Source organism: Pseudomonas sp. SID14000 (genome assembly GCF_002165135.1).
Taxonomy (GTDB): domain Bacteria; phylum Pseudomonadota; class Gammaproteobacteria; order Pseudomonadales; family Pseudomonadaceae; genus Aquipseudomonas.
This window is the reverse complement of record NZ_NFZQ01000004.1, coordinates 230,687-341,835: the sequence shown is the minus strand read 5'-3', so window position 1 is coordinate 341,835 and position 111,149 is coordinate 230,687. Positions and strand designations below refer to the sequence as shown.

General features: G+C 62.7%; 109 protein-coding genes (2 of these 109 running past the window's edge). 62 read left to right on the top strand and 47 right to left on the bottom strand.

Annotation, left to right across the window (positions count from 1 at the left end; all coding sequences use genetic code 11):
• From bcsA to dapA, 5 genes are all read left to right on the top strand, one after another.
• Nucleotides 1-1,235, top strand: partial view of a UDP-forming cellulose synthase catalytic subunit gene (bcsA, locus tag CAY82_RS08500; protein WP_087500826.1) — the 3' end only. Its footprint begins 1,375 nt before the window's first position; the window shows 1,235 of its 2,610 coding nt (coding positions 1,376-2,610); the start codon falls outside the window, past its left edge; the stop codon is at nt 1,233-1,235.
• Nucleotides 1,232-3,514, top strand: a complete 2,283-nt coding sequence (gene bcsB / locus CAY82_RS08495; protein WP_087500825.1) for a cellulose biosynthesis cyclic di-GMP-binding regulatory protein BcsB — start codon at nt 1,232-1,234, stop codon at nt 3,512-3,514. The genes bcsA and bcsB overlap by 4 nt, the downstream gene beginning before the upstream one ends.
• Nucleotides 3,515-3,516: 2 nt before the next feature.
• A complete protein-coding gene (gene bcsZ / locus CAY82_RS08490; protein ID WP_087500824.1) occupies nt 3,517-4,629 on the top strand; it encodes a cellulose synthase complex periplasmic endoglucanase BcsZ in 1,113 nt (370 codons plus the stop codon).
• On the top strand, nt 4,617-8,135 hold the full coding sequence (gene bcsC / locus CAY82_RS08485) for a cellulose synthase complex outer membrane protein BcsC (protein ID WP_087500823.1): 3,519 nt from the start codon (nt 4,617-4,619) through the stop codon (nt 8,133-8,135). The genes bcsZ and bcsC overlap by 13 nt, the downstream gene beginning before the upstream one ends.
• A 389-nt stretch (nt 8,136-8,524) precedes the next feature.
• Nucleotides 8,525-9,391, top strand: coding sequence for a 4-hydroxy-tetrahydrodipicolinate synthase (dapA, locus tag CAY82_RS08480; RefSeq protein ID WP_087500822.1), 867 nt, complete (start codon nt 8,525-8,527; stop codon nt 9,389-9,391).
• Here the strand turns inward: dapA and CAY82_RS08475 are convergent.
• The gene (locus CAY82_RS08475) at nt 9,377-9,853 is read right to left on the bottom strand and encodes a GNAT family N-acetyltransferase (RefSeq protein ID WP_087500821.1); all 477 of its coding nucleotides are present in this window, start codon (nt 9,851-9,853) and stop codon (nt 9,377-9,379) included. The two genes, dapA and CAY82_RS08475, sit on opposite strands and share 15 nt — an antisense overlap.
• A gap of 68 nt (nt 9,854-9,921) precedes the next feature.
• Between CAY82_RS08475 and CAY82_RS08470 the strand changes: the two genes are divergently transcribed.
• Nucleotides 9,922-10,533 (top strand): alpha/beta fold hydrolase, encoded by a 612-nt coding sequence (locus tag CAY82_RS08470; protein WP_087500820.1) that lies wholly within the window; start codon nt 9,922-9,924, stop codon nt 10,531-10,533.
• An 8-nt stretch (nt 10,534-10,541) separates the two neighbouring features.
• Here the strand turns inward: CAY82_RS08470 and CAY82_RS08465 are convergent, their stop codons facing one another.
• Complete coding sequence (locus CAY82_RS08465; RefSeq protein WP_306460811.1) at nt 10,542-12,293, bottom strand: M24 family metallopeptidase; 1,752 nt, start codon at nt 12,291-12,293, stop codon at nt 10,542-10,544.
• Between the two features lie 15 nt (nt 12,294-12,308).
• Between CAY82_RS08465 and CAY82_RS08460 the strand changes: the two genes are divergently transcribed.
• Complete coding sequence (locus CAY82_RS08460) at nt 12,309-13,808, top strand: PLP-dependent aminotransferase family protein (protein ID WP_087500818.1); 1,500 nt, start codon at nt 12,309-12,311, stop codon at nt 13,806-13,808.
• Nucleotides 13,809-13,985: 177 nt separating this feature from the next.
• Here the strand turns inward: CAY82_RS08460 and CAY82_RS08455 are convergent, their stop codons facing one another.
• Nucleotides 13,986-15,230, bottom strand: coding sequence for a DUF1835 domain-containing protein (locus CAY82_RS08455; RefSeq protein ID WP_087500817.1), 1,245 nt, complete (start codon nt 15,228-15,230; stop codon nt 13,986-13,988).
• 222 nt (nt 15,231-15,452) lie between these two features.
• On the opposite strand from CAY82_RS08455, the gene CAY82_RS08450 reads away from it, so the two are divergent.
• Both CAY82_RS08450 and CAY82_RS08445 read left to right on the top strand, forming a co-directional pair.
• Nucleotides 15,453-16,358 carry a LysR substrate-binding domain-containing protein gene (locus tag CAY82_RS08450; protein WP_087500816.1) on the top strand — a complete coding sequence of 302 codons (906 nt, stop codon included), beginning with the start codon at nt 15,453-15,455 and terminating at the stop codon, nt 16,356-16,358.
• A gap of 89 nt (nt 16,359-16,447) precedes the next feature.
• A complete protein-coding gene (locus tag CAY82_RS08445; RefSeq protein ID WP_087500815.1) occupies nt 16,448-17,152 on the top strand; it encodes an SDR family oxidoreductase in 705 nt (234 codons plus the stop codon).
• 6 nt (nt 17,153-17,158) lie between these two features.
• On the opposite strand, the gene CAY82_RS08440 is transcribed toward CAY82_RS08445, so the two are convergent.
• The 6 genes from CAY82_RS08440 to CAY82_RS08415 all read right to left on the bottom strand — a co-directional run bounded on the left by CAY82_RS08440 (nt 17,159) and on the right by CAY82_RS08415 (nt 22,871).
• Complete coding sequence (locus tag CAY82_RS08440; protein ID WP_087500814.1) at nt 17,159-17,557, bottom strand: tetratricopeptide repeat protein; 399 nt, start codon at nt 17,555-17,557, stop codon at nt 17,159-17,161.
• 195 nt (nt 17,558-17,752) lie between these two features.
• The gene (locus CAY82_RS08435; protein ID WP_087500813.1) at nt 17,753-18,085 is read right to left on the bottom strand and encodes a hypothetical protein; all 333 of its coding nucleotides are present in this window, start codon (nt 18,083-18,085) and stop codon (nt 17,753-17,755) included.
• A gap of 135 nt (nt 18,086-18,220) precedes the next feature.
• A complete protein-coding gene (locus CAY82_RS27035; RefSeq protein WP_087500812.1) occupies nt 18,221-18,655 on the bottom strand; it encodes a hypothetical protein in 435 nt (144 codons plus the stop codon).
• 105 nt (nt 18,656-18,760) lie between these two features.
• Complete coding sequence (locus CAY82_RS08425; RefSeq protein ID WP_256576245.1) at nt 18,761-20,602, bottom strand: potassium transporter Kup; 1,842 nt, start codon at nt 20,600-20,602, stop codon at nt 18,761-18,763.
• 371 nt (nt 20,603-20,973) lie between these two features.
• Nucleotides 20,974-21,849 carry a universal stress protein gene (locus CAY82_RS08420; RefSeq protein ID WP_087500810.1) on the bottom strand — a complete coding sequence of 292 codons (876 nt, stop codon included), beginning with the start codon at nt 21,847-21,849 and terminating at the stop codon, nt 20,974-20,976.
• A gap of 191 nt (nt 21,850-22,040) precedes the next feature.
• Nucleotides 22,041-22,871 (bottom strand): helix-turn-helix domain-containing protein, encoded by an 831-nt coding sequence (locus tag CAY82_RS08415; RefSeq protein WP_087500809.1) that lies wholly within the window; start codon nt 22,869-22,871, stop codon nt 22,041-22,043.
• Nucleotides 22,872-23,024: 153 nt separating this feature from the next.
• Here CAY82_RS08415 and CAY82_RS08410 point away from each other — a divergent pair, with 153 nt between their 5' ends.
• Together CAY82_RS08410 and CAY82_RS08405 are read left to right on the top strand one after the other, a co-directional pair.
• On the top strand, nt 23,025-23,462 hold the full coding sequence (locus CAY82_RS08410) for an MAPEG family protein (protein WP_087500808.1): 438 nt from the start codon (nt 23,025-23,027) through the stop codon (nt 23,460-23,462).
• A 98-nt stretch (nt 23,463-23,560) separates the two neighbouring features.
• On the top strand, nt 23,561-23,794 hold the full coding sequence (locus CAY82_RS08405) for a hypothetical protein (RefSeq protein ID WP_087500860.1): 234 nt from the start codon (nt 23,561-23,563) through the stop codon (nt 23,792-23,794).
• 95 nt (nt 23,795-23,889) lie between these two features.
• On the opposite strand, the gene CAY82_RS08400 is transcribed toward CAY82_RS08405, so the two are convergent.
• Nucleotides 23,890-24,267 carry a termination factor Rho gene (locus CAY82_RS08400; RefSeq protein WP_087500807.1) on the bottom strand — a complete coding sequence of 126 codons (378 nt, stop codon included), beginning with the start codon at nt 24,265-24,267 and terminating at the stop codon, nt 23,890-23,892.
• Between the two features lie 288 nt (nt 24,268-24,555).
• On the opposite strand from CAY82_RS08400, the gene pstS reads away from it, so the two are divergent.
• From pstS to CAY82_RS08345, 11 genes are all read left to right on the top strand, one after another.
• Entirely contained in the window at nt 24,556-25,587 is a 1,032-nt protein-coding gene (gene pstS / locus CAY82_RS08395) for a phosphate ABC transporter substrate-binding protein PstS (RefSeq protein WP_087500806.1), read from the top strand.
• A 72-nt stretch (nt 25,588-25,659) separates the two neighbouring features.
• Nucleotides 25,660-26,625: a phosphate ABC transporter permease subunit PstC gene (gene pstC, locus CAY82_RS08390; protein ID WP_013972145.1), complete on the top strand. Its 966-nt coding sequence runs from the start codon at nt 25,660-25,662 to the stop codon at nt 26,623-26,625.
• Entirely contained in the window at nt 26,625-27,518 is an 894-nt protein-coding gene (gene pstA, locus CAY82_RS08385) for a phosphate ABC transporter permease PstA (protein ID WP_024086822.1), read from the top strand. Before pstC ends, pstA begins: the two co-directional genes overlap by 1 nt.
• Before the next feature lie 75 nt (nt 27,519-27,593).
• Nucleotides 27,594-28,355: a phosphate ABC transporter ATP-binding protein PstB gene (pstB, locus tag CAY82_RS08380; RefSeq protein WP_031324478.1), complete on the top strand. Its 762-nt coding sequence runs from the start codon at nt 27,594-27,596 to the stop codon at nt 28,353-28,355.
• A 93-nt stretch (nt 28,356-28,448) separates the two neighbouring features.
• Nucleotides 28,449-29,147, top strand: a complete 699-nt coding sequence (locus tag CAY82_RS08375) for a hypothetical protein (RefSeq protein ID WP_087500805.1) — start codon at nt 28,449-28,451, stop codon at nt 29,145-29,147.
• Nucleotides 29,147-29,746 carry a hypothetical protein gene (locus CAY82_RS08370; protein WP_087500804.1) on the top strand — a complete coding sequence of 200 codons (600 nt, stop codon included), beginning with the start codon at nt 29,147-29,149 and terminating at the stop codon, nt 29,744-29,746. The genes CAY82_RS08375 and CAY82_RS08370 overlap by 1 nt, the downstream gene beginning before the upstream one ends.
• Before the next feature lie 159 nt (nt 29,747-29,905).
• Nucleotides 29,906-30,460: a helix-turn-helix domain-containing protein gene (locus CAY82_RS08365; RefSeq protein ID WP_087500803.1), complete on the top strand. Its 555-nt coding sequence runs from the start codon at nt 29,906-29,908 to the stop codon at nt 30,458-30,460.
• A 27-nt stretch (nt 30,461-30,487) separates the two neighbouring features.
• Complete coding sequence (locus CAY82_RS08360; RefSeq protein WP_087500802.1) at nt 30,488-31,834, top strand: glutamine synthetase family protein; 1,347 nt, start codon at nt 30,488-30,490, stop codon at nt 31,832-31,834.
• An 83-nt stretch (nt 31,835-31,917) separates the two neighbouring features.
• The gene (locus CAY82_RS08355; RefSeq protein ID WP_087500801.1) at nt 31,918-32,691 is read left to right on the top strand and encodes a gamma-glutamyl-gamma-aminobutyrate hydrolase family protein; all 774 of its coding nucleotides are present in this window, start codon (nt 31,918-31,920) and stop codon (nt 32,689-32,691) included.
• A gap of 69 nt (nt 32,692-32,760) precedes the next feature.
• Nucleotides 32,761-34,119 carry an aspartate aminotransferase family protein gene (locus tag CAY82_RS08350; protein WP_087500800.1) on the top strand — a complete coding sequence of 453 codons (1,359 nt, stop codon included), beginning with the start codon at nt 32,761-32,763 and terminating at the stop codon, nt 34,117-34,119.
• Nucleotides 34,120-34,372: 253 nt separating this feature from the next.
• Nucleotides 34,373-34,927 (top strand): helix-turn-helix domain-containing protein, encoded by a 555-nt coding sequence (locus CAY82_RS08345; RefSeq protein WP_087500799.1) that lies wholly within the window; start codon nt 34,373-34,375, stop codon nt 34,925-34,927.
• A gap of 31 nt (nt 34,928-34,958) precedes the next feature.
• On the opposite strand, the gene CAY82_RS08340 is transcribed toward CAY82_RS08345, so the two are convergent.
• Entirely contained in the window at nt 34,959-35,729 is a 771-nt protein-coding gene (locus tag CAY82_RS08340; protein ID WP_087500798.1) for an SDR family NAD(P)-dependent oxidoreductase, read from the bottom strand.
• A 159-nt stretch (nt 35,730-35,888) separates the two neighbouring features.
• Between CAY82_RS08340 and CAY82_RS08335 the strand changes: the two genes are divergently transcribed.
• Genes CAY82_RS08335 through CAY82_RS08325 form a run of 3 tightly spaced genes read left to right on the top strand, consistent with a single transcriptional unit; the run spans nt 35,889 to nt 38,160 of the window.
• Nucleotides 35,889-36,410, top strand: a complete 522-nt coding sequence (locus tag CAY82_RS08335) for a chalcone isomerase family protein (RefSeq protein ID WP_087500859.1) — start codon at nt 35,889-35,891, stop codon at nt 36,408-36,410.
• Nucleotides 36,411-36,454: 44 nt separating this feature from the next.
• On the top strand, nt 36,455-37,981 hold the full coding sequence (locus CAY82_RS08330; protein ID WP_087500797.1) for a cryptochrome/photolyase family protein: 1,527 nt from the start codon (nt 36,455-36,457) through the stop codon (nt 37,979-37,981).
• A complete protein-coding gene (locus CAY82_RS08325; RefSeq protein ID WP_075045543.1) occupies nt 37,978-38,160 on the top strand; it encodes a DUF2256 domain-containing protein in 183 nt (60 codons plus the stop codon). Before CAY82_RS08330 ends, CAY82_RS08325 begins: the two co-directional genes overlap by 4 nt.
• Here CAY82_RS08325 and CAY82_RS08320 read toward each other — a convergent pair.
• The 7 genes from CAY82_RS08320 to CAY82_RS08290 form a co-directional block, all read right to left on the bottom strand.
• Entirely contained in the window at nt 38,098-38,586 is a 489-nt protein-coding gene (locus CAY82_RS08320; RefSeq protein ID WP_087500796.1) for a DUF2878 domain-containing protein, read from the bottom strand. The two genes, CAY82_RS08325 and CAY82_RS08320, sit on opposite strands and share 63 nt — an antisense overlap.
• Entirely contained in the window at nt 38,586-39,848 is a 1,263-nt protein-coding gene (locus CAY82_RS08315; RefSeq protein ID WP_087500795.1) for a cyclopropane-fatty-acyl-phospholipid synthase family protein, read from the bottom strand. Before CAY82_RS08315 ends, CAY82_RS08320 begins: the two co-directional genes overlap by 1 nt.
• Nucleotides 39,823-40,632, bottom strand: a complete 810-nt coding sequence (locus tag CAY82_RS08310) for a DUF1365 domain-containing protein (RefSeq protein WP_087500794.1) — start codon at nt 40,630-40,632, stop codon at nt 39,823-39,825. The genes CAY82_RS08315 and CAY82_RS08310 overlap by 26 nt, the downstream gene beginning before the upstream one ends.
• Entirely contained in the window at nt 40,629-41,876 is a 1,248-nt protein-coding gene (locus tag CAY82_RS08305; protein WP_087500793.1) for an NAD(P)/FAD-dependent oxidoreductase, read from the bottom strand. Before CAY82_RS08305 ends, CAY82_RS08310 begins: the two co-directional genes overlap by 4 nt.
• Nucleotides 41,877-41,879: 3 nt before the next feature.
• The gene (locus CAY82_RS08300) at nt 41,880-42,635 is read right to left on the bottom strand and encodes an SDR family oxidoreductase (RefSeq protein ID WP_087500792.1); all 756 of its coding nucleotides are present in this window, start codon (nt 42,633-42,635) and stop codon (nt 41,880-41,882) included.
• Nucleotides 42,632-43,054 carry a nuclear transport factor 2 family protein gene (locus tag CAY82_RS08295; RefSeq protein ID WP_087500791.1) on the bottom strand — a complete coding sequence of 141 codons (423 nt, stop codon included), beginning with the start codon at nt 43,052-43,054 and terminating at the stop codon, nt 42,632-42,634. The genes CAY82_RS08300 and CAY82_RS08295 overlap by 4 nt, the downstream gene beginning before the upstream one ends.
• A 102-nt stretch (nt 43,055-43,156) precedes the next feature.
• A complete protein-coding gene (locus CAY82_RS08290; protein ID WP_087500790.1) occupies nt 43,157-43,603 on the bottom strand; it encodes a PAS domain S-box protein in 447 nt (148 codons plus the stop codon).
• A gap of 154 nt (nt 43,604-43,757) precedes the next feature.
• On the opposite strand from CAY82_RS08290, the gene CAY82_RS08285 reads away from it, so the two are divergent.
• The 4 genes from CAY82_RS08285 to CAY82_RS08270 all read left to right on the top strand — a co-directional run bounded on the left by CAY82_RS08285 (nt 43,758) and on the right by CAY82_RS08270 (nt 49,247).
• The gene (locus CAY82_RS08285; RefSeq protein ID WP_087500789.1) at nt 43,758-44,645 is read left to right on the top strand and encodes a MerR family transcriptional regulator; all 888 of its coding nucleotides are present in this window, start codon (nt 43,758-43,760) and stop codon (nt 44,643-44,645) included.
• Between the two features lie 217 nt (nt 44,646-44,862).
• Nucleotides 44,863-46,047, top strand: a complete 1,185-nt coding sequence (locus CAY82_RS08280; protein WP_087500788.1) for a porin — start codon at nt 44,863-44,865, stop codon at nt 46,045-46,047.
• A 166-nt stretch (nt 46,048-46,213) separates the two neighbouring features.
• A complete protein-coding gene (gene nosP, locus CAY82_RS08275; RefSeq protein WP_087500787.1) occupies nt 46,214-47,377 on the top strand; it encodes a nitric oxide-sensing protein NosP in 1,164 nt (387 codons plus the stop codon).
• On the top strand, nt 47,346-49,247 hold the full coding sequence (locus CAY82_RS08270; RefSeq protein ID WP_087500786.1) for a NahK/ErcS family hybrid sensor histidine kinase/response regulator: 1,902 nt from the start codon (nt 47,346-47,348) through the stop codon (nt 49,245-49,247). Before nosP ends, CAY82_RS08270 begins: the two co-directional genes overlap by 32 nt.
• 72 nt (nt 49,248-49,319) lie before the next feature.
• Here CAY82_RS08270 and CAY82_RS08265 read toward each other — a convergent pair whose 3' ends face one another.
• The 6 genes from CAY82_RS08265 to CAY82_RS08240 form a co-directional block, all read right to left on the bottom strand.
• The gene (locus CAY82_RS08265) at nt 49,320-49,985 is read right to left on the bottom strand and encodes a response regulator transcription factor (RefSeq protein ID WP_087500785.1); all 666 of its coding nucleotides are present in this window, start codon (nt 49,983-49,985) and stop codon (nt 49,320-49,322) included.
• 57 nt (nt 49,986-50,042) lie between these two features.
• Nucleotides 50,043-50,603 (bottom strand): PQQ-dependent catabolism-associated CXXCW motif protein, encoded by a 561-nt coding sequence (locus tag CAY82_RS08260; protein WP_087500784.1) that lies wholly within the window; start codon nt 50,601-50,603, stop codon nt 50,043-50,045.
• Nucleotides 50,604-50,749: 146 nt separating this feature from the next.
• Complete coding sequence (locus CAY82_RS08255) at nt 50,750-51,541, bottom strand: ABC transporter permease (protein WP_087500783.1); 792 nt, start codon at nt 51,539-51,541, stop codon at nt 50,750-50,752.
• Nucleotides 51,538-52,278, bottom strand: coding sequence for an ABC transporter ATP-binding protein (locus CAY82_RS08250; RefSeq protein ID WP_087500782.1), 741 nt, complete (start codon nt 52,276-52,278; stop codon nt 51,538-51,540). The genes CAY82_RS08255 and CAY82_RS08250 overlap by 4 nt, the downstream gene beginning before the upstream one ends.
• Entirely contained in the window at nt 52,275-53,264 is a 990-nt protein-coding gene (locus CAY82_RS08245) for a YVTN family beta-propeller repeat protein (RefSeq protein ID WP_087500781.1), read from the bottom strand. Before CAY82_RS08245 ends, CAY82_RS08250 begins: the two co-directional genes overlap by 4 nt.
• 30 nt (nt 53,265-53,294) lie before the next feature.
• Nucleotides 53,295-54,494, bottom strand: coding sequence for an ABC transporter substrate-binding protein (locus CAY82_RS08240; RefSeq protein WP_087500780.1), 1,200 nt, complete (start codon nt 54,492-54,494; stop codon nt 53,295-53,297).
• A gap of 152 nt (nt 54,495-54,646) precedes the next feature.
• Here CAY82_RS08240 and CAY82_RS08235 point away from each other — a divergent pair, with 152 nt between their 5' ends.
• Complete coding sequence (locus CAY82_RS08235) at nt 54,647-55,921, top strand: histidine kinase (RefSeq protein ID WP_087500779.1); 1,275 nt, start codon at nt 54,647-54,649, stop codon at nt 55,919-55,921.
• Nucleotides 55,921-56,559, top strand: coding sequence for a response regulator transcription factor (locus tag CAY82_RS08230; RefSeq protein WP_087500778.1), 639 nt, complete (start codon nt 55,921-55,923; stop codon nt 56,557-56,559). The genes CAY82_RS08235 and CAY82_RS08230 overlap by 1 nt, the downstream gene beginning before the upstream one ends.
• A gap of 181 nt (nt 56,560-56,740) precedes the next feature.
• Here CAY82_RS08230 and CAY82_RS08225 read toward each other — a convergent pair whose 3' ends face one another.
• Together CAY82_RS08225 and exaA are read right to left on the bottom strand one after the other, a co-directional pair.
• A complete protein-coding gene (locus CAY82_RS08225; RefSeq protein WP_087500777.1) occupies nt 56,741-57,400 on the bottom strand; it encodes a pentapeptide repeat-containing protein in 660 nt (219 codons plus the stop codon).
• Nucleotides 57,401-57,466: 66 nt separating this feature from the next.
• Nucleotides 57,467-59,362 (bottom strand): quinoprotein ethanol dehydrogenase, encoded by a 1,896-nt coding sequence (gene exaA, locus CAY82_RS08220; protein WP_087500776.1) that lies wholly within the window; start codon nt 59,360-59,362, stop codon nt 57,467-57,469.
• A gap of 254 nt (nt 59,363-59,616) precedes the next feature.
• Here exaA and pedF point away from each other — a divergent pair, with 254 nt between their 5' ends.
• From pedF to CAY82_RS08170, 10 genes are all read left to right on the top strand, one after another.
• The gene (pedF, locus tag CAY82_RS08215; RefSeq protein ID WP_087500775.1) at nt 59,617-60,078 is read left to right on the top strand and encodes a cytochrome c-550 PedF; all 462 of its coding nucleotides are present in this window, start codon (nt 59,617-59,619) and stop codon (nt 60,076-60,078) included.
• Nucleotides 60,079-60,083: 5 nt separating this feature from the next.
• Entirely contained in the window at nt 60,084-60,959 is an 876-nt protein-coding gene (locus tag CAY82_RS08210; RefSeq protein ID WP_087500774.1) for an ABC transporter substrate-binding protein, read from the top strand.
• A 96-nt stretch (nt 60,960-61,055) separates the two neighbouring features.
• Nucleotides 61,056-61,823, top strand: a complete 768-nt coding sequence (locus tag CAY82_RS08205; protein ID WP_087500773.1) for a quinoprotein dehydrogenase-associated SoxYZ-like carrier — start codon at nt 61,056-61,058, stop codon at nt 61,821-61,823.
• Nucleotides 61,824-61,863: 40 nt separating this feature from the next.
• Entirely contained in the window at nt 61,864-62,796 is a 933-nt protein-coding gene (locus tag CAY82_RS08200) for a quinoprotein relay system zinc metallohydrolase 1 (protein WP_087500772.1), read from the top strand.
• Between the two features lie 221 nt (nt 62,797-63,017).
• Complete coding sequence (gene pedH, locus CAY82_RS08195) at nt 63,018-64,802, top strand: PQQ-dependent alcohol dehydrogenase PedH (RefSeq protein ID WP_087500771.1); 1,785 nt, start codon at nt 63,018-63,020, stop codon at nt 64,800-64,802.
• Between the two features lie 162 nt (nt 64,803-64,964).
• On the top strand, nt 64,965-66,485 hold the full coding sequence (locus CAY82_RS08190) for an aldehyde dehydrogenase family protein (protein ID WP_087500770.1): 1,521 nt from the start codon (nt 64,965-64,967) through the stop codon (nt 66,483-66,485).
• Between the two features lie 309 nt (nt 66,486-66,794).
• Nucleotides 66,795-66,866, top strand: a complete 72-nt coding sequence (gene pqqA / locus CAY82_RS08185) for a pyrroloquinoline quinone precursor peptide PqqA (RefSeq protein ID WP_003253598.1) — start codon at nt 66,795-66,797, stop codon at nt 66,864-66,866.
• Between the two features lie 52 nt (nt 66,867-66,918).
• A complete protein-coding gene (gene pqqD, locus CAY82_RS08180) occupies nt 66,919-67,191 on the top strand; it encodes a pyrroloquinoline quinone biosynthesis peptide chaperone PqqD (protein WP_087500769.1) in 273 nt (90 codons plus the stop codon).
• Between the two features lie 89 nt (nt 67,192-67,280).
• Nucleotides 67,281-68,444 (top strand): alcohol dehydrogenase-like regulatory protein ErcA, encoded by a 1,164-nt coding sequence (gene ercA / locus CAY82_RS08175; RefSeq protein ID WP_087500768.1) that lies wholly within the window; start codon nt 67,281-67,283, stop codon nt 68,442-68,444.
• Entirely contained in the window at nt 68,428-70,161 is a 1,734-nt protein-coding gene (locus tag CAY82_RS08170) for a NahK/ErcS family hybrid sensor histidine kinase/response regulator (RefSeq protein ID WP_087500767.1), read from the top strand. The genes ercA and CAY82_RS08170 overlap by 17 nt, the downstream gene beginning before the upstream one ends.
• Nucleotides 70,162-70,379: 218 nt before the next feature.
• On the opposite strand, the gene CAY82_RS08165 is transcribed toward CAY82_RS08170, so the two are convergent.
• From CAY82_RS08165 to CAY82_RS08155, 3 genes are all read right to left on the bottom strand, one after another.
• On the bottom strand, nt 70,380-72,032 hold the full coding sequence (locus CAY82_RS08165) for a SulP family inorganic anion transporter (protein WP_087500766.1): 1,653 nt from the start codon (nt 72,030-72,032) through the stop codon (nt 70,380-70,382).
• 296 nt (nt 72,033-72,328) lie between these two features.
• Nucleotides 72,329-73,117 (bottom strand): formate/nitrite transporter family protein, encoded by a 789-nt coding sequence (locus CAY82_RS08160; RefSeq protein ID WP_087500765.1) that lies wholly within the window; start codon nt 73,115-73,117, stop codon nt 72,329-72,331.
• A 213-nt stretch (nt 73,118-73,330) separates the two neighbouring features.
• Complete coding sequence (locus tag CAY82_RS08155; RefSeq protein ID WP_087500764.1) at nt 73,331-75,052, bottom strand: amidohydrolase; 1,722 nt, start codon at nt 75,050-75,052, stop codon at nt 73,331-73,333.
• A 246-nt stretch (nt 75,053-75,298) separates the two neighbouring features.
• Between CAY82_RS08155 and CAY82_RS08150 the strand changes: the two genes are divergently transcribed.
• From CAY82_RS08150 to xth, 6 genes are all read left to right on the top strand, one after another.
• Nucleotides 75,299-76,228 (top strand): LysR family transcriptional regulator, encoded by a 930-nt coding sequence (locus CAY82_RS08150; RefSeq protein WP_087500763.1) that lies wholly within the window; start codon nt 75,299-75,301, stop codon nt 76,226-76,228.
• Between the two features lie 117 nt (nt 76,229-76,345).
• A complete protein-coding gene (locus CAY82_RS08145) occupies nt 76,346-77,416 on the top strand; it encodes a C45 family peptidase (RefSeq protein ID WP_087500762.1) in 1,071 nt (356 codons plus the stop codon).
• Nucleotides 77,417-77,469: 53 nt separating this feature from the next.
• Nucleotides 77,470-78,804 carry an MFS transporter gene (locus CAY82_RS08140; RefSeq protein ID WP_087500761.1) on the top strand — a complete coding sequence of 445 codons (1,335 nt, stop codon included), beginning with the start codon at nt 77,470-77,472 and terminating at the stop codon, nt 78,802-78,804.
• A gap of 679 nt (nt 78,805-79,483) precedes the next feature.
• A complete protein-coding gene (locus CAY82_RS08135; protein ID WP_087500760.1) occupies nt 79,484-80,098 on the top strand; it encodes a hypothetical protein in 615 nt (204 codons plus the stop codon).
• A gap of 334 nt (nt 80,099-80,432) precedes the next feature.
• Nucleotides 80,433-80,675 carry a hypothetical protein gene (locus tag CAY82_RS08130; protein ID WP_003257678.1) on the top strand — a complete coding sequence of 81 codons (243 nt, stop codon included), beginning with the start codon at nt 80,433-80,435 and terminating at the stop codon, nt 80,673-80,675.
• Nucleotides 80,672-81,469: an exodeoxyribonuclease III gene (gene xth, locus CAY82_RS08125; RefSeq protein WP_087500759.1), complete on the top strand. Its 798-nt coding sequence runs from the start codon at nt 80,672-80,674 to the stop codon at nt 81,467-81,469. The genes CAY82_RS08130 and xth overlap by 4 nt, the downstream gene beginning before the upstream one ends.
• A gap of 74 nt (nt 81,470-81,543) precedes the next feature.
• On the opposite strand, the gene CAY82_RS08120 is transcribed toward xth, so the two are convergent.
• The 7 genes from CAY82_RS08120 to CAY82_RS08090 form a co-directional block, all read right to left on the bottom strand.
• Nucleotides 81,544-81,855, bottom strand: a complete 312-nt coding sequence (locus CAY82_RS08120; protein ID WP_256576244.1) for a hypothetical protein — start codon at nt 81,853-81,855, stop codon at nt 81,544-81,546.
• A gap of 114 nt (nt 81,856-81,969) precedes the next feature.
• Complete coding sequence (locus CAY82_RS08115) at nt 81,970-83,079, bottom strand: mechanosensitive ion channel family protein (protein WP_087500758.1); 1,110 nt, start codon at nt 83,077-83,079, stop codon at nt 81,970-81,972.
• Complete coding sequence (locus CAY82_RS08110; RefSeq protein WP_087500757.1) at nt 83,072-83,359, bottom strand: hypothetical protein; 288 nt, start codon at nt 83,357-83,359, stop codon at nt 83,072-83,074. The genes CAY82_RS08115 and CAY82_RS08110 overlap by 8 nt, the downstream gene beginning before the upstream one ends.
• Nucleotides 83,359-83,823, bottom strand: a complete 465-nt coding sequence (locus CAY82_RS08105) for a hemerythrin domain-containing protein (protein WP_087500756.1) — start codon at nt 83,821-83,823, stop codon at nt 83,359-83,361. Before CAY82_RS08105 ends, CAY82_RS08110 begins: the two co-directional genes overlap by 1 nt.
• A 123-nt stretch (nt 83,824-83,946) precedes the next feature.
• A complete protein-coding gene (locus CAY82_RS08100) occupies nt 83,947-84,390 on the bottom strand; it encodes a DUF421 domain-containing protein (protein ID WP_087500755.1) in 444 nt (147 codons plus the stop codon).
• Between the two features lie 9 nt (nt 84,391-84,399).
• A complete protein-coding gene (locus CAY82_RS08095; protein WP_087500754.1) occupies nt 84,400-84,906 on the bottom strand; it encodes a hypothetical protein in 507 nt (168 codons plus the stop codon).
• Nucleotides 84,907-84,919: 13 nt separating this feature from the next.
• Nucleotides 84,920-85,423, bottom strand: coding sequence for a CinA family protein (locus CAY82_RS08090; RefSeq protein ID WP_087500753.1), 504 nt, complete (start codon nt 85,421-85,423; stop codon nt 84,920-84,922).
• A gap of 185 nt (nt 85,424-85,608) precedes the next feature.
• On the opposite strand from CAY82_RS08090, the gene CAY82_RS08085 reads away from it, so the two are divergent.
• From CAY82_RS08085 to CAY82_RS08075, 4 genes are all read left to right on the top strand, one after another.
• Nucleotides 85,609-85,842, top strand: a complete 234-nt coding sequence (locus CAY82_RS08085) for a PLDc N-terminal domain-containing protein (RefSeq protein ID WP_087500752.1) — start codon at nt 85,609-85,611, stop codon at nt 85,840-85,842.
• Between the two features lie 8 nt (nt 85,843-85,850).
• Nucleotides 85,851-86,000 (top strand): hypothetical protein, encoded by a 150-nt coding sequence (locus CAY82_RS26670; protein ID WP_170931049.1) that lies wholly within the window; start codon nt 85,851-85,853, stop codon nt 85,998-86,000.
• A 194-nt stretch (nt 86,001-86,194) separates the two neighbouring features.
• Complete coding sequence (locus CAY82_RS25895; protein ID WP_140399091.1) at nt 86,195-86,467, top strand: hypothetical protein; 273 nt, start codon at nt 86,195-86,197, stop codon at nt 86,465-86,467.
• Between the two features lie 53 nt (nt 86,468-86,520).
• The gene (locus CAY82_RS08075; protein ID WP_087500750.1) at nt 86,521-87,003 is read left to right on the top strand and encodes a YMGG-like glycine zipper-containing protein; all 483 of its coding nucleotides are present in this window, start codon (nt 86,521-86,523) and stop codon (nt 87,001-87,003) included.
• Nucleotides 87,004-87,135: 132 nt separating this feature from the next.
• Here CAY82_RS08075 and CAY82_RS08070 read toward each other — a convergent pair whose 3' ends face one another.
• Both CAY82_RS08070 and CAY82_RS08065 read right to left on the bottom strand, forming a co-directional pair.
• Nucleotides 87,136-87,537: a GFA family protein gene (locus tag CAY82_RS08070; protein WP_087500749.1), complete on the bottom strand. Its 402-nt coding sequence runs from the start codon at nt 87,535-87,537 to the stop codon at nt 87,136-87,138.
• 21 nt (nt 87,538-87,558) lie between these two features.
• On the bottom strand, nt 87,559-88,473 hold the full coding sequence (locus CAY82_RS08065; RefSeq protein WP_087500748.1) for a LysR family transcriptional regulator: 915 nt from the start codon (nt 88,471-88,473) through the stop codon (nt 87,559-87,561).
• Between the two features lie 199 nt (nt 88,474-88,672).
• On the opposite strand from CAY82_RS08065, the gene CAY82_RS08060 reads away from it, so the two are divergent.
• From CAY82_RS08060 to hutH, 4 genes are all read left to right on the top strand, one after another.
• Nucleotides 88,673-89,641 (top strand): ABC transporter substrate-binding protein, encoded by a 969-nt coding sequence (locus CAY82_RS08060; protein ID WP_087500747.1) that lies wholly within the window; start codon nt 88,673-88,675, stop codon nt 89,639-89,641.
• 75 nt (nt 89,642-89,716) lie between these two features.
• Nucleotides 89,717-90,568, top strand: coding sequence for a proline/glycine betaine ABC transporter permease (locus CAY82_RS08055; protein ID WP_087500746.1), 852 nt, complete (start codon nt 89,717-89,719; stop codon nt 90,566-90,568).
• Complete coding sequence (locus CAY82_RS08050; protein WP_087500745.1) at nt 90,565-91,398, top strand: glycine betaine/L-proline ABC transporter ATP-binding protein; 834 nt, start codon at nt 90,565-90,567, stop codon at nt 91,396-91,398. Before CAY82_RS08055 ends, CAY82_RS08050 begins: the two co-directional genes overlap by 4 nt.
• Before the next feature lie 12 nt (nt 91,399-91,410).
• Complete coding sequence (gene hutH / locus CAY82_RS08045) at nt 91,411-92,934, top strand: histidine ammonia-lyase (RefSeq protein ID WP_087500744.1); 1,524 nt, start codon at nt 91,411-91,413, stop codon at nt 92,932-92,934.
• 201 nt (nt 92,935-93,135) lie between these two features.
• Here the strand turns inward: hutH and CAY82_RS08040 are convergent, their stop codons facing one another.
• From CAY82_RS08040 to CAY82_RS08010, 7 genes are all read right to left on the bottom strand, one after another.
• Nucleotides 93,136-93,831, bottom strand: a complete 696-nt coding sequence (locus CAY82_RS08040; RefSeq protein ID WP_170931048.1) for an alpha/beta fold hydrolase — start codon at nt 93,829-93,831, stop codon at nt 93,136-93,138.
• A gap of 318 nt (nt 93,832-94,149) precedes the next feature.
• Nucleotides 94,150-95,169 carry a MerR family transcriptional regulator gene (locus CAY82_RS08035; RefSeq protein WP_087500742.1) on the bottom strand — a complete coding sequence of 340 codons (1,020 nt, stop codon included), beginning with the start codon at nt 95,167-95,169 and terminating at the stop codon, nt 94,150-94,152.
• A 433-nt stretch (nt 95,170-95,602) separates the two neighbouring features.
• Nucleotides 95,603-96,832 carry an organoarsenical effux MFS transporter ArsJ gene (arsJ, locus tag CAY82_RS08030; protein ID WP_087500741.1) on the bottom strand — a complete coding sequence of 410 codons (1,230 nt, stop codon included), beginning with the start codon at nt 96,830-96,832 and terminating at the stop codon, nt 95,603-95,605.
• 9 nt (nt 96,833-96,841) lie between these two features.
• Nucleotides 96,842-97,846 carry an ArsJ-associated glyceraldehyde-3-phosphate dehydrogenase gene (locus tag CAY82_RS08025; protein WP_087500740.1) on the bottom strand — a complete coding sequence of 335 codons (1,005 nt, stop codon included), beginning with the start codon at nt 97,844-97,846 and terminating at the stop codon, nt 96,842-96,844.
• A 23-nt stretch (nt 97,847-97,869) separates the two neighbouring features.
• Complete coding sequence (gene arsH, locus CAY82_RS08020; RefSeq protein WP_087500739.1) at nt 97,870-98,586, bottom strand: arsenical resistance protein ArsH; 717 nt, start codon at nt 98,584-98,586, stop codon at nt 97,870-97,872.
• A gap of 4 nt (nt 98,587-98,590) precedes the next feature.
• Complete coding sequence (arsB, locus tag CAY82_RS08015) at nt 98,591-99,652, bottom strand: ACR3 family arsenite efflux transporter (RefSeq protein WP_087500738.1); 1,062 nt, start codon at nt 99,650-99,652, stop codon at nt 98,591-98,593.
• A 117-nt stretch (nt 99,653-99,769) separates the two neighbouring features.
• Entirely contained in the window at nt 99,770-100,126 is a 357-nt protein-coding gene (locus CAY82_RS08010; protein ID WP_087500737.1) for a metalloregulator ArsR/SmtB family transcription factor, read from the bottom strand.
• A 335-nt stretch (nt 100,127-100,461) separates the two neighbouring features.
• Here CAY82_RS08010 and CAY82_RS08005 point away from each other — a divergent pair, with 335 nt between their 5' ends.
• The 3 genes from CAY82_RS08005 (at nt 100,462) to tcuB (ending at nt 104,147) form a co-directional block, all read left to right on the top strand.
• Nucleotides 100,462-101,382 (top strand): LysR family transcriptional regulator, encoded by a 921-nt coding sequence (locus CAY82_RS08005; RefSeq protein WP_087500736.1) that lies wholly within the window; start codon nt 100,462-100,464, stop codon nt 101,380-101,382.
• 148 nt (nt 101,383-101,530) lie between these two features.
• Nucleotides 101,531-102,985, top strand: a complete 1,455-nt coding sequence (tcuA, locus tag CAY82_RS08000) for an FAD-dependent tricarballylate dehydrogenase TcuA (RefSeq protein ID WP_087500735.1) — start codon at nt 101,531-101,533, stop codon at nt 102,983-102,985.
• Nucleotides 102,966-104,147, top strand: a complete 1,182-nt coding sequence (gene tcuB, locus CAY82_RS07995; RefSeq protein ID WP_087500734.1) for a tricarballylate utilization 4Fe-4S protein TcuB — start codon at nt 102,966-102,968, stop codon at nt 104,145-104,147. Before tcuA ends, tcuB begins: the two co-directional genes overlap by 20 nt.
• 60 nt (nt 104,148-104,207) lie before the next feature.
• On the opposite strand, the gene CAY82_RS07990 is transcribed toward tcuB, so the two are convergent.
• On the bottom strand, nt 104,208-105,101 hold the full coding sequence (locus tag CAY82_RS07990; protein WP_016714082.1) for a LysR family transcriptional regulator: 894 nt from the start codon (nt 105,099-105,101) through the stop codon (nt 104,208-104,210).
• 147 nt (nt 105,102-105,248) lie between these two features.
• Here CAY82_RS07990 and CAY82_RS07985 point away from each other — a divergent pair, with 147 nt between their 5' ends.
• The 4 genes from CAY82_RS07985 to CAY82_RS07970 all read left to right on the top strand — a co-directional run bounded on the left by CAY82_RS07985 (nt 105,249) and on the right by CAY82_RS07970 (nt 110,454).
• Entirely contained in the window at nt 105,249-106,328 is a 1,080-nt protein-coding gene (locus tag CAY82_RS07985; RefSeq protein ID WP_087500733.1) for a 4-oxalomesaconate tautomerase, read from the top strand.
• A gap of 72 nt (nt 106,329-106,400) precedes the next feature.
• Nucleotides 106,401-107,714: a C4-dicarboxylate transporter DctA gene (gene dctA, locus CAY82_RS07980; protein ID WP_087500732.1), complete on the top strand. Its 1,314-nt coding sequence runs from the start codon at nt 106,401-106,403 to the stop codon at nt 107,712-107,714.
• Between the two features lie 123 nt (nt 107,715-107,837).
• Entirely contained in the window at nt 107,838-109,142 is a 1,305-nt protein-coding gene (locus CAY82_RS07975) for a CitMHS family transporter (RefSeq protein ID WP_087500731.1), read from the top strand.
• 58 nt (nt 109,143-109,200) lie between these two features.
• Complete coding sequence (locus tag CAY82_RS07970) at nt 109,201-110,454, top strand: OprD family porin (protein ID WP_087500730.1); 1,254 nt, start codon at nt 109,201-109,203, stop codon at nt 110,452-110,454.
• Nucleotides 110,455-110,500: 46 nt separating this feature from the next.
• Here CAY82_RS07970 and CAY82_RS07965 read toward each other — a convergent pair whose 3' ends face one another.
• A protein-coding gene (locus CAY82_RS07965; RefSeq protein ID WP_087500729.1) for a DMT family transporter crosses the window boundary here: on the bottom strand, nt 110,501-111,149 show its 3' portion. It continues 251 nt past the right edge of the window; 649 of the gene's 900 nt are visible here — the last part of the coding sequence; its start codon lies off the right edge, out of view — the gene reads right to left on this strand; the stop codon is at nt 110,501-110,503.

Sequence of the window (111,149 nt, the reverse complement as noted above, 5' to 3'; positions counted from 1 at the left end):
ATACTGCCTTGCGCATGCACCGCCAGGGTTGGTCATCGGCCTACCTGAGCATTCCACAGGCGGCTGGCCTGGCCACCGAGAGCCTGTCGGCGCATATCGGCCAGCGCATTCGCTGGGCCCGTGGCATGGTGCAGATCTTCCGCACCGACAACCCGCTGTTCGGCCGCGGGCTAAGCCTGTTCCAGCGGGTGTGCTATGCCAACGCGATGTTGCACTTCCTGGCCGGCCTGCCAAGGCTGGTGTTCCTGACGGCGCCGCTGGCGTTCCTGTTGCTGCATGCCTACATCATCTATGCACCGGCGTTGATGATCCTGCTGTACGTGCTGCCGCACATGATCCACGCCAGCCTGACCAACTCGCGCATGCAGGGCAAGTACCGGCAGACCTTCTGGGGCGAGGTGTACGAGACCGTGCTGGCCTGGTATATCGCCCGCCCGACCACGGTTGCGCTGTTCGCGCCGAAGAAGGGCAAGTTCAACGTCACCGCCAAGGGCGGCTTGATGACGCAAGAGCAGTTCGACTGGCGTATCGCCCAACCCTACCTGTGGCTGGCGGCGCTAAACGTAGCCGGCCTGGGCTTTGCCGTGTGGCGCCTGTTCACCGGCCCGGCGGCGGAAATCGGCACGGTGATCGTCAGCTCGCTGTGGGTGATCTACAACCTGCTGATCATCGGTGCCGCCGTCGCCGTGGCCGCCGAAGTACGCCAGGTGCGCCGCGCCCACCGGGTGCGGATGCGCTTGCCGGCGGGGCTGGTGCTGTCCAGTGGGCACGCCTTCCCCTGCGCCCTGGTTGATTACTCCGACGGCGGTGTCGGCCTGCAATTGCACCAGGGCCTTGAGTTGAAAGCGGGGGAGCGGGTGCGCCTGCTGCTAAACCGTGGCCAGCGCGAGTTCGCCTTCCAGGCCTGTGTCACCCGTACCGTTGGGCAACACGTGGGCCTGGTGTTCCACGACCTCAGCCAGCAACAGCGTATCGACCTGGTCCACTGCACCTTTGCCCGCGCCGATGCCTGGCTTGGCTGGAGCGAGCAGCACGAGGTCGATCGCCCGCTGCGCAGCCTGGTCGACGTGCTGAAGCTGGGTGGTGTCGGTTACCTGCGGCTGGTCGAGCACATGCCGCCATGGGTGCGGGCCTGGCTGCGCCCACTGTATGCGCTGGCGCACTGGCTGGCCAGCTACAGGCCCCGCACACCGTGGCCTGTCCCTTCCATGAACCCTGTTGATCGAGACGCATGATGACTGGTTATCCCGCGCGTACCTGGGGCCTGGCGATGGCGCTGTTTGCTGCCTTGTCGCAGAGCGCCGCTGCCGCTTCTGTAGCCCCGTTTGCCGAGCCAGCCGTACCCACGGTACCGAACTGGCCGGTTGCGAAAACCTTCGAGCAGCTCGGGCATGCGTCCGACAGCCTGTTGCTGGGGGTGCGTAACAGCGAGCATATCGAATTCGGCTTGCGGCGCGACCGCCTGGCCACAGACGCCAGCCTGCAGCTGGACTACACGCCTTCGCCCGCGCTGTTGCCGAACCTGTCGCATCTGCGCGTGTACCTCAACGACGAGCTGATGGGGGTGGTGCCGGTGGAGAAGGATCAGCTTGGCCAGCGCGTGCGCCGCCAGCTGCCGCTGGACCCGAAGCTGCTCAGCGATTTCAACCGGGTACGCCTGGAGTTCGTCGGGCATTACACCGACATCTGCGAAGACCCGGCGAACAGCGGCCTGTGGTTGAACCTGAACCGCAAGAGCCAGGTGCTGCTGCACGAACAGGCCCTGGCCCTGGACAACGACCTGGCGTATTTCCCGCTGCCGTTCTTTGACGTGCGTGACACCGGCAAGGTAACGCTGCCGGTGGTGTTCAGCGGCGTACCAAGCCTGGGTGAGCAGCGTGCGGCGGCGATCCTGGCGTCCTATTTCGGCAGCCAGGCCGGTTGGCGCAAGACGACTTTCCCGGTGCTGTATAACAGCCTGCCGGCCCGAGGCGACAAACCCACGCCGAGCATCGTGTTTGCCAGTAACGACCGTCGCCCGGCCTTCCTCGCCGACCTGCAGCAGTTCCCGCCGGTCGACGGGCCGGTGCTACAGATGATCGACCACCCGGACGACCGCTTCAGCAAGGTGCTGCTGGTGCTGGGCCGCAACGACGACGACCTGGTCAAGGCCGCCACGGCGCTGGCGGTTGGCAACAACCTGTTCCGTGGTGCCCGGGTAAAGGTGGAGCAGATGACGGCACTGCAACCGCGCCAGCCCTACGATGCGCCGAACTGGACACGCACCGACCGCCCGGTACGCTTCGCCGAGCTGCTCGATTACCCCGAGCAGTTGCAGGTCAGCGGCCTGCAACCGCAGCCGGTGACTTTGGAGCTGAACCTGCCGCCCGACTTGTTCGTGTGGCGTAACCAGGGCATTCCGCTGCGTACGCTGTACCGCTACACGGCCCCGGCAGTGACCGACGAATCGCGCCTGAGCATCAGCGTCAATGACCAGTACATCACCAGCATGCCGCTGGTGGGTAATGACCGTCGCGGCGGAACGCTCGAGGAAATGCGCCTGGCGGTGCTGTCAGGGGACAACACCGCATTGACCGAGAAGTCGCTGGTACCGGCGTTGAAGATCGGCGACCGCAACCGCCTGCGCTTCGATTTCAGCTTTGCCAGCACCCTGGGCAGCGCCCAGCGCGACCGCTGCCAGACTTCGTTGCCAGTGGACGTGCGTGCGGCGATCGACGACAACTCGACCATTGACCTGTCCGGCTACCACCACTACATCGCCATGCCCGACCTGCGCGCATTCGCCCGCAGCGGCTTCCCGTTCAGCCGCATGGCCGACCTTTCCGAAACGCTGGTCATCATGCCGGCCAAGCCCACGGCGATGCAGGTGGGCACCTTGCTCGATGCGGTCGGCGGGCTGGCCGGGCAGATCGGCTACCCGGCGCTTGGCCTGCGGCTGGTCGATGACTGGAAGAAGGCCGCAGCGGCCGATGCCGATCTGCTGCTGCTCGGCAGCCTGCCCGAGGCCCTGGGGGATGCGCCCAACCTTGGCCTGCTGCTCAGCGCCCAGCGGGACTGGCTGCTGCAAGGCCGTAGCGCGGGACTACCGGGCAGTCAGCGCTTCGATACCGCGCCGGTGGCCGCGAGCAGCCGTGTGGCAGTCAGCGCGCAGGCGCCCATTGCGGCCATCACCGGGTTGAAGTCGCCGTTCCACGAGCAGCGCAGCGTGGTCGCCCTGCTGGCCAACAGCGATAGCGATTACGCGTTGCTGCGCGATGTGCTCGGCGATGTGGGCAAGCTCGATGCGGTAGCCGGTTCGGTGTCGCTGGTACGCAGCAGCGGCGTCACCAGCCAGTTCGTCGGCGAGCACTACTTTGTTGGGGCGCTGCCGTGGTGGCTGCTGCTGTGGTTCCACCTGTCCGAACACCCGGTGCTGCTGGCGGCGATTGCGGCCATTTGCGTGGTGCTGTTCGCCTTCCTGTTGTGGCGGGCCCTGCGCTGGGCAGGCAAGCGCCGCCTGGGTGAGGCGGGGTGAAGATGCGCCAGTTGCTGGTAGGGCTGGTCGCTTTGGGCCTGCCCGTTTTCGTCAACGCCGCGCCGGCCTGCCCATGGCCCGCCTGGGACCGCTTCAAGGCCGAACTGGTGAGTGTCGACGGTCGGGTTATCGACCCGAGCGACGAGCGCCTGATCACCACCTCGGAAGGGCAGAGCTATGCGCTGTTCTTTGCCCTGGTTGGCAATGACCGGCAAGCCTTCGCTCAGTTGCTGCGTTGGACCAGCAACAACCTGGCGGAGGGCGACCTGGCCCGGCATCTGCCCGCCTGGCTGTGGGGCCGTAACGGCCAGCATCAGTGGCAGGTACTGGATGCCAACAACGCCAGCGATGCCGACCTGTGGATTGCCTACAGCCTGCTGGAAGCCGGGCGATTGTGGGACGAGCCGACCTACACGCAGCTGGGCCAGCGCCTGCTGTGGCGTATCGCCGCGCAGACCGTGCGCAAGCTGCCGGGCCTGGGGGTGATGCTGCTGCCGGGAGACTACGGCTTCGAGGATGCCCGCGGTGTCCGCTTGAACCCCAGCTATTTGCCGCTGCAGTTGTTCGAGCGCTTCAGCCTGGTCGATCCGCTGTGGGGCGAACTGGCGGCCAACACGCAGCGCTTGTGGCTGGCTTCGTCGCCAAAGGGCTTTGCCCCGGACTGGCTGTTGTGGACGCCAGCCGGTGAACCGGCAGCGGACCCGCAACACGGCAATGAAGGTGACTACGACGCTATCCGCGTCTACCTGTGGGTCGGCATGCTGGCCGAGGACGCGACGGGGCGTGCCGAACTGGTGGCCCACTATGCCCCTATGGCGGCATTGACCACGCGCCAAGGGCTGCCGCCAGAGCATGTGGATGCGCATAGCGGTGTTGCCAGCGGCCATGGCCCGACAGGTTTCTCTGCAGCGTTGCTGCCGTTGCTGGCGGCATCGCCAGAGCATGTCGCGGGCCTGGCGGCCCAGCGTCAGCGTTTGCGCGAGCAGCCAGCCGAAGCCAAGGCCTATTACAGCCAGGTGCTGGCGCTGTTTGGCCAGGGCTGGGACCAAGGCCGTTACCGTTTTGACCCGCACGGCCGCCTGTTGCCGGCCTGGAGTGCGCCATGCAGCGAATGATTGGTGTGCTGATGCTCGCGGCGGTGACCTGCCAGGCCACGGCGCAACCCAAGGATGCCGACGAACAGCGCCAATGGCTGCTGGACCAGGTGCGTCGAGGCGAAGCGCTGCATCGTGACGACCTGGTGCGCAATGCACTGGGGCGGCTGCAATTGCTCGAGCCACGCAACCCGGATGTGTTGCTGGCAGCCTTGAGCCTGGCATTGCGTGAAAAGAACAGCACCGAGGCCGAGCAGTTGAGCGCCCGGATCAGTGCCATCGCGCCTGGCAGCTTGCAGGCACGCCAGGCCAGGCGCCTGCTCGATCTGCAGCAACCGGAGCGCGCGAGGCGCTTGCAGCAGGCCCGTCTGCTGGCTGTCACCGGGCGCAATGAAGAGGCGCTGGCGGCCTATGAACAACTGTTCGCAGGCGAACCGCCAAGCCTTGAGCTGGCCCTGGATTACTGGCGCGTGCGCGGCAACCTGCCAGGCCAGCGCCCTGAGGCGATCAGGCAGTTTCAGCAACTGGACCGGCAGTACCCGGGCAGTGCCGGGCTACGCCAGACCTTGGCCGGCTGGCTGTTCGCGGAAAATCGCGACCGTGAAGCCTTGGCCTTGCTCGATCAGCTGGCGCGCGACCCTGTTGCACGGGATGCCGCTGCCCAGCGTGAGTTCGACTACCTGTCCGGGCAAGCAGTGAGTGCCGCTAGTGCGGCGGCCTGGCAAGCGTTCCTCCAGCGCTACCCTGCCTCACCGCTGCTGGCGCAGGCCAGTGAGGCCCTGCAACAGCAGCGCAAACTGCTGGCCGACCCGTCCTGGCAGGCAGGCCAGCGGGGCATGGCATTGCTCGACAAGGGCCGTAACGCCGAAGCCGAGGCGCAGTTGCGCCGGGCGCTGCGCCAGTACCCGGACGATGCCCGTTTGCATGGCGCCCTGGGTTATGCGCTGATGCGGCAAAGCCGCTATGAGGACGCCAATGTGGCGTTCCGCGCGGCAAGTGCCAAGGAGCAGGACACCTACTGGATCAGCCAGTGGAAGGACCTGGAGTCGTCCAGCCGGTATTGGGCGCTGCTCCACAAAGGTGAGCGGGCACTGCAGGCGAAAGACATGCGTGGTGCGCGCGTCTTCTACCAGCAGGCACGCCGGCAGAACCCGAAGGAGGAATTCGCCTTGCTGGGGCTGGCGGATGTCTCGCTGGCCGAGGGCGATACAGCGGCCGCCGAGCGGCAGTTCCTGCAGGTTCGGCGAATGGCACCGGATAACGAAAGTGCCGTGCGCGGGCTGATGCGTGTGTACCAGGGGCAATCGCCCGACAAGGCGCGGGCGTACCTGGACAGCCTGCCGCCTCGGCAGCAAGCGCAGTTCGCCAGCCTGCGCCGCAACCTGGAGCTGGCACGCCTGCGCCAACAAGGTGATGCAGCCCTGCAGCGCGAAGACTGGGCCGCGGCCAGCCTTGCGCTGGGCCAGGCCACGGCCTTGGCCCCCGACGAGCCGTGGCTGGTCTACCAGCTGGCCAACAGCCTGCGCCATCTGGGGCGCACCGCCGAGGCCGATGCGGCATTCGCCAGGATCGTGCAGCGCCAGCCGGGCGATCCATCTACCCGCTATGCCCACGGCCTGTTCCTGGAGTCGAGCGACCGCGATGCGCTGGCCCTGGACAGCCTGGGCGCGGTGCCCCAGGGCGCCTGGAGCAATGACATGCATGCGCTGGAGCAGCGTATCCGCCGTCGCATGACCTTGGCCTCGGCGCAGCAGTTGCAGGCGCAAGGCCGCACGGCTGAAGCGACCAGCCTGCTCGAGGCCAGCCTGGCGCGTGGCGAAGGCAGCAACGACGACCTGATGCTGTTGGCAGACTGGGCAGCGGCGAACGGTGATCCTGCCAAGGCGCGCGGCTATTACCAGCGCGTGCTTGCCGCGCAGCCTGGGCAACCCCAAGCGCGCCTTGGCGTGATCGAAAGCGCGGTGGCCGAAGGCAACCTGGCACAGGCCCGGCACATGCTGGCTGTGCAGGTGCCCCAACTGGCCGCCGATGACAGTAACGCCCAGAGGCGCCTGGCGGCGGTGTGGGTCGCCTTGGGTGAACACGACCAAGCGGCCAGAATGCTCGACCAGATCGCGGCGCAGCAGTCGCGTCCCGATCCATTATTGCGGCGTGACGCTGCCCGCCTGGTGGCACAGGATGACCCGCAACGGGCGCTGGACCTTTACGCCGCAGCGATGGCCGATGCGCAGTTGCTTGAGCGTACCGCCGTGTCGCCACGGGATGACCGTGCACTGACACTGTCCAGCCGTGAGCAGGACGGCGACGACTGGCTGGCGCGCAGCCTGCGCAGCGACGTCGATGCACTGTATCGCCAGCGCAATACCCATGTGACGCTGATGCACGACTACGGTTGGCGCGAGGACGACGGTACGCCGGGCACGTCCGAACTCAGCACCCAGTCGACCTTGCTGCATGTCGATACTCCTTGGCAGGACGGCACCGCCTTTGCGCGGGTGGAGCGCATCGGCATGGATGCGGGCTCATTCGAGCAGAACAACCAACAGCGCTATACCCCGGATTTCGGTAGTTGCCAGTTTGTTGGCCGCACCGCTGACGGGAAATCGCTCCCTGCGTGCGAGGGCGGTTCGCAAACGGCGGACGGTAGCGTTCTGGCGCTGGGTTGGCAGGGCAGCCGCTGGGCCTTCGACCTGGGTACCACCCAAGGCTACGCCATCAACAACTGGTTGGGTGGCGCGACGGTCAATGGCGACCTCGGTCAGGTCGGCTGGTCGCTGACCACTTCGCGGCGGCCGATGAGCAACTCGCTGTTATCCTTTGCGGGGGCACGTGACCGCCCGACGGGCGTGCGCTGGGGCGGGGTCACGGCCAATGGCGCCACGCTCGGCCTGAGCTGGGACCAGGGCGGTGATAACGGGGTCTGGGCCAGCCTGGGGCACCACTGGCTGTATGGCGAGAACGTTGCCGACAACCAGCGCACCCGGGCCATGGCTGGCTGGTACCACCGGGTGGTGGAAAAAGCCGACGAGCGCGTGCGCGTGGGCCTGACGCTGATGCACTGGCGTCACGACAAGGACCTGGGCGGCTACAGCCTGGGGCAGGGCGGTTACTACAGCCCGCAGCGCTACACATCGGTTGGCGTGCCAGTCAGTTATGCCTGGCGCAACTACGATTGGTCGGTGCTGCTGGAAGGCTCTGTCAGCTGGTCCCAGGCCCACAGCGGCCGCAGCCGCCTGTACCCGGACGCGCACGTCAACCGCAAGGTGCTGGCGCAGTATGACGTTGACACCAACATCGACGCCACGAACGACGCCAGTGACAGCAGCGGGCTTGGCTACCGCCTGCGTGGGCTGTTCGAGCGGCGCCTGAGCGACCATTGGGTGTTGGGCGCCGGCTTCGACTGGCAGCACAGTGATGACTATGCGCCTAGCCATGGCATGCTCTACCTGCGCTACCTGTTCGAGCCGTGGCGGGGTAACCTGGCACTGCCGGTGACACCGCTGGAGCCCTATAGCGAGTGGCGTTGACGAAGATGTGTCCCCTGTAGGAGCCGCTCCCACAGGGGACGCGGATCGCTTGCGAACTCAGTTCTCTACGCGACAGCGCAGCCCAATGGGTTGGCTGTCTCGGTGTTGACACCGGGTACGCCGCCGCCCCATTATCCAGCCATACCAACGCAACGGGCTTTCCGGCATGTCCATTTCCAACCACGCCATTTCCGCTTCGGGCTTCATCGCCCAGGCAGGCGCGTGCGTTGCCGTTGCCAAGAAATCCAAGAAACAGCCGCTCATCTGACCGAGGCGCGCTGTCTCGTCAGGTGGGCTGACGAGACAGAAGGCGCCAGGTATCCCTGCCAGACCACTTCGACTCTTTGCCCTGCTGACGCTGACTTTCGGTCAACATCAGGAGTTTTTGCATGTCGAATTTCCGTGGTATCTGGATCGCCCTCGTCACGCCATTGCGCGCCAATGAAATCGACTTCACCGCCCTGGAAAAACTGGTGAAGAAGCTGCTCGAAGAGGGCGTAGCCGGTTTTGTGGTGTGCGGTACCACGGGCGAGGCGGCGGCGCTGTCCAAGGCCGAGCAACTGGCCGTGCTGGACGCTGTGTTGGCCTGGGTGGAGCCAGGCAGGGTGGTGATGGGCCTGTCGGGTTACAACCTGCGCGAGCTGTTGGCCTTCCAGGCTGAAATCCAGCAGCGTGACATTGGCGGGCTTCTGGTCCCTGCACCGTGCTACATCCGGCCTTCGCAAGCCGGCATCGAGGCGTTCTTCAGCACGGTGGCGGATGCCGCTAGCGTACCGGTGATTGTCTACGACATTCCCTACCGCACCGGAGTACGCATCGAGCGTGAAACCCTGCGCCGCATCGTGCGCCACCCGCGCATTGCGGCGGTGAAGGACTGCAGTGGTGACAGCGAGACCACCATGGCCCTGATCCAGGACGGTCACGCCCAGGTGCTGGCCGGTGAGGACGTTCAGATCTTCAACAACCTGTGCCTGGGCGGTGCGGGGGCCATTTCGGCTTCGGCGCATGTGCGGGCCGACCTGTACGTGCGCATGTTGCAGCAGGTCGACCATGGCGACTGGGTAGCCGCGCGAGGGACGTTCTACCAGTTGCTGCCGTGGATGAAGATGGCCTTTGCCGAGCCTAACCCGGCCGTGATCAAGGCGGCATTGCAGATGCAAAACCTGATTGCCGACGAGCTGCGCGAGCCCATGCAGGCCTGTACGGAAACGACCCGGGGCAAGCTGCAAGGCGTGCTGGGCTCACTCGGCGCCTGAGGCGGCTGCAGCACGTGGCAGCAGGGGCTTTTCCATCGGCTGGTAGGCCAGCCCGGCAAACTCGCCCACTTCGCCTGCCAGGTTGAAGCCGTAACGCTGGTAGGCAGGCACCGAAGACAACGATGCCCTGACCGTGACGACTTCAACCCTGGCATGCTCAAGTGCGGCGCTCATGAGGCGCCTGCCGATGCCTTGCCGTTGCCACCTTGGTGCAATGAACAGCATCGTCACGTGGCGGCCTTCCTTGAGTTCGATCAACCCCGTGATTGCACCGTCCATGACGCAGACCAGCATCAGGTTGTCGTCCTGCATGCGCTCGGCAAACGCCTTGGGTGCGGCCACCTTGGTGAAGGTTTCTACGCCTTGCGCTGACAGCGAGGGCGCGACCGCCTGCATGAAGGCATCCAGGCACAAGGCGCTGGCGTGGGGGAGGTCGTCAGGGGTGAGTTTGCGTATGTGCATGGCAGTCGTCCGTATCTGGTATCGTCCTTTTGCCAACTTTAACCTGTTATTGGATCAAGGACCGAGCCATGATGACTTCACCGGAAAAAATCCTTTTCCTGCCCGGCGCCTCTGGCAACATTGCCTTCTGGCACCCGGCTGCCGCAGCCATGAGTACGCCAGCAATCGTCCGGCACATGGGCTGGCCCGGTTTCGGCAACGTGCCAGCCAACCCGAATGTTTCCTGCCTGCAGCACCTTGCCGCCCTTGCCCTTGGCGAAGTCGACAGGCCCACGGCCTTGGTGGCGCAGTCCATGGGTGGGGTGGTTGCGGTGCTCCTTGCGCTGGAGCGCCCAGGGTTGATTACGCACCTGGTCCTGAGCGTGACTTCAGGCGGCCTGGACCTTTCTGCCTTTGGTGCTGCTGACTGGCGTGCAGAATTCGAGGCGCAGAACCCCAGGCTGCCACGCTGGTTTCTCGATGACCGCACTGATCTGTCGGCGCGCCTCTCCGAGTTGCGCATGCCTGTACTGCTGCTATGGGGCGGCGCAGACCCGATCAGCCCGGTCGCTGTTGGCGAGTGCTTGATGCAGTTGATACCAAACGCCAGCCTGGAGGTGTTCGCCGATGCCGGCCATGACCTTGGCCATAGCCATGCCGAAGCGGTCGCGCGCCTGATTGACGCACACCTTGCTTCCTGACGGCTGTTTCAAGCTGCCGTAGCCACGACCGGCCTGGCTTCGCCAATCAGGATGTCTTCAAAGAATGCCCCGACCGGTTCGCTAGGGTGGCATAACTGAATTTCCAGCACCCATACGACCGCGCTCGGGACGATTTCCACCTCGGCCAGTTTGCCTTGCCCATACAGCACATGCGGGAAGTCGGCGATGCGATGCCCGGCCAGGTTGCGTTCCAGCTGCCAGCCTTTCGCCTGGGCACTGCGCTCGGCGAAGTCATACAGCTCGCGCCCGGTCAGGCCGCGGCCCCATGCCTGGCGCGTTTCGTCGAACACTTCATGCAGTGCCTGGACGCAGGCGTGGTGCAGGTCGTGCTGGCCAAACACGAAGGTGTCGCCATAGTCGCCCTCATAGCCATTCCATACCGGGCCGACATCGACCACGACGATATCCGTGGCGCGTAGTACACGCTGCAGATCAATCCCTTGGCGCGGCGTGCGTACGGTGTCGTCGCCAAAACGGATGTAGGTAGGGTGCCAGGTGTGCGACGCGCCCATTGCCTGCAAGGTTTGCGCGGCCATCTCCAGTGCCTGGGCGGTGGTCATGCCAACTTGTAGCTGGCTGGCGATCGCCGCTACGGCCCGTACCGACTGCTCGCGGGCTGCGAGCATGCCGTCCAGTGAGTAGCGCGGGCCGACTTTTTCCAGCTCCGGGTCCAATGGGTTGGCCGTTGGAGCCTCGGGCACCAGTGCGCCGCTGGCAACGAAAGCCTCGGCGACAAAGCGATGGGGCTGCAGGCCAGCCGCCAGGCACTGCTCGCGAGCCTGGCTGATCATCGCGGCATTGCCGCAGGCATAGACCTGGGTATCAGCCCAGCGATGGGCCTGGGCCAGCGCCACCTGTTGCACCCGCGCCTGGTCCGACAACACCGGGTGCCAGCGAAAGTGAGCGTGCGCACGGCTGGCCTTGTCGAGGAATTCACGGTCATAGAAGTCTGCGCTCGATCTGCCGCCCCAGTACAACGTGACCTCGGCATCGCCTGCCAGGGCGGTCAACAGCAATGGCTTGATGCCGGCGTAACCTGTACCGGTGGCGAACAGCACCAGGGGGCGCTGGTCCTCGTGCTGCCAGGTGCAGGCACCGACCGGCCCTTCGAGCGTCAAGGTGTCACCTGCTTGCAGGGTGGGCAGCAGGCGTTCGGTAAACAGGCCGCCACTGACCTTGCGGATGTGAAACACCAGTTGCCCCTGGTCCTGGGCGGGCAGGTTGGCGATGGAAAAACAGCGGCTGTCACCGTTGTCGAGCCGGAAGCGTACGTACTGGCCAGCCCGTACTACCAAGGGCTGTGCAGGCTGCAGCACCAGTTCGACGATATCAGCGCTCAGTTCGCGTTTGCCGTGGACCTGTGCGTGGATTTCCAGTTCCGGGGTTTCCAGGGACCAGCCGGGAATTTCCAGGCACATGTCACTGCAGGCGTGGCTCTGGCACAGCAACATTTCGTCGGCTGCCAGGGGGTAGCAGGGCGCGGGCGTGTCTGCTGCCCGCTGCTTGTCCCGATACTGCCCCGACACCACCTTGACCTTGCACGACCCACAGGCGCCGCGGCGGCAGGAGAAGGGCACCGGCAGGCCGCTGGCCAGCATGGCGTCGAGCAGCAATTCCTGGCTGGCGTCGAAGGTTTTGCCCGAGGGCGACAATTCAATGACATGGCGGTTCTGCATGAGCACCTCGGGGCAAATGGAGGTTCGATTGTTGCTATAGTCCAGGACCAGTAGAACCTCCAGTTTTGGTTAATTCACATGGTCCAGCTTCGCAAATGGCAGCCGCTGCTCAAGCTCGACGGGGCGCAGCCGCAGGCTTCGTACAGGCAGATTGTCGAGGGCCTGGTCGCCGCGATCACCGAGGGCCGCCTGCGCCCCGGCACGCCGTTACCCGGCACGCGGGAAATGGCGCAACTGCTGAACGTCAACCGCAAGACGGTGATCCTCGCCTACGAGGAAGCCGAGACCAAAGGCTGGCTGGAAAGCGTGCAGCGCCGCGGCACCTTCGTCAGTCGGCAGCTGGCGGCTGGCGCCCTGGCCGAGCCCGACGCAGCGCAGTCCTTTGCCCTGGTGCTGCCAGAGGAGCCTGCTGTTGCCTATTTCACGGCCAACGAACAGGCTGCCACGCAGCAGGATCGGCCGGGTGCGCTGTTCTTCGACAACGGCGCCTGTGACCACCGCCTGTTGCCGCAGACCGTTCTGCACCGTTATTACCGCAATGCCTTGCGCAACAGCTTCGCCGCCAACACCGTGCGCCACGGCAGCGCGTGTAGCAGCCATCACCTGCGCAGCGCCTTGGCCGACATGCTGCGGCACAATCGCAGCCTGAACGTTGGCGCCGAGCATATCTGCCTGACCCAGGGTGTGCAGATGTCGCTGTACCTGGTGGCCAGCGTGCTGCTCAAGCCCGGTGACGTGGTGCTGGTCGAGCGCCTGAGCTATCCGCCTGCGTGGGAGATCTTCCGCCAGCTGGGTGCCCGGCTGGTCACAGTGGACCTGGATGACGAGGGTTGCCGGGTCGACCAGATCGATGCACTGTGCCGGCTGCACAAGGTGCGCATGCTTTACATCACACCCCATCACCAGTTCCCGACCACGGTCAGCCTGCCTGCCGGGCGCCGGCAGCAGTTGCTGGAGCTGGCGCGGCAGCACGACTTTTGCGTGGTCGAGGAAGACTACGACCATGAATACCACTTTGCCGGACGACCTTACCTGCCGTTGGCCAGCGACCGTCAGCAGCAGCATGTGATCTACATTGGTTCATTGTCCAAGTCCTTGGGCAGTACGTTCCGTTGCAGCTTCATCGTGGCGCCGACAGAGGTGGCCGCGGTGCTCGAACGCAGGGCGACGCTGACCCTGGGGCAGGGCGATGCGGTGATGCAGCAGATGCTGGCGGACTTGATCAATGATGGCGAGCTGAAGAAACACTTGCGTCGGGTTGCCCGGGAGTACCGCCGGCGTCGGGAGACCCTGTTGGCTTGCTTGCGCGATGCCTTTGGCGAGCAGGTAACTGTAAAGGTACCGGAAGGCGGGTTGGCGCTGTGGGTGAGGTTTGCCGACTCGATCGATGTGGATCAGTTGGTTGGCAAAGCGCTGGCGTTGGACCTGGTGGTACGCAGTGGCCGGCAGTTTTCGCCGTCTGGTCATGCGGAAAATGCCTTGCGCCTCGGGTTCGCCTCGCTGGATGTGGATGAAATCCGGCTGGCCACACAACGTTTGGCGCAAGCGGCGAAGGCGATTGCAACATCGGTCCTGTAGGCGCAACGGTCTTGCTCGAGATCTAGAAGCTAGCGCAATCCCTGCGGGAAATTACCCAGCCCTTTTGGGCTGCGCTGTCGCGCAGGGAACCAATATCGCTCGTCTGACGTGCTCCTACAGAAACTCGCTGAACCAGCCGGTGCCATCCACCGCGTTACCTGATCAGGCTTGAGCGGGCTATTTGCGCTGCCACACTTCGCCTTGTTCGCTGACCACCCAGGGCCTGTCCGCGGCATCGACAAGCACTCCACCCACCCAGCGCTGCGCTGGGTTGTGGTCAAGCCAATGCGCCTGCCCCGCAAGCACCTGCTCGGCAAGCGCGGTCAGCCGCAACGGCCGTTGTGCCCAAGACTCACCCGGGCCTTCCAGCAGCAGCGGGTGCGGCGCATGGATCAGGGGCTGCAGCAGAACATGGAACATCAGATCGCCCAGGTAAGGCAGCGGTTCATCCTGCATCATCAACTGGGCAAACACACGGTCGGCCGGCAGCTCGCCGCGTGACGCCAGAACGCGCAACAGCAGGCGCTCCGTGAGGCTCAAACCGTCGTTCGCCCCCGGCAGTTCCTGCAGTTGCCGCGCAAGGGCCCGGCCCAGCAACGGCAATACCGCATGCTGGAGGCCCGCCAGGGCTGCCCAGGCCCTGGGGGCCGGCGCGGTATAGGCCGCCCATGCCTGGCGGGCCAGGGCCAGCGCGTCCTCACCCAGTGCGCGACGTTGTGGCCACAACCAGGCAAGCAGGTCCGGGGCCAACTGGCCGATACCGATGAAGCGCTCGACGCCAGGTACCTGGGTGATTTCGATCAGCTCCAACCGGCGCGGCAGGCTGGGCAGGCTGGCGAGTACGCGGATCAGGAACAGCTGGTCGTAAGCGTCACCCTCGCACCACAGCACCATCTTGCTGTCGCTGTTCAACCCGGCCAGGGCGGTGCGCTGTGCCGCCTGGCGTTGCTCGATGTCCTGGGGGGGCAGGTTGAACGCTTGCTGTATGTAAGCGGCTCGAACCTGCCAATACTGCTCCTCGGGCAGTGCGCAGACTGGCCCCATGACCATGGGGTCGTCGAACATCTGGAAGGCACCGGCAAAACCGGCCGTGCGCAAGCTGTGGGCGATGTCGTTGCCGCAGCGCCAATGCTGCACGGCAGCCTCGTCATCGGCGGTGAAGCCAGGGTGGCGTGCCGCGAACGCGATGGCATCGGCATGGGCCTTGAGCTTGGGCCAGCTGGCAAAGCCGGCCTCGCGGGCCACCAGCCATTGGGTATCGGCAAGCCGGTAGTCAGGGCCAGACAGGCCGAGTGCGCGCAGCTGCTCGCGGGTATCGTCGGCCTCGTGGCTTTTCAGGGCGCTGAGCAATCGCTTGGCGCGTTTGCGCAAGGCGGGCAGGTCGAGCAAGCCGTGGTGGCGGGATGCATTGATGGCGGGCATGCCAACTCCTTTGGGGCTCGGTCCGCCGACAAGCCGGGAGCTGGTATGGGAATGTGATGACGCATGGCTTGGGCAACCCCTTGGCGCGGACCGCAGGCGCAGCCAGCGCCCTGGCGCCGACTTTACCGGGTAATGCGAGCGGGTGCAAAGCATCGACTTCCTCGGCCGATGAGGATAGCCTCGGTGCAATGCTGCTGAACAGCCAATAGAAAAATCATCACCATGCCTGCAGGTTTCCCCGGGTTGCCCTCACTCAATGCGCTACGGGTGTTCGAAGTGGTGGCGCGTCACTTGAACTTCCGCCTGGCCGCCGAGGAGCTCGGCGTCACCCAGGCGGCCGTTGCCCAGCAGATTCGAGGGCTGGAGGCCGGCCTGGAGGTTCGCCTGTTCGAGCGTTTGCCGCGCGGCCTTGGCCTGACCGATGCCGGGCATGCCTACAGCACCAGCGTGCGCAGCGCCTTGGCGATGATCGACGAAGCCACGCGGCTGCTGCGCCCGGCGCCATCCCATCTCACTGTCAGCGTCACGCCAACCTTTGCTTCGAAATGGCTGATCCCCAGGTTGGGGCACTTTGCCGAGCGCAACCCCGAGATTGACCTACGGGTGCTGGCCACCGACCGGCTTTCTCACTTTCATACCGATGGTGTGGACCTGGCCGTGCGTTATGGCCAGCCGCCGTTCGGCGCCGGGCTGAACGCCGAGTTGCTGATGGAGCCGCCGCTGGTCGCGGTGGCAAGCCCGGCGTTGTTGGCGGAGGTCGGCTGGCCAGAGGGTTTTGCCGCCTTGCAGCGCTATGTGGCGCTGCACGATGCGCACAACTACTGGCCGCAGTTCTGCGCCGCGGTGTTCCCGGGCCACCCGGCACCTACGGCGAAGACGGTGCGCTTCAACCAGACCTCGCTGGCCATCGAAGCCGCCATTGGCGGGCAGGGCATCACATTGGCCAGCCATGCCTTCGTCAGTGACGACATCGCCGCCGGCCGGCTGATGCAGGTGTTCCCCCAGCAACTGCGGCTGGACAAGGCGTTCTACCTGGTATGGCCGCGCAAGGGGCAGCCGCCAACGGCCCTGCAAATCGTCAGGGAGTGGCTCAAGACTCAGGCTGACGAAAGAAAATCTACTGTCTAGACGAAGCCCGGCTGCCTCCCTGCGCACCTGTGTGGCTGCTAGTGTGAATGCACTTGCAAACACGTGGTTCCATCGCCGAAGGAGGCAATATGTCTGTGGAAAAAGTAGCCATCATCACTGCCGGTGGCAGCGGCATGGGCGCGGCAGCGGCACGTCGCCTGGCTGCCGATGGCTTCAAGGTCGGCATTCTTTCGTCCTCGGGCAAGGGCGAAGCGCTGGCCAAGGAGCTGGGTGGTATTGGTGTTACCGGCAGCAACCAGTCGGTCGAGGACCTGCAGCGCCTGGTGGATGCCGTGGTCGAGAAGTGGGGGCGCGTCGATGTGCTGGTCAACAGCGCCGGCCACGGCCCGCGCGCGCCGATCCTGGAGATCAGTGACGAAGACTGGCACAAGGGCATGGACACCTACCTGCTCAATGTCATCCGCCCGGCACGCCTGGTGACGCCAATCATGCAACGGCAGAAGGGTGGGGTGATTATCAACATCTCTACCGCCTGGGCATTCGAACCCAACGAAATGTTCCCCACATCGGCGGTGTTCCGCTCGGGCCTGGCGGCGTTCAGCAAGATCTTCGCCGACACCTATGCTGCGGACAACGTGCGCATCAACAACGTATTGCCTGGCTGGATCGACAGCCTGCCGGCCACTGAACAGCGTCGCGACAGCGTACCGCTCAAACGCTATGGCACCAGCGAGGAAATCGCCGCCACCATTGCGTTCCTGGCCAGCGAAGGGGCTGCCTATATCACCGGGCAGAACATCAAGGTCGATGGTGGCCTGACGCGCAGTGTCTGACCGTCGTCAGTGCGCAGTCGTCGGGAGCATGCCGGACCGCTGGGCGTTCTGCGCGGCTTCTATCAGCTGCAGGTTGCGGCTGCGTAGTGCGTGATTGTTGCCAACACGCAGGTTGGAGCGCAGCGCCAGGGTTTGCGCCTGTTCGTACTGCCCTTGCTGAAGGCGCAGGACGCCAAGGTAGTGCAGCGTTGCCGGGTTGTTCGGCTGAATGTGCAGCGCCCGCTCCAGGGTGGCCGCCGCCTGGTCCAGTTGGCCGTCGGCATACTGTTGCGAGGCGGTTTCGATCAGCATGGTCGACGCATTGTTGCTGCGTGCGGGCGCGGAGCGCTCGCCGGCCAGTGCGCCTGGTGCCGTGATTGCGCTGAACAACAGGAGCAAGGCTGACAGAAAAGGTGTGCTGGGCATCGACGAGAGACTCGGCAGAGCTTGGGCGGGGGAGCAACTGTCTTACCAAAGGAATGCGCCATACCTGTGGAGCGGGCGCACCCGCGAACACCGGCGCCGCGTCGCCTGCTTCGCGGGCATGCCCGCTCCCACAGGTACGGCGCCGCCCTTGAGGCGTGCGAAGTATTTGTAGGAGTGGCCGGCGCGCGCCTTCAGTTATCGGTCATGCTTCGAAGAGGATCGCCCTTGCTTGTTGTGCTCCTTGGAGTTGGCAATGGCTGACCGGGTAGTACCACGGCCGTTGTCATCGTTGCGCAGGCTTCCATAGTGGTTACCGCTCTCGCCATGGTTGCGCGTGGCCTTGCCGGCATGGTCACTCTCGTAGCCGGCACCATTGCCGTTGATGCCGCCCTTGCCGCCACCATGTCCACCGCCATTGCCACCACCTTTGGCATACGCGGAGCCGATCGGCGAGACGTCGGCAGGCAACAATGCAGTTGCGCCGAGCGCCAGGGCACAAGTAAAGACGGCTACCAGGGTTTTTTTCATGTTTGTTCGCCTCCAGAAGGCGCAGGGGGGAGCTGAAGTGCGGATACGACCTAAGGTTGTCTTTTAAGTTCCACAGTGCGCAGCCGTCCGACGAAGTCGGCTGCCAGGCTCCTTCAGTACCTGGCAGCCTTCACCTCATCGATCGTTCTTCGAGGAGTTTTGGACCGCGCCGCTCAGCCCTTTGGCATTATGATCACCGGGCGTAGTCCCCGAGATAGCGGTAGATTTCGTCAAGCCGCGAGTATCCTTGGATTGGGCAACGCCTGAGGTGGTGGTGCCATGGCCGTTGTCCTGGTTGCGTGAGCTTCCATAATGATTGCCGCTCACACCATGATCACGGGTGGCCTTGCCGGCATGATCACCCGCAAGACCGGCGCCATGTCCATTGTGCCCACCCATACCGGCGCCACGTCCACCGCCATTGCCGCCGCCGTGGCCACCACCACCACCGTGGCCACCGCCACCGCCTTTGGCATACGCGGAACCCATAGGCGAGATATCGGCAGGTAACAGTGCCGTTGTGCCCAATGCCAGGGCACAAGCAAAGACGGCCACCAGGGTTTTTCTCATGTTTTTTCGCCTCCAACGGCGCAGGTAGAGCTCAGGTGCTGGTAAGACATGTGGCGGCTTTGCAAGTTCTGTCGTCCTGACGGAAGGATGATGCTCCATGACAGCTCAGATCTCGACCTGGGTGCCAAGCTCGATGACCCGGTTCAGCGGCAGCTGGAAGTACTTCAGGTTGCTGTTGGCATTCTTCAGCAGGAAGGCAAACAGGTGCTCCCGCCAGCGGGCCATGCCCATCTGTTTACCTGCAATGACCGTCTCCCGGCTGAGAAAATAGGTAGTGCGCATGGGGCCGAATTCAAGGTCAGCACGCTGGCAGCGGCTTAACGCCAAAGGCACGTCGGGCTCTTCCATGAAGCCGAAATGCAGGCTAACGCGGAAGAAACCTTCACCAAAGGCCTCGACCTCGCAGCGCTTGCCAGCGCTGACTCGGGGCTCGTCCTCGAACACCACGGTCAACAGCACCACCTGTTCATGCAGTACCTGGTTATGCAGCAGGTTGTGCAGCAAGGCGTGAGGCACCGCCTCGGGCCTGGCGGACAGGAACACGGCAGTACCGCCCACGCGGTGAGGCGGCTGGGCCTTGAGGCTGCCAATGAACAGGTCCAGCGGCAGTGAACTCTCGTCCAGCCGCTCGACGATGATCTTTCGTCCACGTTTCCAGGTGGTCATCAGGATGAACAGCGCCACGCCCGCAATCACCGGAAATGCACCGCCCTGGAAGATCTTCGGCGCATTGGCGGCAAAGTACAGGCTGTCGACCAGCAGGAACGCCAGCAGCATCGGCACCGCCAGCCAGCGTGGTGCCTTCCACAGCAACAGCACCACTGCCGAAGCCAGTAGCGTGGTGATCAGCATGGTCCCGGTCACAGCCACGCCATAGGCTGCCGCAAGGGCCCCGGACGACTCGAAACCGACCACCAGCAATACCACGCCAACCATCAGCGCCCAGTTCACCATGCCAATGTAGATCTGCCCCTGTTCCTCGCTGGAGGTGTGCTGGATGAACATGCGTGGTACGTACCCCAGCTGGATGGCCTGGCGCGTCAGCGAGAACGCACCGGAGATCACGGCCTGGGACGCGATGATGGTGGCCAGCGTGGCCAGCCCCACCATGGGTAGCAGGGCCCATTCGGGCGCCAACAGATAGAACGGGTTGCGCACTGCCTGTGGGTCGCCGAGGATCAAGGCGCCCTGGCCGAAGTAGTTCAGCACCAGGCCGGGTAGCACCAGCAGGAACCAGGCCCGGGCAATGGGTTTGCGGCCGAAGTGCCCCATATCGGCGTAGAGTGCTTCGGCACCGGTCAGCGCCAGTACCACCGCGCCGAGAATCGCCACCCCCATGCCCGGGTGCAGCAGGAAGAACTTCACCGCCCAGAGCGGGTTGAGTGCCTGTAGCACTTCCGGGCGCTGGACGATGCCATGCACGCCCAGCGCACCCAGCACGATGAACCACAGCACCATGATCGGCCCGAAGAGGATGCCGATGCGCGCGGTGCCGTGCTTCTGGATCAGGAACAGTGCCACCAGCACTACCAGCGAAAGCGGTACGACCCAATGCTCTATACCGTCGAAGGCCAGTTGCAGCCCCTCGACGGCCGATAGCACGGAAATCGCCGGCGTGATCATGCTGTCGCCGTAGAACAGCGCGGCGCCGAACAGGCCGAGCAGCACCAGTATCTTGCCCAGCCGTTGGTAGGGCGCTGCCGCCCGATGCGCCAAGGCAGTCAGGGCCATGATGCCACCCTCGCCCTGGTTGTCGGCACGCAGGATGAACAGTACGTACTTGAGCGACACCACCCAGAGCAACGACCAGAACACCAGTGACAGCACACCGAGTACACCGGCCGTGTTGGCCTGCACGCCGTAGTGCCCGGCGAACACCTCCTTGAGGGTGTATAGCGGGCTGGTGCCGATGTCGCCGTACACTACGCCGACAGCGGCGACAAGCATGCCGATGGGGTTGGACTTGCCGGGAAGGGATTGATTTGCGATGACGGTGGACTGACTCACGAAGGGCTTCTCTGGTCTGGCGGGTAGAAATGCATGCCATCCATGGGCATCGCGCGCCCAGTATTCCTTCTGGCTGTCGGTTCAGCCGTAAAAAGAGCGTAAAAAATCGTGCGACCGCCTCGTGAACCGAACGAGCCCCTGAGGCGCCAGCAGATCGGCACCGGCGTGGCTAACGCCTATTCATGAGCCCCATCATCACGCCATGGCCCAGTAGGGTTGTCTGGTCCGGCCCGACCCACCAGGCAGGCGCGACGATGGATGGCGCGGACCTCGATGGAGGACACTCAAGTGTCCTCCACATCGCATGCACCCTATGGCGATACCAGCACATCACACTGGGACTCGTTCAGCACATGCTTGGTGACGCTGCCTATCAGCAGCTCTTCAAGCGCGCTTTCCCCTTGCCTGCCGACCACGATCAGGTCGCATTCCAGCTCTTGTTCCTGCTCGACAATCCGCCAGCCAGCATCACCGTGCACCACGATTTGCCGGGCAGCGGCCACTCCGGCGGTTTCGCTCAAGGCCGCGAGTTGCTTTACCGCATCTTTGCGGATGACATTGCGATAGTGCGTGAGGGTATCGTGGTCGAGGTGGGTGAAGCGCATGCTGCCTTCGAACGGCGCCTCGTATACATGCAGCAGAATGATCTCGGCCTGTGGGGCAATGGCTTTTGCCAGTTCGATGGCACGCAGTGACGAAGACGAAAAATCAACCGCAACCAGCAAGGTGCGGTACGCATCACGGGGGGCCTGCTTGACCACCAGCAAAGGGCAGGGCATGCGGTTAAGCATTTTCTGCACAGTGGAGCCCAGCAGCAGTCGTCGTGCCACGCTCTGGCCCTTTGCCCCACATACCAGCAGGTCGCTGCGTTTGTCCTGCGCTACGCGGGTGATCTCGGTGGCCACCGAACCGTGCGCGACTTGCACGCCGGCGGCGATGTCATAGCGCTGGAGCAGCATTGCAGCCAGTGCGCGAATTTTTTCGCCAGCGGTATCCAGTACGCCCTTCAACAGATCGTCACCAGGAGCCAGCAGCTGTTTCAGGCGCTCGAAGGGGGCCGGGTTGGCAACGTATAGCAGGTCCAGTGATGCCTGCTGCGCCTTGCTCAAGTGCGCAGCGCGCTCCGCCGCGTTGCGGGCAGAGGTGGACAGGTCGGTAGCTACCAGTACATGGTTCAGCGGGCTCATGTGGGGTTCCTTATCCAAAGGCACGCATGGTGTCGATGGCGATGCCTTGAGCACAATGCGGCTGGTGGTTGTCGATTCGTTCCTTACTGACAGCCATGGTCTCGCGAACCCGGCCCGGCGGCTTGATGTGCGTCAATGGAGTGAGGGGCCGAGCTTGAGTTGGCCAATCTGACTCGTCTGCAGAAGTGGATTTAGCCGCGAAGAGGCCGACTTGGTGAATGGGCCTGCTCGAACGCCGCCAGCATCCTTTGCCGCGTCAGCGGGTCGGCAGGAATCAGGTGCTCGATGCGCAGGGATTCCACGGTGATGTCCAGCGGCATGCCGAAGGTGGTGAAGGTGGACATAAACCTCAGCTCACCTTCCGGGGTGTTCACACGTGTCAGTAGCACCGGCGTGGCACTCGTCGCCTGCGTGGGGTTGCATGGGGCTGGCAGGTCGCGCAAGCGCCTTGCCAGTGCCGGGTTACCGGCGGCTTCCCTGGACGCGCGTTGCCAGGCAACGGCGCGGATCTCGGCTGCATTGGCCAAATGGTCACCCAGGCCGCCGGGGTGAAGCAGTGTTTCCAACAGATTGAGGCCTGACGCCGCCGGTGCGGTAACGCCCGCCATCGCCATCAGCACGCCGGTGCTGGCATTCGCGGCGATGACGTTCCAGTTGCTGTCGATGACGATCGCAGGTGCCGGGTTGTTTGCCTGCAGGATGTGCTCGATGGCGGCATGCACCAAGGCCAATTCAGGCGCATCGAGCGGCGAGGCGGCGTAGCGGGGGGCGTACCCGGCCGCGACGAACACCGCGTTGCAGTGTTCCAGTGGCGCGCCAAGGGCCGAAAGCAGCGCATGCAGTGTGCCGGGGCTGGCTTTGGCGCGCCCTGTCTCCACGCAGCTCAGATGACGCTGCGATAGGCCAGCCAGCAGCGAAAGCTCAAGCTGGCTGAGTCCGGCCTGCTGGCGCAGGTAGCGCAGTTGCTGGCCCGCCGATGTGCTGGGCGCAGGACTTTTGCGATGGAATGGATGATGACTCATGCGTTGACTCTGACCGTTCTTGAGTACAGCGTCCATGACCTCACAGGTCATTGAGCGCAGACAACCCTATCACTACCCTGCCGGGAGACCCTACTCAGGAGAGGACGATGGGCTTACGTATCTACGCGCTGGCGTTGCCGGGGAGCGCCAGCCATGAGTAGCGCCTTGGCTGTATACGCGCTGTGTGTGGTCGTGCTGTTCTTCAAGATGTTCGCGGTTTCCTGTTATCAGGGGTATTACCGCTTGCGCTTCGTGGTTTTCACCAACTCGGAGGATGCCGCCGTTTTCAAGCGAACCGCGCAGGTAGCGGAGCGGCCGGAGGTAGCTCGAGCTGCCAAGGTGTGGGCCAACGACCTGGAAAATATCCCTGCATTCTTCGCCCTTTGCGGGCTGGCCATTGCCCTCGATACAGCAGTGGGGCCCAACGCCTGGCTGAGCATCGTGTTCACTCTTGCCAGGGTCTTGCACACGTGGGCCTATCTTGCAGGAGCGCAGCCGTGGCGTACGGTGTTGTATGGCATCGGGGTCGTTTGCCTGTTGGGCCTTTGCGTCATTATCACAGCGAGGGTGGTGAACGCTTTCGTCTTGTGACACCGCCTGGCTGTCGGGACACAGAGACGTTGCGATTGTTTGCATGAGTCAACTTGATGCTTCCCTGTAACGGTACTAATACTAAGGGTCGGGAGGGGATGATCATGCAGACACGATTTGTTGTGGTTCCCGCTGTGCCGCTCAAGAAAGAGATTTACCCTCGCAGTCTTGGCTTCCCCGTGACGTTAGGGGAGGGTTATGACCTTTATGACACACAAGAAAAGCTGCGCCTGACCCTTAACTACCCGACACGCGCCGAGGCGGAATTCGTATGCGCGTCCCGAAACAGTTGCCGAGATGCTGATGCGGCGGATATCGCCGGGAATGGTTGATGCTGATAACGCCTTGCGGGCCTCGCGTGCACCGGCTTAGCCGGTGCCATGCATCGCGTTGCGTTCTTCACGGGGCGCGCCAGGCAGGGCTTGCGTCATGCCTGCGCGAGCGCTTGCACCAATTGTGCCTTGGTCATGGTGGAGCGCCCCTTGATGTTTTTACTGCGCGCTTCTTTCATCAGGCTTTGCTTGCTTTGGGTTTCCAGGGAGCTGCCCGATGTGCGGGAATGACCCTGGCGTGACTTCGCTGCACGTTTGGCAGAGTCCGAACGGGCAGTTCTCTTCTCGCTGGAAGGTGTGGTTTCACCCGAGCCTCCCTTTTTCTCACCACCCCCGGACTGTTTGTTGACGGTGGCCCAGGCACGCGCCTCGGCCTGGTCTTTCGGCACGCCTTTGTGCTCGTAGCTTTCCTCGATATGTTCGGCCTTGCGCTTCTGCTTGTCGGTGTACTTGTCCTTGGCGCCGCGTGGCATGGCATTCACTCCTGGCTGGTTTGCATGAGCGGTTGAATGCCGGGGTAACGCCAGAGTGCCCGGTAATCGACGAGCGGTGCCATGAAGCCTGTCGCGCACTGAAAACGGTCATTCAATCGACACATTAAGGCCTTAGGGTTGAAGTATCAGGCATTCCAAGGCTCCAGCCCCTCTGGTCCCGTGATGGCACCTTCAGGCGGCTCTACCATGCGGCCTGCCATTGAGCGGTCACAAAGCTGTAACATTGCTGCTGCAAAGTGTGCCGGCCATCACACGGAGCGCTTTTCGATGATACGCCTGATGAAGTCTGCTGCACTTGCCGTTGCCGTTTCTCTTTGCGCCACCTCGGCATCCTTTGCCGCAGAGAACGTCCGCCTGACCGGTTCCGGCGCCAGCTTCCCGGCACCGATCTACCTGACCTGGTTCAAGGCCTTCAGCAAGGAAACCGACGGTGTCACCGTTGACTACCAGTCCAAGGGGAGCGGGGCGGGTGTTCAGGACTTCCTGAATAAAACCGTCGACTTCGCCGCCAGCGACTCGGCAATGAAAGCTGAAGAAATCGCCAAGGTCGGCGAGGGCGTGCAGTTGCTGCCAATGACCGCCGGTGAAATCGTCCTGGCTTACAACCTGCCGGGCAACCCTAAAGGGCTGAAGCTGCCACGCGATGTGTACTCCAACATCTTCCTCGGCAAGATCACCCAGTGGAACGACCCGCAGATCGTCGCGGCCAACCCTGAGCTGAAACTGCCAGCTACCCCGATTACCGTGGTCGTGCGTGCCGACTCCAGCGGTACCACGGCGGTATTCACCAAGCACCTGTCGGCCATCAACGCTGACTTCAAGCAAGCGCTGGGTGAAGGCAACACCGTCAACTGGCCGGCCAGCGACAAGTTCATCAAGTCGCCGAAGAACGATGGCGTAACCGCCACCGTCCGCCAGACCCCAGGCGCCATCGGCTACATCGAGTATGGCTTCGCCAAGCTGGCCAAGGTCGACTTCGCCCAGCTGCAGAACAAGGCCGGCCAATACGTCGTGCCGAACGCCGAGAGCGGCGCCGAGGCGCTGGCGGCGGTGAAGATGCCGGAGAACCTGGTGGCCTGGCTGCCTGACCCGGACGGTGCCAAGTCCTACCCGATCACCTCCTACACCTGGATGATCTTCCGCAAGGACAACGGTAACCCGGCCAAGGCCAAGGCCATGCGCGAAATGGTCGAATACAGCCTGACCGAAGGCCAGAAGATCGCCGACTCGATGGGCTACATCCCGCTGCCACCATCGGTTGTCGATCAGGTACGCAAAGCGTCCGCCAACATCCAGTAACACGCCCAGGCGCTCCCGGTGTGGTCTGGTGGCCATACCGGGTGTGTTTGCCCTCTGTCCCGGAACTTGCCAATGAACACTCCTTTCGCCATCCCGGCCAATCCCGACTCCGCGTGCCAGCCACCGTCTGCGAAAGACTTCCTGGTTGATCGCACCTTCCGTGCGCTTGCACGCATCGGTGTGGTGCTGGTGCTGGCGCTGGTCTTCGCGCTGGTCTACGAAGTGGGCCGCAAGGCACTGCCAGGCATCGAGAAGCACGGCTTTGACGTGCTGTTCGGCAGTGTCTGGGACGTCAACCAAGGCAAGTACGGTATTCTGCCAGCGATCTGGGGCACGCTCTACAGCGCCCTGATCGCCCTGTTGATCGCCGGTTTCTTCGGCGTCAGCATGGCCATCTTCCTGACCCAGGACTTCCTCCCGGCCAGGCTGGCGGCGGTGTTCCGCACCATCGTCGAGCTGCTCGCTGCCATCCCCAGCGTCGTCTATGGCCTGTGGGGGATCTATGTGGTCATCCCGGCCATTCGCCCGCTGACCACCTGGCTGAACAGCGAGCTGGGCTGGATTCCCTTTTTCGGCACTTCCCTGAGCGGCCCCGGGCTGCTGCCTGCCGCGCTGGTGCTGGCGATCATGATCCTGCCGACCATCGCCGCCGTTTCGCAGGACGCCCTGACCAGCGTGCCGATGAAGACCAAACAGGCCGCCTACGGCCTGGGCGCCACCCATTGGGAGGCCATCCTCAAGGTAATGGTGCCATCGGCAGCCACCGGCATCTTCGGTTCGCTGGTGCTCGGCCTGGGCCGTGCGCTGGGTGAAACCATGGCGCTGGCCATGCTGGTGGGCAATGCCAACAACATTTCCCTGTCCTTGTTCGCCCCGGCCAACACGCTGGCGGCCTTGCTGGCCCTGAACTTCCCGGAGGCCGGCCCGAACGAGGTCGAGGTGCTGATGTACGCCGCACTGGTACTGATGTTCATCACCCTGCTGGTGAACGTGCTCGGCTCGATGATCATGCTCTACGCCCAGCGGGGTAACAAATAATGACTAACCTCACCACCCCTGCAAACGCGTTGCCCAGCCTGCAGCGCAAGCTGGAAGGCCGTTCCCTGCGCAGCCTGGTGTTGACCACGCTGGCATGGTTTGCGGCACTGGTGGCCAGCGTGCCGCTGATTTCCGTGCTGTACATGCTGATCACCCGCGGCGGTGCACGCCTCAACCTGGAGGTGTTCACCGAGCTGCCACCCACCGGCTTCGAAATGGGCGGGGGCTTTGGCAACGCCATGGCCGGTACCTTCGTCATGGTCGGCATTGCTGCCGCCATCGCCGTGCCGGTCGGTATCCTTGCCGCGGTGTTCCTGGCCGAACTCGGCCCGGACAGCAAGCTGGCCAACGCCGCGCGCTTTGCCGCCAAGATGCTCACCGGCCTGCCGTCGATCCTGGCCGGCGTATTCGCCTACGCCCTGGTGGTGATGACCACCGGCACCTACTCCGCGCCGGCTGGCGGCGTGGCCTTGGCGGTACTGATGCTGCCCATCGTCGTGCTGACTGCTGAAGAGTCCATGAAGATGGTGCCCAAGATCATGAAGGATGCCGCCTACGGCATGGGCTGCACCCGTGCCCAGGTGATCTGGAAAATCGTCCTGCCTACCGGCCTGCCGGCCATCCTGACCGGCGTCATGCTGGCCGTGGCCCGTGCCGCCGGCGAGACTGCGCCGCTGCTGTTCACCGCGCTGTTCAGCAACTACTGGATCCTGCATGACGGCGACCTGGCGGTCATGAACCCGACGGCCTCGCTTGCCGTACTGATCTACAACTTCTCCGGCATGCCATTCGACAACCAACTCGAGCTCGCCTGGGCAGCCTCGCTGGTATTGGTGATGATCGTGCTGGTAATCAACATTCTGAGCCGAGTATTCGGCAAGCCCAAGTATTGAGAAAGGGAGCATCCGAACTTGAACGTATCCACTGCGCCAAAAGCCGCTCCCGTGGTCAGCGAAGCCCCCATTGTCATGGACTGCAAGCTGGACAAGATCTTCTACGGCAATTTCATGGCCGTTCGCGACAGCCATGTACCGATCAGGAAGAACGAGATCACCGGTTTCATCGGGCCTTCGGGCTGCGGCAAAAGTACCGTGCTGCGTAGCCTCAACCGCATGAACGACCTGGTGAAGGGCTTCCGCTTCGAAGGGCACGTGCACTTCCTGGGCCAGGACGTCTACGGCAAAGGCGTCGACCCTGTGGTGGTGCGCCGCTACATCGGCATGGTGTTCCAGCAGCCCAACCCGTTCTCGATGAGCATCTTCGACAACGTCGCCTTCGGCCTGCGCCTGAACCGCTACAAGGGCGACATCGGCGACCGCGTCAAGCACGCGCTGCAGGGCGCCGCGCTGTGGGACGAAGTGAAGGACAAGCTCAAGGTCAGCGGCCTGGCCCTGTCCGGCGGCCAGCAGCAGCGTCTGTGTATCGCCCGCGCCATCGCCACCGAGCCGGAAGTGCTGCTGCTGGACGAGCCCTGCTCGGCGCTCGACCCGATTGCCACCCGCCGGGTGGAGGAGCTGATGGTCGAGCTGAAGAAGGACTACACCATCGCCCTGGTGACCCATAACATGCAGCAGGCGATTCGTGTGGCAGATACCACCGCGTTCTTCTCGGTCGACATTTCCAAGGGCACCCGCACCGGCTACCTGGTCGAGATGGGCCCGACCACGCAGATTTTCCAGAACCCGCGTGAACAGCTGACCGCCGACTACATCAGCGGCAAGTTCAGCTGAGGCCGTATGTGCCAAGGTAGCCAGGTGTTGCAGTCAGGAAGGCTGCAACACCTGGCCGCATTACCTTCCGTCAAGTGTTACCAGGGATTTCCAATGCGATCGACGCGTCGTCTTGATCTGCCAGCGGTAGAGCGCGCACTGCGCGAGGTGCAGGCCCGCTTTGCCGAACTCAGCCAGCACTTCACCGAACCGCGGGATCCGTTTACCGACGAGGTGCTGCTGAATGTGGTTGAAGGCTATGCCCTGATTGACGACTATGTCGCCCGGGGTGTCGACCTGTTCGACCTTCAGCAACTGAACCTGATGCTGGAGATCAATGCCACTGTGCTGTGCGGCAGCGACCCGGCACGCAGGCTGGAGTTTGCCCCGCACCTGGCGGCGACCGAGGCGCACTTTTTCAATAATGTGGAGGGCGGCATCAAGGACCTCTACAACTGGTATTGCTCTTATGGCAGCGACTCGATCTGGAAGCGCGCGGCGGGTGTCTACGTTCGAATTCTCAGCAAGCCGCAGCTGTTCATCGAAGGCAACAACCGCACGGGGTCGCTCATTGTCAGCTACTTGCTGATGCGCGCCGGGCTACCCCCATTCGTGCTGTCGCTGGACAACGCCGAGGGTTACTTCAACCCGTCCTCGGTCATACGCAACTCCGCCAAGCATGGTGTCAAGGCTTTGTACGAATTACCCAAGATCAAGAAAAAGTATGCAGCTTTCCTTGAAGCGAACGCACCCAAGCCCGGCAAGTTCTTCCTGAGCGGAACGGCCGTGCCTGCACGCGAGAGGTGCCGCTGATGCAAAGGTCGTCACTGCTCCAGCGCGGGCGGCAAGCCATCGAGCGTACGTTCAATCGCCCGCAGGTACGCATTTCTTTCGATATCGACGATACGCTCGCCTGCCAGGCCGACCACGCCGCCGCCGAGGACAGCAAGTTGCCAGCGTTCGTCCACCGCTGGTTGGGTGAACCCCTGCGCAGTGGCACGCGGTCGCTGATCCGCGACCTGCGCCGCCAGGGCTGCAGCATCTGGATCTACACCTCGTCGGGGCGCACGCCGTCCTACATCCGCCGTTGGTTGATGCTCTACGGCATCCGTGTCGATGGCGTGGTCAACAGTGACCGGCACCAGCATATCCTGGCCGTGAACGGGCTTGAGAATGCACCCTCGAAGTTGCCGTCGGCCTTCGATATCGACTTGCATGTCGATGATTCCGAGGGTGTGCGGCTGGAAGGCGTCGACCACGGTTTTCGTGTGGTGGTGGTGTGCCCGAAGGATGAGAACTGGGCGCAGAAAGTGATGGATGCGGCGGTCGATGTCCAGGCACAGCTGGCCTGGCAGCAACCGCACCGCTATCAGATGCCGGTGCGGCAGCGTTCGCAAGCCCTCGCGTCCTGAGGGCTTCAAGGTACTTTTCTCGTTACGCCTCTTCGCTACTTGTTGCCCCCCACATCTCCATGCGCGGCTTCCCGTTTTCAGGTTCGGCTTGACTCGTGAAATTTTTCATGTAATTTTTCATGAAAAATAACTCAAAAAATTTCACGGCAGTTTCAAGCGATGAAGATGCACGAAGAGGTTGAAGCCCTCGCGATCCTTATTCATGACCTGCGCAAATTCAAGAACCTGACCCTGGGCGAACTGGCCGGGCGCATCAATCGCTCGGTCGGCTTCCTGTCCCAGGTCGAACGCGGTGTTTCGCGCCCTACGGTGGCGGATCTCACTGCCATCAGTGAGGCGCTCGGCGTATCAACCGCGTACTTCTACAACCTGAGCAAGCCACGCACCATCAGCTGGGTCACGCGCCCCCACGAACGGCGGACGCTGTACCTCGAGTCGGGCATCACCGATGTGCTGGCTTCACCCACCATATCTGGCGCGTTCTCCATGCTCGACAGCCATCTAGAGCCAGGCGCCAGCAGTGGCGAGCTGTATCTGACTGACCGTTCGGAGCAGGGCTGTTTCGTGCTCGAAGGCGAACTCACGGTATGGCTGGACCACGGCGACGCCGTGACCCTGCAGGCCAACGACTGCTTCCAGTTGCCCCCTCACGCGCAGTTCCGTTACGCCAACCTGACGGAAAAAACCGCCCGCGTGCTCTGGGTCTTCAATTGAATTCGTTCACCTCACAAGGACAAGAAGATGAGTGTCGTCTTTCCGGATCTGCTGACTGAAGTGCGCTCGTTCCGAGCAGAACACCCAGAAATACGTTATGTCGACCTGATTGCACTGGATATCCCCGGGCACTTCTACGGCAAGCGCTACCCCATCGACATGCTGGAAAAAGTCGCAGCCGGCACGCCGCTGAAGTTGCCGCAGAACTGCGTGCTGCTGGGCACCCAGGGTGGCCTCTACCCAATCGGTGACTACTGCTTCGCCGATGGTGACCCGGATGCCGCCCGCCGCCTGGTGCCGGGTACCCTCAAACCGGTGCGCTGGGAAAAGGAAGTGATCGCGCAGATGCTCATCACCTCCGACGGCACCGCCAAGCCTATCGAGTTCGAGCCCCGTGAAGTGCTGGCCCGGGTGATCCAGCGTCTGGCCAGGCGCGGCATCCGTCCGGTAGTGGCCTTCGAGCTGGAGTTCTACCTGTTCGACCGCAAGCTCGATAATGGCCTGCCACAGTACCCACGCGACAAGGCGACCGATGACCACGACGACCAGCCGAACATGCACATCGAGCGGCTGTCACGCTTTGCACCGGTGCTGCACGAGATGGTCGATGGCGCCAACGAGCAGGGTGTGCCGGCGAACGTCATCACCGCGGAGCTGGGCCCAGGCCAGTTCGAGATCAACTTCTCCCACAGTGACGATGCCCTGAGCGCGGCGGACTGGTCGGCGATGTTCTGCCGCAGTACCCGCGGTATTGCGATGAAACACGGCTACCGAGCCAGCTTCATGAGCAAGCCGTACCTCGACGCGCCGGGCAGCGGCATGCATGTGCACGTCAGCCTGTACGACGACGCTGGCAACAACATCCTGGCCGGAGATCAACAGCGCAAGCTGCGCCATGCGGTGGCAGGGTGCCTGGAGCTGCTGCCCCACTGCATGCCGATCTTCGCCCCGAACCACAATGCCTACCGCCGTTACGGCGCCATGGTCAACGCGGCGAGCAAGGCCAGTTGGGGCTTCGAGGATCGCGATGCGTGCATTCGCATCCCCGACTCCGACCCGCGCAACCTGCGCATCGAACACCGCATTGCCGGTGCCGATGCCAACCCGTACCTGGTGCTGGCGGCCATTCTGACCGGAATGGAGTATGGCCTGGATCGTGGCGTCGAACCGATCGCCCCGCTGAACGACAACCGCCAGAGCGGCATCGATTTCCCCAAGGATGCCTTCAGTGCGCTGGCCGCCATGCGTCACCACCCGGTGATCAACGAGGGCCTGGGCAGTGAGTTCGTGATGGTCTATTGCGAGAACAAATACCAGGAGCAACTGGACTTCATGCGCCACATCGATGCCCGCGAATACCGCTGGTTCCTGTAGGTGCCGAGGTTCGAACAGCGACGCTGCACCTGCCTTTCTACTGTTTCAATACAACGCGCAATATGGATTTGCCGGAGGAAGATATGCCACGTGTGCCCGTTATCGGCATCACCGCATGCACCAGCATGATCGAGCTGCATGCAACCCAGACCATCAGCGAGAAGTACGCGCGCGCGGCGGCCAAGGCAGCATGTGGGCTGCCCATTGTGATACCCAGCCTCGCAGACCTGATGGACAGCGCTGATATTCTCGACGTGGTAGATGGGCTGATCTTCACCGGCTCGCCGTCCAATATCGAACCGTTCCACTACAACGGCCCGGCCAGTGCAGCGGGCACCCATCACGACCCGCTGCGTGATGCCACCACGTTGCCGTTGATGCGTGCGGCCATCGCCGCCGGTGTGCCAGTGCTCGGCATTTGCCGTGGTTTCCAGGAAATGAATGTGGCGCTGGGCGGCACCCTGCACCAGAAGGTCCACGAGACCGGCGTGTTCATGGACCACCGCGAAGGCAAGGGGGAGCCCATCGAAAAGCAGTATGGCCCGCGTCACGCCTTGCATATAGAGCCCGGCGGCATGCTTGACCGCATGGGCTTGCCGGCGATCATCGACGTCAATTCCATCCACGGCCAGGGCATCGATGTACTGGCCCCAGGGCTGAGGGTGGAGGCGCTGGCACCCGATGGCCTGGTGGAAGCGATTTCGGTCGAGAACAGCAAGGGTTTTGCCCTGGCCGTGCAATGGCACCCCGAGTACCAGGTCATGGACAACCCGCATTACCTGACCATCTTCCAGTCCTTCGGCAAGGCTTGCCGGCATCGCTCGGTACTGCGCCAGATGCTGTTGAAGTCCGCCTGAATAGTGACTGTTCCCAATTACAAAAAGTACCTGTGCAGCACGGCTGCGCAACTCGATGGAGTGAAGTCAATGAGTGAGCAGAATTCGCAGACCCTCGCCTGGCAAGCGATGAGCCGCGACCATCATCTGGCCCCGTTCAGCGATGTCAGGCAACTGGCCGAGAAAGGCCCGCGCATCATCACCTCGGCCAAGGGGGTGTACCTCTGGGACAGCGAAGGCCACAAGATTCTCGATGGCATGGCGGGCCTTTGGTGCGTGGCGGTGGGCTATGGCCGCGATGAGCTGGCCGACGTCGCCTGCCAGCAGATGAAGCAGCTGCCGTACTACAACCTGTTCTTCCAGACTGCGCATCCGCCCGCGCTGGAGCTGGCCAAGGCCATCGCAGATGTGGCCCCGCAAGGTATGAACCATGTGTTCTTCACCGGTTCCGGCTCCGAAGGCAACGACACCGTGCTGCGCATGGTCCGCCATTACTGGGCGATCAAGGGCCAGAAGAACAAGAAGGTCATCATCGGCCGTATCAACGGTTACCACGGCTCCACCGTGGCCGGGGCGAGCCTGGGCGGCATGAGCGGCATGCACCAGCAGGGCGGGCTGATCCCGGATATCGTGCACATCCCGCAGCCGTACTGGTATGGCGAAGGCGGCGACATGACCGAGGCCGACTTCGGCGTATGGGCGGCCGAACAGCTGGAGAAGAAGATCCTAGAAGTTGGCGTGGACAACGTCGCTGCCTTCATCGCCGAGCCGATCCAGGGCGCTGGCGGCGTGATCATCCCACCGCAGACCTACTGGCCGAAGGTGAAGGAGATCCTTGCCAGGTACGACATCCTGTTTGTCGCCGACGAAGTGATCTGCGGTTTCGGCCGTACCGGCGAGTGGTTCGGCTCTGACTACTATGACCTCAAACCCGACCTGATGACCATCGCCAAGGGCCTTACCTCCGGCTACATCCCCATGGGCGGCGTGATCGTGCGTGACGAAGTGGCCAAGGTCATCAGCGAAGGCGGTGACTTCAACCACGGCTTCACCTATTCCGGCCACCCGGTGGCGGCTGCGGTAGGCCTGGAGAACCTGCGGATCTTGCGTGACGAACAGATCATCGAACAGGTACACGACAAAACCGCTCCTTACCTGCAACAACGCCTGCGCGAGCTGGCCGACCACCCACTGGTAGGCGAAGTGCGCGGCCTGGGCATGCTCGGCGCGATCGAGCTGGTGAAAGACAAGGCCACCCGCGCCCGCTACGAAGGCAAAGGTATTGGCATGATCTGTCGCCAGCACTGCTTCGACAACGGCCTGATCATGCGCGCCGTGGGCGACACCATGATCATCGCGCCGCCGCTGGTGATCAGCATTGAGGAGATCGACGAACTGGTGGAAAAAGCCCGCAAGTGCCTGGACCTCACATACGCGGCTGTTCGCTGAGCGTCTGGGTCTGATACCTGTAGGAGCGGGTTTACCCGCGAAGCAGACGCCGCGGTGGATGGCACGGACTTCGTCCGTGTTCGCGGGTAAACCCGCTCCCACAGGGATCGCACCAACTTCTAGAGTCTGGGCTAGACAGTCGCAGGCATATCGTTGCCGGCATCTTGCAATGCCGCGAAGTATCTTGCTTTGTGAGATGAATCATGTACTTTTCAGGGCATCAATTTTCCCGTCCGAAAGTCGCGATTCAACCATGAAAGTGCACGAAGAGATCGAAAGCCTGGCCGTACTGATTCGCGACCTGCGCAAGTTCAAGGGCCTGACGCTGGGCGAACTGGCCCAGCGCATCGGCCGTTCGGTGGGCTTTCTTTCCCAGGTCGAACGGGGCGTATCCCGCCCAACCGTGGCCGATCTCACGGCGATCAGCGAAGAGCTCGGCGTCTCCACGGCCTATTTCTACAAGCTGGACAAGCCCCGCGAACTCGACTGGGTCACCCGTCCTCACGAGCGTCGTACCCTTCACCTGGCCGGTGGCATCACCGATGTGCTGGCATCCCCCACGATAACGGGTGCGTTCTCCATGCTCGACAGCCACCTGGAACCTGGGGCCAGCAGTGGCGAGGAGTACCTGGACGACAGCTCGGAGCAGGGCTGCTTCGTGCTCGAAGGCGAACTGACCGTCTGGCTGGATGGCGGCGAGCCGGTAACGCTGCGCGCCAGTGACAGTTTTCAGCTGCAACCCCACGCCAGTTTTCGTTACGCCAACCTCACCGACAAGCCCACCCGCGTGCTCTGGGTGTTCAGCTGACGGAAGAACCCAAGCCATGCCCGCTCTGGAGTCACCAGGCAATCGGTGTGCCGTCCCACGCCCAGAATGTACCGCTCTGCTTTGGGCCGTGTCGGCTCACGAGCTCTAGAATGCATGTCGCGGCAAATGCCGGCGAGAACAGTTTTCCCGGGGCCACATTGCCCTGAAAGGGCTGGGAAAGGCGGGTGTCGGTGGTCCCGGGATGCAGCAATAGTATCGTGGCGGCGGGGTTCAGTCGTTTGAGCTCGATGCTTGCAGTGCGCAGAAGCTGGTTGAGCGCGGCCTTGCTGGCGCGATAGCTGTACCACCCGCCAAGATGATTGTCGCTGATCGACCCGACTCGCGCCGACAGTGCCACAAAGGTCATCGGTTGCTGTCGCAACAAGGGCAGCAAATGCCTGAGCAGCAGGACAGGTGCGAAACAGTTGGTCGTGAAACTGCTCAGCAGCCCCGCCATATCCACCTGTGTCAGGGCTTTTTCGGCCCGTGCGGGTGCTTCTTGCAGCACGCCAATTGTGCAGAGTACCAGGTTCAGCTGGTTGCAACAGGCGCTCACCCGAGCTGCCAGTGTTTGCAGTGCCACTTCGGAGCACGCGTCGCAATCGATACGAATCAACTGACGCGGGTGCTTGGCGAACAAGGCATCCAGCGCGGGGCTGCTGGTGGCATGTCGCGAGACGGCAAACACCCGCCCGATATCGTCGCGCGCCAGCAACTGCGCGCACAGTGCAAGGCCAATCCCCTGGCTGGCTCCGCAGACCAGTACGTTGGCGGGAGAGTGAAGGTCATTGACAAGGCTCACTGAACTACCTCCTTTTCCGGACACCACCGAATGTCTGCCACTTTTACCAGTTCCGCCGACATGTCGCTTCGGGGCCGGTACGTAAAAATTGTACAAGCCTGTAAAAAGCTGTACATAATTACCAATATTGTACAGGTATTTGGAGTGCTCGAGGTCAATATGGGGCACACTGCTCGTTGGGCCTGGCTTTGCCTGCTACTGACAACCCTGTCCGAGGCGGCGGACTGGCGAGCGGAGCTCCCGGCGGCGCAACGGCTGGGCTCCGGTGAGTTCACCTGGTTCGGCCTGCGTCTTTACACCGCACAGCTATGGGCAGCAGGCCCGGTTCAGGACTGGAGCCGGCCTTTTGCCCTTGAACTCGCCTATCACCGAAGGCTGTCCAGAGACATGCTGGTAAAGGCCAGCCTCGAGGAAATGTACCGCCTGGATCCTGATAGCGTGACACCGCAGCGGCGCACGGCGTGGACCCAGGCAATGCAGCAGGCGTTTGTGGATGTACGCCCTGGGATGCGCATCACCGGCTTGTACATGCCGGGGCAGGGGTGCCGCTTCTACGTCGATGGCAAACTCAGCCGTGCAATCGCCGACCCGGTCTTTGCCCGGGCGTTCTTCGCCATCTGGCTCGATCCGCGGGCCAGGGATCAACAACTGCGTCAGCGCCTGCTGGAGGGTATGCCATGAATCTGCATAGCGGTAACGTTGACCAGCCAGGGGTAGCCTGAACGATGCGCCTGGGCCTGGTACTGGGTGACCAGCTGACGTTCGACCTGGCAAGCCTGAGGGCCCTCGATCCTGCCCGCGATGTTGTGCTGATGGCAGAAGTGGAGGGAGAGGCCCGGTACGTGCCGCATCATCCACTGAAGATCGTTCTGATCTTCAGCGCCATGCGGCACTTCGCCCAGGCACTGCGTGAGCGCGGTTGGCAAGTGCATTATGTGCAACTCAACGATGACGGCAACAGCGGTAGCATCGTTGGCGAGTTGCGGCGCTGGCAGCAAGCCCTGGGAGCCACGCACATTCACCTGACCGAGTGCGGTGAATGGCGCCTGGAGCAGGCGTTGCGCGATGCCGCACTGCCGCTTGTGTGGCATCGCGACACGCGATTTCTTTGTTCTCGCGAAGCCTTCGCGCGCTGGGCCCGGGAGCGCGGCCAACTGCGCATGGAGCACTTCTACCGTGGCATGCGCAAGCGTACCGGCCTGCTGCTGGAGCCTGACGGCAGCCCGGCAGGTGGAACCTGGAATCTCGATGGCGACAATCGCAAGGCCTTGCCGCGCCAGCTACGTGGCCCCTTTGCCGCGCATTTCGAGCAGGACGAGATCACGGCGGCGGTGATAGCCCTGGTACGCCAACGCTTCAGCGACCACTACGGAGCCATCGACGGTTTCGATTACCCCGTGACCCATGCCGAGGCGCTGCAGCTCTGGCAACACTTTCTGGAGTTCGGCCTGGCGGCGTTCGGTGACTACCAGGACGCAATGGCCGAGGGCGAGCCGTACCTGTTCCATGCGCGCATCAGTGCGGCGCTGAACATCGGGCTTCTGGACGTACGTTGCCTGTGCGACGAGGTCGACAAGGCCTGGCGCGAGGGGCGAGTGCCGCTCAATGCGGCAGAGGGCTTCATCCGCCAGTTGATCGGCTGGCGCGAGTATGTGCGCGGCATCTATTGGCTGCGCATGCCGGAGTATGCCGCGCTCAACTACCTGGGCAACGAGCGGGCGCTGCCGGAATTCTACTGGACCGGGCGCACCCGCATGCGCTGCATGGAGCAGGCCATCGGCCAGACCCTTCGCCTGGGCTACGCTCACCATATCCAGCGGCTGATGGTCACCGGCAACTTCGCCTTGCTGGCCGGTATCGCCCCAGCCGCGATTTGTGAGTGGTACCTGGCGGTCTACATGGATGCCTTCGACTGGGTCGAGCTGCCCAACACGCTTGGTATGGTGATGTACGCCGACGGCGGCTACCTGGGGTCCAAGCCTTACTGCGCCAGTGGTCGTTATATCCAGCGCATGTCCGACCATTGCAAGGCCTGCAGTTACAGGGTTGACCACGTGACCGAGGAGGATGGCTGTCCGTTCAATGCCTTGTATTGGCATTTTCTGATTCGCCATCGCTCCGAACTTTCGGCTAACCCGCGTCTGGCGCTGGTCTATCGAAGCCTCGATGGCATGGCGGCTGACCGTCGCGATGCCGTGTGGCAGCGTGGCCAGTCACTGCTGGCACAACTCGATGCGGCGCAGCCGATATGAAAAAGGGTCTTTTGCCCAGCAAGATCTGCGTGGTGTGTGGGCGGCCGTTCAACTGGCGCAAGCGCTGGGCGCGTTGCTGGGCGCAGGTGCGCTACTGCTCCGAACGATGCCGCAAGTCAGCACCGCACCGCGAGGCGCGCGAGCAGGGGCAGGGTAGCGGCCCATATCGGCACCAGTAACAGGCCGGTTTCCAGCGTGCCCATGGGCAAGTCGACATTTGCCAACCTCGCACCGCTCAGATAGGCCAGAGGGCCGCCAACTGCACCCACCAGCGCACCGAGCCGCCAGTGCCTGTCGGCCCATGCCAGGCTGTGGCGCATGCCGCTGGCCAGCACCAGCCACAGCAGCGCAAGCCACAGCGGCAGTGGCCAGGTGTCGAAACCGAACACGCCCAGCGCGCCCAGCACGCTGTCCAGCACACATCCCACCGGCGTTACGCGCAACAGCGCCTTGACCTCTGCGTGGACGTTCGGGCACAGGCTCAGGTGCACGGCCAGGCCAGGAATCACCAGCAACGACAGGAAGGGCTTTTCGGCCCCCAGTACGCATAGCCACCAGCCAGCCTGTAGCCACAAGGCATTGGCGAGCAGCCAGCGACGGCTCATCAGGCACTGCCAGGCAAGGGCGCGCGCCGTGCCTGGGGCGCTGCCCAGAGCAGATGCGCGACACCGATGGTGCGCTCCTCGAAGCCGCCTTGGCAGTAACACAGGTAGAATTCCCACAGGCGCTGAAACATGTCGTCATAGCCCAGGTCCGTCAACGCTGCGCGTGCCTGGCGCAGGTTTTCTCGCCAATGCCGCAGGGTGCGGGCATAGTCCTGGCCGAAATCTTCCATGTGCAAGAGGTTGAGTGCGGTGTGCCGGCTGGCAGTTTCCAGCAACACGCTCAACGAAGGCAGGGCGCCACCGGGGAAGATGTAGCGCTGGATGAAATCGACCGACCGCCGCGCCTGTGCATAGCGCTGGTCGCGAATGGTGATCGCCTGCAACAGCATCAGGCCGTCGGGCTTGAGTAGCGAGGCACACTGGCGGAAGTACACCGGCAGGTAACGATGGCCCACGGCCTCGATCATCTCGATCGAGACCAGTTTGTCGAAGGTGCCTTGAAGATCGCGGTAGTCTTCGCGAAGCACTTTCACGCGCTGCTCCAGCCCCAGTGCCTGAACGCGCTGCAGGGTATGGCTGTATTGCGCTTCGGAGAGCGTCGTCGTGGTCACTCTGCAGCCATATCGGGTGGCGGCGTGGATCGCCAGGCTGCCCCACCCGCAGCCGATCTCCAGCAGGTGGTCGTCAGGGCACAGTTCCAGCTTCTGGCAGATGCGCTCCAGCTTGTGCAACTGAGCTTGCTCCAGCGTCTGTTCAGGGTGTTCGAACCGGGCTGCCGAATACATCATGGTGGGGTCCAGCAACCGCTCGAACAGGGCATTGCCCAGATCGTAGTGCGCCAGGATATTGCGGCGGGCACCGCGCCTGCTGTTGCGGTTGAGTTTGTGCTGCAACCGCAGGGCAGGGCGGCCGAAGCGGGCCAGCCCCCCCTCGAGTGCGTCAAGTACCTCGAGGTTTGCGACAAACAGACGAGTCACCAGCGCCAGGTCGGGACTTCGCCAATAGCCGTGGATGTAGGCTTCGCCAGCACCGATCGAGCCATTGCCGGCTATCAGGCTCCAGGTGATGTCATCAAGGATTTCCACCTCGGCCTGAAACGGGCTGTCGGCGTCACCGAAGCTCCATTGCTGCCCGTGACTGAGCAGGCGCAGGTGGCCATGGCGCAGACTGCCCAGGCGGGCGAGCACGGCGTTTCGTGCCAGGCCACCGAACAACGGCCCGAGGCCGGCGAACTTGCTAACGCTCAGGGTGGGGTTCGACATCATCAGGGTCCTCGCAGGAATGGCCGAGCGCCAGGTCACTCTGGCTGGGCGTGTGGTCATGGATGGGCGTGCGTTTGAACAACAGGCGCAGTGCCTGCCAGTAGATGGCCGCGACGGTGCGCAGGCTCATCCAGGGGAAGGCCAGTACGTATCGATGCACGGCGGCTCTATCGAGCGGCTGGCGCTGCAGGGCCAGGTCGGCTTCGAATACCTTCCGATCGGCTTGCCAGTTCTCCATGTGGATGCGCACATGCTCTTCGTCCAGGGCAAAGTGCAAGCGATAGTCCATGTGCAGTGGCATGAACGGCGACACATGAAAGGCCTTGGTGACGGTGAAGGGCCTGGCGAGGTTTCCACTGACCGGCAGCACGTAATGGAAGCGTTCACGCCATGGCGTGTTTCGCACCTCCAGCAGGATTGCCGTCAGTCGTCCGTCGCGGTCATGGCAGAAATAGAAACTGACCGGGTTGAACGACAGCCCCCAGCAACGCAATTGCGTGAGCAGGTGCACCGGCCCCTCAGGCATATCTCCCGTCGCGTTGTACACCAGCGAGCGTGCAGCCTGGGCCAGCGTCTCGCCGCAGCGGGTCCGAGCTGGCAGGTAATCTGCCGGGTGCCAGCTGAGCGGCGCCAGACGCCAGCGCCACAGCCAACGTGACAGGCCTGTCAGCCAGGCTTGCTCGTCCAGGTCCAGGTAGAACATGCCGATCCTGTAGCGGAAGGCGTGGGGGCGCGGCGCCAGGCGCCGGTGGCTGACCCAGCCCACGCAAAGGCTGCTGTTCACAGCTGCTCTCCGAAAAGCGCGGCTACCTTCAACGCACTGACTACGCCATCCTCGTGAAAACCGTTGCCCCAGTAGGCGCCGCAGAAGTAACTGTGGCGATGGCCCTGCAGCTGCGCCTGGCGCGCCTGCGCGGCGCACGCCGCAAGGCTGTACTGCGGATGGTCGTACTGGAAGCGGGCAATGATCTGCGCCGGATCCACCAGCGCGGTCTGGTTGAGGCTCACGCAGAAAGTCGTCGGCGCCTGGATGCCTTGCAGAATGTTCATGTTGTAAGTCAGCGCGGCAGGCGCCTGCTGTGGCCCGCCGAGACGGTAGTTCCAGCTGGCCCAGGCGCGTTTGCGGCGGGGTAGCAGACGGGTATCGGTGTGCAGCACCACATCGTTGCTGGCATAGCCGATGGCGCCGAGCACTTCACGCTCCTGCACGCTCGGCGCTTCCAGCAGCGCCAGGGCCTGGTCGCTGTGGCAGGCAAACACCACATTGTCGAAACGTTCGGTACCGGCAGCGCTCAGGAGGGTGACGCCCCCTTCGTCGCGGCTGACCCGGTAAACCTTGCAGCCGAGGCGGATGCGCTTGGCAAACGGTCGGCACAGCGGGGCGACATAGCTGCGTGAGCCGCCTTCGATCACGCGCCACTGTGGGCGTTGGTTGACTGACAACAAGCCGTGGTTGCGACAGAACCGCACAAAGAATGCAAGTGGGAAGCCGAGCATGTCCGCGCGGGACATCGACCAGATCGCCGAGCCCATCGGTACGATGTAATGATCGATGAAGCGCTGCCCATACCGCTGCGCCTGAAGGTAGGCGCCCAAGGTAGTGTTGGCATCGATACGCTGGTTATCCAGGTCGGCGAGCGCCTGGCGATTGAAACGCAGAATATCCCGTAGCATCCCCCAGAACCCCGGGGAGACCAGGTTGCGGCGTTGGGCGAACAGGGTGTTCAGGTCGTGCCCGTTGTATTCCAGGCCGGTGGCCGGATCATGCACGGAGAAACTCATTTCGGTTGGCTGCGAGGCGACCTTCAGGTGGTCGAGCAAGCGGATGAAGTGCGGATAGGTCCAGTCATTGAAGACGATGAAGCCGGTATCTATTGCATGGCGTTCACCCTGCCAGATCACATCGAGGGTATGCGTGTGGCCCCCGATCCATTGCTCGGCTTCGAAAACCGTGACTTCATGCTTGCGTGACAGCAGGTGAGCGCAGGATAGCCCTGCGATGCCACTGCCGATGATTGCTATACGCATGGCTCAACATTCCTGTTCATGACGGGCAAGGCGTTGCCCCAGCGCCAGGCGCAGGCGCGCGGGCAGTGCGCCGAGCAGGCGCAATACCAAGGTGAAAAACCTGGGGAAGTTGATTTCCAGCGGGCGTTCAGGAAGGCGCTTGGCGATATGCCTGGCTGCTCGCTGCGCCGACCATAGCTGGGGCATGGGGAAATCGTTGCGACGGGTCAATGGCGTGTCTACAAAGCCCGGGCTGACGAGGGTAACGGCGATGCCTTCGCGGGCCAGGTCGATCCGCTGCGACTCCACCAGATAGCGCACGGCTGCCTTGGACGCGCCATAGGCGCCGGCGCGGGGCAGGGCCAGCCAGGTTACCGAACTGCCCATCACCACCAGGTGAGGGTGTTGGCCGGCGCGAAGCAAGGGCAGGGCCGCTGCCAGGCAGTAGCTGACAGCAAGGAAATTGGTACGGACCACGCGCTCGACCAAGGCAGGGTCGAAATGGCCCGGTTCCAGGTACTCGCAGGTGCCTGCATTGAGGATCACCCGGTCCAGCGCTCCCCATGCCTGCCCGATACGGGTTGCGATCCCGGCTACCTGCACAGGGTCGTCAAGATCGCCAACAGCCAGCAGTACCTGACCGGGAAAGTGTTCAGCCAACGGGGCAAGGCGGTCCGCATGTCGTCCGCCCAGGGCAACCTGGTGGCCTTGCTCCAGCAGGCATCGTGCAAGTTCGGCACCGATGCCGCTGCTTGCGCCAGTCAGCCAGCAGCGGCTCATGTGATCCGGCCTTTGAGCCAGCGAATCGCACCGCCCATTACCGGAACATGTTCGTAGAGCAGGGCCGCAGCGTCGAAGTAGTCCTGGTGAAAATGGACCCTGTCACGCCATTGCAAGTAACTGCATCCTTGCAAGGTGATCTGCTGACCGCAGGCCAGGCGTGGGTGGCGGAACTGCAGGGTCCAGCGCAGGTAACCTTGCCCGGGCCTCACCTCGTCGACGCTGGAAAAGGCATAGCGGATATCGTACGAGTTGGCGTACAACTGCGCGAAGTATGCCCGCAGAGCCGGCAGCCCCTGAATCTGATGCAACGGATCGCGAAAGGTGACATCGTCGCTGTACAGCTTTTCAAGGGTGTCGAGGCTACCCCCGTCGAGTCTGGTGAAGCGCTCGGCGAATTGCTGCAGATACGCTGACATGCTGGGCTCCAGAAATCCTGTACAAAAATGGAATGTTGTACAGGTATAGCTGAAGTCTAAGCCTAAATCTATACAAGTCAACGATCTTGTATAGGTTTTGTCTCAGCGCTCGGCCTGGCCCAATTGTCGGCGCAATTCATCCACCTCGGCCTCCAGCTCGCGTAGCTTTTCCTCAGCGAGAATCTGCGCTGTGACGTCGCGCTGGATGCCGATGTAGTACGTCAACTGGTCCGCTTCGTTGTGCACGGGCGTAATGGATAACTCGTTCCAGAACAGGCTCCCGTCCTTGCGGTAATTGCGCAGCACCTGGCAGCAGGGGAGGCCTTCACGGATCGCCTCGCGGATAGTTGCGAGACCCGCCTGGTCATGATCTTCGCCCTGAAGAAAACGACAGTCCTGATACAGGATGTCCTCGGCGCGATAGCCGGTCAGGCGTTCGAAGGCGGGGTTGACGTAGATCAGGATGCTGTCGTCGCCTTCTTGCTCGGCGACGACGATGCCATCGTTGGAGTGCTCGACCATCAGTTGCAGGAGTTTCGCGTTGATCATAGGGCCCACCTACAGGCATTTCGTATGCGAAGTGCGCAGCTTGGCCTGCGTGTAGAAGGCCTTGGCGCCGTTTGTTGCATGATGAACCAAGGAGGCTCGCCGCAGAAAGTGCATATGGGGTTAGAATGTGCCACCACCCGGATAAACCCTCATCATGACTGACGCCACCCCAGCCGATTTGCTACCCATGCGCGATGTGGTCAGCCTGACGGGCATCAATCCGGTGACCTTGCGCGCCTGGGAGCGGCGCCATGGGCTGATAAGCCCGCAGCGCACCGAGGGCGGCCATCGCCTGTACACGGGGCGGGATGTCCAGCGCATACGCGACATCGTGCGCTGGACCGCCAATGGTGTGCCCATCAGCAAGGTAGGCGACATTCTCGCAGGCCAGCCAGATGCGCCCGTGCAGCAGCCGTCGGTCTTTGACGATTGGCGAGCCGCCGTGGCGCGCGCAACCAAGGCATTCGATACACAAGCGCTGGAAAGCATCCATGGGCAGTTGTTTACCATCCTGCCCAAGGCCACCGTGCTGCGCGAGGTACTGATGCCGGTCTGGCATGGCTTGGCGACAGGCATTGCGCCGGGCCAGCGTAGCCAATGGCTGTTTCTGGACATGTTCCTGCGCGCCCGCCTGCTGCTGCGCCTGCAGATGAACCAGGCCGATGCGCCGCGCGTGCTGCTGGCGGGCACCGAGGGGCAAGCTGAACTGCAGGTATTGTGCACCGGGCTGTTGTTGAGCGGCGAGCAGCAACGCATCGAAGTACTCGGTTGCGGGCAGCCGCTGGAAGAAATCCCCATGCTGTGTGCGGCGATGCAGCCTGCGGCACTGGTGATCAAGGTCCAGGTGCCGGTGGACCCTGCCTTGGCCAGGCGCCTGCGTTCGCTGCAAATGCAGATCGCTTGTCCGCTGGCCTTGATTGGCGAGGGGCTGGCCGATTCGCCACCCGCCTGGCAAGGCCTGCCGTTGTGTCTGCTGGACGAGCAACGGGCTGATGCCTCAAGCACGCTAAGCGCGTTGCTCAGTGGTGCCCTGGACCTTTGACCGGGGCTCGCTCGAGTCTGCCGTATTGATCCTCGCCTGCTCCTGTGGGTTACGCCAGAAGTCTTGCCTCTGGGTGTAACCCGGTCCTGGGCCGGAATCATCACGCCCCGTGCGCTGGCCCAAAGCACCTGGCAGCCCATTCCAAGGCAGCGTTTCTGGCTGTTTGCCTGCTTCTGATAATCGCCTCCGACATCCCGTCCCCGTTTCGGAGCGCGCCATGTACAACAATAAGAAACTGTCCCCACGCTTGCTGGCGGCTGTTACCGTCAGCCTGTCGACCCTTTGCCTGAGCAGCTTCGCCCAGGCCGAGATTATGCTGTACGACAAGGACCAGACGACGTTTTCCACCGACGGCTATATCAACGCCTTCTACGTCAACAGCGATGTCGACCGGCAGGGCGAGCAGTTCGATCGCCGCCAGTCACGGGTGAAGATGGGCTTTTTGCCCAACTACCTGGGCTTCAACATGGGCAAGCAGGTGGATGACCTGAAGCTCGGCGCGCGTGCCTCGTTCTGGGTGACCATCAACGACAGCGAAACCAACGGTACCGATACCGCCAACGATGTGCGCCAGTTCTACGGTACCGTGGCCAACCCCGAGTGGGGCGAGGTGTTGATCGGCAAGGACTTCGGGCTCTTCGCCCGCTCCAACATCCTGCTCGACGAGTTGCTGGCCGGTTATGGCCAGGTCAGTGACACCCTGGGGCTGGTGGACGGCGGCGGGGTATCGTTCGGCAACATCGGTAGCGGCTACCCGTACCCGTTCCCCACATCGCAGATCACCTACCGCACGCCAGTGATGGACGGCCTGCGGGTGGCGGTGGGCATCATGGACCCGGTGGACACCAACGACAGCAGCCCGACCGGCAAGGCCTACCAGGAAAACCCGCGTACCGAGAGCGAGATCACCTACCAGTTCGACCTGGGTGGGGCGCAGGTCTACAGCTGGGTCAACGGCAGCTACCAGACCTCCGACAACACCGACCCGACGGTGCAGTCGGTCACCTCCAAAGGTGTCGGCTATGGTGTGCAGGCGAAGATGGGGGGGCTGTCGCTGACCGGCTCGGGGTTCCAGGCCAAGGGCATCAACCCGTTCTTCACCAACAACGCTGGCGAACCTACCTTGCGCAATGTCGACAGCGATGGCTACTTGCTGCAGGGCTCCTACAAGGTCGGCAAGAACCGTGTGGCGCTGTCCTATGGCAAGACCAAGGATGACGGCAACGGCGCGGTGGGCAGTGGTGCGGATTACGAAACCCGCGGCGTGGCGCTGTTCCATGACGTCAACGACAACCTCAAGCTGGTTGCCGAGTACAACCAGTTCTCCATCGACGGGCATGAAACCAGTGACCAGAACGAAGACACCGATACCTTTGCGGTGGGGGCGGTGTTGACCTGGTAGGCCCTCGGCTTCGACTCAAGATTGCCGGGGCTGCACAGCAGCCCCGGCAATCTTCGGTGAAAGCAATTACAACCATGGAACCGCCCACCCGCTACCCAAGTAGCATTCGTCCCCGGTACCCACCTTCGTACACTGAACCCTCAGCCACCCCGCGCCGGAGACCACGATGCAGCAGGCTCACAACGACGGTGTGGTCAGCGCCATGTCCCAGGCAACCGACGCTCGGCAGGCAGCCCAGGAGCTGGCGGCGCAGCTGCTGCATCCGCACCTGGGCTTCGTGCTGTTCTTCTGCTCCGCCGAATACGACCTGCAGGCCTTGGGCGAGGCCCTGGAGCAGGGCTTTGGCGGCATCCGTCTGGTCGGTTGCACCAGCGCCGGCGAAATCACCCCGCTGGGCTATGGCCGCAACTGCATAACGGCGGTAGGGTTCGATCATCGGCACTTTTCCATCGCCACCGAGCTGATCGATGAAATGGAGCGCTTGAGCCTGATCGACGCCCAGCAGATGGTCGAGCGCCTGGTCGGCACCTGCCGCAGCAACACCCTGGCGCCGATCAAGGGCCACAGCTTTGCCCTGACCCTGTTCGACGGTTTGTCCAGCCGAGAGGAGATGGTCCTTGCCGCCCTCAGTGCGGCCCTGGGCGACATCCCGCATTTCGGCGGCTCGGCCGGCGACGACAACTACCTGACCCGCACCCATGTGTATTTCAGCGGTGCGTTCCACCACGGCGCGGCGGTGGTAGTGCTGGTCAACACCTGGCTCGACTTCGAAGTGTTTACCACCCATCACATCCTGCCGCGCCAGGAAAAGCTGGTGGTCACCGGCGCCGACAATGCCCTGCGCCGGGTCTTCGAACTGAATGCCGAGCCTGCTGCCGAGGAGTACGCCCGGCACATCGGTGTGCCGGTGGCCGAACTCGACCATCGGGTATTCGCCGCCCATCCGCTGGCCGTGCGCATCCATGACCAGTATTACGTGCGGGCGATCCAGCAGGTGCACCCGGACCTGAGCCTGAGTTTCTACTGCGCGGTGGAAAACGGCATCGTGCTCACCGCCATGACCCCGGGCCCGCTGTTGCCCAACCTGCACCAGTTGTTCGACGGCTTGCAGCAGCGCCTCGGCCCGCTGTTGCTGACCATCGGTTGCGATTGCTTCCTGCGGCGGCTGGAACTGCAAGCCCATCACGGCCTGGAACCGATCGGCACGTTTCTGCGCGAGCAGCGGGTGATCGGCTTCAACACCTACGGAGAACAGTTCAATGGCATGCACATCAATCAGACCTTCACCGGGGTCGCCATTGCCCGCAACCGGCCTCCTGTCGGTCGCTGAACTGCAGGCCGAGGTCGCCCGGCTGCAACAACAGAACCACAAACTGCAGCGCATCAACGGTGCGCTGATCGAACGCATCGAGTCCGGCGTAACGCGTGGCAACGACCCCTACGCCGCGTTCCAGCATTCTGTGGTGCTGGCCGAACAGGTGCGCGAACGCACCGAAGCGCTGAACCAGGCCATGGCTGAGCTCAAGGCCGTCAACCACCTGCTCAGCGAGGCCCGGCAGCGGGCCGAGACTGCCCACCAGCACCAGATTCGCCTGATCACCGACCATGTACCGGCGCTGATCGCCTACCTGAATGCCGACCTGGTCTACGAATTCACCAACAAGGTCTACGAAGAATGGTACTGCTGGCCTCGCGGCGTGATGCTGGGCCAGAGCCTGCGCGATGCCCACAGCGAGCAGCATTACCAGCGCCTGGAGGCGTACGTGGCGCGGGCGCTGGCGGGGGAGAGCGTAACCTTCGAGTTTGCCGAAACCAACATCAACGGCCAGGAGCGCTACATGCTGCGCTCCTACGTGCCGAACCGCCTGGCCAACGGAGAAGTGGTGGGCATCTTCGTGTTGATCCGCGACATCACCGAGCGTCGCAATACCGCACAGGCGCTGCACCAGGCCTATCAGCACCTGGAGCAACGGGTTCGCGAGCGCACTGCCGAGCTGACCAGCCTCAACGAGCAGCTGCTGCGTGAAATCGAGGAGCGCAGCCGGGTCGAATCGCGCCTGCGTGAGGCCAAGCGCGAGGCCGAGCAGGCCAACCTGTCGAAAACCAAGTTCCTTGCAGCAGTCAGCCATGACCTGCTGCAACCGCTGAATGCGGCGCGGCTGTTCACCAGTGCCTTGCTCGAACACCGTGAGCCGCAAAACAGTGCTCACCTGGTACGTAATGTGAGTAACTCCCTGGAGGATGTGGAGAACCTGCTAGGTACCCTGGTGGATATTTCAAAGCTCGATGCCGGCGTGATCAAGGCCGATGTCGCCCCGTTCGCCCTGCGCGAGCTGATGGACAACCTTGCTGCCGAGTATGCCCAGGTAGCGCGCAGCGAAGGGCTTGAACTGCATTTCGTAGGCTGTTCTGCCGTGGTGCGCAGTGACATCCAGCTGCTGGCGCGGATCCTGCGCAACCTGCTCAGCAATGCCATTCGTTACACCCCCAGTGGCCGCGTGGTGCTGGGCTGCCGGCGCCAGCGTGGAGGCCTGCGGATCGAAGTATGGGACAGCGGGATAGGTATTGCCGAAGAGCACCTGGAGGAAATGTTCCAGGAGTTCAGGCGCGGGGATGTGCAGCGCCCGGATCAGGACCGTGGGTTGGGCCTGGGCCTGGCGATCGTGGAAAAGATCGCTGGCATCCTTGGCCACCGGATTCGGGTGCGTTCGTGGCTTGGCAAAGGCTCGGTGTTCGCGGTCGAAGTGCCGTTGAGCGCCACCGCGCCCAAGGCCCAGCCGAGCCAGGCCATCAGCGAGCCGATGCTCGAGCGCCTGCGCGGGGCGCGGGTGTGGGTGCTGGATAACGATGCGGCGATCTGCGCTGGCATGCGCACTCTGCTGGAGGGGTGGGGCTGCCGGGTGATCACCGCGCTGTCGGAGGAGGACCTGGCGCGCCAGGTGGACAACTACCATGCCGAGGCCGACCTGCTGATCGCCGACTACCATCTGGACAACGACTGCAATGGCGTCGATGCCGTGGCGCGGATCAATGCCCGCCGCGCCCAGCCGCTGCCAGCGATGATGATCACCGCCAACTACAGCAACGAGCTCAAGCAGCAGATCCGCGAGCTGGGCCACACCCTGATGCACAAGCCGGTGCGGCCGATGAAGCTGAAGGCGGCGATGAGCCATTTGCTGGGCAGCCAGGACTTGCCGTGATGCCAGACAGTTGCGCCCAAAGGCTGCACAGTACCTGTAGGAGATAGCCTGGGTAATGGAGCAGGGAACAGGTCAGCGCCGCAGGTAATCACCGAAATCGATATCACCGGCACTGAGGATGGCCTGCACCCGGTTGTGCACGTTGAGTTTGCGCAAGATCGCCGAAACGTGAGCCTTGACCGTGGTCTCGGCGATATCCAGGGTGTAGGCGATCTGCTTGTTGGACTCGCCCTTGGTCATGCGCTCGAGCACCAACAACTGCTTGCGGGTCAGGGCCTGGAGCATCTCCGGGGGGAAGCTCGGGGCATCGCTCAGGCGCCGGCTGGTGTTGCTTTTCTGGGCGCGAATGATGTCAGGCGGCAGGTAGACATTGCCGTTAAGGATCTGCTCGATCGCTTCGATCATTTGTGAGCGCGGCGAAGACTTGGTGATGAAGCCCACTGCACCATAAGTGATGGCCTGCAGCACGATCTGCTTTTCCTGCTCGGCCGAGACGATCACCACTGGCGTGGTCGGAGCCTCGTTGCGCAGGGTGATCAGGCCATTGAGACCATGCATGCCGGGCATGTTCAGGTCGAGCAGGATCAGGTCGAGGTCGTCGTGCTCCTGGGTCAGCGCCAGGGCACTGTCCAGGTCGGCGGTTTCCATGACTTCGCTGCCCTGGAAGCCATCGCTGATAACGTTGTGGATGGCTTCGCGAAACAGGGGGTGATCGTCGGCAATCAGAATTTTGTACATGGCCTTTTCACCTCGTTTTTATTGGATGGGGCGGGCACGCATTGGCAGGCAATGAATTCAGGGGAAGGGTTCCGGTTGCGCCGGTTGCAGTGGCAGGTTGGCTTGCTGCCAGGCGTCCAGGCCGTCGCGGTACCAATACAGATTCGTATAGCCCAAGGCTTTCGCGCGTTTTACCGCGTTCCAGCTTAACCAGCAATCGGAGCGGCAGTAAAAGACCAACGGTTGCTCCGTGCGCCCGGCGGTAGCTTTTTGCAGGTTGCGCGCGAAGTAATCGTGCCACGCCTGGCTCAGCTCGCCGTCGCCGGTGTTGGCCAGCCAGTGGCTGCCGGGGATGTTGGTGTGGGGTTCATCTTCGATGAAGCGGCCGTGCAGCCATTGGCGACGATAGACGTCGATCAGCACCGGCTTGGGGGTGTGCCCCAGCAGATTTTGCAGCATGGCGGTGTCGATGACCTGGCCGCCTTCGACCTGCGGTGGGGTCGGGCTGCGGTAGAGGGTAGTGCGATAGCCTTCGGCGGAAAACAGCGGTGTGCTGTCGGCCTGGGCGATACCCAGCGTCAGGCTCAGCGAAAGCGCTGCCAGCAATGGGCGTGGCAGCCGGGGCAGGGCACGTGGCATGGAATTTATCCTTTTTGTTATAGGCCCATTACATGCCAGTGGCGGTGCATTGTGAATGCGACGATCAGACAGCAAAGGCAGTACTAAAGTAGTAGATGGCCGTGCGCGCAACCCTGTGGGAGCGCTAAGCAAGGGATCGCTGCCGCTCAGCGCGGCTTGCGCAGCGCCGCATGCTGGGGGTTGAAGGTGAGGATCGCCAGCAGGCTGAACAGCACGGTCAGCCCCAGGCATACCGCCAGCGCCAGCGGGTTGAAGCGTTCATACAAGGCAAAGCGCACCAGTTCCACGGCATGGGTGAACGGGTTCACCGCGCACAGCCAATACAGCCACTGGCTGGCCTCGCGCATCTTCCACAACGGGTATAGCGCCGAGGACAGGAAGAACAGCGGGAATATCACGAAGTTCATCACCCCGGCAAAGTTCTCCAGCTGGCGAATCGCATTCGACAGCAACAGCCCCAGCGCGCTGAGCATCAGCGCCACCAGCAACAACGCCGGCAGCGCCAGCAACAAACCCGCGGCCGGTGGTTGCACGCCATACAACCAGGCGATGGCGAGGAAGGCGTATACCTGCAGCAGGGAGATCAGCGAGGTTGCCAGCAGCTTGCTGCCGAGCAGGAATGGCCGCGGCAACGGGCTGGTCAGCAGCACGCGCATGCTGCCCATCTCCCGGTCATAGACCATCGACAGCGAGCCCTGCATGCCGTTGAACAGCAGGATCATGCAGGCCAGGCCCGGAATGATGTACACCTCGTAGGGGATGTAGGTGTCGTAGGGCTCGATGATCGCAATGCCCAGGGCCGCGCGAAAGCCGGCGGCGAACACCAGTAGCCACAGTAGTGGGCGCACCAGGGCGCTGAGGAAGCGTGTGCGCTGCAAGACGAAACGCAGGCATTCGCGCAGGAGAATGCCGTGGAAGCACTGCCAGTAAGCATTCATTGGGCATTCACTCCCGGGGGCGCGCTGGTCAGGCGGGCAAAGGCATGGTCGAGGTCACCGCCGTGTTCCCGGCTCAGGGCATCGGCCGAGCCGCTGGCCACCAGGCGCCCCTGATGCAGAATCAGCAGGTCGTCGCTGGGTTGCACCTCATCCAGCAAATGGGTAGTCCACAGCACGCTGAGGTGCTGCTCGCGGCACAGCAGCCGCAGGTGCTGGTTGAGCGCCAGGCGGCTGGCCGGGTCAAGGCCGACGCTGGCCTCGTCGAGCAACAGCAAACGCGGTTCGTGCAGCAACGCGCGGGCAATCTCCACCCGGCGGCGATGGCCGATGTTCAGCGCCCGGACCGGCTCATGGCGCCGTTCATCGAGGCCCTGGCGGGCCAGTTCGGCATCGACCCTGATATTGCCCTGGCGGCGCGACAGGCCGTGCAGCGAGGCGTGGTAACGCAGGTTCTGCTCCACGCTCAGGTCCAGGTCCAGGGTGCTTTGCTGGAACACCACGCCCAGCTGGCGCAAGGCCGCGCGCGCCGCGTTGCGCAGCGAGCAGCCGCACACGCGGATGTCGCCGTGTTGCAGGTCGTACAGCCGGGTGAGCAGGGCGATCAAGGTCGACTTGCCCGCGCCGTTGGGGCCCAGCAAGGCGGCGAAGCGCCCGGGAGCCAGGCTGAAACCGACCTGCCTTAGCGCCTCGCGCTGGCCGTAGGCAAAGCTCACGTCACTGACTTCGAGGGTATTCATGGCGTCACCACCACGCCCCAGGGGTAGCGGCCGACCTTCACTGACTTGAGCACCTTGAGGTTTTTTGCATCGATCACCGAAACGTCGCCGCTGACTCCGTTGGTGGCCAGCAACTGGCTCTGGTCCGGGGTGAACGCCAGTTGCCAGACCCGCCGGCCCACCAGCAGGTAGTCGAGTACCTCGTAGGTCTTGGCATCGACCACCGCCACATGGTTCGCCGGGCCCAGGGCGACGAACGCGTACTTGCCATCGGCGCTGAGCTTGATGCCCACCGGCTGGACCTTGTCCGGGTGCACGCCCTTGATCTGGAAGTTCAGGGTTTTCAGCACCTGGCGGGTGGCGACGTCGAGGATGGTTACCGTGCCGCCGATTTCCGCCGAGGCCCACAGCCGTGAGCCGTCCTGGCTGAACTCGACGAAGCGCGGCCGTTGGTCCACCGGGGTGCTTTGCGCCAGGGTCTGGGTGCTGGTGTCGATCCAGTGCAGCATGTTGGTGGTTTCGCTGGTGTTGACCGCCCACTTGCCATCCGGGCTCACCGCCATGCCTTCGGGCTCGATGCCGACGTCGATCTGCCCGAGCACCTTGTCGGTCTGGGTATCGATCACAGTCACCAGTGCGTCGTCCTCGTTGGATACGTACAGCCAGCGGTCGTTGGGGTGCAGGGCGAACTGCTCGGGATCCTTGCCGGAGGGCAGCTCCTTGATGATCTTGCGGGTGGCCACGTCCATCACCTGCACCCGGTCCGAATCGCTGGCGCAGATGTACAGCAGCGTGTTGTCGTGGGACAGCAGCAGGCCGCGCGGGCGCTGGCCCACCGGCAGGGTCTCGGTGACTTGCAGGGTCTGCATGTCGATCAGGCTGAGGCTGTTGTCCTTCTCGTTGGAGACCCAGGCGGTGGCGGCGACGGAATGCCCGCTGGCAAGCGCCAGGGCGCCCGACAGCAGGCTGGGGCAAAGCAGTGCCCGGTGAAGGGGGGAGCGGCGCATGGCGAAATCCTTTTTGTTGTGGTTATCGGGTCAGGGGTAGCCGCAGGTCACTTCGGGCTTGTCGTAGCCCAGGCTGTCCATTTCGTTGAACGGGTGCAGGAAGCCATCCTGCGGCGAGGTGCTGACCAGGGCCCGCGGCTGCACCAGCGGGATCGGTTGGCGCAGCTCGCCGTTCCACGGGCGGTAGCTGAGCTTGCGGCCCTTGAAACCGTCCAGCGGCAACTGCTCGCTGAGCAGCAGTTGCTGCAGGGCACGGGGCTCGGCCTGGCGCAGTTTGTTCACTGCGCTGGCGACGCTGCGCACGGCCATCCAGGCGGCGAAGTCGCGGTCGTTCATCCAGCGCCCGGCCTGGGCTTCGAAGCGCTTTTGCAACTGCGCTGCGCCGAAGGTTTCCACGGTCTTGTGCCAGCCAGTGGGGGTCAGGCCCTGGGTGCCGGCCACTGGGCGCGGGTACCAGGTCTGGTAGGGCAGGTACTCGCCGAAGTCGCCGCGCTCGTCGGCCACCAGCACTACATCGTATTCGGCAGTTTGCGTGAACAGCGGCATCTCGGCCTGGGCGCTGCGGCGCTGGTCGTTGTCGAATGTCCAGGTTTTCTCCGCGACCAGTTGCATGCCAAAGCGCTTCACCGAACGGCGCAGAGCTGCGGCGTAGGCCCGGTCGTCGTCGGTCTGCCCGACGACCAACAGCGCCCGCTGCCATTTGCGCAGCACCATGAATTGCACCAGAGCATCGGACAGCATGGCCCGGCCGGGCAGGGTGTGCAGCACATTGCCCAGGCACTGGCTGCTGCGCAGGCTGTCGTCCGGGCTGCCGGCGTTGAACAGCAGGCTGTCGGGCAGGGCGGCAGACAGCGTGCGCAGGCTGGAGGCCGGGGCATTCACCACGAACAGCCGCAGGCCTTGGTCATGCTGGGCCTTGGCGGCTTGCAGCAGGGCTTCGGGGCTGTCGACGCTGGCCTTGGCCAGGTGGAACTCCTGCTTGAGAAAACGCCCGGTGCTGTTGCTGTCGACAATTGCCAGTTCGGCACCCTGCAGCCCGGCATCGGCGGGCTCGGGGATGATGTTGGAAAGTAGCGGGCCGGGATCGGGGCGATAGCCCAGGTAACCGATGCGCACCTGCAACGGTTCGGTGGCCGGGCCCTGGAGCTGCGCGGCGGGTGCCGAAAGCGCAGAAAACGTCGTGGCCAGGGCCAGCAGGCAGGTCAGGGCAAGGTGGACAGGCTGGCGCATAAAGCAACTCCACGGCAGATGGCGCCAGCATAGGAAGCCTGCCGAGGGGCGGAAATATGCAGAAAGTAGCGCTCGGCCGGTACCAAGGTAGTAATTCACCGCGTGGGCCCCGGTTTTACGATGGGCGAAGCCCCCAAAAAGGAGAACCGCCCATGCGCCTTGTCAACCTGTCGGCCCTGTGGCGGATCAACCTGTGGGTCACGTGCTGCTTTGCGATGGTGACGCTGGCCTGCGCCGGGGTGCTATTGCACCAGGCAGTAGCTGATGTGGAGCGAGAGTTGCAGTCCGCCGAAGCCGTGGTGGCCTACCTTGGCGACACCGCCGAGCGGGACCCGCAGAGCCTGCAGCCACGGCTGACGCAAAGCCTGCGCCATGTCCGGGTGCACTGGCTGGCGCCGAATGAGGCCGCGCGCCTGCCGCAAAAGACCGGCCTGGATGCCTGGCTGGGCCGCCAACTGCTTGGCCAGCGCCACGACAGCAGCCGGCTGCTGGAGTTGGGTGACGGCCGCCGGGTAGTGATTGCCGTGGATGCGCTGGATGAAATCGAAGAGGTCCGCGACTCCCTGCAGCAGCTGTTGGGGCTGTGCGGCCTGGCGTTGTTGCTGAGCTTGTTGACCATCCGCTGGGCGGTGCGGCGGGGCATGGGCTTGCTGGATGACCTGCTGCAGGCCTTGCGCCAGGTCTCGGGAGGGCAGTTGACCGCGCGTCTGCGCGAGGCCGGCCTGCCGGAGGCGCGTCAGTTGGCGGAGCACTTCAACCACATGACCGCGTCTCTGGAGCAGGCCCAGGCCGACAATACCCAGCTGACTCAGGCCCTGCTGGCGGTGCAGGAGCAGGAGCGCACCCAGCTGGCGCAGACCCTGCACGACGACCTCGGGCAGTACCTGGCGGGTATTCGCGCCCAGTTATGCCTGCTGCGCATGGTGGCCGACCAGCCCAGCGCGGTGGCGCAGACGACACATGCCCTGGAGCTTAATTGCGAATGCCTGCAGCAGGGTTTTCGCACCCTGGTGCATGACCTGTATCCGCTGGCGTTGCAACACATGCCGCTGGCCGAAGCCTTCGGCCTGTTGGTGAGCCAATGGCAGGCCAGCCACGGTATCGATTGCCGCCTGCAGGTAAGCGAGCAGCTGCCGGCGCTGCCCGGAGCGAGTCGGACGCATTTGTATCGCTTGCTGCAGGAGGCGTTGACCAACGTCGCCCGGCATGCTGGCGCCAGCCAGGTGCGGGTACGCCTGCAGCGCAGCGCCAAGGGCTTGCGCCTGCTGGTTCGCGACAACGGTTGCGGTGCGAGCCAGCCCCAACGCCCCGGGGTTGGCCTGCACTCGATGGCCGAGCGCGCCCGCAGCCTGGGCGGTGAACTGCGCATCCTCAGCCGTCCGGGTGCTGGCTGGGCGCTGGCCCTGAACATTCCCATGGAGGTGTGATGAATATCGTGTTGGTCGATGACCACGCCGTGGTCCGCCAGGGCTACGCCAGCCTGCTGCGGGCGGTGCTGCCGACAATACAGGTGCGTGAGGCTGCCAGTGGCGAAGAGGCGCTGGCCCGGGTTCAGGAGCAAGTGCCCAACCTGGTGATCATGGATTTCGGCCTGCCAGGTATCAGCGGCCTGGAAACCACCCGGCGTCTGCGTCAGCGCCTGCCGCAACTGCGGGTGCTGTTCTTCAGCATGCATGACGAACTGCCGTTGGTACGCCAGGCGCTGGATGCCGGGGCTTCGGGATACCTGACCAAGAACTCGGCGCCCGAAGTGCTGATCGAGGCGGTGCAACGGGTGTTGGCCGGGCATGCCTATATCGAACAGCCCCTGGCCACCCAGCTGGCCTGCACCTCACAGCACAATGCCAGCGACCCGCGCCTGCAGCGCATGACCCAGCGTGAGCTGGAGATTTTCGTGATGTTGGCCAAGGGCACACCGGTGCGGGGGATTGCCGAGCAGCTGTGCATCAGCGCCAAGACCGTGTCCAACCACCTGACCTTGCTCAAGAGCAAGTTGCAGGTCAGCTCCCATGCCGAGCTGGTGCATCTGGGGATTGATCTGGGGGTGGTGCGGGTGGCGGGGTGAGGCATTCTGCTATCTGGACTTTGCGCAGAGCCTTGTAGGAGCGGCCTTGTGTCGCGATGGGCCGCAAGGCGGCCCCCAGGGGCTTCAGCGTCAACGCAGCAATCGTCGGGGCTGCTTTGCAGCCCATCGCGACACAAGGCCGCTCCTACAGGGGGGCCTGCGTAACGCAGGAATATCGGGCTCAATTGTCCCAGGTCTCGGGGCACCCCTTGCACCCCTCCATGTTGGCCTCCTGAAAATTCCCGTAATGCTGGCGCGCCCCGCGCAAGTCGGCGCGGGCCAGGTTGCTCTGGCCAAACTTGGCCTCCTGCAGGTTGGCATCGCCAAGGTCGGCCTCTTGCAGGTCAGCCTTGCTCAGCCAGGCCATTTCCAGGTCCGCCGCCCGCAGGTTGGCCTGCTGCATCTTTGCCCCTGACAACCTGGCGAACTGCAGGTACGCAGCGCTGAGGTCGGCCTTGGCAAATTGCGCACCCTGGGCAAACAGGCCCCAGCCCTGAACGGCCACGAGCCGGCTATGGCTCAGGTCGGCCAGGCGCAGGTTGCTCTGCTGCAGGCTGGCGCGGGTCAGGTTGGCGCCCTGCAGGCGGGCCTTTTCCAGGTTGGCCAGGTCCAGCCGGGCATGGCGCAGGTCGGCATCGCGCAGGTCGGCGCCGGCCAGGTTCATCTTGCGCAGGTCCTGGTTGGCCAGGTTGGCGCCACGCAGGTCGGCCCCCGGGCACTGGCTGGCTTCGGCAATCACGCAACCATTGATGGTCAGGGGGGTATCGATGCCAGCGTCGTCGGCATTGTCGGCCATGGCAGGGGATAGCACGATCAGCAAGGCAAGTGGCAGGTAGTTCATGGTGAAAGGCTCCTGGCAGGAGAAAGGCAGAAGCGGGGAGGGGCGCAGGCCCGCTCCCCGCCCAGGTCAACGCTGTGCAGTCTTGTTGTCCCAGCTGGGGATCTTGAACACCCAGAACGAACCGCCCTGGGCTACCGGCTTGGTCAGCTCGGCCATGTCGCCGCCCCACAGCGGCACCGCGCCGCCGTAGCCCACGGTCACGCCGATGTACTGCTCGCCGTCCTGTTCCCAGGTGATCGGCGGCGAGACGATGCCGCTGCCGGTCTGGAACTTCCACAGCTCCTTGCCCGTTTTGGCGTCGAAGGCCTTGAAGAAGCCGTCGCCGGTGCCGGTGAACACCAGGTTGCCCTTGGTTGCCAGCACGCCGGCCCACAGCGGCAGGTGCTCCTTGTGCTCCCACACAAGCTTGCCGGTGCTCGGGTCCATGGCGCGCAAGGTGCCGACGTGGTCGTCGTACATGCGCTTGATGCGGAAACCCATGCCCAGGTAGGCCGAGCCTTTCTTGTAGTTCACTTCCTCGGTCCAGTACTCCTCCTTCCACTGGTTGCCGGGGATGTAGAACAGGCCGGTGTCCTGGCTGTAGGCCATGGGGTTCCAGTTCTTGCCGCCAAGGAACGGTGGCGAGACTTCCACCGGCTTGCCCTTGGTTTCGCCCGGCAGCGGTTTGGCCGGGCGCTGCCCTGGGTTCTCCACCGGTCGCCCGGTCTTGAGGTCGATGTGGCTGGCCCAGGTGATGTTGTCGACGAAGGGGAAGGCGTTCTGCAGTTTGCCGTTGCTGCGGTCCACCACGTAGAAGAAACCGTTGCGGTCGGCGTGGCCAGTGGCCTTGACCAGCTTGCCGTCCTTGTCCTTGTAGTCGAACAGCACCAGTTCGTTGTTGCCGGAGAAATCCCAGGCATCGTTGGGCGTGTGCTGGTAGAACCACTTCACCTCGCCGGTGCTCGGGTCGACGCCGACCTGCCCTGAGGTGTACAGGCTGTCGAAGTCATGCGGGTTGCCGTCCTTCGACGTACGTGCCCAGGTGTTCCAGGGGCCGGGGTTGCCGGCGCCAACAATGATGGTATTGGTCTCGGGGTCGAAGCTGGCGCTTTGCCAAGGCGCGCCGCCGCCGTGGCTCCAGGCTTCGACCTTACCGGTTTCGGTGGTGGAGTCGTCCGGCCAGGACGGCGCTTTGACGTCACCGGTCGGCGTGCTGTCCTTGCCGTTCAGGCGGCCCATGTGGCCTTCGACGAAGGGTCGCATCCAGACCTCTTCGCCGGTTTCCGGGTCGCGGGCGAACAGTTGGCCGACCACGCCGAATTCATCGCCGGAGCTGCCGTGGATCAGCAGCACCTTGCCGGTGGCCTTGTCCTTGATCAGCACCGGCGCGCCCGTCATGGTGTAGCCGGCACTGTGGTCGCCGAATTTCTTGTTCCACACCACTTTGCCGGTGCGCTTGTCGAGGGCGATGACCCGCGCGTCGAGGGTACCGAAGTAGATCTTGTCACCGTAGATTGCCGCGCCGCGGTTGACCACATCGCAGCAGGGGCGAATGTTGTCCGGCAGGCGGTGGTTGTAGGTCCACAGTCGCTTGCCGGTTTTCGCATCAAGGGCAAATACCCGCGAATAGGAGCCAGTGACGTAGACCACGCCGTCGCTGACGATGGCCTGGGATTCCTGGCCGCGCTGCTTCTCGTCGCCGAAGGAATAGGACCACGCCGGGGTCAGCTTGAACACGTTCTTGTCATTGACCTGGGCCAGTGGGCTCCAGCGCTGGGCGTTGGTGCCCATGCCGTATTGCAGCACGTCCTGGGTGGTCAGGTGGTCGTTGGCGATGTCTTCCCAGGTCACGTTCTTGCTGGCAGGTGCCGCTGGGGCGGTGGCCGCTGTGGCCACGTTGCCCAGGGCCAGGCTACCGGCCAGCAGCAATGCCCGCACGCTCAGAGCCAGAGGGGAAAGGGCGGGTAGCGTTCTTGTTGTCATGGTTGCAGTTCCCAGTGGAGGTTTTGGCCTGCACAGGGTGGGACGGGGCGGGCGTTGCCGGATACGGAAAAAGTCCCGCCCTTGCCGGGAATAGTTCCCGCAGGGCACCTCATTTGGCCCTTCGCCACAAGCCCTACTACCAAGGGAGTAAGGCGCGGCCACCAAAGCAGCATTCGGCCGCCTGCGGGCTGTTTCTAAGATGGCGGCACGGCCTCTGTGGTTGAGGCCTGGCGTGCAATCGTGAGGGCATAAAAATGACAACAAAACGCAACGTCTTGCTGGCTGCCGGGCTGCTTGCCAGTGCAGTGCTGACCGGCACGGCCTGGGCACATGGCAACGTGGTGCCCCAGGCCGTGGAAACCCAGGGCCTGACCCCGATCAAGGACGCCGGCGTAACCCTGGATGGCGACGGCTGGGCGGCGGTCAACCCGTATCGCACTTCTCCCGAGCGCGATAAGGCGGTGGAAATCGGCGCCTCGGCCTACAACCAGAACTGCGCCGCCTGCCATGGCCTGGAGGCCAAGTCTGGCGGTATCGCCCCGGATTTGCGCATGCTCGATGCCGGCGAGGCCGGGGATGAATGGTTCGTCGAGCGGGTGCGCCACGGTGCCGTCCGCGACGGCCGGGTGTACATGCCGAAGATGGCCGACTACCTGAGCCAGGAAGCCCTGTGGGCGGTGCGCACCTACCTGGACAGCGTGCACGTCGAGGAATGACGGCCATGCGTCTGTTGGCGGTGCTGTTCAGCGGCCTGCTGTTGTGCTGCGCGGCGGTGCAGGCGCAGGTGCGCAGCTACGACGCGATCATCGCCGCCGGTGAACTGAAGGTAGCGGTGTACAAGGACTTCGCGCCCTACAGCTTCGAGGACCACGGCCAGCCGCGCGGTGTCGACGTGGAACTGGCCCAGGCCCTGGCCACGGCTTTGGGGGTGCGCTTGCAGCTGATCTGGGCGCCACCTGGGGAAAAGCTCGACGACGATCTGCGCGACTACATCTGGCGCGGCAGCCCGCTGCGCCACCAGCAACTGGCCGACCTGATGATGCGGGTGCCGTACGACCACGCCTACGCGCAGCGGCGCAATGAGATGGGCGAGTTGGAAAACGCCCAGGTGGTCATGTTCGGCCCCTATCAGGAGGAGCGTTGGCAGGTTGCCTACGATCGCCGCCGCCTGCCCTCGGTGGCCAGTGTCGCGGTGTTCCAGCAGCACCCGATCGGGGTCGAGGTGGACAGCGTGCCGTCGTTCTACCTGACTTCTGTGTTCAACGGCATGCTGAGTGCCAAAACCCATCATTACCCCAATGTGCAGCAGGCCTTCGGTGCCATGCAGGCCGGCCAGGTGGACGCGGTGATGGCGATGCGCGGTGAGGTTGACTGGCAAGTGCACCAGGCTGCCGACCCGCAACTGGCCCTGGCGGAAAACGCCTACCCGAACCTTGGCAAGCAGGCCTGGGAGATCGGCATGGCGGTGCATGAAAGCAACCGGCAGCTGGCCTATGCGGTGGAGGAGGCGCTTGAGGCGTTGATTCGTGATGGGCGGATGAAGGCGATTTATGCCAGTTACGGCCTGCGTTACCAGGTGCCGGAGATGTACCAGTAACAAGCTGTGCAGGCTTGCGGGTTTCTAAAGGCAACACATCCCCCTGTGGGAGCGGGCAAAGTCAGTGAGATCCGTGTTGATTAATGGGAGTAGGCGATGAACTGGCGAGCGACTTTCCTGCTGGCCTGCTGGATGCCCTGGGCCGTGCAGGCCCAGGCCAGCGAGCCGAGTAACCATAAGGACCCGGTGCCGTCGGTGATGTGGGACTTCTACCACAAGCAGCTGCTGGGCCAGGCCGCGTTCGTCTTCGATGACCGGGTCAAGCTGCTGGCGCCGCCGTTTGCCGAGGACGCCCGCCAGGTGCCGCTGGAGATCGACGCCCGGGCGTTCAGTGGCGAGGTGGTGCGGATGCTCGCCTGGGCCGAACTCAACCCGCTGCCGCGCATTGTCGACTTCCAGCCCGGCGAACGTGTGTTGCCCTGGTTGTCGATCCGCATCCGCGTCGAACAGGCCACGCCATTGCGTGCTGCGGTGCTGACGCGCGACGGCCTGTGGCATGTCGGCTCGACCCTGATCGATGCCGCCGGCGGCGGTTGTACCGCGCCCAGCGTGGTACGCACTCAGCCCGGTTGGGAAGAGCACCTTGGCGAAGTCCTGGGCGGGCGCTACCCGCGCGGCGACAGCAGCCGCCTGCGCCTGCAGGTGGCCCACCCGATGGACAACGGCCTGGTCAGTGGTATCCCCGAATTCTTCCTCAACCATGCCGAGCTGCAGGATGCTGACGGCCAGCGCCTGGCCAGCCTGGAGCTGTACCCGGCGGTCAGCGAAAACCCCAACCTGGGCTTCGACATCCAGGGCCCCGGGCCGACCCGGTTGGTGTTGCAGGACAACAGCGGCAACCAGTTCGAGGCGGCAGTGCCCTGAGCGTGCTGCCCGACTCCATCCCTGACCAGAGGCGCCCGTCATGCGTTGCATTCTGCTATTGCTGCTGTGCCTGGGCCTGCCGGCCTGGGCAGACCTGGACTATCAGCTCAAGCCTCGACAGATCGCCGAGGGCACCTGGTTGCTGGAGGGCAGCACCGACAATTTCGCCAAGGATAACGGCGGCAATATCGTCAACACCGCGTTCATCGTCACCGACAGCGGTGTGGTGGTGATCGACAGCGGGCCGTCGAAACGCTACGGCGAAGCCATGCGCCAGGCCATTGCCGCCACCACCGACAAGCCGGTGGTCGAAGTGCTGCTGACCCATCATCACCCTGACCATGTGCTGGGCAACCAGGCCTTTGCCGATGTACCCATCGGCGCCCTGGCCGGTACCCGCGAGCTGTTGCACCAGCAGGGCGAGGCCATGGCCGAGAACATGTACCGCCTGGTCGGCGACTGGATGCGCGGTACCGAGGTGGTGTTGCCGACCCGGATGCTGGAACCGGGTATCCACGAGGTGGGCGGGCACCGCCTGCGGCTGCTGGCGCTGGGCGGGCATACCGGTGCCGACCTGGCGATTCTGGATGAAAGCACCGGCGTGCTGTTCGCCGGCGACCTGGTGTTTCACGAGCGCGCGCTGACCACGCCCAACACTCCGGGGCTGGAGGTGTGGCTGAAGGACCTGGACACCTTGCAAGTGCTGCCCTGGAAGCAGCTGGTACCCGGTCACGGGCCGCTGGCCAGCGATGCCGGGCCGTTTGCGCAGATGCGTGATTACCTGGGCTGGCTGGATGGGTTGATGCGTGACGGCGCGGCGCGTGGCGATGACATGGCCGAGATGATCCGCAGCCCGATACCCGAGCGGTTTGCCGGTATCAGCCTGACCCGATACGAGCTGATTCGCAGTGTCAGCCACCTGTATCCCCGCTACGAACGCCAGCAGCTGCGGCGCATGGACAGCAAGGGCTGACGAGGTCTCTGGACTTGCGCCCATAGCTGAAACTGCCGGGGCTGCTTTGCAGCCCTTACGCGACACAAGGCCGCTCCTACAAGTACCGCGCAAGTTCACTGATACCAAGGAACTAGAAAACTCCGCACTGCGGGCAATTGTTGGCAAGCAGGTCGGGACCAAGAATTCCCGACACACCGGGAAGTTTTCCCGGATACAACAAAAAACCAAAGGTAGCCGTCATGACCCGATCCCCACGTCGTCCCGTGTTCGCCTTGAGCCTGGTGCTCAGCGCCATGCTGCTTGCCGGCGCGGCCCACGCCGCTGTCAGCAATGAAGAAATTCTCCAGGACCCGAAGAACCCGCAGCAGATCGTGACCAATGGCCTGGGCGTGCAGGGCCAGCGCTACAGCCCGCTGAACCTGCTCAATGTCGACAACGTCAAGGACCTGCGGCCGGTCTGGGCGTTTTCCTTCGGCGGTGAGAAGCAGCGCGGGCAGCAGGCCCAGCCGCTGGTCAAGGACGGGGTGATGTACCTGACCGGCTCCTACTCGCGGGTGTTCGCCGTGGACGCCCGCACTGGCAAGAAGTTGTGGCAATACGATGCGCGCCTGCCCGATGACATTCGCCCGTGCTGCGACGTGATCAACCGCGGTGTGGCGCTGTACGGCGACCTGGTGTTCTTCGGCACCCTCGATGCCAAGCTGGTGGCGTTGAACAAGGACACCGGCAAGGTGGTATGGAGCAAGAAGGTGGCCGACCACAAGGAAGGCTATTCCATCAGCGCCGCGCCGATGATCGTCAACGGCAAGCTGATCACCGGCGTCGCCGGCGGCGAATTCGGCGTGGTGGGCAAGATCCAGGCCTACAACCCGGAAAACGGCGAACTGCTGTGGATGCGCCCGACCGTGGAAGGGCACATGGGCTACGTGTACAAGGACGGCAAGGCGATCGAGAACGGCATTTCCGGCGGCGAGGCGGGCAAGACCTGGCCCGGCGACCTGTGGAAGACCGGTGGCGCGGCGCCCTGGCTGGGCGGCTACTACGACCCGGAAACCAACCTGATCCTGTTCGGCACCGGCAACCCGGCACCGTGGAACTCGCACCTGCGTCCGGGGGACAACCTGTATTCCTCGTCGCGCCTGGCCCTGAACCCGGACGATGGCACCATCAAGTGGCACTTCCAGAGCACGCCGCATGACGGCTGGGACTTCGACGGCGTCAACGAGCTGATTTCGTTCAACTACAAGGACGGCGGCAAAGAGGTCAAGGCCGCCGCCACTGCAGACCGCAACGGCTTCTTCTACGTGCTGGACCGCACCAACGGCAAGTTCATCCGCGGCTTCCCCTTCGTCGACAAGATCACCTGGGCCACCGGCCTGGACAAGGATGGCCGGCCGATCTACAACGAGGCCAGCCGGCCGGGGGCGCCGGGTAGCGAGGCCAAGGGCAGCTCGGTGTTCGTCGCTCCGGCGTTCCTCGGTGCCAAGAACTGGATGCCGATGGCCTACAACAAGGACACCGGGCTGTTCTACGTACCGTCCAACGAGTGGGGCATGGACATCTGGAACGAAGGCATCGCCTACAAGAAGGGCGCGGCGTTCCTTGGCGCCGGCTTCACCATCAAGCCGCTCAACGAAGACTACATCGGCGTGCTGCGCGCCATCGACCCGGTCAGCGGCAAGGAAGTGTGGCGCCACAAGAACTATGCGCCGCTGTGGGGCGGAGTGCTGACCACCAAGGGCAACCTGGTGTTCACCGGTACGCCGGAAGGCTTCCTGCAGGCGTTCAACGCCAGGACCGGCGACAAGGTCTGGGAGTTCCAGACCGGCTCCGGCGTGCTCGGCTCGCCAGTCACCTGGGAAATGGACGGCGAACAGTACGTTTCGGTGGTTTCCGGCTGGGGCGGCGCGGTGCCGCTGTGGGGCGGCGAAGTGGCCAAGCGGGTCAAGGACTTCAACCAGGGCGGCATGCTCTGGACCTTCAAGCTGCCCAAGCAACTGCAAACGGCAAGCGCCAGTCGCTAAGCCGACAACCTGCCGCTTGCTGCCAGGGACCCTGCGGCAAGCGGCCCTACTACCAAATGACGAGAGCCCCGCTGCCAACGATGCATTCGCCCGGCAGGCGGGGCTTTTTACCATCGGCTCATCGCCTGTCGCTGGACAGGCATCGACCCGCAGAGGCTCAGCATGATCTACGCACAACCCGGAACCCCAGGCGCCATCGTCTCCTTCAAACCACGCTACGGCAATTTCATCAACGGCGAGTTCGTGCCACCGCTGGGCGGCCAGTACTTCACCAACAGCTCGCCGGTCAACGGCCAGCCGATTGCCGAGTTCCCACGCTCTGGCGCCCAGGACATCGAGCAGGCCTTGGACGCCGCCCATGCCGCAGCCGAAGCCTGGGGCAAGACTTCGGTGCAGGATCGCGCCCTGGTGCTGCTGAAGATCGCCGACCGTATCGAACAGAATCTGGAAGTACTGGCCGTTACCGAGAGCTGGGACAACGGCAAGGCCGTGCGCGAAACCCTCAATGCCGACGTGCCGTTGGCGGCGGATCACTTCCGTTACTTCGCCGGCTGCATCCGCGCCCAGGAAGGCGGCGCTGCCGAGATCAACGAAGGCACTGTGGCCTACCACATCCACGAGCCGCTGGGTGTGGTCGGGCAGATCATCCCGTGGAACTTCCCGCTGCTGATGGCCGCCTGGAAACTCGCCCCGGCCCTGGCCGCCGGCAACTGCGTAGTGCTCAAGCCGGCGGAGCAGACGCCGCTATCGATCACCATTTTCGCCGAGCTGATCGCCGACCTGCTACCTGCAGGCGTACTGAACATCGTCCAGGGCTTTGGCCGCGAAGCCGGCGAGGCCCTGGCCACCAGCAAGCGCATCGCCAAGATCGCCTTTACCGGTTCCACCCCGGTGGGCTCGCACATCATGAAGTGCGCGGCCGAGAACATCATCCCGTCCACCGTCGAACTGGGCGGCAAGTCGCCGAACATTTTCTTCGAAGACATCATGCAGGCCGAGCCTGCGTTCATCGAGAAGGCAGCCGAAGGCCTGGTGCTGGCGTTCTTCAACCAGGGCGAAGTGTGCACCTGCCCGTCGCGGGCGCTGATCCAGGAATCGATCTACGAGCCGTTCATGGCCGAGGTGATGAAGAAGATCGCCAGGATCACCCGTGGCAACCCGCTGGACACCGCGACCATGGTCGGTGCCCAGGCCTCGGAGCAGCAATACGACAAGATCCTTTCCTACCTGCAGATTGCCCGGGAGGAGGGCGCGCAGCTGCTCACCGGTGGTGGTGCCGAGCGGCTCGACGGCGACCTGGCCAGCGGTTACTACATCCAGCCGACCCTGCTCAAGGGCAACAACAAGATGCGCGTGTTCCAGGAGGAGATCTTCGGCCCGGTGGTGGGCGTGACCACCTTCAAGGACGAAGCCGAAGCGCTGGCGATTGCCAACGACAGCGAGTTTGGCCTGGGCGCGGGGCTGTGGACCCGTGACATCAACCGTGCTTATCGCATGGGCCGCGGGATCAAGGCAGGGCGTGTGTGGACCAACTGCTACCACCTGTACCCGGCGCATGCCGCGTTCGGCGGCTACAAAAAGTCCGGGGTGGGCCGTGAGACGCACAAGATGATGCTCGATCACTACCAGCAGACCAAGAACCTGCTGGTGAGCTACGACATCAACCCGTTGGGCTTCTTCTAATCTCTCAAGCGCCGATCCGCAAAGGTACGCGGACAATGTGGGAGCGGCCTTGCGTCGCGAAAGGGCTGCATGGCAGCCCCAGGTTTTCAGTCATGCGGCACAGATTGCCGGGGGCCGCCATGCGGCCCTTTCGCGACGCAAGGCCGCTCCCACAGGTATCGCGCAACCTTTTAGGATTATTGCGCAAGGATTCACAGGCCCCCTACCAACGCACCCCGCAAACCTCTCCCAAAGTAGCATTCGGCCCCGTCGCCCCTCGTGCATTAATGCCTCTACCGGAATCGCCCGGCACAAGAAGAGGAATGCCCCATGTGGACTAAACCCGCCTTTACCGACCTGCGCATCGGCTTTGAAGTGACGATGTACTTCGCCAATCGTTGATGCCTGTCCGGCCATCACCGCGATGGCCGGTTCTTCATTGCACAGGCCTGCTGTGAACCTGATCGATCGCGAGCAAGCCCTGGCCTTGCGCAAAGGCTTCCGCCTGCGCTGGGAGCCGCGCCAGGCGTGCCATGTGCTGCTGTACCCCGAGGGTATCATCGAGCTCAACGCCAGTGCCGGCTGGGTGCTCGAGTTGCTGGACGGCCAGCGTAGCGTGGCGGCGGTGATCGACAGCCTTGCACGGCGTTTCCCCGGTGTGCCGGGCCTCGACGAGGATATCCTGGCGTTTCTGGAGGTGGCCCGTGCCAAGTACTGGATCGAATGAGCCGTGGCCCGGCTTTGGTCTGGTTGCTTTCGCTGCGGGATGCTTTACGCTGGCGGTTACCTTCCAGAACAATAAGAACAGGCTTTCCGATGAGCCAGAGTTTCAGCCCGCTTCGCAAGTTCGTTTCGCCTGAGATCATCTTTGGTGCCGGCTGCCGGCATAATGTCGCCAATTACGCCAAGACCTTCGGTGCGCGCAAGGTGCTGGTGGTCAGCGACCCCGGTGTGATCGCCGCCGGTTGGGTGGCGGACGTGGAGGCCAGCCTGCAGGCCCAGGGCATCGACTACTGCCTGTATAGCGCTGTATCGCCCAACCCACGGGTCGAGGAGGTGATGCTCGGCGCCGAGACCTACCGGCAGAACCACTGTGATGTGATTGTCGCGGTCGGCGGCGGCAGCCCGATGGATTGCGGCAAGGCCATCGGCATCGTGGTCGCCCATGGGCGCAGCATCCTCGAATTCGAAGGCGTGGACATGATCCGCGTGCCCAGCCCGCCGCTGATCCTGATCCCGACCACGGCTGGTACCTCGGCGGACGTTTCGCAGTTCGTGATCATTTCCAACCAGCAGGAGCGCATGAAGTTCTCCATCGTCAGCAAGGCGGTGGTGCCGGACGTGTCGCTGATCGACCCGCAAACCACCCTGAGCATGGACCCGTTCCTGTCGGCCTGCACCGGCATCGATGCGCTGGTGCATGCCATCGAAGCCTTCGTTTCCACCGGCCACGGCCCGCTGACCGACCCCCATGCGCTGGAAGCCATGCGCCTGATCAACGGCAACCTGGTGGAAATGATCGCCAACCCCACCGATATCGCCCTGCGCGAGAAAATCATGCTGGGCAGCATGCAGGCGGGGCTGGCGTTTTCCAATGCGATTCTGGGGGCGGTCCATGCCATGTCGCACAGCCTGGGCGGGTTCCTCGACCTGCCGCATGGCTTGTGCAACGCGGTGCTGGTGGAGCACGTGGTAGCGTTCAACTACAGCTCGGCGCCGGAGCGTTTCAAGGTGATTGCCGAAGTGCTGGGCATCGATTGCCGCGGCCTCAACCATCGACAGATCTGCGGGCGCCTGGTGGATCACCTGATCGCGCTGAAGCATGCCATCGGCTTCCATGAAACCTTGGGCCTGCATGGGGTGCGCACGTCCGACATCCCGTTCCTGTCGCAACATGCGATGGATGACCCGTGCATCCTCACCAACCCGCGTGCGTCGAGCCAGCGCGATGTCGAGGTCGTCTATGGCGAGGCCCTCTGACGAGCAGCAGCGGGCACTGGCCGGGCTGCTGGGGTTGGGCGACCACTCGGCACGCAAGAGCCATTACCCGGAGCTGGCGGCGCGCCTGGACGAGCTGGAGGCCGAACGTAACCGCTACAAATGGCTGTTTGAAAACGCCGTGCACGGGATTTTCCAGGCCAGCCTGCAGGACGGCATGCGTGCCGCCAACCCGGCATTGGCACGTATGCTCGGTTACGACAATCCGCAAGCGTTGCTGTTTCCGCTGACAGACCTTGCTGCCGACCTGTTTGTCGGCGGGGCCGAAGAGCTGCACGCCGTCACCGCGATCCTCGCCCGTGAACGCAGCCTGCACGGCTACGAAACCCGCTTGCGGCGCAAGGATGGCAGCCACCTCGATGTGCTGATGAACCTGTTGCTCAAGCCCGGGCAGGAAGGGTTGGTGGAAGGGTTTGTCGCTGACATCACCGAACGCAAGCTGGCCCAGCAGCGCCAGCAACAACTGAATGACGAACTCGAGCAACGGGTGGCCGCCCGCACCGAGGAACTGCTGGAGGCCAACCGCAACCTGCAACAGCAGATCGCCGAGCGCAAACAGATCGCCCGCGCCCTGCGCGATGCCCGCGACGCCGCGGAAACCGCCAACCGCAGCAAGGACAAATACCTCGCTGCCGCCAGCCATGATCTGCTGCAACCGCTGAATGCCGCGCGGCTGCTGATTTCGACCCTGCGCGAAAGGCCATTGCCAGAAGCGGAAAAAGTGCTGGTGGAGCGCACCCATCAGGCTCTGGAGGGCGCCGAAGACCTGCTGACCGACCTGCTGGACATTTCCCGCCTCGACCAGGCGGCGGTTAAACCGGATGTGGCGCTGTACCGCCTCGACGAACTGTTCGGGCCACTGGTCTCGGAATTCCGCTCGGTGGCGGATGCGGCAGGCCTGAAGCTGCGCGTGCGCATCGCTGACTATGCCATCCGTACCGACCTGCGGCTGATGACACGTATCCTGCGCAATTTTCTCAGCAACGCCTGCCGTTATACCGACCAGGGCAGGATTCTGCTGGGGGCCAGGCGCCGCGGCAGCCACTTGCGCCTGGAGGTATGGGATACCGGGCGGGGCATCGCGGCGGATCGGCTGCAGGCCATCTTCCTCGAGTTCAATCAACTGGACGTTGGCCGTGCCGCCGATCGCAAGGGGGTAGGGCTGGGGCTGGCCATCGTCGAGCGGATCGCCAAGATTCTCGGCTATCGGATCGAGGTGCGTTCGTGGCCGGGGCGTGGCTCGATGTTCAGCATCGACGTGCCGATCGGCGAAGCCATACCGCTGCCTATCCGCCAGGCTGCGCCGCAGCCGGGCGCCGGCAACCCGTTGCCGGGCCGCCGCCTGCTGGTACTGGACAACGAAGTGAGCATCCTCCAGAGCATGGGCGCACTGCTCGGGCAGTGGGGCTGCGAAGTGGTTACCGCGACCGACCAGGCCGGGGCCTTGCTGGCCTTGCAGGGGCGGGCACCGGAGTTGATCCTGGCGGATTTTCACCTGGACCACGGCGTTGTCGGCTGCGAGGTGGTCAGGTACTTGCGCGAACATTTCGGCGTCGCCATTCCCGCGGTGATCATCACCGCCGACCGCAGCGATCAGTGCCGACGCTCCTTGAACAAGCTCGGCGCGCCGTTGCTGAACAAACCCGTCAAACCGGGGAAGCTGCGTGCGGTGTTGAGCCAGTTGCTGGTCCAGGCCTGACCAGGCCTGAGGCCCGTCGGTCAAGCGATTTGGGAGCCGCCTTGCGGCCCATCGCCGGCAAGCCAGGCTCCCATGGAACTGCACATGACTCATTGAATTAGCAGGGACTCTGTGGGAGCGGCTTTAGCCGCGAACACCGGCGCAGCCGGTGCCATGCACCGCGTTGGATGCTTCGCGGCTAAAGCCGCTCCCACAGGGTACGCGTACCGCTTGCGAATTCAGTCCTCTGCCGCTGTTGCCTGTGCTTCCAGCAGGGCTGTACCGAGCGTGTGGTGATAGTGCTCAGGGCCAAGCAGCCGCAAGATACCGGTCCTTTCCAGCTTGCCGAACACCTTGCGGTTGGCTTCGCACAGTTTCACCACGATCTGGCGTTTGTGCAGTTGCTGGATCACTTCCTCCAGGGTTTGCAGCCCGGTGATATCCATGAAGGGCACCCGTTTCAGGCAAATCACCAGCAGTTCAGGGTCGGTATGCGTTTGTGACAGTGCGCGCTCGAAGGTTTCAGCGGCGCCAAAGAACAGCGGGCCTTCGATGGTGTACACCATCACGCCGGGGGGTAGCGATTTCTGGCCGTTGCTGTGCAGTTCATTGGCCAGTTCCTCTTCGACCACCTGCTGGACTTCGACGGATGATGCCATGCGGCGCATGAACTGAAGCATGGCGAGGATGACGCCGATGTTCACGGCGATCACCAGATCGCTGAACACCGTCAAGGTGAAGGTGACGAGCAGGATGGCGATGTCGGCTTTCGGTGCGCGTTGCAGCATGCGCTTGAAATGCTTCAACTCGCTCATGTTGTAGGCGACGACGAACAGGATCGCCGCCAGTGCGCAGAGTGGAATGTTCGACGCGAGTGGTGCGAGGAACAGAATGATCAGTACCAGTGTCACCGCATGGACGATACCGGCCAGTGGCCCGGTAGCACCATTGCGGATGTTGGTCGCTGTCCGGGCAATGGCACCTGTGGCGGCAAAGCCCCCGAATAGCGGCACGACCATGTTGGCGACCCCTTGGCCGATCAGTTCCTGATTCGAGTCGTGCCTGGTCCCTGCCATACCGTCGGCGACGACAGCAGAAAGTAGCGACTCAATGGCCCCCAGCATGGCGATCGCGAAGGCTGGCCCGATCAGTTCGATCACGCGCGCAAGGGAGACCTCGGGCCAGGTGAGCGACGGCAAACCCTGTGGAATCGCGCCGAAGGCGGTGCCGATGGTAGCCACGCCGTCAAAATGGAACAGGGATTGGGCCAGAGTCGCGAACACCATGGCTACGAGTGGCCCAGGCAGTCGTTTCAGCACGGGCAACCTTGGCGCCAGGATCAGCAGGGCAAGGCTGCATGTTGCAAGCAGCGTCGTGGCAATGTGGAGGTCCGGCAGGGCTTGCAACAGATGCCATAGTTTTTCGTGGAAGTGCCCGCCTTCAATTTCGGGCAGGCCGAAGAAATCACGCCATTGCCCCACCCAGATGATGATGCCGATGCCTGCGGTGAAACCCACGATCACCGGGTCGGGAATGAACTTGATGACTGCGCCCAGGCGGGTAATGCCAAGCACCAGCAGTATGGCGCCAGCCATCATCGTGGCCAGTTGAAGGCCCTCCACTCCGTACTTCGCCGTCACCCCTGCAAGGATCACGATGAAGGCCCCGGTCGGTCCGGCGATTTGCAATCGGCTGCCGCCCAGCAGGGAAACCAGCAGACCGCCTATGATTGCCGTGTAGATGCCTTGCTCCGGTTTGACCCCGGACGCGATAGCGAAGGCCATGGCGAGGGGAAGCGCGACAACGCCAACGATCAGGCCGGATACAAGGTTGCGCATCCAGTGTTCACGTTTGAACAAGCCGGCTTTCCAGGCTTCGCGTACCGCGATCATTGCAGGCTCCTTGATAAGATGCATGCACATAGTATTTAGCATGCCGTGCGCAGGAGAGCCCTAATGTTGCCAATGCCTGCCCCATTCACAAGGTGTTGAGCGGCGAAATTATCATCGCCAGCAAGCTGGTTGGATGAGGCCTGGCGCAGCTGCGGCTACAGGTGGATCCTTCGCGAAGGCGATATGCGCAGTTTGCAGGACCGCGCCTGGCGCAAGGCTTGCGCTGTACCTGTGGGAGCGGCTTCAGCCGCGAACACCGGCGAAGCCGGTGCCAGAGCCCGCGGTTGTGCAATGCTTCACTGCACCTCGCACGTTTCCTGCGAAGGCACACCGTAGGACACGTAATACGCCAGCCCCACGAAGATGGCCCCACCTACCGCATTCCCCAGGAACACGGCTACCAGGTTCTCCGCCAACTGCCCCCAGCTCAAGTACCCGGCAAAGATCGCTGCCGGAATCAGGAACATGTTGGCTACCACGTGCTGGAATCCGATGGCGACGAACGCCATGATCGGGAACCAGATGCCGAGAATCTTGCCGCTCATCTCACGGCTGGCATACGACAGCCACACCGCCAGGCATACCAGCCAGTTGCAGCCGATGCCGGACACGAAGGCGTGAAGGAAGTCGGCGTTGGTCTTGCTGGTCGCGCCCGCCAGCGTCTTGTTCAGGTAGGCCCCTTCGGTCAGGCCCAGCAGGTGACCGAAGCACCCGGCGACGAACAGTGCGCCCAACAGGTTGGCCACGGTCACCAGCAGCCAGTTGCGCGCTACGGCGCCTGGGCCGATACGCCGGGCGAACATGGCCAATGGCAAGCTCATCATGTTGCCGGTGAGCAGTTCGCCACCGGCCAGGATCACCAGGATCAGGCCAATGGGGAATACCGCCGCGCCCAGCAGCGTACCGAACGAGGCCCACTGCACCGGGATCATGGTGCTGACGTGGATAGCCAGGAGAAACCCCAGCGAAATGAATGCACCCGCGAGAAACCCCAGGACCAGTGTCGCATGGGTGGATAGGTGGGCTTTTTTGACTCCGCTCTCGATGACGAGCTCGGTGATACGGGAGGGGCTATTGACGGACATTTCGCAAACTCGAACACAGTGACGGCGACGCAACGGGTAGGCACGCCGTGGTGGGGCTGATCAGTACGGGGATAGGCTGCGAAGCTGGCCCAAAGGTGTAACGCACACCTTTGGGCCAGCTTCGAAGAGGGCGGCAAGCTACATGAGGCAATTTGACGCGGTCAAATCGATGGAATGGATGAGTTGATAGACCGCGTCGATGATGTCCGCAGGTCAGCGCGCGTAGATCTGCTTCCCTGCAAACCAGGTCTGTATCACCTGGGTATCGCGAAGTACCTCGGGCTCGACGGTGAGCACATCCCGGTCAACCACGATCATGTCGGCCTGCTTGCCAACCTTGAGCGAACCGGTCTGATGCTCCAGACGCATGGCCCGGGCGGCGTTGAGGGTATAGGCCTGGAACATCACCTGACGGTCGATGGTTTCAGCCGCGTTGAGCACACCTTTGGGCCCCTTGCGGCTGATGGCCTGGTAGATCGCTTTCCAAGGGTCCGGGGTGGTGATCGGCCAGTCGCTGGCGCCAGCAAGGGTGGCGCCATGCTTGAGCAGCGACCGTGCCGGGAACGTGTGCATGAACGCCATGGCCTCCACATACGGCTTGACCAGTTCCATGTTCGATTGGTCGGCGCTGGCCCAGTACAGCTGCATCGCGGCAATCACGTCGAGCTGTTTGAAGCGGGTGTATTCCCTGGGGTTGACCATCTGTAAGTGGGTGATGGAGTGGGGGATGCCGCTGTGGCGATCACGCCGGGCCTGCTCGATGCCGTTGAGTGCATCGCGCACGGCGCGGTCGCCGATGGCATGCACGTGCACCAGCCAGCCACGGGCATCGGCGGCACTGACCAATTCACCAAAGTGCTGCGGGTCCAGCAGCAGTTCGCCATGCTTTCCGGAATTGCTGTAGGGTTCGAGCATTGCCGCCGTTTGCGCTGGCGCTTCGGCAACACCGTCGGCAAACACCTTGATACCCGGCAGGGTGAGGTTGTGTGCGCCGAGAAACTGCCGGCGAACCTCGTCCAGCTCGTCCAGGTCAGCGGGGCTTGCCCTGGAGTCAGCCATCAGCAGGGCGGCGACGTGGGCGGTCAGCTCGCCGCGTGCGGAGAGGTCCTTGTACACCGGCAGCACGCCCAGCGAATGGTTGTTCACATCGGCCCCCGGCAACTCGTTGGCCAGTGGGTCCATCCAGCCGGTGATGCCCAGCTGCTTGTAGTAATCCAGGGCCATGCGCCCTGCATTCAGCAGCGTGGCGTGGGGCAGCGCGGGGAGCAGGTCGGTCACCGGGTAGTAGCTGGCATCGGCGAGGAAACCGTTTGGTGTACCGTCCGGGTGTTGGCCAATGGTGTTGCGTGCCTCGGCAGGCAGGGCAGCGATGGTGTCGGCATCGATTGCGGCGCGCTTGAGCATGGCCTGGTTGGCCCAGCCGGTGTGCATGTCGTTGGCGGCGAACAGGATCGGTTGCGCGGCCCATTCGCCATGGTTGAAGCGCTGTTCCAGCGCCGGGATGTCATTCCAGTAGGTGCCCGGCACACCGCCGACGACAAGGAACTCGCCGCGCACGGCCTTGCCGTCGCTGCGCCACTGGCGCAGGCGTTGTTCCAGTTCGTCCAGGGCAACCTGCTCGCCGGCGAGGTCGGCCAGCACCCGCTGCAGGCCACCCTTGATGGCATGCGAGTGGGCGTCGAGCATGCCCGGCATCAGTACCTTGCCGCCCAGGTCGATGACCCGGGTGCCTTCGGCCTTCAGGTGTAGCACGGCCTGGTCGGAACCTACCGCGACGATTTTCTCGCCTTCGACGGCCACGGCCTGCTGCAGAGGCTGGCCGGGCTCGGCGGTGTAGACCTTGGCATTGTGCAGGATAAGGTCCACTGCCGCGAAACCTGGCATGCAGGTGCAGGCCAGGCCGGCGCTGATTGCCATCTTCAGGAGCTGCTTCATGCTGTGCCTCGTGCTTGTCGTGATGGCATCGCAGCCTAGCCAAGGGGGCAAGGGCGGATAAAGGCGAGGGCTGGCACAACTTTTTTTGTCATCGGGAAATAATCCCGAGCCCGCGATTGCCTAGCTGCAAGCAGTGGACTTCGCCGTGCCTATTCAAATCGCCCGCATTTGCGGATTTGATAGCGAGGGGCAGATACTCGCCACCTTCGTGTCACCCCAACCGTTTGTGCCGAACAGGAAGAAACCATGGACAAGATGATGGCCCTGACCATCTTCGTCGCTGCCGCCGAACATGGCAGCTTCAGCCGTGCGGCCGAGCAACTGGGCAAGACGCCGTCGGCCATCACCAAGGCCGTCGCGCACCTGGAGAGCGAACTGGGCGTGCGCCTGTTCGAGCGCACCACCCGGCGTATGGCGCTGACCGAGGCGGGTACCTTGTACCTGGAAGGCGCGCGTCAGGCGTTGATGCACCTGCAACGGGTGACCGAGGAAGTGGAGCAGTTGCAGCACGCGCTGCGCGGAACCCTGCGCATTACCGCACCGCCGTCGTTCGGCCCGGCATTTCTCAACCAGGTGTGCTGCCGCTTCATGCGCGAGCACCCGCAGGTGCGCCTGGAGGTCAACCTCAACGATGCCAACGAAGACCTGATCGATGGCGGCTACGACCTGTCGCTGCGCGACGGCCCAACTGACCAGCCGGAGCTGATCGCCCAGCCGCTGATCGAGAACCGCGTGATCCTTTGCGCCAGCCCTGCCTACCTGGCCCGACATGGCGAGGCGATCACCCTGGAAAACTATGCCCAGCACGACTGGCTGCTGCTGCGCCACCCGCTGCTCAACCGCAGCTTCTGGTGGATCGAACACGGCGGCCAGACGTTGCGTGTGCGCCAGCCCACCCCGCGCCTGGTGAGCGACAACTTCGACTTCCTGCTGGCCTGCCTGCTCGATGGGCAGGGCTTGCAGTTCGTACCCACCTGGTGCGCCGCGCCCTACCTGGCCAACGGGCAACTGGTGGAAGTGATGCCCGACTACTGGCGGGCGCTGAGCGCGTTTGGCCCTTGGGTACACGTGCTGTACCTGCCGCACCGGCGCAATACCCGCAAGGTGCAGGCGTTCATTGCCTTGCTGCATGAACATTTGCACGGGCAGGGGGCGCAGGCGCCGGCGTGGGGCTGAGTTTTTCCATCGGGGCACAAAAGTTGTGCGGGTTGTGGCGATGATCGATCGGGGGGCGCCTCGTTAGGCTAGCGGTGCTTGCCTGACCACCCCGGCCTGTACCAGGAGTCCCCCGCCTTGAAGATCCACACCCATGTCAGCGACATCCACCACCCTCTCGAGCGCGGCCACCAGATTGGCGCGCGCTTCGCCGAACAGATCCGTACCACCACTGCACTGTACCTGGGCTTTTTTCCACGGGTTGGCGTGCCCTTGAGCGAGGCGCAACGCATCGGCGAAAACAGCCTGGCTGCCCTGGAAACCTGGAGCCCGGGCCTGGCCGCTGAAGTGGTCGGCATGGCCCGCGGTGCCGACCTGCCGCTGTGGCAACTGGCGAGCCTGAACGCGCGCACCGAAGTGCTGGCGGCCCGCACCCGCCACAGTGAATGCTCCACCACCGTGCATGCACCCCGTGGCGCGCGTGCGCCGCAGACCCTGCAGACCTGGGACTGGCATGACAGCCTGTGCCCCCATGGTCTGATGCTGGCGCTGCACACCGAGCGCGGCATGAACGTCAAGCTGTTCTGCGAGTTCGGCATGCTCGCCAAGCTTGGTGTGAACAGCGCGGGCCTCGGCCTGCACTTCAATATTCTCCACCATGCCAGTGACAACGACCGTGGTGGTGTGCCGGTGCACGCCATCGCCCGGCGTCTGCTGGAGGAGGCCAGCAGTGTCGAGGAGGCCATCGAGCTTGCCCGGTCTGCACAGGTCAGTGCCTCTACCGTGCTGACAGTGTTCTCCCGGCAGGACAGCAGCCCGCGCGCAGCCAGCATCGAACTGAGCCCCGTGCGCACTGCCCTGGTGCTGCCACGAGAAGACGGCTGGCTGCTGCACACCAACCACTTCCTCGACCCACAACTGAGCCTGGGCGAGCAGGTCGCCGACCGTGCCGATACCCAATACCGCCTGGGCCACCTTGAGCAGGTGGTCGGCCAGATGGCCAGCGCTGACCTGCGTGCCCGGGCCGAGGCCATGTGCGGCGCCGAGGGTGACAGTGCGCCGATCTGCTTCCACCCGGACATGGCCATGCCCGATACCGAGCGCTGGGAAACCTTGCTCAGCGTCGGCATCGACACCGTACGCTGTGCCCTGCAGTACGTAGCCGGTACGCCTGTGCACCTGGCCAAGGCCGGCTTCGACACTTTCTGAGCCAACCCGGTGCCGCCAGCCCAAGGCGGCACCGCCGAACGAGAACAACAACAATGCATGCGCACCATTCCCACCCTGCGTCATCCCGCTCCGCCTTGCGAACCTTCTGCGTCTCCGGCCTGGGGACGGCGCTGGAATTCTATGACTTCATCATCTACGGCACTGCCGCTGCACTGGTGTTTCCCCAGGTGTTCTTCCCGCACATGGACCACCTGACCGCCACGCTGGTGGCCTTCAGCGCCTTCGGTGCGGGCTTTCTTGCCCGACCGTTGGGAGGGCTGGTGTTCGGCCACTTCGGTGACCGCATCGGCCGGCAGAAGGTACTGGTCGCGACCTTGCTGCTGATGGGCATGAGTACCTTCCTCATCGGCTGCCTGCCCGGCCATGCCAGCGTCGGCGTGGTCGCGCCGATCCTGCTGGTGCTGCTGCGCCTGGTCCAGGGTTTTGCGGCAGGTGGAGAGTGGGGGGGCGCCGCGCTGTTCGGCATCGAGTCTGCGCCAGCGGGGCGGCGCGGGTTGTGGGGTAGCTTCACCAGCATGGGGATCGGCGTGGGGGGCATCCTCGGTGCTGGAGTGTTCGCCATCGTCAGCGCGGCCTTCGACGACAACCTGGTCGATTTCGCCTGGCGCATCCCGTTCTGGCTGGGTGGTACCTTGGTGCTGATCGGCCTGTACGCGCGCCTGAAGGCGCCGGCAGCGGCCACTGCGCCACTGACCAAGCCCGTGCGTGCGCCGTTGGCCGAGGCCCTGCGCCAGCGTCCGCGGCAGCTGTTGTTGTGCACCGGGATCGCTTTCGGTTACTGCACCATCGCCTATATCGGCAGCACCTTCTTCCTGACTTACGCCACGCAGGTGGGCTTCGGCAGTACCGAGGCGTTGATGTTCGACCTGGCGCTGTCGGTCGCCATCGTGCTGTCGGCACCATTGTTCGGCTACCTGTCGGACCGCCTGGGGCGGCGCACGGTGATGAGCTTCGGCGCAGTGGCCATGGCCCTGGGGCTGTTCGTGTTCTTTTCCCTGGTGGGCATTAAGAGCTTCGCCATCGCCTTGTGCGCCTACAGCCTGACCGGCCTGCTGATGGGCGCGACCCAAGGGCCCATCCCGGCCTTCCTCGGCGAGCAGTTCCCGCGCAGCATGCGCTATTCGGGCATCTCGGCCAGCTATCAGGTCGGCGCCGCGCTGGGTGGCGGTACCGCCTCGAGCGTTGCTACGGCAATCCTGATTTTCACCGACCATGACCCGCTGGGCGTGGCGCTGTATGGCGCGGGGGCACTGGCACTGGTCGCGGTGTGCTCGCTGATGTTGCGCGAGACATCGCGCTTGAGCCTGGCGCAGATCGATGAGGAGGCGCCGGGGCACCTGGCGTCAGCGGCGTTGGGCACTCATTGACGGCATCTGTGCTGCCTGGCAGCACCCAGGGCGAGTTGCGGGTGCTGGCAGGCTGAAGGCGACAGACGGGTCGTTGGCTGCGCCTGGCGATCGGAATGGGGCTGTTTTGGCCTGACTGATGGCACTTCAGACACGGCCAGCCGCAAAACGAGAACTGCGAAACAGCGGAGTAGAGCATTCAAAGCCGCTTGTGAAGTTTGGATCCAGTTGCCGTGAAAACTTTCCAATCGGTCAAATTATAACAACTTAGCAAACTAACTAAGTTGACTAAGTGTACCGCCTGTCGGTCGTTTTGCTTGAGAAATGAACGATTTGGGCGACGCTGACTCCTATTTGCCAGCAGGTGCATTCAATGTGATTGCACCTCGCGCCTTTCCCCAGAACTTATGGACGTTCAACCTCATCGGCATCGCAGGGATGCTCATGGGGCTTTTATTTTCCTGGATAAATGGAGAAGTGCCATGCCCAACCGAGGCTCTTCGGGTGAGTCACCGTGTGCATTGAATAACGAATAACGAATAACGATCTGCTGTTTCAATTAACGATTTGAATTTGGTCTTGCCGCTGCGATTAAAGCGTTCGCACGCCTATTGCAAGGTCATCTAGCGCTAACGCATTACGTGGAGAAAACGTCGTGGAGATTAATACAATTATTAGCCTGTTCGGGCAGAAAGAATCCATGGAGCTGGTGCGGTTGTCGGTGATTTACGTTCATTTGCTGGCCTGTTGCATTGCCATCGGCCTGGTATTCGCCAGTGACGCCGAGATGGTCAGGAACTTATTGAAAGGTCATAAAGGGGCCGGGCATGACAGTCAGCATATGACGCGCTTGCAGAAGTCCGTGGCCAATGCCCTGATATTCCTGTGGCTCACGGGCGCCGCAGTGATTGGAATTGACTACCTTGATAAAGGTATGAACTATTTTGCCAATCCAAAACTTCAAGCGAAGGTCATTATTGTCATGTTGCTGACCTTCAATGGTATGTTGTTGCATCGTTATGTATTGCCTGCCTTGCTCAAAGCGGGCAACTTGCTCGACCTGAATTTTGGCGTGCGGATGTTCGCACTGTTCTCCGGTGCACTGTCGGGTGTGTCCTGGCTGTATGCGGCGATGCTGGGCGTCGGCCGGCCACTGGCCTGGAAATACTCGCTGACCGAGTTGCTGCTGGCCTATCCGGTGATGATCGTGCTCGGCTTTGCCCTGATGGCTGCCCTGACCCAGTGGGCGCGCAACCGTAGCCAGGCCGAACCGGTTCAAGCGCCTGTCTGGCGACTGGCAGGCATTCCTACCTGAATGCTTGAGTAATGCTTCAATGACGCCGCGAACCGGGAAACCTGGTTCGCGGCGAGCTTGTTCATGCGCAGCGCCTTGGCGGCTCCTACAAAGGCTGCGCCAAACGAGCGATTTTGTTTCTCTGCGCCACAGAGCAGCCTACCTGGTATCTTCACGGTATGCAGAACTTGCACAAGGCCTGTGGGAGCGGGCGTGCCCGCGAAAGGGCCGGAACAGGCAGTCGAGAAATTTCAGTAATTCAACAATGGCCATACAAGACTGGCCCGTGGCGTTGAATTTGAACGCCGCTGCGTGATGGGGCTCTTAATGCAAAGGACACCGTGAGGGCTTCGTCATGAGCATTGAACGCAGCATCCCCGAGCTCGAGGCCTGGTACGCTCAGTACGACGACATCAGTTACCGCCGTGAGTCACCGGATGCCTACCACCATGAACTGCTTCGCACCGCCGAGGCCCTGCGCGACGATGGCGCCATCGACTGGGACGACTGGCTGGCGCTCAAGGCATTGGCCGATGATGCCCATGTGCGCGCCCTGGAAGATGCCGTGCAGGCCCATGTGAGCGACCCCGACGCATGAAAACGCTGAAGATTGCCACGTTCAACATCAACGGCATTCGCAGCCGACTACCGGCGCTGCTGGCCTGGCTGGAGCGGGAAAGGCCAGACATTGCCTGCCTGCAGGAGCTCAAGGCGACGGATCAGCAGTTTCCTCACCAGGCGCTGGAAGCGGCGGGGTACGGCAGCCTCTACCAAGGGCAGCCTTCGTGGAACGGCGTGGCCATTCTGGCCCGAGGCAGCGAACCACTGGAAGTACGCCGTGGCCTGCCAGGCATGGAGGGCGACAACCAGAGCCGCTACCTGGAAGCTGCGGTGCAGGGTGTGCTGGTGGCATGCCTGTATCTGCCGAACGGCAACCCGCAACCCGGGCCGAAATTCGACTACAAACTCCGTTGGTTCGAGAGCCTGATCGAGCATGCGAAAGCGTTATATGGCAGTGGCCATCCCACGGTGCTGGCAGGCGATTTCAATGTCGTGCCTACCGATATGGATATCTATGACACACGCTCCTGGTTGAAGGATGCACTGCTGCAGCCCGAGTCACGCCAGTGCTATCAGAAACTGCTGCAGCAGGGCTGGGTCGATGCCATTCGTCATCTGTATCCGGACGAACGCATCTACACCTTCTGGGATTATTTCCGTAACCACTGGGCACGCAACGCCGGGTTACGCATCGACCACCTGCTGCTCAACCCCGACGCCGGGCCTTACCTCAAACGGGCGGGTGTCGATGCGTGGGTGCGAAACGAAGCCAAGGCCAGCGATCACGCACCTGTCTGGATCGAGCTGAGCGCGCGGCGTCGGCGGACTTAGCGCTGTTCGAGCGGGAGTGAGCCCGTGCTGTTGCGCGGGCCCTCGTTGACGTTCATTCAGGCGGGCGACAGCTTTCAACTACCGGAACCGTTGCCTGAGCCCGAGCCGCCGGAGCCCCCGGTCCCGCTGCCGGTGCTGCTACCAGATCCGTTGGTGGTGCCATCGCCTCCGGTCTTGTCGGTATCATTGCGATCGGTTCCGCCAGACCCCGTACCCATGGCGTCTCCCGGTGTTCCGGAGCCGGTCGCGCCGCCCTGGCCATTCATAGGTTGGCCGTCCTGCGTCTGCGTGCTGGGCGCCCGCTGATCGTTGATGTCAGTGGCCGCCAGGGCGACAGGCGCGCTGGCACCCAGGCACAGCGCCAGCAGCAGCGCATGAGGCTTCATGATCTTCACGGTGATACTCCTTTGCTGGTTGGTCACCTACTGTTTGGCCAGCAGCGTCCGTGGCCGTGCCGTGGGATCGACGAAATGCGTGAAGCGCGTATGCAAGGGGATGAGTCATCCCACCTGAATGGTTTGAGGTCCACGCCTTGATTCTTCTGGCAACGCCGTGACCTTGATCGCGCGTACCGGTACGGCGAACTTGGCACCGATCTTCGAGAAGCGTTCGAGCAGGTGGAAATTGATCGCTTGCTGGATGTCCATGTACAGGTTGTATCCGGGGTCCTGGACGATATAGACGCACTCGAATTCCAGCGCCTCTTTGCCGAAACCGCGCAGGTGGGCACGGTCGAAGCGCACCTGCTGCTGCGCCTTGATCGCGTCCTCGACAATGGCGGGCGCCTTTTTCACGGCTTCGGTTGGCGTGTCGTAGGACAGGCCGAACTCGAACACGATCCGTCGTTCCTGCAGGCGTTTGTAGTTCTGGATGGTGCTGCTGATCATGCTGGCGTTGGCCATGACGATCTGCTCGCCGCCCAGACTGCGGATGCGTGTGGTCTTCAGGCCCACGTGTTCCACCGTGCCGGCCAGCGGGCCGATGACGATGAAGTCGCCCACTTCGAACGGCTTGTCCACGGCGATGGACAACGAGGCGAACAGGTCGCCGAGGATGTTCTGCACGGCCAGTGCAACAGCGATACCGCCGACCCCCAGGCTGGCGACGAAGGCGGTGATGTTCACGCCCAGGTTGGAGAGCATCGCCAGCAGCACCACTGACCAGAGCAGCACCCGCGCACCCCATGCCGACAGGGTGGCCAGCGCACTGCCCGGGTTCAACCCGTCGGTGCGGTGCCGGGCGAAGTAGCGACTCAGGCCCAGGCCGATGGCGCGGTTTGCCCATAGCCCGATCTGCAATGCCGCGACCACGAACCACAGGCTACCGACCCGGCTCAGCCAGCGCTCGGGCAGGTCGAGCATGCTCAGGCCCACCAGCAGCGAGGCGAGAAACAGCAGAAAATTGCTGGTCCCGGCGAGTACTTTGGTCAGCACCTGGCTTAGCCCGCCGTCACGTTCGGACCAGCGTCTGACCCGCCGCTGCACGAAGCTGATGGCCCCCCGCGCCACGAGGAAGGTCAGCAAGGCTACCGTCAATGCCAGCAACAGGTTGAGCACGGATATTCCGAACAGGGTGGTATCGGTGAACAAGGCGATGATGCGATCACTCATGAGACGCTTGCCTCCTTCCGTAGGGATTGGCTGGCCGTGGGTGTTCCATGGCCGTGTTTTTCTTCCACCCGCGCAGGTTCATGGCGCACAGGCAGCCCTGCAGGAGGATCAGCGCCCAGGCTTGCGCCTGCCACCCCCAGATGGCCCACAGCACATTGCTGGCAATGAAGCAGCAGAAACCCAGCTTGCGCCGGCCAGGGCGCCGCGAACCGATGCACCAGGCGGCAAGCACCGTCAGAGCCATGGCCGGCCAGTCAAGCAAGTCGATCCAGTCCTCCATCACGCGGCACGCTGTTCGCCCTTGAGCAGCTTTTTCTGCGCCTCCATGGCCTGTCCGAGCTTGTCCAGTTCCTGTTTGCCCAGTAGCTTGCGGGCGGTCGGGAACAGCTCGCTTTCTTCTTCCTCGATATGGTGTTCCAGCAGCTCCTTCATGACCTTGACTCGCCCGGCGAACTCGACGGTACCGGTCTCGGTTTGCAGCAGGTCCGGCAGCACCAGCGAGTCGACGGCGCGATGTTCCTCCTTGGCTTCGTAATACATCTTCGCCTCTTCCTTGCCGCCAGCCTGCTTGATGGCGGGGTACAGGATTTCTTCTTCCAGCGCGGTGTGGATGGTCACTTCCTGCTTGATGCGTTCGAGCAACTCGGCGCGCTTCTTCACCGCGCGCTCAGTGGTAGTGGAGAGTTCCTCCAGCAGCTTTTTCACCAGCTCATGATCCTGGATCAGCAGTTCGATAGCGTTCATGAAACACCTCTTCAGGGTTGCAAAAATCACGATTGCCTTCGATGGAGTAAGGTGCGTGCGACAAGGTTCAAAGCGGATGATCAACGTACCGGGCCGCAGCTGCCTTGCACCCGGCAGGTAGGGTCACTCCTGCGGGATGATCGAGATCTTGCCGTTGCGCTCGACAATGGCGAACTTGATCTGCCCGACGCTTTCAATGCCCTGGCTGTCCCGAGCTGATTCGAGGATGTCGTCTTCGGTCAGCCGTGCCCGCCGCATTCGGTGGTGGAGAAAGCGCCCCTGATCCACGACCAGTGTCGCGTGGCCATCGACCAGCCGGGCCAGGCGCCTGGAGTTGAGCTTGGCCAGTGACAGGCCGACATCCAGAACGATCAGCGTAGCGATCACCAGCATGGCGTTGGTGAATGAGAAGTCCTCGCCCAGCAAGGCCTGCTGGGTCGCTTCACCAATGATCAGCAGCAAGACGAAGTCGAAGGTGGTCAGGTCGGCCAGCGAGCGCCTGCCAGCCACGCGAAACAGCAGCATCAGCGCGATATACATGCCTGCTGCACGGAGAATGGAGTCCATGTCGCACTCCTAGGGGTAAAGAAAGGTCGAGAAATGCACTGTGCTGCTCGGACCAGCCCTGACAACACCTTCGAGTGTGCCGACGTATTCGCTGCGCAGGGTCAGATAAAGGGTGGCGATCCCCTCTTTGCTGGTACCCAGCTGGAGCAGGAGCGACTGGCCATGGGAACGCGATGCTTGCGGCTCTGGTTGCAGCGTTTCGATGCTGGCTTCGCGCAGCAGGGTGCCGCCGAGCAACAACGTCACCGGCTCCCCTGCGATACCGCGAACCGTGATGCGCAGGTTGTCGGTGGTGCCGCTGCGGCTGAGGCGCTGATAGTCCACCTGCACCCGGCCGTCTTCACTCGAGACCTGTGCGTCACTGAGCGGGCCGTTGCCGAACAACCCGGCCAGGGCCAGCAGCACGATCAGCACCAGGGCATACCATCCGACCCGTTCGAAACGCCACACCCGCTGCTGCATCCGCATGTCTTCCTCGACGGGATGGTGCCTTGAAACCAGCTCCTCTTCGTCCATGCTCGCAGCCCCCTCAGGCGCGCTCACCGCGCAGCCAGCGTTGGTGGTAATGGGCCAGGTGCGACAACCCGTAGAGCGCACCCTGGCGGATGACCTCCGTGCGCTCGCCAAAAAAACGCTGGCTGCGAGTGAACACGGCCTGGGGCTCGCCGGCAAATGCCCAGGCGAAGCACACGGTGCCTGGGGCGATGGCATCCTGCGGCTCCGGCCCGGCGACACCCGTGCTGGCGATGGCGACGGTGGCGTCGCTGTCTTTCAAGGCGCCAAGCGCCATCTCCCAGGCTACGGGCTCGCTGGTCAGGCCGTAGCGTTCGATAGTCTGGGGATTGACGCCGAGCAGGCGTTTCTTGGCGCTTGGCGAGTACACCACGTAGCCGCTTTCCAGCACCTCTCCGGTTCCGGGTACTGCCGCCAGCAGCGCAACCATGGCGCCGGCCGTGCAGGATTCTGCGGTGGTCAGCAGCAGCTTGTGGGTCTTGAGGTAATCAAGGGCCTCGCATACGGGGTCGGTCGACATGGCCAGTCACTCGTGCGTTGTTTTGTGGTGGACGTGTTCCTTGCGGGATTGGTTCATTACGCGCGCCACCCATCAATGGCGGGGAAAGCTTCCTGAACTTTGTTCCATCTGCTGGCTTCCTCTTGGTAGGAGGGTGGCGGTGCGCACCACGCGCTGCTGCCGGAACATGCAGAGGAGAAGCGATCATGACCGAGCCTGTGACGTATTTCTGGATCGTTGTTGCGGCGATGATTCTGTTGGTCGACCTGTGGGCCATCATCAGTGTTTTTCGCAGTGACAAGCGCGATGTGACGAAGGCGATGTGGGCACTGTTGCTGTTGGCGCTGCCTGTTTTCGGCCTGGCCATCTGGGGTGTGCTAGGGCCGCGTGGAATCAAACGCGGTACCGGGCCGTCTTCGCCTGAACATAGCAAGGGTTAGGAGGGGAGATGAACAAAGAATCGCAGTCACCTCGCAGCGGAACCCAGGGTGAAGAGGAACGGGACAATGATGCACAGCGTCCTGATGGTTCAACTGGCACTTCGCATGATTCTACTGCGCAGAAAACAGCACGGGATGAAACACCGCGCAAACGTTGAGCCGGGCGTGGCCAGTTGCATGGGCGTTGCAGGGCCATCATCAGCGGCTCCCGGTCTGAATTCGCAAGCGGCCCGCATAGATAGCCTGTGGGAGCGGGTTTGCCCGCGAAGAATCCACCGCGGCGCATGGCACCGGCTGCGCCGGTGTTCGCGGCTAAAGCCGCTCCCACAGGGGCCTGCTAAATCAATGAGTCATGGCCTTGCAGGTTGGTCGCCTCGCGGCCGAAAGAAACTTTGGCGGCACTGCCAGGCTCAACCGTGCTCAAGCCGAGCGTAAAGCAATGAACAAGAATCCAGCATTGCAAACCAGCTTTGCCCAGTCGGCCACGCCATTTCAGACCGTGGGCTTGCTGGCAAGGCCTGTTTCAACCAGCCTCAGACCATCGAAAATCCCCGAAGTTTCGTTGAAAAAACAGTGGCTTGGAGAATTTTTCCAAGTCGTGTCATTCGTCGGATTTCCGTTGTAAGCCGCTGTCCAGAGCCTCAGGATCGCGTCCGTATCTCTTTGAGGCTTTTACAAATGAAGTACTCCTCGATTCTCTTGTTGTCCCTTGGCCTGCTGAGCGGCGTTGCGTCGGCCGGCGGCAATACCGGAGCAGGTATAGGTGGCGCATTGGGTGGAGTATTGGGCTCGGTCGTCGGCCAGTCGATCGGCGGCAGCACCGGCTCGGCAATCGGCGCAGGCCTGGGTGGTGCGGCCGGTAGTGCGGTAGGCGCCGACAAGCACAGCCGTGGCGAGGCGGCCATCGGCGGCGCACTGGGTGCGGCTGGCGGTAACGTGGTAGGTCGCAAGATGGGCGGCACCACTGGCAGCATGATCGGCGCAGCAGCCGGTGGCGGTGTGGGCGGTGCCCTGGGCAACCACATGGGCCGGGATTACGACGATGAAAGTGGGCACCGCTACCGTGATTACGACGACGATGACGACGATCGTGGCTGGCGCCGTCACCGCCATGACCGTGGCCATCATTATGGCTGGCGCAAACACCGTCACGACGACTGATCCCAGCGCTAAAAGCCCATCAGGAGGGCTGGCAGCGATAGTTGCGGCCAGCCAGACAAATACCGGTTCAGCGCTCTTCGCAAGTTCCGATAGCGGCTAGTATCCGTTCAAGAATTTCTGCTCCCATCAAAGTCATTCAACTGGGGGGAGGGGAGTGGGTAGGGTGTACCAGGGGGCTGCGGAGTCCATGTGAACATGTTTCTGCTTCCTGGGTAAGAACGGGGTATCGAGCGTGCCCAGCGCTATCGAAGTCCAGTCAGCAAACTCACCCTGGAGGCGTGACCAGAACAAGGTCGAGCCGCACTCAGCGCAGAACTCGCGCACTACCGTCGGTGATGAAGCGAAGGCCTTGATGCTGCTGGCGCCGCGAAGTATTCGCAGCATGCTGCGTGGAACGCTGCCGTACGAAGCAAATGCGGCCCCATGACCTTTGCGGCACTGGCTGCAATGACAATGGCTCACTGCTTTTGGCGGGACGAGCAGTACGTAAGTGACCGCTGCGCACAAGCAGCTTCCCTGGAATGTCTCTTTCATAGGCGCTTCCGTACCCGTTGTTCATTCGGATGCAAACGACGGCCGTTCTGCGAACCATGCCACCGCCAGTTCCTTGAACGCCTCAGCCGAAGGCGTCAGCGGATAGCGCTGATCATGCGCCAGTACGATGCTGTGCGTTGGCAATTTCTCCTCGGTCGGCCGACATACCAGCGCTTGACCATCATAACTACGGTCACCAAATGGCCGGGTATAGATCAGCGCCACTCCAAACCCGTTGGCGACGAGGCTACGTTGCAACTCGAAAGTGCGCACACGGTGCACAGCGGCGGGTGAGAGATCGTAAAAGCTGAACAGATCCAACACATGCTGCCAACTGTGGACCTGATCGGTGACTACCAGGGTGTATTCGGATAGCGCTTTGAGACTGACGCGCGACGCCTTGGCCAACGGGTGATCGGCCGACAGCAGTACCTGAGCAGTCAGCTGGCACAACTGAGTGCATTGAGTGTTCGGTGGTAAACCCAGATCGTAGGTGATTGCCAGCTCTATCGCCCCCTCACTCAGCCGCTTGCCAACATAATCGAAGCTGCCCTCGCGCATATCGACAGTGACCCTTGGGCAGGACTCCTGCATCCGCCGCACAATTTGTGGCAGGCAATAGGGCGCCAGATCTTCAAAACATCCGACCACCAATTCTCCGACACACTCTCCAGCATTGGCATTGATCTCGGCAAAGGTCCGAGCCTCTGTCAGAACGCGACGGGCCTGGACCATGACGGTACGACCGAACGGGGTCAGCGATATGCCGAGGCCACGTTGGCGTACGAAAATCGATTGGCCCAGTACCTCTTCCAGTTCGGAGATCGCCGCCGAAATGGAGGGTTGTGAAACATGAAGCTCCATGGCGGCAGTCGTCAGGTTACCGTGCTTGGCCGCTGCGAGCGCATAGCGAAGTTGTCGCAGTGTGAACTTCATAGGTTTTTCCGTTGTGATACATCAGGACATATTATTTTATCCTTTTTTGAGGTTGTGAAATATTTCTCCTACGCAGTGGCCACCGATCACAGGTACCACGCCGATGCCGATAGCAAGGCTCATCAGTCAGTTTGGCGACCCTCTTTGGGCCGGATGCCCTCGACTACTGCAATCCATGTTCTTGTTTGGGAGCGTCACAATGAAAACTACAAAGGCTCTGCTGACCACGACACTATCTTTCGCGCTGCTGGCGGCCGCTGGCACCAGCCAGGCGGCCGGTTGGTGCGAGTCTGGCAAACCGGTGAAATTCGCTGGTTTGAACTGGGAAAGCGGGATGCTGCTCACGGATGTGATGCAGTTCGTGCTGAAAAATGGTTATGGCTGTGATACCGATAGCCTGCCGGGTAACTCCATCTCCATGGAGAACGCCCTGAGCAGCAACGATATCCAGGTGTTTGCCGAAGAGTGGGTGGGGCGCAGCGAGGTCTGGAACAAGGCTGCGGCTGCCGGCAAGGTGGTTGGCGTCGGCTCGCCGGTCGTTGGCGCGGTCGAAGGCTGGTATGTGCCGCGTTATGTGATCGAAGGCGATGCCAGGCGCAAACTCGAAGCCAAGGCACCGAACCTCAGGACCATCGCCGATCTGGGGCAATATGCCCAGGTATTCAAGGACCCGGAAGAACCCGACAAGGGGCGCTTCTACAATTGCCCGGCCGGCTGGACCTGCGAGCTGGACAATAGCGAGATGCTCAAGCGCTACGGCCTGGAAAGCACCTATACCAACTTCCGCCCGGGCACCGGCCCGGCACTGGATGCCGCCGTACTGTCGAGCTACAAGCGTGGCGAGCCGATCCTGTTCTACTACTGGTCGCCGACGCCGCTGATGGGCATGGTCGACCTGGTCAAGCTGGACGAGAAGCCAGGCGTGGATAAAACCCTGACCATCAAAGTGGGCCTGTCGAAGGCCTTCCATGAGCAGGCGCCCGAGCTGGTGGCGGTGCTGGAAAAGGTCAATCTGCCGATCGATCTGCTGAACCAGAACCTGGCGCGCATGAGCAAAGATCGTATCGAGTCGCCAGAACTGGCCAAGTTGTTCCTCAAGGAGCACCCCGAGGTCTGGCATAGCTGGGTCAGCGAAGACGCAGCCAAAAAAGTGGACGCGGCACTCTGAGCGTGTGAACGCGTCCGGCTCCTGCCGGATAAGGCGCATGACAGTCCGCTTCATACACTTGCTCGAGAGAATCCCATGTTTCCCAAGAACTTCACGTTTTCCATTGCCGACTGGGTCAATGGCTGGGTCGATGCGCTGGTAACCAACTACGGTGACGTGTTCCGGCACATCTCCGACACCCTGCTGTGGGCCATCGTCAACCTCGAAGGCCTGCTGCGCACGATGCCCTGGTGGCTGATGCTGGCGATCGTCGCAGGTATTGCCTGGCATGCTACCCGTAAAGTCGTGACCACTGCCGTGATCGTCGGCTTGCTCTTCCTGGTTGGTGCGGTCGGTCTCTGGGACAAGCTGATGCAGACCCTGGCGCTGATGCTGGTAGCAACACTGATATCGGTCCTGGTCGGCATTCCGCTGGGTGTCCTTTCGGCACGCAGCGATCGCCTGCGGGCGGTGTTGATGCCGCTGCTCGACATCATGCAGACCATGCCCAGTTTCGTGTACCTGATTCCGGTACTGATGTTGTTCGGCCTGGGCAAGGTGCCGGCGATCTTCGCCACTGTCATCTATGCCGCCCCGCCACTGATCCGCCTGACCGATCTGGGCATTCGCCAGGTGGATGGCGAGGTCATGGAGGCGATCAATGCTTTCGGTGCCAATCGCATGCAACAACTGTTCGGCGTGCAGCTACCACTGGCGTTGCCGAGCATCATGGCCGGTATCAACCAGACCACCATGATGGCCCTGTCGATGGTGGTCATCGCCTCGATGATTGGGGCCCGTGGCCTGGGTGAAGACGTCCTGGTCGGCATCCAGACCCTGAATGTGGGGCGCGGCCTCGAAGCAGGCCTGGCCATTGTGATTCTGGCGGTCGTGATCGACCGCATTACCCAGGCCTATGGCCGACCACGGCATGGGGTGGGCAAATGAGCGCCAAGCAGACGATGAACAAGATCGAAGTCAAGAATGTCTTCAAGATATTCGGCGCTCGCGCCGAAGATGCCCTGAAACTGATCCGCCAGAAAAAAGCCAAGGATCAGGTCCTGGCCGAAACCGGCTGCGTGGTCGGCGTCAACGATCTCTCGTTGTCCATCGGCAGCGGTGAGATCTTCGTGATCATGGGGCTGTCGGGCTCGGGCAAGTCGACCCTTGTGCGTCACTTCAACCGACTGATCGACCCGACCAGCGGCGAGATCCTGGTCGATGGTGAAGACATTCTGCAATACGACATGGAAGCCCTGCGCGAATTCCGCCGGCACAAGATCAGCATGGTGTTCCAGAGCTTCGGCCTGTTGCCGCACCGTACCGTGCTGGACAACGTCGCTTACGGCCTGAAAGTCCGTGGCGAGAGCAAGGCCATGTGCGCAGAGCGTGCCCTGCACTGGATCAACACCGTGGGCCTCAAGGGTTACGAAAAATCCTACCCGCACCAGTTGTCGGGCGGCATGCGTCAGCGCGTCGGCCTGGCCCGTGCTCTGGCTGCCGATACCGACATTATCCTGATGGACGAAGCCTTCAGTGCGCTCGACCCGCTGATTCGCGCCGAAATGCAGGACCAGTTGCTGGAACTGCAAAAGACCCTGCACAAAACCATCGTCTTCATCACTCACGACCTGGACGAAGCGGTACGTATCGGCAACCGGATTGCCATTCTCAAGGACGGTCGCCTGGTCCAGGTCGGCACGCCGCAAGAAATCCTCTACCAGCCTGCGGACGAATACGTAGATCGTTTCGTGCAGCGTCGCGTAGCTTCGCTTTAAGGAACCGCGTGTATGTCGTTTGCCGAAAAAATCATCATCGCCGACGCGCCAATCCGTTGGCAGGAGGTGGTGGCTGTGGCCCGGCATGGCGCGAAGCTTGAGCTGGCCCCATCGGCCTGGGCGCGGATCGAAAACGCCCAGGCGATTGTCCAGCGCATCGTTTCCAGCGGTGACCGTGCCTATGGCGTCAACACCGGGCTTGGCGCCTTGTGCAATGTCTCGTTGCAGGACGAACAACTCAGCCAGTTGTCGCACAACACCTTGCTCAGCCATGCCTGTGGCGTGGGTACAGCGCTGTCGGACGAACAGACCCGGGCGATAATGTGCGCGGCGATCATCAATTTCTGCCAGGGCCGTTCCGGCCTTCAGCGTAAAGTGGTCGAGGCGCTGCTGACCTTGCTCAACCAGCACATCACCCCGCAGGTCCCGAAACAGGGATCGGTGGGGTATCTGACCCACATGGCACATATCAGCATCAGCTTGCTGGGCGTCGGCCAGGTCAGCTATCGCGGCCAGATCGTGCCGGCGCAGCAGGCCTTGGCCGAGGTCGGCCTGGCGCCTGTCAAACTGGGTGCCAAGGATGGTCTGTGCCTGGTCAACGGTACCCCTTGCATGACTGGCCTGAGCTGCCTGTCCTTGGACGACGCCACGCGGTTGAGCCAATGGGCGGATGTTATCAGCGCCATGAGCTTCGAGGCCCTGCGCGGCCAGCTCGATGCCTTCGACCCTGAAATCATCGCGATGAAACCGCACCCCGGCATGCAGCGCGTGGGCAGTAATCTGCGTCGCCTGCTCGAAGGCAGCGAAATCATTGCCAGCAGCCATGGCATTCGCACCCAGGACGCCTTGAGCATTCGCTCGATTCCGCAGGTTCATGGCGCCGCGCGCGATCAGTTGGAACACGCTGCGCGGCAGATCGAAACCGAACTCAACTCCACGACCGACAACCCGATGTTGCTGGGTACACCCGAGTCGTATCGGGTGGTTTCCCAGGCGAATCCGCACGGCCAGTCCGTGGCCATGGCGGCCGACTTGCTGGCAATCGCGGTGGCCGAGATCGGGGCGATTGCCGAGCGTCGTCTCGATCGCCTGATCAACCCGTTGGTCAGCGGCTTGCCGGCCTTCCTGGTCAGCCAACCGGGTGTGAATTCGGGCATGATGATTGTCCAGTACGTGGCCGCTTCACTGTGTGCAGAGAACCGTCAACTGGCACAACCGGCAGTCGTCGACAACTACGTCACCTCCGGCCTGCAGGAGGATCATCTGAGCATGGGCACCAATGCCGGGTTGAAACTGCACCGCGCCCTGGAGAACTGTACGCAGATCCTCGCCATCGAATACCTGTTGGCAGCCCAGGCATTCGAGTTCCTCAAGGAGCAGCGCTTTGGCGCAGGTACCAACGTCGCCTGGCGGTTGTTGCGCGAGCGGGTCCCGGCCTATGCCCAGGACCGTTGGCTGGCCCCGGATATCGCCAGCAGCGCATCGATCCTGAAGGATCCCGGCCTGCTTGGTGCTGCATTCCCCGAGCTGCTATGACAGATGCAAGTGCCTGCCGAACTTGTGGCTTCGAATCGTGCAGGTCAAAACCGATGCAATTGGGGGCAGACCGAATGCAAGTGGGGGCAAGTAAGCTCCCGCGCGACTCTCAGTTTTCGATGTGTTTACCGCGTTTTCACACCGCCTGTACCCATTACATACGTTCAACAGATGCTAACCCTGAAGGCTTTACGCATTCCCCTACAGCCAGCAGTCCAGAGCGGCCCGTACTTTGTCCGGCCGCTCAACCACAAGCATGTGCGTCTCTCCATGTATCAACACCAGCTCGGCGTGTTTAATGCTGCGTATGGCATCTTGCATCATCCTCTCGCCGAATATCTGATCGTCACGGCCCCCCAAAATCAGGGTCGGGGTGCCAGACTGATCAATAACGAGGTCTTCGTGAGCTGTCTCTAACAGCTCCAGGTATGCCTGAACAGTGGCGGGATCATTGAGGAAACGCCCGAGCCATGGCCCGACGAGGCGCGTAAACAGAGCAAAGCGAATGTTGCGCCAGCGAGATCGGTAGATGTTCGCGAAGGTGCCAAGCAACGCCTTGGTGTCCTCCTTGGCTACTGCCTCGATTTGTGACCTGACGATGTGCTGGCCGGAATCGGACAGCCCTAAAGCACTCGAAATCAGGACAAGCTTGCCGAAATGGCCGGGCATCAGTGCCGATAGACGGGCGGCAACGACCCCGCCAAAGGATATTCCGAGCAGCGAGACCCCTTGGGGATATCGGGTGCTCATAGCGACGCCCAGATGTTGGGACAGCTGGTTCAGGCTGCACGGTGGCGAATCGGGATAGTTCCACAATACGAAGCTACTTCCTTCGGGCAATGTTGCTGCGATGCGAGCCAGGTCCCTGGCAAGCCGCTTGGTCCGCGGCTTGTACATGAACCCCTGGCCTCCGTTAAGCACCTGTATTGGGCGCTCGTCGTCGCCGACCCGGCTGTAGCCAATGCCTGCGTGTATTCCTGAGTAAACAGGCCGACTGCCTATTCGAAATGGTAGACGCCGTTCATTAACCAAAATCATCATAGAATCGAGGGCCATATCCCTTGTGCAGTATGGTATGCGTTCAGGTTTCTCTGACAGTCTTGCTTTATCAACAGTTGACGGTATGTCATCAGATAGGGTGATGACGCTTACGTCTGGTATTTGACATCATCTTCATGCGTGTTCGATCAATGCAGGCTGTGGCGAAAGGGAGTCTCAAGCACGAAAGTGTTGCTGTTGTATCAGCCACTCGCGTACAGCTGGCGGAACAGCGTGGCCGATCTGTAACAATGGTTCGGCGTCATAGGCTGCCAGGACTTTCCGCGCTAATACCTCATCGTCTTGGCTCATGCGACGCAACAGGGCCTGCCATTGATCTATGATCTCCTGGACAGCGCCAGGGTCGGCACGCTCGCCGGCCTTGCGCAGACGGTTTGCACGAATGCTCAATGCTGCCCACTCTCGGTCCAGGGTCTTGTCCAGACGACTGATTTGCTCCTCACTGAGATGACGACGCAGCGCCGCCATGCGCAACTTCACAGCTGAGCCTATATAGTTGAGAATTTGTGTGTCCAAGCCAGTATGTGTCAGGCAATGGTCGCCACTTTCGTGAATTGCGCGCCAGCGTCGTATCCGATGCACATCGCCAGCCATCCACACCATTGCAGCATCCATCCAGCGTGCAGCCAGTCGCTGCACTCTAGCGCTCTGGATGTCCAACCGCAGTCGCAAGGCTTTGCGGACTTCGTGCACCAAGCGGTCAAAGCGATTTCGTACTTCCACCCAACGATGAAAGACTTCAAGCAACTCTGTTTCGCTGAACTCGGCACGGTAGCGCTCAAGTAGGGCCATGGTTCCGGGCCAAGGCGGTTCTTCGCTAAAAAATCCTGTTGATAGTCCTGCAGCAAGTTCTGCCAGACGACTTCGATGCAGGGCCATTACTGCTATTTCCTCATCAATACGCGCCATGCGCTCGGCGATGAGACCTGTACGCTCATGGGCAGGTTTGGCCATCAACTGGCCAATCCGCTCCAAGGACAACCCAGAGGCTTGCAGAGTCTGGATCGCTTTAACACGCAGCACCGCAGTTTCGTCATACAGCCGATAACCAGCATCAGTACGGCTGGTGGGCTTGATTAAACCGATGGCGTCATAGTGGTGAAGGGCGCGAACGGTGGTGCCACAGCGTTGGGCGAGGGCTCCAACCTGAAGAAATAGAGGTGGGACGATACTCATAGATCTCCTGATAGCATCTATCGGCGCAGCATTCCAAGTGGTTAGTTAGACCCGATACAACCCATCAAGGCTGCTACAAAGTTCTCCAGAAAAGCCGGCATGTCAGGTGCCAGCCATGTGCCTTGTAAACGGCTCGGTTCATTTTGCAAAGCACGAACGATCCGCTTGTGCGTTTCTGAATCTTCTCCCGCTGGCGTTGGCTCCGGTTATTCATCCGTCAGCAAGTTTGAGGGCTTACGTAGGGTGAGGGTCAACCCACCTCTGGCCAACAGGGACCGGGCTGATCGGGCTCGCGCGGCCGCACGACAGCAGTGCCAACAGCTGGCGTTCTTGCAAGCGGGGAGAGGTCTTGGCAAAGCGTGGAGGTTCAAGCTGCCCGAGGTGTCGGTAACAGGATCACCAGGGCGGCCGTGAACGTCCGTCCTGGCGGGGGCTAGCGAGGCTCGACCACGGTGGCATGCCTTGGTAGTGCAATTGAAATCAGGGCTGCCAGCAGAACGAAGACCGTGGAGATCCACAGGCAGGCTTCCAGCCCGCAAGCCTGGAATACCCAGCCGGAAAGCAGCGTACCGACCAGCCGCCCTAGCGCGTTGGACATGTAATAGAAGCCCACATCCAGCGATACCCCGTCTTCCTTGGCATAACTGACGATCAGGTAGCTGTGCAGCGACGAGTTCACGGCGAACAGCACACCGAACAGCATCAGCCCGCCAAGCAGCACCACCTCGGCCGACCAGCCTGCCGACAGGCCCAGGGCGATGAGCGCAGGCAGCCCGGCAAGGGCGATCGCCCAGCTGCAAGCCGCCCGACCGTCGGGCACATGGCCGCGCGTCTTGCCGGTGATGTGGGGGGCAAACGACTGAACGATGCCGTAGCCGATTATCCATGCAGCCAGGAAGCCGCCGACCAGCCAGAAGTCCCAGCCAAAAGTCGTGCTCAGGTACACCGGCAACGCCACGACGAACCAGACGTCACGGGCGCCAAAGAGGAACAGGCGTGCGGCCGAGAGGATATTGATGGCGCGGCTCTTGGACAGCATGTCGCGGAATTTCGGTTTGGCCTTGGCTTTGCCCAGGTCCTTCTTCAGCAGGATCAGACTGCCAACCCAGATCACTGCCAATACCGCCGCCATGACCAGCACCGCCAAGGTGAAGCCGAGCAGGGCGAGCAGGGCGCCGCCAAGGAAGAAGCCCACGCCTTTGAGCGCGTTTTTCGAGCCCGTCAGGATGGCGACCCACTTGTACAGGGTGCCTTGCTGGCTGTCTGGCACCAGAAGCTTGATGGAGCTCTTGGCGCTCATCTTGTTCAGGTCCTTGGCGATACCGGACAGCGCCTGGGCAACCATCACCCAGGGTACTGTCAGCCAGGTTGCCGGTACCGTGAGCATCAGCAAGGCCAGGACCTGCATGCCCAGGCCGATGTTCATGGTCCGGTTGAGCCCCAGGCGGGCGCCAAGGTAGCCGCCCACCAGGTTGGTGATTACACCGAACACTTCGTAGAACAGGAACAGCGCCGCGATTTGCAGCGGCGTGTAGCCCAGCGAATGGAAGTGCAGTACCACCAACATGCGCAACGCGCCGTCGGTGAGGGTGAAGGCCCAGTAGTTGCCGGTAACCAGCAGGTACTGACGCACTTCCACAGACAGGGCTGACAACGCCTTCATGATTGCCGTCTACTCCGTCATGCCGACCATTCGGGCCAGTTCCGCTGCACGGTTGGCATAGCCCCACTCGTTGTCGTACCAGGCGTAGATCTTCACCTGGGTACCATTGACGACCAGGGTCGATAGCGCATCGATGATCGAGGACCGCGGGTCGGTGCGGTAGTCGATGGACACCAATGGTCGTTCCTCGTAGCCCAGGATGCCCTTCAACGGGCCTTCGGCCGCCGCCTTCAGCAACGCGTTGACCTCTTCAGCCGTGGTCTCGCGCGCCACCTCGAACACGCAGTCGGTCAGCGAGGCGTTGGCCAGCGGTACCCGCACGGCGTGACCATTCAGCTTGCCGCGCAGTTCAGGGAAGATCTCGGCGATTGCGGTAGCCGAGCCCGTGGTGGTCGGGATCAGGCTCATGCCCGAGGCACGGGCGCGACGCAGGTCCTTGTGCGGCGTATCAAGGATGCTCTGGGTATTGGTCAGGTCGTGGATGGTGGTGATCGAGCCGTGGCGGATGCCCAGGTTTTCGTGAATCACCTTGACCACCGGGGCCAGGCAATTGGTGGTGCAGGAAGCGGCGGTGACGATACGGTGTTGCGCCGGGTCGAACAGGTGCTGGTTGACGCCCATCACCACGTTCAGCGCACCTTTCTCCTTCACCGGAGCGCAGACCACCACGCGTTTGACACCCTGATCCAGGTAGGCCTGGAGCACGGCTACCGACTTCATCTTGCCGCTGGCCTCGATGACCAGGTCGCAGCCCGACCAATCGGTGTCGGCGATCGCCTTGTTCGCGGTGACGTTGATGCGCCTGCCCTCGATCACCACCGAGTCGCCTTGTGCCCCGGCTTCACGATGCCAGCGCCCGTGGACCGAGTCGAAGTTGATCAGGTGGGCGTGGGTCTCGGCGTCGCCGGCCGGGTCGTTGATCTGGACGAACTCGAATTCTGGCCAATCCCAGGACGCGCGTAGCGCCAAGCGACCGATACGGCCAAATCCGTTGATGCCTACTTTGATTGCCATGTTCCTGTTCTCAAGTTGTGACTTCAGATGGATCGTTGATTGACACGCCTGGACAGCTCTTCGGCCGACTCCTTGCGCTCGGAGTAGCGGTCGACGAGATAGTCGGCGCGGTCGCGCAACAGCAGGGTGAACTTCACCAGCTCTTCCATGACATCGACGACACGGTCGTAGTACGGGGACGGCTTCATGCGGCCCGCTTCGTCGAACTCCAGGTAGGCCTTGGGCACTGACGACTGGTTGGGGATGGTGAACATGCGCATCCAGCGGCCCAGCACGCGCAGCTGGTTGACCACGTTGAACGACTGCGAACCGCCGCAAACCTGCATCACTGCCAGGGTCTTGCCCTGGGTCGGCCGCACCGCCCCCATGCTCAGGGGGATCCAGTCGATCTGCGACTTGAATACACCGGTCATCGCGCCGTGACGTTCCGGCGAGCACCAGACCATGCCTTCCGACCACAGCACCAAGTCGCGCAGCTCCTTGACCATGGGATGGTCGTCGGGCGCATCATCCGCCAATGGCAGGCCGGACGGGTTGAAGATACGCGTCTGGGCACCGAAGTGCTCCAGCAGGCGGGCTGCTTCCTCCGTCAGCAGACGGCTGAAGGAGCGTTCGCGGGTCGATCCATACAAGAGCAGGATGCGTGGTTTGTGGGTGGACTGCTGCGCAATCGCCAGTTTCTCGGCGGATGGCAGGTCGATCAGCTCACTGTCGATGTTGGGGATAGCGTGTTCGGTCATGGTTCTACTCCTGGGACAAGGCAGCGGATGCCTGATCGAACCAGCGACGCTTGAGCCACCAGGCCACGCCAACCAGCGAGATCAGTACCGGCACTTCCACCAAAGGCCCGATGACGGTGGCAAAGGCGACCGGTGAGGCAAGGCCGAAGGTGGCGATGGCCACGGCAATGGCCAGTTCGAAATTGTTGCTTGCCGCGGTGAAGGCCAGCGCAGTGGTACGGGGGTAGTCGGCCTCCAGCAGCTTGCCCATCCAGAAGCTGATGAAGAACATCACCACGAAATAGATGGTCAGCGGGATGGCGATGCGCAGCACATCCAGCGGCAGTTGCAGGACCATGTCGCCTTTGAGGCTGAACATGGCCACGATGGTCAGCAGCAACGCCACCAGCGTCAGCGGGCTGATCCTGGGAATGAATTGCACCTGGTACCAGGTTGCGCCCTTGCTGCTGATCAGGATCTTGCGGGTCAGGAAACCGGCCAGGAACGGGATACCCAGGTAGATCAGCACCGATTGGGCGATATCGAGGAAGCTGGTCTCGATAACACTGCCCTCCAGGCCGAACAGCGGGGGCAGCAGCCCCAGGAAAATCCAGGCGTACACGCTGAAGAACACAATCTGGAAAATGCTGTTGAAGGCAACCAGGCCGGCCACGTACTGGGTGTTGCCGCCGGCGATCTGGTTCCACACCAGCACCATGGCGATGCAACGTGCCAGGCCGATGAGGATAAGGCCGGTCATGTATTCGGGCCTGTCGGAGAGGAATACGACCGCCAGCCCGAACATCAGCACTGGGCCGATCACCCAGTTCTGAATCAGCGACAGGGCGAGGATGCGTTTGTCCTTGAAGACCTGGGGCAACTCCTCGTATTTCACCTTCGCCAATGGCGGGTACATCATCACGATCAGGCCGATCGCGATGGGGATGTTCGTCGAGCCCACCGACAAGCTGTTCAGCCATACCGGCAACCCCTGGAACAGGCTGCCCAGCCCGATGCCAAGGCCCATCGCCAAAAAGATCCAGACCGTCAGGTAGCGGTCGAGGAAGGAAAGTCGGCTTTTGCTCATGGTGGATCTCCCTGAACGTCTGAGCGTTCCGATGCATGCCAGCTCGGCCTTGAGCTGGGTGGCATCCAGTTGTTCGAAAGGCAATGCGAGAAATGCCGTGTTTTTTTTCGGCAGTGGTCAGCAGCAGGTAGCGACACGCTGAGGGCGGTCACCCATGGTGTCCAGTCGTTTGGCGCTGGTGTTCAGCCACTCGCGATTGGCCTCCAGCGTTGTCACCAGGACATCGCGTACCCAGGTGGGCAGTTCTGGATGCAGGCGGTAGTAAACCCACTGGCCCTGCCGGCGGTCTTCAAGCAGGCCGCAGGTGCGCAGTTGTGCCAGGTGGCGGGAAATCTTGGGTTGGCTTTCTTCCAGGGCGCAAATCAGCTCACAGACGCATAGCTCTTGCTCGCGAGCGATCAGCAGCATCATCCGAACGCGGTTTTCGTCGGCGAGGCATTTGAAGACCTGGGTCGGGGTCAGCGAGTCAGTCATGGCAGTTCTCGGCGTTTGCTGTTCGTGCTTGATATATATGGTTTTTCAAATATACGATTTTTCGCATGTATTGCAAGGCCTGCCAGATTGATTCCTGCAGACGAAAAGAAGGCCTTGTAGGAGATCGCCCAGCTTTTGGGCTGCGCTGACGCTTGGCGAACTGAATTCGCAAGCAGTCCGCGTACCCTGTCAATTCAATGAGTCATGTGCAGTTCTATGAGGGCGGGCCAGTCCGTTCCACCGTAGCGTCCTGTCGATCAAGGCTTGACCGCCCACCCTGTGCAAATACCTTTAACATGCTCAAGGACCGGCCCCCATCGTTGAAAGAGAGTTATATGGAGTTACGTCAGCTTCGCTATTTCCTGAGTGTTCTGGAGTACGGCAGTCTTGGCCGGGCGGCGGTCGAGCTCGGGGTCGGCGCCTCGGCATTGAGCCAGCAGCTGTCGAAGCTGGAGAGCGAGGTGAGTACCCGGCTTTTGACACGTTCGAGCACTGGCGTCTCGCCGACGGCGGCGGGCCTGGCCTTCGAATACCATGCGCGCCTGGCGCTTCGTCAGGCGGAGCATGCTGTCATGGCAGCACAAAGCGGCCGCATGAGCGGCTATGCCAGCGTGGGGTTGGCACCGACCACCGCATCGATTCTAGGCCTGGCGTTGATTGACAGGATGCGCGAGCGCTACCCCGACATCCGTCTGCACCTGGTGGAAATGTTGTCTGGTTATCTGATGAACCAACTCAATGGCAGACACCTTGACCTGGCGGTGCTGTTCCAGGCAGAGACGGGGCCGCGGCTGGATGTCCGGGCGCTTCTGACGGAGCGGCTGTTCGTGCTGGTTCCCGGCCCGCTGGTCAAGGCGGAGTGGGGCGAATCGCTCACATTGCAACAGATCGCGACGCTCCCCTTGGTGATGCCCAGCGCGCAGCATGGTCTGCGCACGACATTGCGCTCGATTTTCGAACGGGCCGGGCTTGAGGCCGGCATCGTCATGGAGGTCGATGGTCTGTCGCTGTTGATGGATTGTGTCTGTGCGGGCCATGCCGCCACCATCCAGCCCGGCGCGACGGTGGCCCGGGCGCATCAGGCGGGCTTGCGCGTGTTTGCCATCGATGAAGCACAGGCACAACGTCGCAATGTGATTGTCAGCCTGACCGATGACGAGCTCTCGCCGGCCGCGCTGGCCACACGGATCGTACTGCAGGAGGTCGCTCGGGAGCTGGTGGAGCAGGGCCGTTGGCCTGGAGCCCGGTTGCTTTGACCCAGAACGTGAGGTCACTCATCCAACCCCTTTAGAAAAACTGAATGCCTCCCCTCGACGATCGCGTTTCGCGCCCACCGGGCACTCATTAAAGTCCGTGGCCACGAGGAGCACCCGAACAATCGGCTCTTCGTGACCTGGAGGCGAAATGATCGATGTGCTAGTCATCGGAGGGGGCAATGCCGCCCTCTGTGCCGCGCTGATGGCGCGAGAGGCCGGAGCCAGCGTGTTGCTGCTCGAGGCCGCACCCCGCGCCTGGCGTGGTGGCAACTCTCAACACACGCGTAACTTGCGGTGCATGCATGATGGCCCGCAGGATGTGCTGGTCGAGGCGTACCCGGAAGAAGAGTTCTGGCAGGACCTGCTGAAGGTCACCGGTGGCCAGACCGACGAAAAGCTTGCGCGCCTGGTGATCCGCGCGTCCTCCAACTGCCGCGGGTGGATGCGCCGTCATGGTGTGCATTTTCAGCCCTCATTGTCCGGTGCGCTGCACACCGCACGGACCAATGCCTTTTTCATGGGTGGCGGCAAGGCGCTGGTCAATGCCTACTTTCGCAGCGCCGAAAACCTTGGGGTACAGATACGCTACGACACGCCTGTAGCCGACATCGAACTACAGGACGGACGTTTCGTTGCGGCCCATGTGCCGGCGCGTGAAGTTCAGGGGCGGCACCTGCCCGCCGAGCGCATCGAGGCGCGCACCTGCGTGCTTGCCGCCGGCGGTTTCGAGTCCAACCGACAGTGGTTGCGCGAGGCCTGGGGGCAGAACGAGCGAGGGGAGTGGCCTTCAGACAATTTCCTGATCCGTGGCACGCGTTTCAATGACGGGGTGCTGTTGCGCCGCATGATCGAACAGGGCGCCGACACGATTGGTGACCCGACCCAGGCGCACATGGTGGCGATCGACGCACGCGCACCGCTGTACGATGGCGGCATCTGCACGCGCATCGATTGTGTGTCGCTGGGCGTGGTGGTCAACCGCGACGGTCAGCGCTTCTACGATGAGGGTGAAGATTTCTGGCCCAAGCGCTATGCCATCTGGGGACGTCTGGTGGCTCATCAGCCCGGGCAGGTGGGGTTCTCGGTCATCGACCAGAAAGCCCTCGGTCGTTTCATGCCGCCGGTTTTCCCTGGCGCCACCGCCGATAGCCTGGAGGCGTTGGCCGGCCTGCTCGGTTTGCCTGTGCAGGCCTTCCTCGAAACCGTGCATGCCTACAACCGGGCCTGCCAGGTGGGCACCTTCGACCACACCCGGCTGGACGACTGTCACACCGTGGGCCTGGAACCGATGAAAAGCCACTGGGCGCGCCCGATCGATACGCCTCCTTACTACGGTTACCCGCTGCGTCCTGGCGTGACTTTCACCTATCTGGGGCTGCGCACCGATGAAACAGCCGCGGTTCATTTCGACAGGCGTCCCAGCCCGAACCTGTTCGTTGCCGGAGAGATGATGGCGGGCAATGTACTGGGCAAGGGCTACACCGCAGGTGTCGGCATGTCCATCGGCACCGCCTTCGGCCGTATCGCCGGCACCAGCGCCGCTGCGGCGGCGGGTCACGAACATCCAGAAAAAGAGAATCGCCATGACCGCGCAACTGCCTGAACCACGCCAGCCTGAAACCGCCCGGTCGGCCCTCGAACTGATCCCGGTGCTGAACCTGGAGGAGCGGGAAGTGGACCGGCAAATGCGGATCTGCAACGCCTGCCGGTACTGCGAGGGCTTTTGCGCCGTTTTCCCGGCGATGACCCGCAGGCTGGAGTTCGGCAAGGCCGACATCCATTACCTGGCCAACCTGTGCCACAACTGCGGTGCTTGCCTGCACGCCTGTCAGTACGCCCAGCCCCACGAATTCGCGGTCAACGTGCCCCAGGCGATGGCCAAGGTGCGCGGGCAGACCTACGCCGAGTACGCCTGGCCGACCCTCTTCGGACGGCTGTATCGGCACAACGGCACCTATGTCGCCAGTGCCTTGGCAGTGGCCTTGTCGCTGTTCCTGCTGCTGGCATTGTGGGCCAATGGCACGCTGCTACCCGGTCGGCTGGCGGGTAATTTCTATGCAGTCTTCCCGCACAACACCCTGGCGCTGATGTTCGGTAGTGTCTTTGTCGCTGCAGGCGTGGCCCTGGCGGTGGCGGTACGTCGCTTCTGGCGTTCGGTCTCGCCGGGCGAGGCGCTGGCGCAACCGGCCAAAGGGGCAGTGTTCGAGGCATCAAGCGCGGCGTTGACCCTGAAGTACCTGGACGGCGGGCACGGCCAAGGTTGCAACAACGCCGATGATCGCTACACGCTCTGGCGCCGACGCTTCCATCACTTCACCTTCTACGGCTTCATGTTGTGCTTTGCCGCCACGGTGGTTGCCACCGGGTATCACTACCTGTTGGGCCAGCACGCCCCGTACCCGCTGCTGAGTGCGCCGGTGTTGCTCGGAACACTCGGGGGTATTGGCTTGATCGTCGGGCCGGCCGGGCTGTTGGCGCTGAACCTGCGCAGGGCGCCGGAGCAGGGCGATGCTGCCCAGCGCCCCATGGACCGGGCCTTCATCCTGCTTCTGTTGCTGGTCAGCGCCACTGGTCTTGCCTTGCTGGGGCTGCGTGATACAGCGGCGATGGCGATCGTGCTGGCGATTCACCTGGGGACGGTCATGGCGCTGTTCATCACGCTGCCCTATGGCAAGTTTGCCCATGGCCTGTTCCGCAGCGCGGCGCTGCTCAAGTTTGCAATCGAGAAGCGCCGGCCCAGCCGGCTGGGCCTGGGAGGTGAGTGAGCCATGAACACAGCCCGCATCTCTCCTGCACCGCGCCGAGCCAGAAGCAAGCCGTTGCGTTCAACGATTGGGCCACTTGTCCAGCAGGATCGACACGAACTTCTCCGCTGCTGGCGACAGCGACGCCCCTCTGCGGTAGACCAACCCCAGGGTACGGGTTACCTGGGGTTCGATCAGCGGCACGCTGACCAGCGTCGGGTGGTCGGCGTTGGGCATGGCCAGGCTGGGCATGGCCGATACGCCCAGCCCGGCCTCGACCATGCCCAGCGAGGTGGACAGGTGCTGAACCTCATAGAACCACTTGGGCCGCAGGTTGAGCCCGGACAGGGCATGGTCCAGCAGCATCCGGTTTCCGCTCAGTCGGCCTACGCCGATCAGGCGGTAGTCGGCCAGCTCTGTCCAGGTGACGGCTTCACGGTTCGCCAGCTTGTGGTCCCTGCGGCAGGCCAGGACGAAATGCTCCTGTACCAGGGAGACGAACTCGATGTCCGGGTGCTGGCCACTCATCATGTTGATGCCGAAGTCGGCCTCACCCCGCAGCACGGCTTCGAGCCCGTCGTTGGCGCTGAGGTCCAGCAGACGAATGCGGATCTTTGGGTATTGCTCGTTGTAGTCGCGGATCACCGACGGCAGGAAATAGAACGCCGCGGTCGGGATACAGGCGAGGGTTACCTGGCCGGTCTGTCGTTCGGCGAGTTCGCGAATGCTCAGGATCGAGTCCTCGAAGTCATCCAGCAGGCGCCTGGCCTTGGGCAGGAAGTCACGCCCGACACTGGTAAGGCTGACACGACGGGTAGTGCGTTCCAGCAACGACGTGCCCAAGCCTTCCTCGAGCTTCTTGATCCGTCGGCTCAAGGCAGGCTGGGACAGGTGCAGCGCTTCTGCGGCTTCGTGGAAGCTACCGAGTTCGGCGATTTTCACGAAAGATCGTATGTCTTGCAGCTCATATTCCATCTCGGTTCGCTCTTGGCATTGGGCTCTTTATTGATGCTCAAATCGGAACAATGACTACGATATTTGCATTGGATTGATTTATCCATCCCTGTCAATCTTTTGTCCACAGCATCAATGATGTCCATTGATCAACAAGAGTGCGAAATCATGCAACGAATTCCTTGCGTACTCATGCGCGGTGGCACCTCCAAGGGCCCCTTTTTCCATGCATGGGACCTTCCTGCCAATGTGGTCGAACGCGACGAATTGCTGATCAACCTGATGGGTTCCGGGCATGAACTGGAAATCGACGGTATCGGTGGCGGTAGCCCGCAGACCAGCAAGGTAGCGATTGTCAGCCCCTCGCTGCATGCCGACGCCGATGTCGACTACCTGTTCGTGCAGGTCATGGTCGCCCAGCGCCGGGTCGATACCGCGCCCAACTGCGGCAACATGCTGTGCGCCGTTGGCCCGTTCGCCATCGAACAGGGCCTGGTCAAAGGCCAGGACGGCAAGACACTGGTGCGTATTCGCAACCTCAACACCGGTACTTTCGTCAATTCGCTGGTGGAAACCCCCGGCGGCATCGTGCGCTACGAAGGCCGTACGGCGATCGATGGCGTACCGGGCACTGCCGCCCCGGTGCACCTGACCTTCCTCGATGCGGTCGGCAGCAAGACCGGCAAGCTGTTCCCGACTGGCAAGGCCAAGGATGTGATCGATGGCGTATCGGTCACCTGCATCGACATGGCCATGCCGATGATGGTGATTGAAGCCAGCCAGCTGGGTGTCACCGGCTCGGAAACCCCGGCCGAACTCGACGCCAACGGCGGATTGCTCGAGCGCCTCGAGGCGTTGCGCCTGAAGGCCGGCAAGGCCATGGGCCTGGGTGATGTCAGCGGTATGGTCATCCCGAAGCCGGTGCTGGTGTCCAAGCCCCGCTATGACGGCACGTTGCAGGTTCGCTACTTCATGCCGCACAACTGCCATCGCGCCCTGGCCATCACCGGAGCGATAGGGCTGGCGACTGCCTGCGTCAGCCCAGGTACGGTCATCGGCGAACTGCTGGGCGAGGGCGCCGAGCAACTGGCCGAGGTACGCCTGGAACACCCAAGTGGCGGTATCGATGTCGCGCTGTCACGCAGCGGTGCTGATGGCAAGACGATTCAGGCCTCGGTGGTGCGAACTGCCCGGCGGCTGTTCTCAGGCTTCGTTTATGCCCCTACATTCCGCAGGTTGGCGGGGTAGGTCGGGCGGCAGCCCACACTTTTACATTTGCAACAAGCGCATCCGCACAATTTCAACAATGGGTGATGCCTCATGAGACTCGCCAAATCGCTGTACTTCCAGATCCTCTGCGCCGTCCTGCTGGGCGTGGTGGTCGGTCACTTCTGGGCGCAACAGGCCGTTGCGCTCAAGCCCCTGGGTGATGCGTTCATCAAGCTGATCAAGATGATGATCGCGCCGGTGGTCTTCTGCACCATCGTCACCGGCATTGCCGGGATGACCGACAAGCGCTCCCTCGGGCGTTTGATGAGCAAGACCTTGCTGCTGTTCCTGGTATTGACCGTTATCAGCCTGATGATCGGCCTGGCAGCGGTATACCTGTTCCGCCCCGGGGTCGGCATGAACATCGACCCGGCCACGCTCAGCACCGAGGGGCTCGGCCAGTACGCCGCGTCTGCGGCGAAACTCAGTGTTGTCGACTTCTTCATGCACATCATTCCCGACACGTTCATCGGGGCGTTCAGCAAGGGTGAAGTGTTGCCGGTGCTGTTCATCGCGGTGCTCAGCGGTTTTGCCCTGTCGTCCATGGGCGAGAAGGGCAAGCCGGTACTCGATGTGCTGGAGTCTGCCTCGACCATGGTGTTCCGCATTTTCGGCTACCTGATGCGCTTCGCCCCGGTCGGTGCCTTCGGTGCGCTGGCCTTCACCGTCGGGCAGTACGGCGTGACGTCCCTGGGCGCACTGGCCAAGCTGGTCGGTACGCTCTACATCGCCTGTGCGTTTTTCGTGCTGGTGGTGCTCGGCGGTATCTGCCGTGCCCATGGCTTCAGCCTGTGGAAGCTGCTGCGCTATTTCCGCGAGGAGTTCCTGGTGGTGCTCGGCACATCGTCCACCGAGCCTGTACTGCCACGCATGCTGGAAAAACTGGAAAAGCTGGGCTGCAAGAAAGGTGTGGTCGGGCTGGTGCTGCCAACCGGCTACTCCTTCAACCTCGACGGTACTGCCATCTACCTGTCGCTGGCGGCGGTGTTCATCGCCCAAGCCTGCAACATTGATCTGAGCCTCGGCCAGACGGTGACGATGCTGGCGATCATGCTGTTGTCGTCCAAAGGCGCCGCGGGTGTGACCGGTAGCGGTTTCGTTGCGCTGGCCTCGACCTTGACCGTCATTCACGACATCCCGCTTGCCGGGCTTGCCTTGCTGATCGGCATCGATCGCTTCATGTCCGAGGCGCGTGCGTTGACCAGCCTGGCCAGCAACGCCGTGGCCACCGTGGTCATCTCACTGTCGGAGAATGCCTGTGAGCGGGAAACCTTGCTGCGCCGCCTGAACGGCACTGCGGTTGCGCCGGCCGAGGCAGACGCGGCAGCGGCCGAATGGCCTGCCGAGCCTCGGCATCACGGCTGAAAGCCTCTTCCACCTCCCATTGTTGACTTAAAATCCCACTCAGCATCCCAGCGATGTCGAGTGGGGTAGGGGGCCGTCTGCCTTGCCGATGGCCGCAATAGAATAAAAACAAGAGATTAGACCATGCTCGCACTCCTGGGCCTGATCATGGTGGTGACCTTCACCTACCTGATCATGAGCAAACGCCTGTCACCGATCGTTGCACTCACCGTGGTACCCATTGTCTTCGCAGTGATCGGAGGCTTTGCCCCCGAACTGGGCAAGATGATGCTCGATGGCTTGAAGATGGTGGCGCCCTCGGCGGCCCTGTTGCTGTTCGCCATCCTGTTCTTTGGCCTGATGATCGATGCCGGCCTGTTCGACCCGCTGATCCGCAAGATCCTCAAGCGCGTCAATGGCGACCCGATCAAGATCGCCATCGGGACCGCGCTGCTGTCGCTGCTGGTGGCGCTCGACGGGGACGGCACCACCACTTACATGATTACCTGCGCGGCAATGCTGCCGCTGTACAAGCGCATTGGCATGAACCCGATGATCCTCGCCACGGTGTCCATGTTGTCGCTGAGCATCATGAGTGGCATGAGCCCTTGGGGCGGGCCGGCAACCCGGGCCATTGCCGCGCTCGGGCTGGATGCGACCGAGTATTTCATCCCGATGCTGCCGACCGTGATCGGCGGTGCGGCCTGGGTGGTGTTCACCGCCTACCTGCTCGGCCGCGCCGAGCGCCGACGCATCGGCAACATCGCCCTGGAGTCTGGGGGCGGTAACTGCTACATCAAGGAAATCCTCGGCGACAACCCGCACAAACGCCCACGGCTGGCGTATGTGAACCTGGTGCTGGTGATTGCCGTCATGACGGCTTTGGTGATGGGCGTCATGCACTCCGCACTGTTGTTCATGATCGGTTTTGTCGCGGCGCTGATGATCAACTACCCGCAACTGGATCTGCAGAAGGAGCGCATCCTCGCCCATTCGGGTAACGCCATGACCGTGGTGCTGCTGGTATTCGCCGCTGGCATCTTCGCGGGGATCTTCTCTGGCACCAAGATGGTCGATGCCCTGGCGCAGACCCTGGTCGACTGGATTCCCGAGGCGTGGAGCCACTGGTTCCCGCTGGTGGTGGCGCTGACCAGCATGCCACTGACCTTCGTACTGTCCAACGACGCCTACTACTTTGGCGTGGTGCCGATCCTCGCCAATGCCGCGGCCGCCTATGGCATTGACCCGGTTGAAATTGCCCGCGCCTCGGTGCTGGGCCAGCCGGTGCACCTGATGAGCCCGCTGGTGGCCTCGACCTTGCTGCTGGTGGGCATGGTCGATCGTGATATTGGCGACTTTCAGAAGGCCACCGTGAAATGGGCGGTGCTGACATCGCTGGTCATCACCGCGTTGGCCTTGGTCACGGGTGCCTTGTCCTTCTTCGTCTGATCTGCATCGGGCGCCGCTGGCGCCCACCTCATCCAAGAACAACAACAGAGTACCGAACATGTCCCGAACTGTTTTCCGCGGGGCCACCTGTGGCCTGCTCTGCGGCTGGCTGCCTGTGGCCGGCGCTGCCGGATTCATCGACGACGGCAAGCTCAAACTGCAACTGCGCAACGTTTACTTCAACGAAAACTTCCGCGACGAACAAGGCATGAGCGCCCGCGCTGCGGCAACTGCCAAGAGCGAGCGGGTGGAATGGGCGCAGGGTTTTTTGCTGGACTACCAATCGGGGTTCACCCAAGGTCCGCTGGGCCTGGGGCTCGATGCCCTGGGGCTTGTGGGCGTCCGTCTCGATTCGGGCCGTGGCCGCAGCGGTACCGGCTTGCTGCCGGTCCATGACGATGGCCGTGCCGCGGACGAGTTCGCCAGTGCCGGGGTAACGGCCAAGGCGCGACTGGGGCAGACCATCGTCAAGCATGGCACCTTGCTGCCCAAGACACCGGTGCTGGTGTACAACGATGCGCGATTGTTGCCGCAGACCTACCAGGGCACGCAACTGACCAGCACCGATGTCGATGGCCTGACCCTGACCGCCGGGCACCTGGACCGCTTCAAGCAGCGGGACTCCTCCAACAGCACGGGTCTGTTCCTGGATGGCTACGGTGGCAGCGAGTCTGGCGATTTCAGCTTTGCCGGCGCCGACTATGCCGTCAGCAAGCAGCTGCGCTTGAGCTATTACCACGGCCAGCTCGAACACTTCTATCGTCAGGACTATTTAGGCCTGGTCCACGACCTGCCATTGGCCGGCGGGGTGTTGACCACCGACTTGCGCTATTTCAAGAGCCGCGACAGCGGGGCCGCTCATGGTGGTCAGATCGACAACGACATGTTCAGTGGGCAGCTCTCCTACGCTCATTCCGGGCATACCTTCGGCGCCGGTTACCAGATTCTCGACGGCGAGGCTGGATTGCCATACATCAGCGGCGCGACGGTCTACTCGTTCAGTAACGTGGGCATCGGCAAGTTCATCGAGGAGGAAGAGAAAACCTGGATGGCCAGCTATGCCTACAACTTTGCCGCAGCCGGTGTCCCCGGGCTCACTTTCATGGCGCGCTACCTGAGCGGGGACAACGGGCGCTCCGCTGATGCCGGGCTCAGCGAATGGGAGCGTGACGTGGAGCTTGCCTATGTGGTGCAATCCGGGCCAGTGAAAGGGCTGGGCGTGAAACTTCGCAACTATGTCTACCGCTCTGATTTTTCCCGGGGGCGCGACAGCAACCGGGTCTACCTGACCTACGATATTGCGATCTGGTAACGCGGTCGTGCGAGCATGCGCTCCTTGGGCGCTTGCTCGCCGCGTTTCATGCTCCGGACGGCTGTGGCGTTTTTTTGCCCAGTCGGATCAGCTCATTGGAGAAACACAGCCCGAAGAGGATCAGCCCGGCCCCCAGGTACAAAGTGTCTCGCGGTACTTCATTGAGGATCACGAACGCCAGCAGCGCGGCAAACACCGGTTCGGTCAGTTCCAGTGCTTGAACTTGCGATGGCTTCAAATACTCGATGGCCTTGGTGGTACAGAAAAAGCCGAGGATGGTCGGCAACGCGGCCAGTGCCAGCAATGCCATGACCGCCGCCAGCGACAGCTCTCCCATGATGAACCCATCGGTCGCAGCCGGCATCAGCAGGTAAAGACTGCCGAAGAACAACAGCTGCCGAGTGAAATGCAGCCCCCCAGAGACGCCCATGCGCTTCATGGCAACCGAAAATGCGCCATAACCACAGCCGGCAATCGAAGCGAGCACTGCGCCTTGCAGTGTGAAGCCTTGTTCCAGGTCGGCTCCAAATATCACGGCAATGCCGGCTATCGCCAAGCCGGCGCCTACCGTCGCGTTGGCAGTGATAGGGTCCTTCAGGACTATCCTTCCCAGCAATATCGAGGATATGGAGGCGCTCGCCATCAGGATTACCACGACGCCCGCTGCGGCGTAATGGCTATAGGCCGAGGTTTCA

What these genes read in the sequence shown, in the direction of transcription:
- bcsB (WP_087500825.1), top strand. Translation starts at nt 1,232, where the DNA reads ATGATGACTGGTTATCCCGCGCGTACCTGGGGCCTGGCGATGGCGCTG.
- bcsZ (WP_087500824.1), top strand. Translation starts at nt 3,517, where the DNA reads ATGCGCCAGTTGCTGGTAGGGCTGGTCGCTTTGGGCCTGCCCGTTTTC.
- bcsC (WP_087500823.1), top strand. Translation starts at nt 4,617, where the DNA reads ATGCAGCGAATGATTGGTGTGCTGATGCTCGCGGCGGTGACCTGCCAG.
- dapA (WP_087500822.1), top strand. Translation starts at nt 8,525, where the DNA reads ATGTCGAATTTCCGTGGTATCTGGATCGCCCTCGTCACGCCATTGCGC.
- CAY82_RS08475 (WP_087500821.1), bottom strand. Translation starts at nt 9,853, where the DNA reads ATGCACATACGCAAACTCACCCCTGACGACCTCCCCCACGCCAGCGCC.
- CAY82_RS08470 (WP_087500820.1), top strand. Translation starts at nt 9,922, where the DNA reads ATGATGACTTCACCGGAAAAAATCCTTTTCCTGCCCGGCGCCTCTGGC.
- CAY82_RS08460 (WP_087500818.1), top strand. Translation starts at nt 12,309, where the DNA reads ATGGTCCAGCTTCGCAAATGGCAGCCGCTGCTCAAGCTCGACGGGGCG.
- CAY82_RS08455 (WP_087500817.1), bottom strand. Translation starts at nt 15,230, where the DNA reads ATGCCCGCCATCAATGCATCCCGCCACCACGGCTTGCTCGACCTGCCC.
- CAY82_RS08450 (WP_087500816.1), top strand. Translation starts at nt 15,453, where the DNA reads ATGCCTGCAGGTTTCCCCGGGTTGCCCTCACTCAATGCGCTACGGGTG.
- CAY82_RS08445 (WP_087500815.1), top strand. Translation starts at nt 16,448, where the DNA reads ATGTCTGTGGAAAAAGTAGCCATCATCACTGCCGGTGGCAGCGGCATG.
- CAY82_RS08440 (WP_087500814.1), bottom strand. Translation starts at nt 17,557, where the DNA reads ATGCCCAGCACACCTTTTCTGTCAGCCTTGCTCCTGTTGTTCAGCGCA.
- CAY82_RS08435 (WP_087500813.1), bottom strand. Translation starts at nt 18,085, where the DNA reads ATGAAAAAAACCCTGGTAGCCGTCTTTACTTGTGCCCTGGCGCTCGGC.
- CAY82_RS27035 (WP_087500812.1), bottom strand. Translation starts at nt 18,655, where the DNA reads ATGAGAAAAACCCTGGTGGCCGTCTTTGCTTGTGCCCTGGCATTGGGC.
- CAY82_RS08425 (WP_256576245.1), bottom strand. Translation starts at nt 20,602, where the DNA reads ATGCTTGTCGCCGCTGTCGGCGTAGTGTACGGCGACATCGGCACCAGC.
- CAY82_RS08420 (WP_087500810.1), bottom strand. Translation starts at nt 21,849, where the DNA reads ATGAGCCCGCTGAACCATGTACTGGTAGCTACCGACCTGTCCACCTCT.
- CAY82_RS08415 (WP_087500809.1), bottom strand. Translation starts at nt 22,871, where the DNA reads ATGAGTCATCATCCATTCCATCGCAAAAGTCCTGCGCCCAGCACATCG.
- CAY82_RS08410 (WP_087500808.1), top strand. Translation starts at nt 23,025, where the DNA reads ATGAGTAGCGCCTTGGCTGTATACGCGCTGTGTGTGGTCGTGCTGTTC.
- CAY82_RS08405 (WP_087500860.1), top strand. Translation starts at nt 23,561, where the DNA reads ATGATCATGCAGACACGATTTGTTGTGGTTCCCGCTGTGCCGCTCAAG.
- CAY82_RS08400 (WP_087500807.1), bottom strand. Translation starts at nt 24,267, where the DNA reads ATGCCACGCGGCGCCAAGGACAAGTACACCGACAAGCAGAAGCGCAAG.
- pstS (WP_087500806.1), top strand. Translation starts at nt 24,556, where the DNA reads ATGATACGCCTGATGAAGTCTGCTGCACTTGCCGTTGCCGTTTCTCTT.
- pstC (WP_013972145.1), top strand. Translation starts at nt 25,660, where the DNA reads ATGAACACTCCTTTCGCCATCCCGGCCAATCCCGACTCCGCGTGCCAG.
- pstA (WP_024086822.1), top strand. Translation starts at nt 26,625, where the DNA reads ATGACTAACCTCACCACCCCTGCAAACGCGTTGCCCAGCCTGCAGCGC.
- pstB (WP_031324478.1), top strand. Translation starts at nt 27,594, where the DNA reads ATGGACTGCAAGCTGGACAAGATCTTCTACGGCAATTTCATGGCCGTT.
- CAY82_RS08375 (WP_087500805.1), top strand. Translation starts at nt 28,449, where the DNA reads ATGCGATCGACGCGTCGTCTTGATCTGCCAGCGGTAGAGCGCGCACTG.
- CAY82_RS08370 (WP_087500804.1), top strand. Translation starts at nt 29,147, where the DNA reads ATGCAAAGGTCGTCACTGCTCCAGCGCGGGCGGCAAGCCATCGAGCGT.
- CAY82_RS08365 (WP_087500803.1), top strand. Translation starts at nt 29,906, where the DNA reads ATGAAGATGCACGAAGAGGTTGAAGCCCTCGCGATCCTTATTCATGAC.
- CAY82_RS08360 (WP_087500802.1), top strand. Translation starts at nt 30,488, where the DNA reads ATGAGTGTCGTCTTTCCGGATCTGCTGACTGAAGTGCGCTCGTTCCGA.
- CAY82_RS08355 (WP_087500801.1), top strand. Translation starts at nt 31,918, where the DNA reads ATGCCACGTGTGCCCGTTATCGGCATCACCGCATGCACCAGCATGATC.
- CAY82_RS08350 (WP_087500800.1), top strand. Translation starts at nt 32,761, where the DNA reads ATGAGTGAGCAGAATTCGCAGACCCTCGCCTGGCAAGCGATGAGCCGC.
- CAY82_RS08345 (WP_087500799.1), top strand. Translation starts at nt 34,373, where the DNA reads ATGAAAGTGCACGAAGAGATCGAAAGCCTGGCCGTACTGATTCGCGAC.
- CAY82_RS08335 (WP_087500859.1), top strand. Translation starts at nt 35,889, where the DNA reads ATGGGGCACACTGCTCGTTGGGCCTGGCTTTGCCTGCTACTGACAACC.
- CAY82_RS08330 (WP_087500797.1), top strand. Translation starts at nt 36,455, where the DNA reads ATGCGCCTGGGCCTGGTACTGGGTGACCAGCTGACGTTCGACCTGGCA.
- CAY82_RS08325 (WP_075045543.1), top strand. Translation starts at nt 37,978, where the DNA reads ATGAAAAAGGGTCTTTTGCCCAGCAAGATCTGCGTGGTGTGTGGGCGG.
- CAY82_RS08320 (WP_087500796.1), bottom strand. Translation starts at nt 38,586, where the DNA reads ATGAGCCGTCGCTGGCTGCTCGCCAATGCCTTGTGGCTACAGGCTGGC.
- CAY82_RS08315 (WP_087500795.1), bottom strand. Translation starts at nt 39,848, where the DNA reads ATGTCGAACCCCACCCTGAGCGTTAGCAAGTTCGCCGGCCTCGGGCCG.
- CAY82_RS08305 (WP_087500793.1), bottom strand. Translation starts at nt 41,876, where the DNA reads ATGCGTATAGCAATCATCGGCAGTGGCATCGCAGGGCTATCCTGCGCT.
- CAY82_RS08300 (WP_087500792.1), bottom strand. Translation starts at nt 42,635, where the DNA reads ATGAGCCGCTGCTGGCTGACTGGCGCAAGCAGCGGCATCGGTGCCGAA.
- CAY82_RS08295 (WP_087500791.1), bottom strand. Translation starts at nt 43,054, where the DNA reads ATGTCAGCGTATCTGCAGCAATTCGCCGAGCGCTTCACCAGACTCGAC.
- CAY82_RS08290 (WP_087500790.1), bottom strand. Translation starts at nt 43,603, where the DNA reads ATGATCAACGCGAAACTCCTGCAACTGATGGTCGAGCACTCCAACGAT.
- CAY82_RS08285 (WP_087500789.1), top strand. Translation starts at nt 43,758, where the DNA reads ATGACTGACGCCACCCCAGCCGATTTGCTACCCATGCGCGATGTGGTC.
- CAY82_RS08280 (WP_087500788.1), top strand. Translation starts at nt 44,863, where the DNA reads ATGTACAACAATAAGAAACTGTCCCCACGCTTGCTGGCGGCTGTTACC.
- nosP (WP_087500787.1), top strand. Translation starts at nt 46,214, where the DNA reads ATGCAGCAGGCTCACAACGACGGTGTGGTCAGCGCCATGTCCCAGGCA.
- CAY82_RS08265 (WP_087500785.1), bottom strand. Translation starts at nt 49,985, where the DNA reads ATGTACAAAATTCTGATTGCCGACGATCACCCCCTGTTTCGCGAAGCC.
- CAY82_RS08260 (WP_087500784.1), bottom strand. Translation starts at nt 50,603, where the DNA reads ATGCCACGTGCCCTGCCCCGGCTGCCACGCCCATTGCTGGCAGCGCTT.
- CAY82_RS08255 (WP_087500783.1), bottom strand. Translation starts at nt 51,541, where the DNA reads ATGAATGCTTACTGGCAGTGCTTCCACGGCATTCTCCTGCGCGAATGC.
- CAY82_RS08250 (WP_087500782.1), bottom strand. Translation starts at nt 52,278, where the DNA reads ATGAATACCCTCGAAGTCAGTGACGTGAGCTTTGCCTACGGCCAGCGC.
- CAY82_RS08245 (WP_087500781.1), bottom strand. Translation starts at nt 53,264, where the DNA reads ATGCGCCGCTCCCCCCTTCACCGGGCACTGCTTTGCCCCAGCCTGCTG.
- CAY82_RS08240 (WP_087500780.1), bottom strand. Translation starts at nt 54,494, where the DNA reads ATGCGCCAGCCTGTCCACCTTGCCCTGACCTGCCTGCTGGCCCTGGCC.
- CAY82_RS08235 (WP_087500779.1), top strand. Translation starts at nt 54,647, where the DNA reads ATGCGCCTTGTCAACCTGTCGGCCCTGTGGCGGATCAACCTGTGGGTC.
- CAY82_RS08230 (WP_087500778.1), top strand. Translation starts at nt 55,921, where the DNA reads ATGAATATCGTGTTGGTCGATGACCACGCCGTGGTCCGCCAGGGCTAC.
- CAY82_RS08225 (WP_087500777.1), bottom strand. Translation starts at nt 57,400, where the DNA reads ATGAACTACCTGCCACTTGCCTTGCTGATCGTGCTATCCCCTGCCATG.
- exaA (WP_087500776.1), bottom strand. Translation starts at nt 59,362, where the DNA reads ATGACAACAAGAACGCTACCCGCCCTTTCCCCTCTGGCTCTGAGCGTG.
- pedF (WP_087500775.1), top strand. Translation starts at nt 59,617, where the DNA reads ATGACAACAAAACGCAACGTCTTGCTGGCTGCCGGGCTGCTTGCCAGT.
- CAY82_RS08210 (WP_087500774.1), top strand. Translation starts at nt 60,084, where the DNA reads ATGCGTCTGTTGGCGGTGCTGTTCAGCGGCCTGCTGTTGTGCTGCGCG.
- CAY82_RS08205 (WP_087500773.1), top strand. Translation starts at nt 61,056, where the DNA reads ATGAACTGGCGAGCGACTTTCCTGCTGGCCTGCTGGATGCCCTGGGCC.
- CAY82_RS08200 (WP_087500772.1), top strand. Translation starts at nt 61,864, where the DNA reads ATGCGTTGCATTCTGCTATTGCTGCTGTGCCTGGGCCTGCCGGCCTGG.
- pedH (WP_087500771.1), top strand. Translation starts at nt 63,018, where the DNA reads ATGACCCGATCCCCACGTCGTCCCGTGTTCGCCTTGAGCCTGGTGCTC.
- CAY82_RS08190 (WP_087500770.1), top strand. Translation starts at nt 64,965, where the DNA reads ATGATCTACGCACAACCCGGAACCCCAGGCGCCATCGTCTCCTTCAAA.
- ercA (WP_087500768.1), top strand. Translation starts at nt 67,281, where the DNA reads ATGAGCCAGAGTTTCAGCCCGCTTCGCAAGTTCGTTTCGCCTGAGATC.
- CAY82_RS08170 (WP_087500767.1), top strand. Translation starts at nt 68,428, where the DNA reads ATGGCGAGGCCCTCTGACGAGCAGCAGCGGGCACTGGCCGGGCTGCTG.
- CAY82_RS08165 (WP_087500766.1), bottom strand. Translation starts at nt 72,032, where the DNA reads ATGATCGCGGTACGCGAAGCCTGGAAAGCCGGCTTGTTCAAACGTGAA.
- CAY82_RS08160 (WP_087500765.1), bottom strand. Translation starts at nt 73,117, where the DNA reads ATGTCCGTCAATAGCCCCTCCCGTATCACCGAGCTCGTCATCGAGAGC.
- CAY82_RS08155 (WP_087500764.1), bottom strand. Translation starts at nt 75,052, where the DNA reads ATGAAGCAGCTCCTGAAGATGGCAATCAGCGCCGGCCTGGCCTGCACC.
- CAY82_RS08150 (WP_087500763.1), top strand. Translation starts at nt 75,299, where the DNA reads ATGGACAAGATGATGGCCCTGACCATCTTCGTCGCTGCCGCCGAACAT.
- CAY82_RS08140 (WP_087500761.1), top strand. Translation starts at nt 77,470, where the DNA reads ATGCATGCGCACCATTCCCACCCTGCGTCATCCCGCTCCGCCTTGCGA.
- CAY82_RS08135 (WP_087500760.1), top strand. Translation starts at nt 79,484, where the DNA reads ATGGAGCTGGTGCGGTTGTCGGTGATTTACGTTCATTTGCTGGCCTGT.
- CAY82_RS08130 (WP_003257678.1), top strand. Translation starts at nt 80,433, where the DNA reads ATGAGCATTGAACGCAGCATCCCCGAGCTCGAGGCCTGGTACGCTCAG.
- xth (WP_087500759.1), top strand. Translation starts at nt 80,672, where the DNA reads ATGAAAACGCTGAAGATTGCCACGTTCAACATCAACGGCATTCGCAGC.
- CAY82_RS08120 (WP_256576244.1), bottom strand. Translation starts at nt 81,855, where the DNA reads ATGAAGCCTCATGCGCTGCTGCTGGCGCTGTGCCTGGGTGCCAGCGCG.
- CAY82_RS08115 (WP_087500758.1), bottom strand. Translation starts at nt 83,079, where the DNA reads ATGAGTGATCGCATCATCGCCTTGTTCACCGATACCACCCTGTTCGGA.
- CAY82_RS08110 (WP_087500757.1), bottom strand. Translation starts at nt 83,359, where the DNA reads ATGGAGGACTGGATCGACTTGCTTGACTGGCCGGCCATGGCTCTGACG.
- CAY82_RS08105 (WP_087500756.1), bottom strand. Translation starts at nt 83,823, where the DNA reads ATGAACGCTATCGAACTGCTGATCCAGGATCATGAGCTGGTGAAAAAG.
- CAY82_RS08100 (WP_087500755.1), bottom strand. Translation starts at nt 84,390, where the DNA reads ATGGACTCCATTCTCCGTGCAGCAGGCATGTATATCGCGCTGATGCTG.
- CAY82_RS08095 (WP_087500754.1), bottom strand. Translation starts at nt 84,906, where the DNA reads ATGGACGAAGAGGAGCTGGTTTCAAGGCACCATCCCGTCGAGGAAGAC.
- CAY82_RS08090 (WP_087500753.1), bottom strand. Translation starts at nt 85,423, where the DNA reads ATGTCGACCGACCCCGTATGCGAGGCCCTTGATTACCTCAAGACCCAC.
- CAY82_RS08085 (WP_087500752.1), top strand. Translation starts at nt 85,609, where the DNA reads ATGACCGAGCCTGTGACGTATTTCTGGATCGTTGTTGCGGCGATGATT.
- CAY82_RS26670 (WP_170931049.1), top strand. Translation starts at nt 85,851, where the DNA reads ATGAACAAAGAATCGCAGTCACCTCGCAGCGGAACCCAGGGTGAAGAG.
- CAY82_RS25895 (WP_140399091.1), top strand. Translation starts at nt 86,195, where the DNA reads ATGGCCTTGCAGGTTGGTCGCCTCGCGGCCGAAAGAAACTTTGGCGGC.
- CAY82_RS08075 (WP_087500750.1), top strand. Translation starts at nt 86,521, where the DNA reads ATGAAGTACTCCTCGATTCTCTTGTTGTCCCTTGGCCTGCTGAGCGGC.
- CAY82_RS08070 (WP_087500749.1), bottom strand. Translation starts at nt 87,537, where the DNA reads ATGAAAGAGACATTCCAGGGAAGCTGCTTGTGCGCAGCGGTCACTTAC.
- CAY82_RS08065 (WP_087500748.1), bottom strand. Translation starts at nt 88,473, where the DNA reads ATGAAGTTCACACTGCGACAACTTCGCTATGCGCTCGCAGCGGCCAAG.
- CAY82_RS08060 (WP_087500747.1), top strand. Translation starts at nt 88,673, where the DNA reads ATGAAAACTACAAAGGCTCTGCTGACCACGACACTATCTTTCGCGCTG.
- CAY82_RS08055 (WP_087500746.1), top strand. Translation starts at nt 89,717, where the DNA reads ATGTTTCCCAAGAACTTCACGTTTTCCATTGCCGACTGGGTCAATGGC.
- CAY82_RS08050 (WP_087500745.1), top strand. Translation starts at nt 90,565, where the DNA reads ATGAGCGCCAAGCAGACGATGAACAAGATCGAAGTCAAGAATGTCTTC.
- hutH (WP_087500744.1), top strand. Translation starts at nt 91,411, where the DNA reads ATGTCGTTTGCCGAAAAAATCATCATCGCCGACGCGCCAATCCGTTGG.
- CAY82_RS08040 (WP_170931048.1), bottom strand. Translation starts at nt 93,831, where the DNA reads ATGTACAAGCCGCGGACCAAGCGGCTTGCCAGGGACCTGGCTCGCATC.
- CAY82_RS08035 (WP_087500742.1), bottom strand. Translation starts at nt 95,169, where the DNA reads ATGAGTATCGTCCCACCTCTATTTCTTCAGGTTGGAGCCCTCGCCCAA.
- arsJ (WP_087500741.1), bottom strand. Translation starts at nt 96,832, where the DNA reads ATGAAGGCGTTGTCAGCCCTGTCTGTGGAAGTGCGTCAGTACCTGCTG.
- CAY82_RS08025 (WP_087500740.1), bottom strand. Translation starts at nt 97,846, where the DNA reads ATGGCAATCAAAGTAGGCATCAACGGATTTGGCCGTATCGGTCGCTTG.
- arsH (WP_087500739.1), bottom strand. Translation starts at nt 98,586, where the DNA reads ATGACCGAACACGCTATCCCCAACATCGACAGTGAGCTGATCGACCTG.
- arsB (WP_087500738.1), bottom strand. Translation starts at nt 99,652, where the DNA reads ATGAGCAAAAGCCGACTTTCCTTCCTCGACCGCTACCTGACGGTCTGG.
- CAY82_RS08010 (WP_087500737.1), bottom strand. Translation starts at nt 100,126, where the DNA reads ATGACTGACTCGCTGACCCCGACCCAGGTCTTCAAATGCCTCGCCGAC.
- CAY82_RS08005 (WP_087500736.1), top strand. Translation starts at nt 100,462, where the DNA reads ATGGAGTTACGTCAGCTTCGCTATTTCCTGAGTGTTCTGGAGTACGGC.
- tcuA (WP_087500735.1), top strand. Translation starts at nt 101,531, where the DNA reads ATGATCGATGTGCTAGTCATCGGAGGGGGCAATGCCGCCCTCTGTGCC.
- tcuB (WP_087500734.1), top strand. Translation starts at nt 102,966, where the DNA reads ATGACCGCGCAACTGCCTGAACCACGCCAGCCTGAAACCGCCCGGTCG.
- CAY82_RS07990 (WP_016714082.1), bottom strand. Translation starts at nt 105,101, where the DNA reads ATGGAATATGAGCTGCAAGACATACGATCTTTCGTGAAAATCGCCGAA.
- CAY82_RS07985 (WP_087500733.1), top strand. Translation starts at nt 105,249, where the DNA reads ATGCAACGAATTCCTTGCGTACTCATGCGCGGTGGCACCTCCAAGGGC.
- dctA (WP_087500732.1), top strand. Translation starts at nt 106,401, where the DNA reads ATGAGACTCGCCAAATCGCTGTACTTCCAGATCCTCTGCGCCGTCCTG.
- CAY82_RS07975 (WP_087500731.1), top strand. Translation starts at nt 107,838, where the DNA reads ATGCTCGCACTCCTGGGCCTGATCATGGTGGTGACCTTCACCTACCTG.
- CAY82_RS07970 (WP_087500730.1), top strand. Translation starts at nt 109,201, where the DNA reads ATGTCCCGAACTGTTTTCCGCGGGGCCACCTGTGGCCTGCTCTGCGGC.